We start from the raw sequence: 115343 nt of genomic DNA, 5'->3' as shown, positions 1-115343 counted from the left end.
TCCGCGCATACCTGGAGTACGGGGTCCCCGCCAAGCGCTGCAGGGCGTCGTCGAGCGTGGCACAGGCCGCGATCTCCCGCGCCCCGCCGGCACCCGGGTACCGGTCGACAAGGGCCCTGGCCCGCACCGCCCCGGCCACCCAGCCGGCACTCATGGCGCTTCGCCCGCCCCGACTACCAGGCGCAGCGCGTCGGCCACCGCACGATCCACCAGATCCGGCGTACACGCCCCGGCCCGCTCCCGGACCGCCGAGGCAGCGCGGTCTCCGGCGGCGCGAATGCCCTCAGCCTCCTGCCGCGCCTCTCGGAGGATGGGTTCCGCGGCCTGGCGGCGCACCTCGGGAGCACGCTCACGGGCGGCCGCCACGACGCGTTCCGCGTCCCGCGCGGCGTCGTGCCGGACGGCCTCGGCCGCCTCCTCAGCAGCGGCCCGGATGCCCGCCGCCTCCTGCTGTACGCCCGTCAGCCGTGCGAGGGCGGGCTCCAGTTCCGCGGCCCGTTCAGCCGTACGGTCGGCGGGCACGCCGGTGGCGGACGCTCCCGGCGTTCCCACCGGACGGAACCGTTCCAGGAAGTCCCGCAGGCTCATCGGCGGCCTCCTGCCGGTCGGCTGCTCTTTCAGTCTCACCGTTCCTCTTCCGCCCCGCACCGGATAGGGCCGTCACGCCGTTCCACCAGGGCCGTTCGGCACTTGGCGACGGCGGCCGAAGCGAAAGACTGGGACAGTAGGCAACTCGACGGAGTCCGGAGGCCGCCGTGAACAAACACGAGAACTTCTCCGCGGAGTCCGAGGCCCGGCAGGACCTGCCCGCCCGCCCCTGGAGCCCCGGCGAGACGGACCAGCAGGACATGCTGCTTCGCTATCTGGGAGCCGTGGCCACAGCTGCGGCCGAACACGCGCGCCCCGCAGAGCAGGCCCCTGCGGGCGGCACCGCCCGCCCGGCACCGGCGGCCGCCGCGGCCTCGCAACAACCTTCGCCACCCGAAGCCCGGGTCCCGCTGGTGCGGGACGTGATGGACGTGCCCGCCGCCTCCCTGCGCGACGACCTGCCGTACCGCGACATCGCCCGCCTGCTGGCGCGCGAGCAGGTCGGCGCCGTACCGGTCGTGGACGCCGAGGACCACGTGGTCGGCGTCGTCTCGGAGTCCGATCTGCTGGCGAAAGTGGCCTTCGAGGCTTCAGGCCACCGGCCAGGACGCATCGGAGTGCTGCGCGAGCGACGGATGCACAGCAAGGCCCGCGGGGAGACGGCCGCCGACCTGATGACGAGCCCCGCAGTCACGGTGCTCCCGGGCGCGACCGTCGCCGAGGCCGCCTGGCTGGCCACACTGTCCCGGCTCAAGCGGCTCCCGGTCACCGATGGCACGGGCCGCCTGGTCGGGGTTGTACGCCGCAACGCGCTGCTCCAGGCCCTCATCAGGGACGACGCAGGGATACGGGCGGAGGTCGAGGCCAGGATCGAGGGCTGTTGCCCGCCGGGAGACCGCGCCACGGTGGAGGTAGCCGTCCATGACGGCATCGTGGAGCTGACGGGACGGATGCCGTCGGCCACCACGGCCCGGCTGGTGGCGGAGGTGGAAAACATCGCCGACGTCGTCGAGGTGAAGAACCTGCTCACCGCCGCCTGACTACGGGCTCCCTGATCGCGATCAATGCGTGAAGTGGTCCCCGGTCTCCTGCCGCTCGAGGGGGGGAGGCGAGGACCGCCGCCTGGAGGCGGCGCTGCACGCTCATCTCGGCCGGCAGCCGCGAGATGTGGTTCCTGACAGTCTTCTCCGACAACCGCCTCTTGCCGATCTCGCGGTTGGTCAGGCCGTCGCCGACCAGGGCGAGGATGTTCCGTTCCCCGGGCGACGGGCTCGCCACAGCCGGCGGCAACGCCGGTGTCTCGGCCGGGTCTGCCCGCAGCGACCGCATGAGCCGGGCCGTTGTCGCGGGGGCGAGCATCGATTGTGCGGTGGCGACGGTGTGGACCGCCGGCACCCAGGTCGGAGCCCAATGGGCTTCAGGACGTAACCCGGAGGCTCCCGCCGTGATCGCGTCGAGCAGGGCGTCCTCGTCGTGCAGGTCAGCATCAGACATGCCGGCTCCGGCAGCCGGTCGCGCAGTTCACGGCAGACCGAGATGCCGTCGCCGCCCGGGAGAGGTACGTCGAGCACGGCGACGTGCAGGCACAGGGGCGGTCCGCGGACAAGGGTTTGTTCAGAGGTGTCGGCGTCACCGACCACCGTGATGTCCGGCTCGGCGTCGAGCAGGTCTGTCAGGCCACGTCGTACGACCTCGTGGTCGGCCAGCAGGAACACGCGGATCGGGTCCGCTCCGTGAAGGTGCGTGTCTCGGACATGATGACCCCTTGGTCCCTGGGGACGGGACAGACTGTGAGCTGTCCACGAAGCCGATCATCACCCGCAGGTGCCGAACGTACCAGGGCCGACGAAACCTCACTCACCCGGTGACGAGCACCTCTTACGACTGGCGAGCACCGCCTAGCGCACACCTGCCCCCCGGGTGAGGTCGAACTCCACGTCCACCACTCCCTCGACGGCCCGTACCAGGCGCGCGGCCACGGGCACCAGGGCGGTATCGCGGACCCTGCCTGTCAGTGTGGCGACTCCGTCGTGCACGTCCACCTGTATGGCCGAGGACGGCGGCGAGAAGAGATACGACACGATTTCACGCCGGATCTCCTCGGCGATGTCCTCGTCGTCGCGCACGAAGACCTTGAGCAGGTCGGCGCGGCTGATGACGCCCTCCAGCAGACCGGTTTCATCGATCACGGGCAGCCGCTTGACCTTCTCGCGAGCCATGATCCGCGCGGCTCGGCGAGGGTGGCGTTCGCCCGGATGGTGATTGCGGGCGACGACATCAGGTCCCCCGCCGTAACCGCACCGGCCTTCGCGACGTCGGCGGGTCGGCGCAGCAGTGTGTAGCCCTCCTCGGGGCTGTCCCGGAGTTCTTCCGTGGGCAGCAGGTCGGCCTCGGAGACCACGCCGACGACCCGCCCCTCGCCTTCGAGTACGGGCAGGGCGCTGACCTGCCAGTCCTGCATCATCCCTACGATCACCTTGAACGAGGCCCACCGGCCGACGGAGGCGACCGTGTGGGTCATGACATCGCTGACGATATGCGGGGTGGCGTACATGCTGACCCGCTGAGGTCCTCGGCGGGCGGTTCTACTGCTTCCAGCCTGTGCCCGGTACAGAAGGGGCCCCTTGGCCCCAGGGCGGGGCGTTTGGCCTCCCGTCGGCCTGGCACGAGAGCTCAGCGGTCGCGGCACCAGGCCCGGTACGCGTCTACCGCGGTGGGCAGCGTCGGGAAGATGCGGTCGGCGCCTCGGCCAGGTGGCCGCCGTCCTGGAAGCCGTAGACGTAACGGCTCATGACGACTCTCCTCGGCTCCGCGGTCTCATACGCCTCCAGCTCGGCTCCGCGGTCTCATACGTCTCCAGCGTGGGACGGGACAGGGCCGCCGGGGAGGTGCTCTCAGTCCGCTGAGGTGGGCCGATTGGCCCCCAAGCGCTGACTCGCGGGCTGCGGTGCGCGGGGCCTTGGCCGCAGGAGCCGCCCACCGCGAGTGCGTACCGGCTTCCACTGGGGACCGATACGGTGGAAGCGAAACAATCCGACGGTTCCCGCCGCACGCGCCGAGGGACCGGGAGGAGTGTGGTGGCAAGCCCGGTGGAGCCCCGCGTATCACTGCCGCAGCTGAAGCTCGACGAGCTGCTGGAGGAGCTGCAGGCCCGGATCCACATGGCCCGGGGGACCCGGGACCGGGTGCACAGTCTGATGCAGGCGGTGCTCTCCGTCGGCCGTGAGCTGGATCTGGAGCAGGTGCTGCGCTCCATCCTCGAGGCGGCCGCAGCCCTCGTGGACGCCCGGTACGCCGCCCTCGGCATCATCGGACCGGACGGTACACGGCTGTCCGCCTTCCACACGGTGGGCGTCACCGCGGAGGAGATCTCCGAGATCGGCCCGTATCCGGACGGCCATGGCATCCTCGGCGAGCTGATCCGTCACCCCGAGCCGCTCCGGCTTACGAGGATCTCGGAGCACCCGGCCTCCCACGGCTTCCCACCGAACCATCCGGCGATGAACAGCCTCCTCGGTGTCCCGATCCGGGTCCGCGACCAGGTCTTCGGCAACCTGTACCTGACCGAGAAGCGCGGCGGCGCGGAATTCGACGAGGAGGACGAGTCAGTGCTCTCCACACTGGCCGTGGCTGCCGGCGTCGCCATCGACAACGCCCGCCTGTACGAGGACTCCCGGCTGCGTGAGCGTTGGCTGCGGGCGAACGTGGAGATCACCCATAGCCTGATGTCCGGCAGCGCACGCTCCGAAGCGCTGAACCTGATCGCAAAACGGGCCCGGGAGATCACGGGTTCTGCCCTGGCGACGGTTGCGATGCCCATGGCCGAGACGAAGTCGCTCACCGTTGAGATCGCCGTCGGGATGGATGCGGAAGCACACCGGGGGCTGGTGCTGCCCATGCACGAAACCCTGGTGGGACTGGCGTACTCCACCGGAGCCCCGGCCGCCAGCGAAGACGTCGCTCACGACGCACGGATCTCCCCGGAACCACCGCGCTTCGCCGGACTCGGCCCTGCCGTCGCCGTCCCCATCGGCACGGGGGAGCGCGTTGCCCGGGGCGTGGTTCTGCTTGCGCGCGAGGCCGGCCGACCCGTGTTCTCGGAGAAGGTGACCGAGATGCTCCAGGGCTTCGCCGCACAGGCTGCGGTCGCGATGGAACTGGCCGAACGCCGGCGGGACGCCGAGCAGATCGCGGTACTCCAGGACCGCGACCGCATCGCGCGGGACCTGCACGACCTGGCCATCCAGCGACTGTTCGCCACCGGGATGACGCTGCAGAGTGCGGGCCGCTTCATTGAGCACCCGGAGGCCTCCGAGCGGGTCCTGCGGGCCGTCGACGACCTCGACGAGACCATCAAGATCATCAGGTCCACGATCTTCGGGCTGCGAGTACCCGAGGGCACCGTAGGGAGCGGACTGCGGGCACAGGCCGTCCGCGCGGTCGGCGAGGCGGCTCCGCTGCTGGGCTTCGCGCCCAGCGTGCGCATGGAGGGCCTGGTCGACACAAATGTGCCGCGAGCGATCGGCGACCACGTCATGGCCGTGCTCTCCGAGGCGCTCACCAACATCGCCCGGCACGCCCACGCGGACCACGCCCAGGTGGTGCTGACCACCGACGGCCACGAGGTGACCCTGACAGTCTCGGACAACGGCGTGGGCATCCCACCCGATGGCCGCCGCAGTGGACTGCGGAACATGGCTGAGCGAGCGGAGCAGCTCGGCGGTCTGCTCGAGGTGCGCAGCTCCGAAGGCGGTGGTGCGCTGTTGACCTGGCGAGTACCACTGCCCGCGATCGAGGCGCCGGGAGGCTGAAGCCGGACAGCAACCGTTCCTCATCAGTGAGCAGGGGCTACGAACCCCCGGTCGGTCCCGCACAAGGGCCGAGGGACGGGCCACTTGGCCCATGCCCCGGACGCGTCCGGGGCCGCAGGCTGAAGGTGTCGTAGGACGGCATCTGAGCCCTCGGGAGGACGCCATGCACGACACTCCGACCGTCGTGAGCGACGTGATGACCCACAGGGTCGTCGCCCTGCGCACGGGAGCGGCCTTCAAGGACATCGTGAAGACCATGTGGGAGTGGCGGGTCAGCGCCCTCCCGGTACTGGACGGCGAGGGACGCGTCGTCGGTATCGTCTCCCAGGCCGATCTGCTGCCGAAGGAGGAGTACCGCGAGGGCGACGCGGGCCGCTACGGGCAGGTGCAGCACGTCGCCGACGTCCGCAAGGCGGACGCCGCGACCGCAGAAGAGCTGATGAACGTCCCGGCCGTCACCGTCGCTCCGGACGCCACCCTCGCCCACGCCGCACGCGTCATGGCTCGCGATGGGGTCAAGCGGCTGCCGGTCGTCGGTTCCGACGGCAGGCTGAAAGGCTTGGCGAGGGCCACTACCCATCGGCCGCGGTGAGCCGGCAGTCCACGCCCACCACGCCCTCGACACCCCGCACCAGGCGGACGGCGAGGGGGATGCGGGTGGCGTCCGGCACTCGTCCGGTCAGCGTGGCGACGCCCTCGGCGACCACGATGTGCACGGGCTCGGCCGGAGCGGGAAAGAGAGGGTCGACGACGTCGCGCCGAATCTCGTCGGCGAGGTCGTTGTCCGGGCGCAGGAACACCTTGAGCAGGTCGCCCCGGCTGACGACGCCTTCGAGCAAGCCTTCGGCGTTCACGACGGGCAGTCGTTTGACGTGGCGCAGGGCCATGATGCGGGCTGCTTCGGCGAGTGTGGCGTCGGCGTGGACGCTGACGACCGGGGCACTCATCAGCTCCTCCGCGGTCACCGCCCCGGCCTTGGCCAGGTCGGTGAGCCGCCGCAGCTGGGTGAACCGGTCCGGATCGCTGTCCCGGAACTCCTCCTTGGGCAGCAGATCGGCCTCGGACACGACCCCGATCACCCGGCCGTCGCCCTCCAGTACGGGCAGGGCACTGACTTTCCACTCATCCATGCGCTCGACGATGTCCTTGAACAGAGCCTTGCGGTCCACCGCGACGACGGCCCGCGTCATCACGTCACTCACTCGATGCGGGCTGATTCGCATGCTGTCCTCCTCGCAGGGCCAGGTGGTCACGTCAGGTCACCGCTGCCGTAGGGGGCGTAAAGGTCGAGAAGCCGGATCCGGGAGGCGTGCAGCCGCTGCGCGACCACGCGCCCGACCCAGACGGCGATCGCCCGGCCGAACTCGGGGTGCTCGGCGCATATCGCTCGGACCGCCTCGGCGTCGAACTCCCAGGCCCGCACCGGGCTCATCGCCTCGGCGCCCAGGTGCCAGTGGTATGGCGGGAAGTGCCAGGACCAGCCGACCAGTTCACCGTGCCCGAGCGACTCGATGACGGCCGGACGGCGGCCCGGCACATGCAGGTCGAGGGCGACGGTACCGGTACGGACGATCCAGAATCGGTCGGCGCGCCGGCCCTCCTCGAACAGGCGGGTCCCGGCCTCGAAGGAGACCTCGCGGGCGAGCTGCATCAGCCGTTCGCGGTGCTCGGCCGGCAAGGCGGTGTTCATGGTGGTGGCAGAGGTCATCGCACCGGCTCCCTTCATGTCTTCTGCCTCCAGCGTGGGCGCGTCCGAGCCCCGCCGCCACGGGCCGCTCGGATCCGACCAGGGCCCTTAGGCCCATGGGCCCCGGCATCCGTCGAACCGCAACGCCGGAGGCGCCCGCTGTCGAGGGAGAGACACCATCAGCGTCTCCGCGCGCATCGCGATCGTCGCCGTCGGTGCCGCGTCCCGGCACGACAAAGGTCGACCGGGCTGTGCTGTCCCGCCTGCGCGAGCGGGCGCTGGAGAGGCCCGTCCCGCCCGGTACCGTCCTCGCGGAATGTGACCTTGATCCAGGGCGGCTGATCAGGCTGTGGGACCACATGGAGCTGACCGTGATCCTGGAGGCGGCGCACACCCGGGCCAGATCCACGGCAGAGCTGGACGCCCGCCGACTGGCCAGGGCCGCTCGGCCACGGACTCGGTGAAGCCGTTGAGGTGGCGTGGGAGTTGAACCGGCTGCCCGCGGCCACCTCGTGGCGTACGCCGTCGAGACCGCAGACATCTCTGTCGGGCTGGGACTGTCCCATCCGTAGCCGCCGCCGTGGACATTCTCGGCACGCGAGTCGAGGACGAGATCGTCCGGCCCCGGATCGCCGCCGCTTGCGGAGCCACCGACCCTGCGGCGGCATGACTGGACGGGAAGGGCCATCCACTTCTCGCGGATCCGGATTGCGCGGTGCGCGGCTGCTGTCCGCTTCTCCGCGTCTCCAACGGGTCCTTCCCGTCACTACCAGCACACCACGGGAAACCACCGGTCCACCAGGGCCGATCGGCCCCAATCCAGCGACACATGGCGGAGCCGAGACCATGACGACCACAATTCCCGGGTCTGCAGCTCGGCCACTCGGCGGGCCACGGCCCGCGCTGCTCGCGTTCCTCGACGGTGTCGGCACAGTCACCGGCAGCAAGTTCCTGGTCGAGAGCGACCACGCCCGCGTCCTCGCCGACTGCGGCCTCTTCCAGGGCCTCGTCGGCCTACACCGGCGCAACTGGCATGGTTTGCCTTGTGACGCCGGGGACATCGAGGCCGTCGCGATCACCCACGCACACCTGGACCACTGCGGCTAGCTCCGTCGTCTGGTCCGCCACGGCTTCCGGGGCCAGGCGGTGGCCGTCTACTTCACTGCCCGTCTCATGGAGATCGTGCTGCGAGACGGCGCGAAGCTGCAGATCGAAGCCGCGCCGCACGCAGACGAGTACGGCGAGTTCGGACACCGAGGCGCTGCCCCGGTACGACGACTCCGACGTCGACAGCACCCTCAAGCTCCTCGAACCGGTCCCCACCGGAACGGAGACCGACCTGGCGTCGGTGCCCGGCTCACGCTGCACCCCGCCGGTCACATCCTCGGCTCGGCCTGGGCGCGACGACCTGGACGCCATCCGTGAAGCCGTCGGCCTGCTATCCGTCCAGGACGGTCCGGGATCGCTGGCCGCCGTGTGTCACATCGGCCACCCTGCTCACCACACGGCTGCTCCCTCATGCAATACGCGGAGGAACACCAGCTCTACCCCGCGCTGAACCGACAATTCGGCGGACCGGAAAGCACCGCGACCATGGGCCGAGCCCACACCGAGATCGCCCGCCTCTCCCGCCGCATCACGACCCGCCTCCGCATGGCCGACGAGGCAGGCACGCCGGAACAAGTCGACGACCTGCGCGCCTGCCTGCACGGGCTCCATTCCGTTCTCCGCCTGCACTTCAGCCAGGAGGAGAGCTACTTCTCACTCGCTCCCTGAGCCGTACCGCTGGGACCCATGAGGTCAATGATGCCGATGGGGCTCAGAGGCAACTGAGAGGTCCCTGTGAAAAAGTGCCGCGGTTCCTCCGTGTCGGCTGGGGATCCAGCCCACGCGCGTACGGTCCGGCCAACACCCCCATGGAGAAGAAGCTCATGAGTCTCACTGTTGTCAACGGACTACCCGCACATGTCCTGTTCGTGCACTTCGTCATCGTGCTCGTGCCCCTGAGCGCCCTGGCTCTCGTGGTGTGCGCGGCCTGGCCCGCCGGCGCCCGCCGGCTCGGCCTACTGCTGCCCATCCTCGCGCTCGTGACGCTGGCCAGCGTGCCGGTGGCCACACACGCGGGAGAATGGCTGGAAGAACACGTCGGCAGCGACCCGCTGGTGCGCAAGCACGCCGAACTCGGCGACGGCCTGCTGCCGTGGGCTCTCGGTCTCTTCGTGATCTCGGCCGTCGTCTGGTGGACGGCCCGCCGCTCGGCGCCCGCCCCGGACGACACGTCGGGTGCCGCATGGTCACCCCCGGCACTGCTTCGGGGCGCGGTCGTGATCCTTTCCCTCGCCGTCGCGGTTGGTTCTGTGGTGGACGTCTACCGGATAGGCGACTCGGGCGCCAAGGCCGCCTGGCACGACAACTACTCCAAGACGGCCACGCAGCACGACGGCTGACGGACGAGGCCGGCGGTGAGCCCAGCTCCTCCAGGTCGGTGATCGAGGCGCAGACCGGCTTCCGATCCGCTCCGCCTGGCTCACGCCCGGCGAGGCTCGCCCCCTGCCGCCCGCGGGCGCGATCGCTGTGGCCATCATGAAGATCCTCGGACACACCGTCAAAGGCTCCGGACCATGATCGGACGCTGTTGGTCAATTCGGGGTCCTGCTACTTCGCCCCGTCGACTGTTGCTCGGCGGGGCGAAGTGCTGTGAAGCGGCTGGTGCAGGTGCGGGCTCGGGGTGTGCCAGTGAGGTGGGCGTCGATGCGGGCGAGGTTGATGGCGGCGCCGGTGAACTGATGTTGGAGGCTGGTTTTCGCCAGGCCGCGGTAGCGGGATCTGCGCAGGCCGCAACGCTGGACGCCTTGGGAGATGGTGCCTTCGACCCCGGCGCGGACCGTGTACCGCTCTTTCCAGGCATCGGTCCGCTGCTCGATCCGCGCCGCGTGGACGGCTTCGTGTTCGTCCCGATGCCGGAGGTGGAGCTCGCGGCGCTGGGCTGTGGGTGAGTTGACGCAGTCGCGCAAGTGGGGGCAGGGTCGGCAGTCGGCCGGACGCAAGAATGACAGGCAGGCCCTGCTGCGAGTGCCGGTGATGCCACTGGGTACTGGTGGTCCCGTTCGGGTAGGTCACCTGTTCGTGGACCCAGTCGACGGTGAACGTGTCCTGCCCGAGGTGACCGTCGGCCCGGGCTGCGGTGTTGGCGGCCATCGGCCCGTGCAGGTCGACCCCGTGCTCGCGTCGGGCGGCGACGACCTGCCCGGCGGAGGGGTATCCGGCATCGACCCAGTGCTCACCGGGCAGGCAGTCCCGCCCGGCCAGCGAGTCGTGGATCTGAGAGACCGCCACGCTGTCGTGGACGGTGGCGACAGTGGTGGCCACGTTCGTGATCAGGTTCGGCGCGTCCGTGTCGCACGTCTCGGTCAGGCGGGCCTTGTATCCGTCCCACATGGTGTCCTGCTTGACGCTGCCACGCGCCTCGATGTCATAGGGAGTGATCAGGCGCGACGCGCCTGGCGGGCGGTACTTTGGGTCCCGGCGCCTCACCTCGTCTCCCACCAGGTGGAAGTGCTGGACTCACACCTGCCGCAAGGTCTCCACTTCCACCGGGCCTTCCCGTACAGCGTGTCCGCTACCGAGGACACGGTTCGGCAGATCCGCACCGCGCCTCCCGAGCCCCGCTGACAGAACATCAACCGTCGGTCCGAACTGTCCATTGCGGGCCGTACCTGCATGCACCGGGACTTCCTGGATGCCGGTCATCACGAACTCTCCCTCCGGGCGATCCCGCCTTCAGCGTCCGGCGGCGGGGCCTGGCCGCACCGGGACTGACGGGCAGTTTGCGGGCCGAGTGGCCCTTCCGGGCGGAGTGCTGCGGCAGCAGGCCCTGAAGACTGTCACGGTGTCTCACGGTGCCAGTGAGAAGTAGCTCTCCTCCTCCTGCGTGAAGTGCAGGCGGAGGACGGTGTTGAGGCCGTAGAGGCAGGAGCGCAGGTCGTCGAGTTGTTCGGGGGCCAGGCCGCCGTCGGCGCTTGCCAGTTGCAGGTGGGTGGCGATGCGGCGGGAGAGGCGTTCGATTTCGGTGTGGGCCCGGCTCATAGTGGCCGTTGCCTCCGGGCCGCCCAGGGTGGGCGCGAGGGCGGGGTAGAGCTGGTGTTCCTCGGCGTACTCGTGGGGCAGCAGACGTTCGGTGAGCAGCCGGTGTGTCGCCTCGACGGCCGCCAGGGACTTGGAGCCGGGGGTGTCGGAGAGGCGGTCGGCGGCGTCGCGTACGGCTTCGAGGACGTCCTGGAGGTCGTCGTGTTCCGACGCGAAGCGGTGGATGAGGGCTTCGGCGGTGGGGGAGAGAGCCGGTCGCGCGGTCTGGTCGACCCGCAGGGCGCGTAGGGCATTGAGGATGACCGCGACGTCGATGCCCTCTTGGAGCAGGGCTCCGGGGGCAGGCGGGAGCAGGCCGGCTGCGGCTGCGGCCATGGCGGCCAGCGACATCAGCATGCCGCCGAGGGCGCTTTGGACAGCGATGTGCCGGGCACGTTGGGCAATGGTGAGCGCGTCGGCGAGGCGGTCGACGCGGTCGGTGGTCAGGACGATGTCGGCGGCTTCGGAGGAGGCGGTGGAGCCGCGGGCGCCCATGGCAACGCCGATGTCGGCGGCGGCGAGGGCGGGGGCGTCGTTGACACCGTCGCCGACCATGACGGTGACCGCGTGCTCGCGTTCGGCGCGTACAGCGGCGACTTTGTCGGTGGGGCCGAGTTCGGCGCGTACATCGTCCAGGCCGAGGACGGCGGCGACTTCGTGGGCTGGTGCGGATCGGTCGCCGGTGAGCATCAGGAGCCGTTCGATGCCTGCCGCGCGCAGGTGGCGCAGAGTGCGCGGGGCATCGGACCGTAGCGGGTCGCGCAGGAGCAGTGCTCCGGCCAGGTGCCCGTCGACCGTGAGCCAGGCGACGGCCGCGCCGTCGAGGAGGGCGCGGTTGTCGACCGCCTTGGCCCAGGGGGGCCGGTTGTCGGTGGGGTCGAGGCGGCCGATGGAGACCTGGTGTGCGTCCACGGTGCCGGTGGCGCCCCGGCCGGGCTCCTCGGTGACGTCGGAGGGGACCGACAGCTCCAGCTTGCGTTCCCGGGCGGTGTCGACGATGGCCTGGGCCAGGACGTGGGGTGAGTACTGGTCGAGCGAGGCCGCCAGGCGGACGACTTCCGCGGGGGTGAAGTCGGGGGCGGCGGTCACGTCGAGGACGCGGGGGCGTCCTTGGGTCAGGGTGCCGGTCTTGTCGAGCAGGAGGGTGCGGGCGCGGCCGAGGTTCTCCAGTGCGCCGCCGTCGCGGATGACGACGCCGAGGCGGGAGGCGCGGGACAAGCCGGAGACGATGGCAACCGGGGCGGCCAGCAGCAGCGGGCATGGGGTGGCGACCACCAGGACGGCGACCGCGCGTACGGCGGAGCCGCTGATCAGCCAGGCCAGTCCGGCCACGGCGAGGGACAGGGGCAGGAACCAGGCCGCGTACCGGTCGGCCAGCCGCACGACGGGTGCGGACTCGGCCCCGGCCTGTTGGGCAAGGCGCACGATCCCGGCGTACGTGCTGTCGTGCTCGGTGGCGGCGGCGCGCAGTTCGAAGGCACCTCCGGCGTTGACCACGCCGCTGCGCACCATCTCGTCCCGGGCCCGTTCGACCTGGAGGGGCTCACCGGTGAGCACCGACTCGTCGAGGACGGCGGCGCGGCTGTCCACGCGGCCGTCGACCGGGACCACCTCGCCGGGGCCGACGACGAGCAGGTCACCGACGGCGACCTCGGCCAGTGGCACCGTGGCCACTCCCGCCTCGGTGCGGCGGCGCGCCGAGCGGGGCGCGTGCTCCAGCAGGGCACGCAGGTCATGGGAGGCCCGCCGCTGGGCGGCTGCCTCCAGGGTGCGGCCGGTGGCGAGCATCAGTGCGATCAGAGCACCGGCCAGGTACTCGTGGACGGCTAGGGTGCCACCGAGCGCGAGTACGGCGATGAGGTCCACGCCTGCGTGTCCGTGCCGCAGGGCGGACAGGACCCACCCCACCGCCGGGATGACGGCGGACAAGGTGCCCAGGCCCCAGAAGAGGTCGGCGAGGCTGCCGGCATCGGCGAGCCAGGCGATACCGCCGGCGGTCAGGGCTCCCGCGGTGACGGCCAGGAGGACGGGTTCGAGCCGTGGGGACACGATCGCCGTGGTCAGGCGGCGCAGCCGTGCTGTGAACGTGGGGCGGTGCTTCATGGCGTACCTCGGTCCGTCCGGCGCGGCGACCTTCGGTTCGGTCCCTCTCCATCACATCGCGCCACCCGGTGCCGGCGGCAGGGGACGTCCGGCCCTGGTCCAGGGCCGGACAGCCGGTGCGCGCGCGTGCTGGTCATACCGGGCCGTCGTCGGCGTGCAGGGCCAGAAGGGGGCAGGCGGCGACGGCGCGGCGGGCGTGCGGTCGCAGCCCGTCGGGCACGGCCCGGTCCTTGAGGATGGGATAGCCCCATTCGTCGAGGTCGATGAGCTCGGGGAGGAGTTCGGCGCACAGGCCCTGGCCGGTACAGGCGATGCGATCGATGCGCAGGATTCGGGCGCCGGTCATCGCCAGGTCTCCGGGGGAATTGCGGGCGGCACGGGGATTCGGGGTGGCCGGTGGGCGGCTGTGCCGGGGGGGCTGCGGTGCCGGTTGCGCCACACGGGCCGCACCCTCGTCGTCGTTCTCGCCGTCCTCTCCCGCGATGGTGGAAGCGGGCGCCGCCTGGTTCTGTACGGGTGGGCTCGTCGGTGCGGGCGCGGTTGAACTGCCCGGTACCAGGTGGGTGTAGACGCTGCCGAGGGCCGCCGCACCGGCCAGGGCGGCGACTGCGATCCACCGGGTGAGTCGGCGGGCACGACGCAGGCCGCGATCGCGTCGTTGTGGGGAATTCGCGGGGGAGAGGGTCCGGTCGAATATCGTCGGGCGAGGGTGCCATGGCAGCGGCTCCTGGTGAATCGGCGGCCCGGATCGGCTGCGTGCACCTTCAGGCTGTGCCCCGGGCACTCAGGAACTCGCTCACGTCTTCTTCAGAACCGGTAAAGATCTCGGGATGCCGCACGACTCGCCATCGCCCACCCGCGGTCCGTTCCCGGGCGCCTTTCAACGGCTCGACTCCCTTACCGGAATTCGCGATCCTGCCACAGTGGCAGGTCGAGCACGGCGGTCAGCCCGCCGCCCGGGGTGTCCTCCAGCCGCGCCGCACCGCCGTTGGCGGTGACCAGCCGGTGGACGATGGCCAGCCCCAGACCGGTGGACCCTGAGCCGTCACCGCGGGCGTCTCGTCGACCGGGCCACCCTCGGGACCCTCGCTCGGGTCGACCACGAGCGTGCCCGGTGTTCCACATCGTCGCCGGGTCGAACTCCAGGTGGACGGTGCCGGGGCCCGGGTCGATGAGGACCTCAGTCCCTTGCCGAGGAGTTCGGCGTAGTAGCCATTTCTGACCTGCACGACTTCGCCGACGTGCAGGTCCCACCGGTCGGCGAAGCGCCCGGCCGCGCGCTCGGCATCGGCCAGATTGCGGACTGGTCCATCGCGGGAGAGAGCATCCAACATGGCCCCGGGGCCGGGCCGTCCGAAGTCGCTGCCCGCCCCCCACACGACCGATGCGATGAGTGTGGCCACCGCAGCGACCAGCACGGTGAGTGGCAGCCAGTGGCCGTGTAGCCGGTTACCGGGCCCTCGTCCGGTGGGCGGCGAGGTGCTTGCGTGCCTCGTTGTAGGCGTCGGCATCGATCTCGCCGGAGGCGAAGCGACGATCGAGGATCTCCTCCGGCGTCTCTCTGGGGGCCCACCCGTGCTCCGTGCCTCCGCCGCGATCGGCGGGGCGCCGGGTGAGGTGCACCACCGCCCACACCACGAGCCCGATCAGCGCAATCCACAGCAGCGGCATGAAGGCCATCCAGGCCCAGCCGCCGTTCCAGTACGTCACCGCAGCTCACCTCCTCAGGAGGCTTCCTGCTACCTATTGTCCGTGCACCTCCGGCCGGGTGCCAGGGCCGTTCGGCCTCGCCGCTGAACCGAGAGGCGACGGGACGGCCGAGCGTGTCAGTGCCGCACGGCTCCTCGTCCTGCGTGCACTCGGTCGAGCCCCTCGGGGCTTGTACGCAGCCCCTTTATCGCGCTGGCCAGTGCTGCCATCGCCAGTTCATTGTGGGTGTGGACGTGCAGATGGGCGAGGGCGAACGGTTCTTCCAATGGCAGGTGGACGGGCCGCGGTGATGAACAGGCCGACGGCCACCGGGAAGGTCACCGAGAGCACGGGGACGTTGGTCCAGGACTGGTTGAGGCGGTCGTTCGCGACATCTTCGCGGATTGCGCGAGTTTGTAGGAGAGCGTCACCCACAGGACGGCAGCGAGACCGACGATGGTGCGGATCTTCTGGGTGCGGGCCACCACCGCGTCGTCGACTCGGCCCGGCCGCGACGGCCTGAAGACCTTGCGTACGATCGCGATGGGACCGACGGCACGCCACAGTCTGCGGGACGGCCCCCCCGACGCACAGGCGGCGGCATCGGCTGTGGATATCCGGGGTGCGGAGGTTGGGGATGGGGGGCGTGGGGCGGGTAACCACCCTGCTGCTGAGGCGTGTTGTACGGGTAGGGGCCCTGAGGTGGCGGGGGCGCGCTGCGACCGACAGTTCCTGCAGCAGTCGCTCAGCGACTTCGCGGACGAGTTCAAGGCCATCTGCCGAAGGTAGTGCCTCAAGCAGGCGAAGCAGGTCATGCTGGGGCAAGACTACCGTGCGTCCCCTGGATCGAACTGTTCGATCACCAAGGACAGTTGCATGGTGGCCTGCCCCGCTTTCAGGGAGCATTCACCGGCAGTCGAGGCACGCGAGAGCACGGAAGCGGCGCACTGCCCAGCCAAGATCAGCTACACCACACCATGGCACACCATGGCCTTCGAGTGGAGTGAGCCGCCTGACCTCCGGCCGCGCGGACAGCGTCACATCCGTCCCGAGCACAAGGTCCCAGCGGTACGCGTGACGGTGGTGTGATCGCGTCCGCCGGTCAGGGGGCCGCGCAGACGGCCTCGACGAAGTGGCCCACCTGGTCCTCGGGCAGGTGACGTGCGAGGTCCGCTTCGCTGATCACGCCGACGAGGCGATGGTTGTCGATGACCGGCAACCGCCGGATCTTGTGCTCCTCCATTGCCCGAAGTACCTGGTCGGCATTGGCTTCGGCGTCGATCGTGATCGGCTTGCCCTGTTCGAGCTGGCCCGCGGTCATGGTCTTGGGGTCCTTGCCCTTGGCGAGGCACTTGACCACGATGTCGCGGTCGGTGATGATCCCGTGGAGCCTGTCGTCCTCGCCGCAGATCGGGAGGGCTCCGACGTCCAGTTCCTTCATCCTGCGTGCCGCGTCCTGAAGCGTCTCGTTCTCCTGGATGCAGGTGGCACCGGCATGCATGATCTCCCGGGCGCTGGTCATGGCCGTCTCCTTCGAGCGTCGTCGCCGTCCGCGCGGGGAGAGCCCATGGAGCCTGGCTCGCCCCGGCCGGAACTCCTCCAGACCAGTGTGGGTTCTTCGTATCCCATGCGCATGCCGGGCAACAGGCGGGCACGTCACCCGAGCGGGGCGGGCTCAACTTCCCTGGGCCGCCGAAGGGCCGACGCGTGGCGGCCGTTCCGGTCTCAGCCGCGCCTGCAACCGCATGACGACATGGCCGAGACCCGACAGCACAGCGGCGATCGCAGGTCGGCAGGCGGAAGCGCCTCGGCACCCAACAGGTCTCGTAGGGGCGGGAGACAGACGCCGGCTGCCTGGAGCATCAGTGCCGCGCCCACGGCGACCAGCAGGAACGGGTTGGCCAGGCTGCCGGGGCGCGCCCGGGAGCCGAGGGCCACGCCGAGCTGGGTGGAACACCATGGATTGCCAGGGGCGGCCGGTCTCCCGGGCCCAGACGCCGACCACGAGCGTCACCATGGCGACGAAGGCCCCCATGAACAGGATCCGCAGCCACAGACCGGCACCCAGCACGCTCTCCTCAGGAGGCCGGGGCGGGTGGCCCATCGTGTCCGGGGCGACGGGCTCCGCACCCAGGGCGACACCGGGCAGGCCGTGCGTGAGCAGGACGATGGCGTGCCGGTCCGCCATGCGCCGTGCTCCCAGAGCGAGAGCGAGCGTCACCACGGCGGGAAGGGACTCCGGAACGGCGGCCACGGCAAGGCTGATCGCCGCCACGATCATCAGCTCCACCGGCTGACCGCGTACCAGCCCGAGAGTGAGCACCGCCGCGCACAGCGCCACGGTGACAGCAGCCAGTGTCCGGCCGAACCTCGCCAGCCGGTGCTGCAGCGGAGTGGGACCGGTCGCACCGCCCATCAGGGAGGCAATCCGGCCGAGCGCGCTGTCCGCCCCGGTAGCGGTGACCACGATTCGGCCGTGGTCACGAACGATGACCGTGCCCGCCGACACCGCCCCGCTCGCATCGTCCCTGTCCGGCGCCTTCTCCACCGGAACGGACTCACCCGTCAGTGACGACTCGTCCGCCGGCAGCAACGCTGCAGCAGACACGTCCCCGTCCGTGGGAACAATGTCACCCTCGGCCACCAGGACCAAGTCGCCCGGCACCACCTCGGCAGCCGGGACGGAGCGCTCCTCACCGTCCCGCACCACCCTGGCGGCGGGGGCGCTCATAGCGGACAGGGCCATGACCGCCTGTTCCGCCCGAACCTCCTGCACGACGCCGACCACAGTGTTCACAGTGATCACGAGCAGGATCACTGCGGCGTCGGAGAGATCAACGGTTGCGATCGTCAGGGCGGCCGCCACGAGCAGGACCATGATCAGCGGATCGCGCAGCTGCTGCAGCATCCGTCGCCACGCCGGGGTCCGCGGCTCCGAGGGGATCTCGTTGGGCCCGTGGAGGACCAGCCGCCGCGCGGCCTCGTCGGACGACAGCCCCGTGGTGGGATTCGTGCCCCGAGGCCAGTCGGCGTCCGCCGCGGACTTCCGGCTGCCGCTGTGCCGGTTCACGGCCGTGGCAGAGGCGTGATCGGACGGCTCTGTGCGTTGGATGCCATCGCCGCTCCTGCCGTGTGACCGGCCGCCGCAGGGGCGGAATCCCGCTTTTCAGAGCGCCACCCCGGCTCAGGGCTGCGCACGGCCGCGACCATGGTCGGCGGCGTACGCGGCGAAAACTTCCGTCGGTGTTCCGCCCGTACGCAGGAAACGCTGGTCGAGGATGGCGGCGAGGTCTTTCAGCGCGCCGTCGAGCAGGTCACCGGCCAGGCGCACCTCCGGCCGCCGCGCTGCCTGGCCGCGCTGCGCAAGGGCGGCGGCGTAGCCGACCGTGGCCGCCAGCGACGAGTGGTCCTCACCATCGTGGAAGTAGTACGCCTCGGCGTACTGGGTGAAGTCGATGCGGACGCGCACGACATCGGTGGTCAGGCTGTTCAGCAGCAGCGCCCCCGCGGTGCAGTCGATCTGCGGCGGCGTCGGGTCGGCATCACGCAGCAGCGCCAGCCGGACGGCCAGGACCCTCCTACGGGTCAGCGCCGGGTAGATCTCCAGCACCCAGGAGACCGTGGCCGTCAGCAGGGCGAAGCCCACGAGGGCTTCCAGCGGTGAGACCAGACGGAGCCAGCCCTCGCCGGGTGCGATGTCCCCCAGCCCCAAGGTGGCCACCGTGACCAGCGACAGGTACACGGAGTCGAGCAGCGCCGGTTCCTGAGCCGCCTTGGAATTGGGCGAGAACACGAACGCCCCGGGCATGTGGGGCCAGTAGACGATGGCCCAGCCGAGGACGACCGTGGCGGCCCACATACCCACCACCGTCACCATGGCGAGCGGCCCGACGAGCCCCACCACCCGCCTGCGCGCACGAAAGCGCCGAGCCAGCCGCCACATTGCCGTCATGACCAGGCGGCTCAGGCCGCCGTGGCGGGTGGGATGCCAGAGGGTATGGAACAAGTCCCGCAAGGTGACCATGACGAGCCCGGCGCCCACAAGCGAGACCAACCACTTCATGTACGTCTCCAACAGCCCTGTCACCCGACATGGAGCCCCGCTTTCGGAGCCCGGTTCCAAAACTGACGGATCATGCGGCAGGCGAGGGACCCGGCACGCCCGTCCGCGCGGACCAACCCGCCGACAGCACGAGCGCGCAGGTCTCCCCGGGCGCGACGGTGACGGCGCGGTGGGCCGGCATCACGCGGACCGGAGTCTCCTCCGAGTCGGGCATACCGATCTGCAGAAGTCCGGTCCGTCTCCGTACTCCGACACCCCAGTGACCGCGACCGCACAGCCAGAATCCGTACTCGGAGAGCGCCGGAAGAGGAACCGGGGCCAGCCACAGGGCGTCCTCACGCGTCTCCAGTCCCCTCAGGCCGCGCCGGACCAGGTCGGGGGTCCGGCCATGGCCCCGAACCTCCCTCTCCCATCACCCACATGCGGGAGTTCAGTCTCGCTGCGGGACAACTGCCACCGGGCACCCGGCGTGATGCAGCAGAGCATGGACGACCCTGCCGAGCTGCAGACCGAAGTGGCCGTGCCGCCGCAGCGCACCCACAACGATCAGGTCGGCGTCGGCCGATGCGTCCAGGAGGACCTTGTGAGCGGGGCTCTCGACCGCTCGGCGGTGTACTTCAACCTTGGGGTGATCCCGTACTGCGTCGCGCAGTGCGTCGGTGAGGAGGGCCGAGGCCCGTTCCTCGTGGACACTGGCGGCGACCTCGAGAAGCGGTTGATCCACGTGCTCATGGGCGGGGTAGCGCCAGGCCCGGACGGCATCCAGGGCGCAGTTGCGCACCTCGGCCTCGCGGAAGGCGAACCGTACGGCGGTCGAGCCTTCGGTGGAATCGCCGACTCCGACCACCACCCGGCCGTAGGAGCCCTGCCGGTTCTGCTTCCCGCCACGGACCACGATGACCGGGCAGACGGCGCGGGCGGCCACCGCGAGGCTCACCGAGCCCAGCAGCAACCCGGCGAGCTCACCGCGGCCGCGGGAGCCCGTGACCAGGGCCGAAGATTCATGGCCCACGTGCAGCAACACGGACACGGCGTCGTCGGGCAGCACCTCGCTCGACACCTTCAGCTCCGGGTTGCGGACCTGGGCGCGTTCCGCGCAGGACGCGGCGATGTGCTCCGCCATGATCTCTTCGGACGGGCGGTCGGTTGTGAAGGACGGGCGGCCTCCCTCGTACCGCTCCCACAGGGAGGCGTAGACGAGCCGCAGCGGCAGTCCGTGGCGTGCCGCCTCGTCCGCCGCCCAGTCCACGGCCTGCAGGCTGGAATCCGATCCATCGACACCCACGACAAGCGGGAGCTCCACCGCCCCACCGCCTTTCTGACCGGCAACCGCGAGCCTTTCTGTCCGGCAACCGCGAGACCTTCACCGTCGCACCGCACCGGGTCCATCGCGACACCTGGACCGGCTTCGTGACACGCGCATCGGCTGGGGAGCAGACCTCGGTCCCGGTTGCACCGCGCCCGTTTGCGGCGATCGTGGAGTCATACGGCCGGGAGGAACAGCGCTGGGTGCGAGCCCCTCGCCCACCCGACCACGAAGACCACGGCCCCGCACGGTGAGACATCGTGACCGGATACGAAGCCCGCCCCGCTGCCGAGGCCATGGAGAAGGGAAGGCCACAGTGGTGACGAGGCCCGGCGTTTTCGGCGCCCTGAGCAAGGAGCATCGCGAGCAGATCATGTCGCTCGCTCGTGAGGTGTCGTTCGCGACGGGCGAGCGCATCTTCAACGAAGGCGGAAAGGCCGACCGCTTCTGGATCATCCACACCGGCACAGTGGCTCTCGACCTTCACGTGCCCGGCCGGCAAGCAGCGGTCATCGAGACCCTCGGTGCCGGGAAACTGCTGGGCTGGTCCTGGCTGGTCCCTCCCCATCACTGGCATCTGGGGGCCGAGGCCAGCAGCCCGGTGCGTGCCTACGAGTTTGACGCGACGGCGGTCCGCGAGATGTGTGCGAAGGACCGCCGGCTGGACCACGAGCTGTGCACCTACGCCCTCGGCGTGCTCGCACGCCGACTCAGGTCCGCCCGGGTACGCCTGCTCGACCTGTATGCACCCCACGGCGCGGGCGAAGTGCCCTGACGAGGCGAGAAGAGGCGGTTGGACATGCCCGACACCCCTCACATCGTGAGCGCAGCACGCCACTAATCCTCAACAACCACAGCTACACCGTTGATTGCGTTGATTGGACAGTCCGTGGCCGCGCGCCTGGTGCGCGCCGTGGTGCAGCTCCACTTTCGGGTGCGTCGCGGTGCGGCCCGCGACCGTCTCGCACAGCACGCGGCGGTCCCGCACCGCGGCGTCCTCGTCCAGGACACCGAGGAGCGGCGGATGCCACACGTAAAGGGCCCGCAGGAGCGCTCCTCGCAGGGCCGCCTCCTCGAACGTCACATCCACCGCCGCGGCCGAGTGCGGACTGCCGTCGACGCCGACCACGAAGTACGCGGACTGCTGGGTGGTGGGTTCCGGCTCCGGTACGACCGCAACCGGGCAGGGAGCGTGGGCGGTGAGCGGAAGGGCCACTGAAGCGGAGGTGAACATTTCACGCCGTCTGCTCAGGTGCCAGGAGCCCACCACGACCGAGGCGGCTCTCCGCGTCTCCTCGCGCAGGACCCACGCCGGCTCTCCTTCCGCCAGCAGGGTCGACACCTCCACCGTCGGCAGCCGGGACTCGACGAAGGCGACCGCCTCCTTGAGCACCTGGTCACCCAGCCCATGCAGCGCCCGGTTCCACTCCTCCCAGGACGGCCGTATCTCCCCGACCGGTATCCGCGGGTCGGGGAGACCCTGGGCATGGACGAGCTGAAGCGGCAGGGCAGGTCAATCCGCTTCGTCGGCGGCCCAGGCGAGCGCCAGCCGCTTCGAGGGATCGGGGCCGACGCCCACCACGATCGGCGGACGCCCGTCCACATCAGTCATGGCATCTCCAAGAGGTCTCCACGCCGCCGTCCGTCCACTGTGCTTCCAGCCTCGCCCCTGCCGCCGAGCTCCGCCACGCCAAGTCTTCGCGATGCGGGGCGTTGCCCGCTGCTGGAGGCTGGAGGAAGGAGGAAGGAGGGAGGCGGGCCAATAGGTGTCGGCCGCCCGAGCGGTAGGCCGGATCAGCCCGTAGCAGGTGAGACGGAGGCGTGTCGTGGGGAACCCGGTCGTTGTGGGAGTGGACGGCTCGCCGTCGAGCCTGGACGCGGTGGAGGTCGCGGCACACGAGGCCGGCCTGCGTGGCGTGGGACTGCGGTTGATGCACGCCTTCGGGTGGCCGTCGCTGCACGTACCGCCCGGCGGGCCCCCCTGGAATCCAACCGTGGCGAGGTTGCGCGAGCTGGTGGACGGCACACTGATCCAGGCCGAGCAGCGGGCCCGCGGAGCCGTGCCGCAGGTGGAGATCACGCGAGAGGTCACTGTCGGTGAGCCGCTGATGGTGCTGGAGATAGAGTCGCGGACCGCCTCGCTCGTCGTGGTCGGCAGCCGCGGACTGGGTGCGTTCGGCAGCCTGCTGCTCGGTTCCACTGCCGTACACCTTGCCGCCCACGGGCGCTGCCCGGTGCTGGTGGTGCGCGGTCGGCCGGGCCCGAGCGGTCCCGTACTGCTCGCGGTCGACGGCTCACCAGCGGGCGAGGGAGCCGTCGAGTTCGCCTTCGCGGAGGCGTCACTGCGCGGCGTGGACCTGGTGGCACTGCACGTCTGGAACACGTGGAGCGAGCGGGCCCACGAGGAGGGTCCGATCGATCCTCTGAACGTGGTGGTGGACATCGACCGGCTCCGCGACGAGGAACAGCACCAGGGGCCACAGCACAGCGGTGTTGCGTTCCGGTGTGGCCGCTGCTCGGGCATGCGGCCGACCACACCGCTGCTTTGTGGAAACAGCACGTGACCAGTTCCGATGCGTCCACGGAGAACCCGCAGACGCTCGTGTTCCCCCTTGGTACGCCGTCGCCGTCGCCGTCGCCGTCGCCGCTCGCCGCCGACGGGCTCGGCAGCCGGCCCGGCGGAGAGGTGACCGGTGCCCTGGTGGTCCGCCGGCTCGCGTCGACCGGGCCTGTCCTGACCGATGAGGACGACGCACGCGCGGCCCTGCACGCCTACGACAGTGAGGTGTACGCGGCGCGCGCGGCGACGGCGACGGACTGGCCACGATGGGCACAGTCGTCGCGGGCGCCGTCGTACTGCCCCAGTCGCTACGTCAGGAAATGGGCCGACCGGATACAAGCGGGACCCCGGCCCCGACGTGGCCCGCCCGGTGGTGCCGTGCCACGGTCACGGACCACCGCGCCGGCCGGGGGCGGCGTTCATCAGCCATGTCACCGTACGGCTGACGTCCGAGAGCGAGACGATTCCGACGAGCCTGCCGCCGTCCAGGACCAGGACCCGGTGCTCGGCGCCCGGCTCCATGCGCGGCAGCAGATCCGCCAGCGGGCTGTCCGGCCCCACCACGATGGTCTGCGACAGAGGCACCATCACCTCCCTCACCGTCACGGCATGGGTCTCAGCCTGCGGCACCCGTCTGGCGCCCTCCAGGGTCACCAGCCCGATCGGGGCCCCGTCGTCGGTCACCGGGAACGCCGAATGCCGGTAGCGGTAGCGCGCACCGGTGAGGAAGCCCGCGACCGTGGTGTCCGCAGGAACCGTGAGAGGTTCGGTCGTCATGGCGTCCCGCACCGGGACACCGGCGAGCACGCCGCGCATCTGGGCCTGCCGCCCCTCGGCGGTGGCGGCCGCGATGAGGAACCAACCGATCAGCGCCAACCACAGGCCGCCGAACGCGCCGGTCCTCATGAACGCGATCAGTCCGAGGACTACCAGCAGCCACCCGAGGACCCGCCCCGCCGCGGTCGCGCCGGCGGTCGCCCGCAGCCGGTCTCCCGTGCGCCACCACAGGAACGCGCGCAGCAGCCGGCCACCGTCGAGCGGCGCGGCGGGCAACGCGTTGAAGACCGCGAGCAGCACATTGATGCCCGCCAGCCACGCCACCATCTCCACCACGATCCCGGACACGGACGCCACGTCGAGCAGCCAGGCGCCGAGTGTGAACAGCCCGCCCAGCAGGAGGCTGACGAGCGGGCCGACCCCGGCGATCCTGAGCTCCGCGCCAGGGCTGGACGCCTCGGACCTGAGGCGGGCCGCCCCGCCCAGCAGCCACAGCACGATGTCGTCCACCTCGACCCCGTTGCGCCGGGCCACGACGGCGTGCGCCAGCTCATGCGCGAGCAGGGAAGCGAAGAAGACCACGGCGGTGCACAGGCCGGCCGCCCAGTACACCGCCCAGGCACGCCCCGGATACGTCTCCGGAAGGCGGCCCTGCGACAGGCCGAACGCGATGATGCCGAAGATGAGCAGCACGCTCCAGTGCACGCCTACCCGGACTCCGGCGATCCGGCCCAGCACGAACGTCGCCCGCACAGCGCTCTCCCCTGCTCGAACCGTCACCCGGCAGACAGCCGTCCCGCTCCGACCGCCGCCCCACCCCCGCCGCGCCTTACCGCCGCCCCGCCCCGTTCGGTCGGACGACGCGAGCACACAGACCCCGATCCCCAGGGAAGCGCAATGGGTCGGCGCGAAGGGAATACCACCACCTATGGGGACGACCTCCGGGTCACGGGCCTGGCCCCCGCCGGCTCATCGGGAGTGATGCACGATGTGCACACCACTTCGTTGTTGATCACACGCTCGCCTCGGACCTCTCGCTGCGCGGATCCTCTGACCTCCAGTACACCCTCGGACCGACGACTTCGCGCGCCGGAGGGCCACGGAGACATGGCGAGCACTGCAGGGTGCGACCACCTCGGTGCGGTCGTAGTGCCGCCGGGGCAAGCCCTCAACTGGCATGCCGGACAGGTCGGTTCCTGGACTTGAGGGGTGGTCCGGCCCGAAGAGGAGGTCGAGACACTCCTTCAGGAGTACGCGGACCTCATCGCCATCACCGGAGGCGAAGCGTTCAAAGCGCGCGCCTACGAAAAAACGCCCGCGCGATCGGCGGCTACCCCGCCGATGTTTCCCACCTCGACGTCGCGGGTCTGAAAGAAATCCCGGGCGTAGGCAAGTCGATCGCCGAGAAAGTCATCGAGTATTTCCGCACCGGCAGGGTCACGGTGGTCGAGGAGAGGTGAGCCAGGATTCCCGCAGGGGTACGGCAGCTCATCACCATCCCCATCCGTCGGTCAGTTCACTCACCGAGGAGATGCGCAGATCTTCGCCGCAAGACGTTCAGCAAGTTCGAGTTCAAGCGGGACCGGCATCCGCGCACCGTGCAGGCATACATGCTGGATATCAAGATGCTCAAAGGCGGGGACATTGACGCCGGGCCCGACGGCCAAACGCAACGGTGTTGCACACCATGGGACGTCATCTCGACCTGCCGCAGCAGCACGTGGTCTGGTCCGGGCGCCGTTGTTTCCCTTGGAACAGCCCAAGGCGCGCAGGAGTCTCTACCCAACGTGCTTGCGGAAGGACAGCGTGAGGACTTGGTCCAAGTCCTCAACAAGGACCTGCTGCTCGCGCAGTGGCCGGTGCTGCGACTTTTTGTCATTCGGCATCTCCGCGGTGTCCGGGAAGACGCCTTCCCGGGGCTTGCACAAACAGTCACGCCCGCCACATGAGCCTTCAAGCCTCACCCTGCGACAGGGGGCCCGGTAGTTGCGGGGTGAGGCCGGTCCCTCGGGGCCGTACCCGAGGCGGATCACCGTGTGCGCGTGGCAGGGGTGGGAGCCGATCGACGCCACGAGTTGTTTGCGCAGGTCGGGCCACTCCAGCGCCTGGCGCGGGAGCGATGCCTGGACGCGTGGGGTGTGGCGACCAGCAGGACCTGTTCGAGGGCCCGGCCCGCGCGCAGCCAGTCCGTGCGGCGGTCGTGCCCGGTGGACAGGACGGCGATCGAGGGCCGTTTTTCGAAGGGACGGGCGGGGAGCATGTCCGCGTGATGGTGGGCGCCGAAGTCGCGCATCGGGATGCGGTCCAGGAAGTCCTGAGGACCAAGCACCTCGGGTGACATGCCCAGGCCAGTGCTGTCCGCTTCAACCAGCGGCGGCTCTCCGCAGCTCGGTCGGCATCGAGGGAGTTGCGGCGCTCCGCATCCCCAATGATGCGCAGCACGCTGTCGGTCCGGCCGGGGGAGAGGTGGTGCAGCAGGGCACCTTCCGAGTGGACCACTTCGGCGAGTTCGGTGAGTACGGAGGTGGGCAGAGACCGTTCCGAGAAGGGGAAGCGGCGGCTGCTGTGCCGGCGCCACACGGCGTCGTACAGGGAAGAGCGCGAGGCCGTCCTGGAGGTGCCGGCAAGGCGTACGGCGGCGAGCAGGTCCGGCTCGTCGGGGCGCGGGAGCAGCCGGTGAACCGGTTCCCAGCCGAAGTGCTCGACCGCGACCCGCAGGTTCAGGACGCAGCGGCCGACGGGCAGGTGCAGAGCCCGGCCGGTCGGGTCGATGTGGCGCAGGCCGCGGCGCGTGGCCGCGCGGATCTCCAGCGTGAGCGTGTCCGCATCGAGGCGGAAGCGCCAGGGCTGGGTGTTGTGGATCGACGGTGCGGCCACGGCGAGACCAGCGTCTCCAGGGTGATGCCGTCGAGGGCTGTGGTGCGCATCGGAGCCTCCTCCCTGCCCTGCGCCTTCGGGGCGGCGGGCTTACGCTCACCGCACCAGCGTGGCGTCTGGCACGGCAGGAGCGGCAGGGCCGTCCGGCCCTGCGCGGGTTTCGGACGGCCCTGCCGGTACTCACCGAGCGGGACGTTCGCCCTTGTCCGTCTGGTCCAGGTGGGAGGCCAGTACCGCGGCCTGGACCCGGCGCTGGACGCCGAGTTTGGCCAGCAGACGGGAGATGTGGTTCTTGACGGTCTTCTCCGACAGGTAGAGCTTCTTGCCGATCTCACGGTTGGTCAGCCCGTCGCCGATCAGCGCGAGGATGTCCCTCTCGCGCGGTGACAGGCTCGCAAGCTCGGACGGCACGGCAGGGCTCTCCGCAGGGTCGGCTCGCAGCGAGCGCATCAGGCGAGCCGTGGTGGCGGGGTCCAACATCGACTGGCCCGACGCCACCGTGCGTACCGCTGAGACCAGGTCGGATCCCCTGATCTGCTTGAGGACGTAGCCGGATGCGCCGGCCATGATCGCGTCGAGCAGAGCCTCCTCGTCGTCGAACGAGGTCAGCATCAGACAGGACAACTCCGGCATCTGGCTGCGCAGTTCCCGGCATACCGAGATGCCGTCGCCGTCCGGTAGGCGCACGTCGAGGACGGCGACATCGGGGCGCAGCGCCGGTCCTCGCGCCAGGGCGTGGTCGACGGTGCCTGCATCACCGACCACCGAGATATCCGGCTCGGCGTCGAGCAGGTCGGCCAGGCCGCGGCGGACAACCTCGTGGTCGTCCAGCAGAAACACACGGATCGGGTTCTGCTCGCTGAAAGTGCGTGGCTCGGCCATGGCGACCCCTCGTTCCCCAGACGAGGGACAGCCTGCAGGCTGTCCCTGGGGACGATCATCACTCGCCCGGACCGAATGCACCAGGGCCGACCGGCCCCCCTCGTACCGAGGACGGGGCCCTGGGGGCCCAACGGCCAGACTGCCTTGTGGGTCTGGTCGGTGCCGGCAACGCGATCCTCCGGAGCGGCACGTCGAAGCTTCGCAGGGGTGGATCAGCGGCATTCCGGCGGGCCACAGGATTGCTGAGTCCGCGTGGGCCGGTAGCCTCCGAAGGGCAGTCTCTGCAGGGTCGGTTCGGAGATCTTCACCATGGTGCGGCGCCGCGGTGCCCTGGTCCTACCGCCCTACGCTCCGGCAGGTTCATGCCGAACCGACACTCTCGGTGCCGCCCGTCGGCGCGTCCGTGGCCTCGGATGACCTTCCCTGGCGCGCCAGGTCGAATTGGCCGATGGCGGCGACCGAGTGCGTTATGACGTCGCTGACGATGCGCGGGGGCCGTGCATGGTCGCTCCCTCTCGCTGTCGCTTCGGCTCGCATGCGCGCTCAGACGTGGCTGCCGGCGCCGTACGGGGCGTACAGGTCCAACAGCCGGGTCCGGGCGGAGCGGAGGCGGTGGGCGAGCACGTCACCGACCCATTGGGCGATGGTGCTGCCCATCGCCGGGTCTTCCTGGCACATGAGGCGGACGGCCGTGGCGTCGAATTCGTATGCCCGCACCGGGGTCGTCGCCTCGGCGCCCAGGTGCCAGACGTGCGGGGTGAACAACCAGGACCAGCCGATCAGTTCGTTGTGCCGGAGGGTCTCGATGACGGCTGCGCAACGGCCGGGCACGTGCATGTCGAGCTCGACCGTGCCGGTGCGGATGATCCAGAACCGGTCGGCGCGCCCGCCTTCCTCAAACAGCCGCGTCCCTTGCGCGAAGGTCACCTCACGGGCGACGCGCATGAGCCGCTGCCGGTGTTCGGCGGGCAGGGCGCGCAGCATGCTGGGCGTGGGGGTAGCGATCACGGCCTGCCTCCCGGCGGGGTGTTGGAACTGCCTTGGCTGCCCTTCCACAAACTCGGTGTCTCGAAGTACGAGGCGCTCGGTATCCCCTTCCGCCTTCGGGACAACCCGGTCCCCGACCCCGTCATGACCGAGAACGTCCGCGCGCGCTTCAGGCAGCAGGGCGTTGCGGCCTACTGACTGCCGAGCCAGATCCGATACGCGGCCACGGCAGTCGGAAGCGTCGGGAAGATCCGGTCCTTGCCGACCGAGTCCGCCAGGCCGTACGCCTCGAGGTCGTCCAGGAGGTCCTGTTTGACCCGGGCGAGGGCGAACACGATGCCGCGGTGGGTCAGTTCGCGGCGCAGTTCGTCGACCGCGTCGAGGGCCGTGATGTCCACCTCCACATTGGCCTCGGTATTGAGGACGAACCAGCGGACGGGGCCGGTCTGGTCGTCGACCGCGGCCAGGGCGCGGTGCCGGAAGTCCTCCGCGTTGGCGAAGAACAGCGGAGAGTCGTAGCGGTAGACGAGCAGACCGGGGATGGTGCGGGCCTGCGGGTAGTCGTCGACGTCGTGCATCCCGGCCATGCCGGGGACCAGGCCCTCGACGGCGTCGTGCGGTCGTGCCACCCGGGTCAGCAGTTCGGCCACCGACAGGCCGACGGCCACGATCACGCCGTACAGGATGTCCAGGGCGAGCACCCCGGCGAGGCATCCGAGGGCCAGGAGCATTTCCCGTCGGCGGAAGGACGCCAGCCGGCGGAAGCCCGCGAAATCGATCATGCGGGCTGCGGCGTAGACGACGAGCGCGCCGAGCACGGCGGACGGGGTCCGCGTCAGCAGCGGGCTGAGGAAGAGCAGCACGGCGAGCACCAACGTCCCGGCCACCAGGGAGTACGCCTGGCTGCGGGCGCCCGCAGAAGAGGCGAGCGCGGTGCGGCTGGCGCTGCTGCTCACGGGGAAGCCGTGCAGCGCCCCGGCGCCGAGGTTGGCCGTGCCCAGGGCGAGGAACTCCTGGTTGGCGTCGAGTCCGGGACCTTCGTCGTCGCGGTCGGTGAAGGCCCGTGCGGTGAGAATGAAGTCGGTGTAGGCGACCAGCAGCACACCGAGCGCGGGCAGCACGAGGTGCGGCAGCTCGCTCAGATCCGGAACCGCGAGGCTCGGCAGGCCGGACGGGACATCGCCGATCACCTTCAGTCCGTACCGGCCGTCGAGGTCGAAGGCCACCACGGCGGTGGTGCCGAGGACGACGGCCACCAGCGGGCCGGGCACGGCACGGGCGTAACGGGTCATCACGAAGAGGAACACGAGGACGGCGACGGAGAAGAGGACGGTGGACAGGTGCGCGTCCGGCAAGTGGCTGACGAAGGACCACAGCTGGGGGAAGAACTCCGATCCGGTCGTCTGCACGCCGGTGAGTTTGGGCAGCTGGTCCACCGTCATGATGAGCGCCACGCCCGCGAGATAGCCGATCAGCACGGGGCGGGAGAGCAGGTGGGCGAGGAAACCCAGCCGCACCGCCCTCGCCGCCAGGCACAGCAGTCCGACCGTGACCGCGAGGGCCGCCGCCGACGACGCGTAGCGCCCGGAGTCGCCGGCGGCGAGCGGACCGACGACCGTGGCCGTCATGAGCGCGGTCGTGGACTCCGGGCCGACCGAGAGCAGTCGCGAGGAACCGAACAGCGCGTACAGCGCGAGGGCCGGCAGGATCGCCCACAGGCCCGCCACGGGAGGCAGCCCCGCAACCCCTGCGTAGGCCATGACTTGCGGCACGAGGTACGCGGCCACCGTTACGCCGGCCAGCAGGTCGCCCTTGAGCCACGCACCCCGGTAGCCCAGGAGCGCGACGAGCCCGGGCGCCAGTCGGTGCCACCCCGAGACGTGCCTGCCCAAGCCCTGGGTCATCTGCCGCCTTCCGTCGTCTGACCTCATGATCCACCGGTGTGTGATCGGGCGCGAGACCTACGGGGACAGCCTGTGTGCCTGGCGTGCCGCATGGACCCCAACGGCCCCTGAAGGCAGGGCCGTTCAGCCCAGTGTGCACAGACCTTCGGCATCCGGTGCCGACCGGGGTGCGGGACGAGAGTAAGTCGCATCAGGCAACGAGCCGACCACCCCTGAAGGGAATTACGACCATGGCCGTGCACGAGCACCCTCACCGGAGCTCCGGCTTCCACCTGCCGTCGTTCCGCAGGCACCGGACCACCTCCGCATCCGAGTTCGCCGTGTCGGCACGCACCGACACGAGCACCGCGCGGGCGTACGCCTTCGCGTCCCTGCGTCTGCTCACCGGGTTCGTCTTCCTGTGGGCCTTCCTCGACAAGACCTTCGGCTTCGGCTACGCCACCCCGTCCGGCAAGGGCTGGATCGACGGCGGCTCGCCGGCGAAGGGCTTCCTCGGCTCCGTCGCCGCCGGGCCCATGGAGTCCACCTTCCACTCCTGGGCCGGCGACCCGTGGGCGGACTGGCTGTTCATGCTCGGCCTGCTCGGGATCGGCCTCGCCGTGACCGCCGGGTTCGCGCTGCGGATCGCCGCCCTCGCGGGCACCGCGATGATGGCGCTGATGTGGATCGCCGAGTGGCCGCCCGCCAAGCACCTCTCGGACGGCTCGCCGAGCATGTCCACGAATCCGTTCGCCGACTACCACGTCATCTACGCCGTGGCCCTGATCGTCCTGGCTGTCGCCGCCGCCGGCGACACCCTGGGTGTCGGCAAGCTCTGGGCCAAGCTCCCGCTCGTCCGCAGTAGCCGCTGGCTTCGGTGACCGCGGGAGGCGCGGCGGGCCCCGACGCGGGTCCGCCGTGCCGAGTCGTACAGGGGGTCGGTCGGCCCACATCCGGGACCAGCGGCCCCTGCCGGAGGAAGTCCCCGAACACAACGCTCGAATCGGCTCCTCGCCCCAGGAGGTGGAGATCATGCTCCGCACCATCACCGTAGGCCTCGACGGCTCGCCGGAGAGCCGGGCCGCCGCAGAATGGGCGGCCCGCGAAGCGAAGCTGCGCGACCTGCCACTGAAGATCGTCCACATCTGGGAGCCGGTACCGGAGCCCAGGGCTCAGGCGCCCCTCCTCGGAGGGGAGACCCATCAGCACTGGACCGAGCGAAGCGAGATGGGGGTGCCCCCAACCGAAGGCTGGGGGAGGATCCCCCGCGATGCCGCCGAGGGCATCAGCCTGCGCCATCCCGGCGTCGAGGTGACCAGCGAGCACGTCGCCGGCCGCCCGGGCGAGGTCCTCGCCGAGGTGGCGAAGAGCGCCGAACTGCTCGTCCTGGGCTCGCGCGGCCTCGCCGGGATCGGCGGGTTCATGGTCGGCTCCGTCGGCCTGTCCGTCGTCGCGCACGCGGAGCGCCCCGTGGTGCTGGTCCGCGCGCTGGAGCCGGCCGCTGACGAGCATGAGATGGACCCGGCGGGTGTTCCGTCCGCCGCCACGCCGTTCCGGCCCGTGGTTCTCGGACTCGACGTCGAGCGCCCGGACGGGACACTGCTCGAGTTCGCCTTCGACGCCGCCGCGCGCCGCGCCACGTCCCTGAACGTCGTACACGGCTGGTTCCCGCCGCCCTATTACGCCTACGGCACGCCCGCCAACCCCGCACTGCACGAAGCACTGGCCTTGAGCGACTCCAAGACTCTGGCCGAGGCGCTGCGGCCCTGGCGGCAGAAATTCCCGGACGTGGAGGTCGTCGAGACCTCCCGCTACGGCAGCGCGGCCGTCCACGTCGTGGACGCCTCCCGCGAGGCCTCCCTCGTCGTCGTGGGTCGGCGGATCCGCCGCAGCCCGTTCGGCGCCCACATCGGCCACATCACACACGCCGTGCTGCACCACTCCACCGCCCCCGTCGCCGTCGTGCCCCACGGCTGACCGATTCCCAGGAAGAAGAGACTCATGAAGGCAGCGGTCGTACGAGCATTCGGCGAGCCCCTGGTCATCGAGGAGCGCCCCAACCCGGAGCCCGGCCCAGGCCAAGTCCGCGTCCGTGTGGAGGCGTCCGGGCTCTGCCACACCGACATCCACGCGGCGCACGGCGACTGGCCGGTCAAGCCGAACCCGCCCTTCGTCCCTGGGCACGAGGGCGTCGGCCTCGTCGAGGCGCTCGGCGAGGGTGTCACCCACCTGTCTGTCGGGCAGCGGGTCGCCGTGCCGTGGCTCGGCAAGGCGTGCGGGCGGTGCGAGCACTGCCTGTCCGGCTGGGAGACGCTCTGCGAGCAGCAGGTCAACACCGGCTACGGCTGCGACGGCGGCTACGCCGAGAAGATGCTCGCCTGGGCCGACTTCGCACAACCGGTTCCGCAGGGCATCACCGCCCTGGAGGCCGCCCCGCTGACCTGCGCGGGTGTGACGACGTACAAGGCGCTGAAGGTCGCAGACGTCCGGCCCGCCCAGCTCGTCGCGATCTCGGGCATCGGCGGGCTCGGCCATCTGGCCGTGCAGTACGCGAAAATCGCCGGCGCCACGGTCGCCGCGATCGACGTCACCGACGAGAAGCTCGAACTCGCCGCGGAACTGGGCGCCGACCTCGTCATCGACGCCCGCAAGCAAGACGTCGGCGAGGAACTCAAGCGGCACGGTGGCGCGCACGCGGCCATCGCACTGGCCGTGAACGACGCCGCCTTCGAGGCGGTCAACTCCGGTCTGCGGCGCGGCGGCAAGCTGGTCATGGTGGCCCTGCCGGCGCACGGCACGGTCAGGGTGCCCATTTTCGACACCGTGCTGAATGGCACCTCGGTGATCGGCTCGATCGTCGGCACGCGGCAGGACCTCGCCGAGGTCTTCCAACTGCACGCGGCCGGACGCACCGAGGTCATCTACGAGGCCCGTCCCCTCGCCTCCGTCAACGACTCCATCGACGAGGTGTTGCGTGGCGGGGTCAAGGCCCGGATCGTCTTCGACCTGAGTGCGGGACGGTGAGGACGGTGGACCTCCCGCTCGTCGTCGGGGTCGATGGCTCCGAACCCAGCCTGCGGGCCGTCGACTGGGCGGCCGACGAGGCCGCCCTGCGGGGGCTGCCGCTGCGCCTGGTGTACGCCTCGCTCTGGGAGCGGTACGAGGGTGCCGCGCTCGCGGGGGACCTGGGTGAGCCGTCCGAGCAGATCACGGCCGAGGACATCGTGCGGGTCGCCGCACAGCGGGCCCGCCTGCGCCACACCGACGTCGAGATCTCCACCGCCGTACTGCCCGAGGAACCCGAGTACGCACTCGTTCGCGAGGGACGCCACGCCTCTGCGGTGGTGCTCGGCACCCGCGGTCGCAGCGGTCTCGTCGAGATGCTGCTCGGGTCGGTCAGCCTCACCGTCGCCGCCCACGCGGACTGCCCGGTGATCGTGTTGCGCGGCAGCCACGACAACCAGGCCGGCGCCGGAATCCATGGCCGCGTCGTCGTGGGTGTCGGCGAGAAGGGGACGAACTCCGCCGCCCTGCGCTTTGCCTTCCAGGAGGCGAGGCTGCGCCACGTGCCCCTGGACGCCGTACGGGCCTGGCGGTGCCCGGCGCACGAGACCACCGACCACCCCCTGCTCGCCGGCGAACCGGCACGGCTGCACGAACAGCACGCCACCGAGGTCCTGGAGGAGGCACTGAAGAACGCACCCGCGGACGTGGAACTGCACCGGCGCACGATCGAGGGCCCGGCCCGCAGGGTGCTCCTGGCCATCTCACACGAGGCCGACCTGCTGGTGGTCGGCGCCCTGCGCAAACCGGGGCACATCGGACTCCAGTTGGGGCGTGTCGCCCACGCGACGCTGCACCACGCCGCCTGCGCTGTGGCGGTCGTACCCGAGTGGGTGTGAGAGGGGTGGCCGGCTACTCGGAGGCTCGCGGCGTGGTCGGGGACTTAGGTCTGCAGATCGCGCGAAAGGTGCACATAGCCGGTCGACTCCCGCCGCTTCGGCAGCTCAACGCTTTCGCCGGAACCGCTCCGGCTGCTCCGTGTCGCTCACCTGGAACCAGTACTTGCGCAGCAGGATCCCGTCTTCTACGAGCGTTCGCTCGAAGAGCGGGCATTGCCGCAGGAACAGCTGGTACTCCTCCTTCGTGCAGAAGCCCATCACGTGCTCGACGCCGGCCCGGTTGTACCTGGACCGGTCGGCTTGGGCAGCGCCGCGATCCGGTCGACACGGGGGTTGAGGCGCTCGGAGACCCGCTTGATGGTGCCGCCCTTGCCGACCGCGTCCCGGCCCTCGAAGACCACGATCAGCCAGGCGCCCTCCACGCGCACCCACTCCTGCAGCTTCACCAACTCGGTCTGCAGGTGCAGCAGTTCGTTCTCATACGTCTTGCGCGGCAGCCTCGCCGCATCCTTGTCGGCCATGCCGCCTCCACCGCCCGATGACCTACACCGACGACTTCCGGAGTCTCACCCATGTCCACGGTCGAACACCAGGACGCCACCGTGCTTTCCGATGAGGAGCTGCGCTCCCTGGACGCGCACTGGCGTGCCGCCAACTACCTCGCGGCGGGCCAGATCTACCTGATGTCCAACCCGCTGCTCACGGAACCCCTGAAGCCCGAGCACATCAAGCCCCGGCTGCTCGGCCACTGGGGCACCTCGCCCGGCCTCAACCTCGTGTACACCCACCTCAACCGCGTGATCAAGGCGCGTGGGCTCGACGCGCTGTGTGTCTGGGGTCCGGGACACGGCGGGCCGTCCGTGGTCGCGAACTCCTGGCTGGAGGGCAGCTACAGCGAGACCTACCCGGACGTGTCGCGCGACGCGCAGGGGATGGCGCGGCTCTTCCGGCAGTTCTCCTTCCCGGGCGGTGTGCCCAGCCATGTCGCCCCCGAGACGCCCGGCTCGATCCACGAGGGCGGTGAGCTGGGCTACTCGCTGGCGCACGCCTATGGCGCGGCCTTCGACAATCCGGACCTGCTGGTGGCCTGCGTGATCGGCGACGGTGAGGCGGAGACCGGGCCGCTGGCCGCGTCCTGGCACTCCAACAAGTTCCTCGACCCGGTGCACGACGGCGCCGTTCTGCCGATCCTGCACCTCAACGGCTACAAGATCGCCAACCCGACCGTGCTCGCCCGTCTCCCGGAGGCCGAACTCGACGCGCTGCTGCGGGGGTACGGCCACGATCCGATCCACGTGACCGGCGACGACCCGATCCACGTGCACCGGGCCATGGCCCAGGCCTTCGACGACGCGCTGGACCGTATCGCCGTGATGCAGCGGACCGCCCGCGAGGACGGTGTCACCGAGCGGGTGCACTGGCCGATGATCGTGCTGCGCACGCCGAAGGGCTGGACCGGGCCCGCCGAGGTCGACGGGGTACCCGTGGAGGGCACGTGGCGCGCCCACCAGGTCCCACTGGCCGGCGTTCGGGAAAACCGCGAGCACCTACGGCAGTTGGAGGCCTGGCTGCGCTCCTACCGGCCCGAGGAGCTCTTCGACCCGGACGGACGCCCCGTCGCGGACGTCCTCGCCTGCGTCCCCGATGGCGCCAAGCGGCTCGGTGCCACCCCGCACGCCAACGGCGGCCTCCTCGTCCGGGACCTGCCCATCGCCTCGCTCGGCGACTTCGCCGTGCCCGTCGACAAGCCGGGTACGACTCTGCACGAGCCCACCCGGGTCCTCGGCGACCTCCTCGCGCAGGTGATGAAGGACACCGGCGGGCGCCGGGACTTCCGGCTGGTCGGGCCGGACGAGACCGCCTCCAACCGGCTCCAGGCGGTCTTCGACGTCACCGGAAAGGCATGGCAGGCCCAGTACCTTCCGGTGGACGAACACCTTGAGCATCACGGCCGGGTGATGGAGATCCTCTCGGAGCACACCTGCCAGGGCTGGTTGGAGGGGTATCTGCTGACCGGTCGGCACGGGCTGTTCTCCTGCTACGAGGCGTTCGTGCACATCGTCGACTCGATGGTCAACCAGCACATCAAGTGGCTGAAGACATCAAGGCAGTTGCCGTGGCGTGCGCCGATCGCCTCCCTCAACTACCTGCTCACGTCGCACGTGTGGCGACAGGACCACAACGGCTTCTCCCACCAGGACCCCGGCTTCGTCGACCACGTCCTCAACAAGAGCCCCGAAGTCGTCCGCGTCTACCTGCCGCCGGACGCCAACACGCTATTGTCCGTCGCGGACCACGCGCTGCGCAGCCGGGACTACGTCAACGTGATCGTGGCCGGCAAGCAGCCCTGCTTCGACTGGCTCTCCATGGAGCAGGCCCGCGCTCACTGCGCGCGCGGCGCCGGCATCTGGGAGTGGGCGGGCACCGAGAACGGCGGCGAACCTGACGTCGTGCTGGCCTGCGCCGGTGACGTGCCCACCCAGGAGGTGCTGGCCGCCGCCCAGCTGCTGCGCCGTCACCTGCCGCAGCTCGCGGTCCGCGTGGTCAACGTCGTCGACATGACCCGGCTGCTGCCGCGCGAGGAACACCCGCACGGCATGAGCGACTTCGAGTACGACGGCCTGTTCACCGCCGACAAGCCGGTCGTCTTCGCCTACCACGGCTACCCGTGGCTGATCCACCGCCTGGCCTACCGCCGCACCGGCCACAAGAACCTGCACGTGCGCGGCTACAAGGAGTCCGGCACCACGACCACCCCGTTCGACATGGTCGTCCGCAACGACCTCGACCGCTACCGGCTGGTCATGGACGTCATCGACCGCGTCCCCGGCCTCGCCGTGCGCGCCGCCGCCGTCCGCCAGACGATGGCCGACGCCCGCACCAGCCACCACGCCTGGATCCGCGAACACGGCACCGACCTGCCCGAGGTCGCCGACTGGACCTGGAACGCCTGACTCCGCACCCCTGGAAGGAAACTCACAGCCATGACCGTACGCGTCGGCATCAACGGCTTCGGCCGTATCGGCCGCACCTACCTGCGCGCGGCCCTCGACCGCGCCGAAGAGGGCACCCAGGACGTCGAGGTGGTCGCCGTCAACGACATCACCTCGCCCGCCACCCTGGCCCATCTGCTGGAGTACGACTCGACGTTCGGGCGCATCGGACGCGACGTCCAGCACGACGACAGCTCCATCACGGTCGACGGGCGACGCATCGCCGTCACCGCCGAGCGTGACCCGGCCGCCCTGCACTGGTCCGATTACGGCGCTGGCATTGTCGTCGAGTCCACCGGCCGCTTCCGCGACCGGGACTCCGCGGCCCTGCACCTCAAGGGGGGAGCTCACACCGTGCTGCTGTCGGCACCGGGCAAAGGTGTGGACGCCACGATCGTGATGGGCGTCAACGACCGCTCCTACGACCGGCACCGCGACCGGATCGTCTCCGCGGCCTCCTGCACCACGAACTGCGTTGCCCCGATGGTGAAGGTTCTCAACGATGCTTTTGGCATCGAGCGTGGTGTGATGACCACCATCCACGGCTACACCAACGACCAGTCGCTGCTCGACGGCCCGCACAAGGACCTGCGACGAGCCCGCTCGGCCGCCCTGAGCATCATCCCCACCAGCACCGGCGCCGCCCGTGCCGTGGGCCTGGTGGTGCCGGAGCTGGCCGGGGCACTCGACGGGATCGCCGTCCGGGTGCCCGTGGAGGACGGATCGCTCACCGACCTCGCCGTCGTCCTAGCCCGGGAGGTGACCGTGGACGAGATCAACGGCGTGTTCGAGGCGGCCGCACAGGGCCCGCTGAACGGCGTCCTGCGCGTCTCCGAGGCGCCGATCGTGTCCCGCGACGTCATCGGCGACCCCGCGTCCTGCGTTTTCGACCCCGCCCTGACCCAGGCCAACGGCACCCTGGCAAAGGTCTTCGGGTGGTACGACAACGAGTGGGGCTACACCAACCGTCTCCTGGACCTGACCGCCCTCGTGGCGGACGACTGACGGGTCCGGAGGGGGCCACGGCCCCATCCCTGCCCGGTGGACGCAGGGACCATCGGGCGCACGCAGGGCCGATCGGCCCTCGGCCCGCCCCCGGACAGCCCCTGGGAGCGCCCTCCCGTCCGTCGGATGATCGAAATGTCAAAGAGCCACGGAGGAGAGCTGCGATGTCGGACGACACGCTCAACCGACCTTCGGTCCACGCCTTGCTCGCGGACGGCACCACCGTGTGCATACGTTCCGTCCACCCGGGTGACCACGACCAACTGCAAGGCCTCTACGAGGAGATGTCGCCGGAGAACCTTCGTCTACGGTTCTTCGCGGCCGGCCGCCGCTCGGCCGCCCTGGCCGCCGACCGTGCCTGCGCCCCGGTTCACCCCGGATACCGGGCCTTGCTGGCGGAGGCGAGCGGCCGGGTGATAGGTCTCGCCGAGTACGACACCGCCGGGGGCAAGGACGACGCGGAGATCTCCATCGCCGTCGCCGACGGCCTGCACCACCGGGGCGCTGGCACCCTGCTCGTCGAGCACCTGGTCTCGGCGGCGCGGGCCGAAGGCATCACCACTTTCACGGCCGACGCGCTCAGCGAGAACCACGAGGTGCTCCGCCTCTTCGCCGACCTCGGCCTGCGCACCTCTCGCCACTTCGAGGGACCTGAGGTGCGCTGCACCATCCACCTCGACGAGGAAGACGCTTACCTGTCGGCAATCGAGGCCCGGGGCCGGTCCGCCGACGTGGCCAGCCTACGGTCGCTGCTGCGCCCGGACGCCGTCGTGGTCGTCGGTGCCGGACGCACGCCCGGATCGGTGGGGCGGGCGATCCTCCACCACCTGCACACGGGCGGCTTCACCCGACGCCTCTTCGCCGTGAACCCCAGCGCCACGTCGATTCTCGGCGTGCCCTCCTATCCGTCCGTGTCGGCCCTGCCCAAGACCCCCGACCTCGCCATCGTGGCCGTGCCGGCCGCCGGGGTCCCGGCCGTCGCCGAGGAGTGCGGAAAGGCCGGAGTGCGCGCGCTCGTCGTCGCCACGGCGGGACTCGAACACACCCACGCGCAGGCGCTCCTGGCCGCCTGCCGCACCTACGGCATGCGGCTCGTCGGACCCAACTGCCTGGGCATCTCCAACACCGATCCGGCACTGTGCCTCGACGCGACCTTCGCCGCCGAGCACCCGCGCCCCGGGACGGCCGGTATCGCCGTGCAGTCCGGCGGTGTCGGCATCGCCCTGCTCGACGGACTGTCCCGGCTGGGTATCGGCGTCTCGTCGTTCGTATCGCTCGGCGACAAGTACGACGTCAGCGGCAACGACATGCTCCAGTGGTGGGAGAGCGACGGCCGTACCGACCTCGCCCTGCTGCACCTGGAGTCCTTCGGTAACCCGCGCGCCTTCTCGCGCACCGCCCGGCGCGTCACGCGACGGATGCCCGTACTGACCGTCGACGCCGGCCGCACCGACGCAGGCCGCAAGGCCGCCGCCTCGCACACCGCGGCCGCCGCCACCCGCACCATGACCCGCGGCGCACTGTTCACCCAGGCCGGCATCACCGCGACCCGCTCCGTCGGGGAACTCCTCGAAACCGCGGCCCTGTTGCACTCCCAGCCGCTGCCGGAAGGCACCCGCGTCGTGGTTGTCACCAACGCGGGCGGCGCCGGAGTGCTCACCGCCGACGCCTGCGCGGAGGCGGGGCTGTCACTTCCCCCGTTCACTGCCGCGATGGCCGACGAACTGCTCGGTGTGCTGCCGGACGGCGCCGCCGTCGGCAACCCGGTCGACGCCACCGCCGCGGTGTCCGAGGAACAGCTCACGGAGTGCGTCGACCGCCTCACCCGGTGCCCCGGCATCGACGCCGTCATCGTGGCCCTCGTTCCCACGGCGGTTGCCGCGGCCACCGGCGACGACCTGGTGCGGGCCCTCACCACAGCTCCCGCGCGGCGGGCGCGGCCGGTGATCGCTGTACGCCTGGAGCAGGACCTGCCCGTGCGGCTGCTGCCCAGCGTCGGCGGCGGCACAATCCCCTCCTACGCCGAACCGCAGGCGGCGGCTCGCGCGCTGGCCCATGCCGCCGACCGGGCCGCCTGGCTCGCACGGCCCGCAGGTCTGGTCCCCGACCCCGGCGCCGTCGAGACCGAGCGCGCCCGCACGGTCGTCGAGGAATACCTCGCCGCGCATCCCGACGGCGGCTGGCTCGATCCGCGCACCTGTGCCGAACTGCTGGCCTGCTACGGCATCCCGCAGATCCCGTGGGCCTGGGCCGAGACCGAGGACGACGCCGTGCTCGCCGCCGACCGGCTGCGCGGCTTCGACGGCCGAGTAGTCATGAAGGCCCACTGGCCCGGGCTCCTGCACAAGACCCAGCAGCACGCCATCCACCTTGACCTGCGTGGCGACTCGCAGGTGCGGGCCGCGTTCCGTGACCTGGAGACGCGTTTCGCGGGGCTGATGACGGGTGTGGTCGTGCAACCGCTCGCCGCGCGTGGCACCGAGCTGTTCGCCGGTGTCGTCCAGGACGAGGTCTTCGGCCCGCTCGTCCTGTTCGGGCTCGGCGGCACGGCCACCGAGGTGCTGGCCGACCATGCGGCCCGCCTCGCCCCGCTCACCGACCGCGACGTGCACGAGCTGATCACCTCGCCGCGGTGCGCCCCGCTGCTGCTGGGCGCGAACGCAAGCACCCCCGTCGATCTCGAAGAACTCGAGCAGCTGCTCCTGCGGCTGTCCCGGATGGCGGCGGACCTGCCGCAACTCGCCGAGGCCGACTTCAACCCGGTCCTGGCGACACCGGGCGGCGCCACCGTGCTCGACGCACGGGTGCGCCTCCTGCCGCGCCACCCCCAGGACCCGTACCTGCGCCGACTGCGCTGAGGAGGCAATGGCCATGAGGCACAACAAGGTCGGCTCCGTGATGACCACGGACGTCGTCCGTGCCGAGTACGGCACACCGTTCAAGGAGGTGGCCCGCCTGCTCGCGACACACCGGATCAGCGGGCTGCCGGTGGTGGACGAAGACGACAAGGTCATCGGCGTCCTGTCCGAAACGGACCTGGTGATGCACCAGGCGACTACTCCCGACCAATACGAACCGAAGCACCGCACCGGACTCACCGCACTGACACCGGGCGCCCGGAGGCAGACCGCGAAGGGGAAGGCCCGCACCGCCGGCCGGTTGATGACCGCACCGCCCGTCACCGTGCAAGCCGACGACACCATCGTTCAGGCCGCCCGCACCATGGCCCGGCGGCACGTGGAACGGCTCCCCGTCCTCGACGAGGAGGACCGGCTCGTCGGCATCGTCACCCGCCGCGACCTGCTTCTGGTCTTCCTGCGGCCCGATCCGGAGATCCGCGATGAGGTGATCAAGGAAGTCCTCTTGCGCACGCTGTGGCTGCCGCCGCGCAGCGTCGAGGTCTCCGTGATGGAGGGCGTCGTCACGCTCACCGGACAGACGGAACGCAAGAGCGACACGGAGATCGCCGTGTCCATGACCCGTCAGATCGACGGTGTGGTGGACGTGGTCGACGAGCTCACCTACCGACTCGACGATGCACGCCTGCGTCGTCAGGAACAGGCACTGCACGGCGTGGCCGACGACTGGCTGCGCCGCTTGTGAAAGGAGACGGACCGCCATGACGGGCACCGTGTTGGTCACCTACGGAACGACGAACGGATCGACGGCGCGGATCGCCGAGGCCGTCGCCGACGTCGTGCGCAAGGACGGGCTGACCGTCGAGACGCTTCCGGCCCGGTCCTTGACGAGTGTGAAGCCGTACGACGCCGTGGTGGTCGGAGGCGGGTTGTACGCAGGCGCCGGCACAAGGACGCACGGCGGTTCGTCCGCCGGCATCACAGCGAACTCGCGAAGCGCCCGGTGTGGTTGTTCAGTGGCGGTCCGCTCGACGCCTCGGCCGCCGAGCGGGACATCCCGCCCGTCCCCGGCGTGAGGCGGGCCACGAACCGGCGGGACGTCCGTGAGCACGTCACCTTCGGAGGATGCCTGGAGGAGGGCGCCAGGGGACTGGTGGCCGGGATGATCCTCCGCTCCGGAAAGGGCGGCGACTTCCGGGACTTCGGCGTGATCGAAGCGTGGGCGGCAGGCGTCGCCGATTCCCTGACGCACCCGTAGGAGGAAGAGGACAGGAGACGTTCGGCCCATGCCGACCGGCCTCGATGCCCGGTGCGAACCGGGCATCGAGGCCGGTCTCACGACATAGGTCGCGACGGCACCACGGCAACGGGGCATGTGGCCTCGTGCAGGAGAGCCCGCACGACCTCGCCCCACTCTGCGCCGGATTTTCGGCCCACCACGACCAGTGCGGCTTTCTCGGAGTGGTGGAGAAGTGCCTCGGCCGGAGTGAAGAGAACGACGTCTTCGAGTACCGGCACTTGCGGGTACTTCTCGCGCCACGGACGCAACACGTCGGCCAGGAGCTGTACTTCGTGGTCCTCCCACGTCGCCCGGTCTTCTTCCGGTATGCCGAAAGGCCACTCGGCGGCACAGGAAGGAAGCGACCAGGCGTGCACGACGTGCAGGCGCGCCCCGCGGACCCGAGCGCTGTCGAAGGCGAAATCAATCGCATCGTCTGATGGGTTTCGGGCGTCCACTCCGAGGGTGACCTGCTCGGAACGATACGCAGACGCGAGTCTGTCCGGAACGAGCACGAGCGGACGGTCCGAAGCTCCGACGGCGACCGGAAGGCGGGAGCCGGGAGGCCGGCCGGTGGCGGCAGCCTCCTGAGGAATGCCGCGCACGATCATTTTTGCCTTGCTCTGGTCCGGCGGTGAGCCGAGGACCCTACGCAGCGGTAGACCGTGCAGCCGTGCCTCCTGCGTGGCCCAGTCGACGGCGGAACGGCTGCGCGCCGGCGGGTCGGTACAGACAAGAATCACTTCTTCCATCGCAGTCCGCCCTTCCGGCGCAGCGGGACACGCACCTTCGCAGCCCAGCATGTCGCGCGCCTTCGTGCCGTGGCAGGGGCCGAACGGCCCGCGGATCCGGGCACTTTGGGCACGCAGGAAAGCTCCAGGCCGTCCTTCGGCCTGGAGCCCCGGAGCCGTGGCGTACTCAGCCGGTCCTGTGGCTCCACCGCGGTCCCACCAGATCCCATTCCCGGCCCCACTCGTCGACGCGGCGCCGGTCGAGTCGCCACCGGACCACCGCTCCAGCGCCGAACGCCATGCCGGTGAGTGCGGCCGCGGCCGTGGCACCCAGGAAGCCCGACTCGTTTGCCGCCTCCGTGGCGCCCGTCGGCGCGAGGGTGAGACGGCCCTGGTCGTCATGCCAGACCGTGACCCTGGATCCGGCCTTGAGGCCGGTGCTCACCAGGGTGCGGCCCGTGCGGGTCGAACCGTCGGGGTTCGTCCAGCGCACCGACGCCATCCGGCGATCGGTGGTTCCGCCGATCGCGGTGACGCTGCGCGGGACATCGTTCAGGAGCACAGCTCGCGCGAAATGCCGCTCGGCTCGCTGCCGGGCGAACACCTCATCCGCGGCGTGGGCCGTCACCAGCCCGGCGACGGTGCCGCCCACGGCGACGACCGTCCACACGGCCAGCACGATCCAGGCCTCGACGATGTCGTCGTGTCGCCGCAGCGGCGCCTCGACGATGTCGTCGTGTCGCCGCAGCGGATTGTTCCGCCACCGCCACAGCCGTTTCCTCGCGTACTTGCCCCTGGGCATCGGTCCGCACCTCCTCGTCGCCGTGGTGACACGTCCGAAGGTGACAGCCGCGACCCCACCACGACATGGGCCGACCGGGTGCCGCCGCGGGGCCGCTCGGAACCAACGCCACAGTCGGGCAGGGCCGTTCAGCCCAGGACGCTGCGGGGCCCGCCCGGACCCCTGCCGGCACACTTGGAGCAGCATCCTGGTGGCGCGCTGAGCCGGGGCGCACTGCTCACGCTGGCGGCGATTCTGCAGACCACGCTGTCGGCGCTCACCGCAGGCGACGCCGATCTGCCACCTGGACCTGGACAAGCCGGGCGTGCCCCTGAATTCACAGAGCTGAGCAGGACCGAGTGCGTTGACCTGCTCTCGACGCATGGTGCGGGAGGGCTCGCAGTGCCCACGGCCATGGGGCCGGTGATCGTGCCGGTCGATTACAGCGTTGTCGACGGCACGATCGTCTTCAGCACCGCCCGCGACGCGACGCCGTCGCTGGCGTCCGGCCGCCCGGTCGCCTTCGAGGTCGACCGCATCGACGACGTGAATCAGTCAGGTCTGGAACGTGCTCGTGCGCGGACACGCGCGCCTGGTGACGGAGCTCGGCGAGGAGCGTCGGCTCACGGAAGGGGCCCACACCACGCCACGGGCGGGCGGTCGACGCCACCTGTGGGCGCGCATCGACCCGTACGCCATCACGGGACGCCGGATTGCGGTCTGAACCGGGTCATTCTCAGGGCAACCAGGGACCGATGACCCTGGCTGCGGGTTCCCGCACCACTCGAGGATGGACCAGTGCATACCGCTTTGTCAGGTGAGAGATGAGATCGCACATGTACGCCAATGACGGATTCCGCGAACTCGACCGGCAGGAGTGCATGCTCCTGCTGGCCAAGGTGCCCGTGGGGCGCATCGTGTACACACGACAGGCGTTGCCCGCCGTCCTGCCGGTCAACTTCTGCCTGGACCGCGACGGCGCGGTGCTCCTGCGCACCTCAGCCGTCTCGGGACTGGTGAGCGCGATTGACGGGTCGGTGGTCGCCTTTGAGGCCGACGACGTCGACGCCGCTTCCCATTCCGGCTGGAGCGTCGTCGTCACCGGCGCGGCAGCTCTGGTCACCGACCCCAACGAGCACGCACGGCTCCTACGGACCGGACCGCGTTCCTGGGTGCCGTCGACGCAAGAGGCCTTCGTGCGCATCGACCCGGAGCTGGTCACCGGGCGCGAACTCGTCGGCGGCCGCAGCCTGTATGGCGTGCAACTGCCTTCCTGACGTCCGGTGACCAGGTTCCTCAGGCCGTCACCCCGTTCCGGCCTGGACCGAACGGCTCCTGCGACAAGGGCCGTTCGGCGTTTCCGCAGATCCTCTCGGCTGCTGCCCGGGGCGTCGGTGCACGACGAGCATCGTCCCAAGGAGACCGATGCCCTCGTCGGGCGGTGCCTCCACAAGCCGATCGTTCACGGAAAGGGGAGGTACAGCCATGACCCTCCATCACGTAGTTGTGGGAGTGGACGGCTCACTGGTCTCCATACCGGCGTTGGACTGGGCCGCGGCGGAGGCCGTACGGCACGGCGCCACCCTGCGTGTGGTGTGCGCGGTTCCCGACCGCGAAGAGGCCGCACCGGTCCTTGGTTCCGCCGCATCGCGCGTACGCGAGCGGCATCCTGGTCTGCCTGTCGTGACCGTCGCTGCAGAGGGCGGTGCGGTGCACGCACTGGCGCGCGAGAGCGCGGACGCGGAACTGACCGTAGTGGGAACACGAGGCTTGGGCGCGGTGACCGGCTTGGCGTTCGGCTCTGTCGGTCTGAGGCTGGGCGTGCTCGTACAGGGCCCGCTCCTGGTCGTACGCGGAGACCACCCGTGCGACGACGGACGGGACGTGCTGCTCGGTCTGGAGGACGACAGGGATGCGCAGGCAGGGGCGTACGCCTTCCAGGAGGCCGTGCGGCGCGGTGCGAGGCTTCGCGTCCTGCATTCTTGGAGCCATCGGCACATCACCCCCGAACTGCCCTCCCTCGTGCCGGCGCACAGTCCGGGCCAGGAAGCGCTGGCCCGCGACACCCGGGCGGAGGAGGCCGTACCGCACTACGCCCTCACTCGTTTGCAGGACGCGTACCCGGATGTCGTGGTGGAGACCCACACGGTACGCACCGCTCCTGCGGACATGCTGCTCGAGGCGACCCGGGAGGCCGCCGTGGTCATCATCGGCGCCCACCGCCGTACGAGCGTGGTCGGCCCGCGCCTGGGCCCCGTCGCCCACACACTGCTGCATCGTGCGCACTGCCCAGTGGTCGTCGTGCCACACGGATGACCGGCAGCCGGCTGCCACCGTCACCGTCGGTCTGGACGGCTCGTACGAAAGCCTCGCCGCCGCGGCCGAATGGACCGCTCGTGAGGCTGGGGTGTACGACATTCCCCTCCGCGTCGTGCAACGGGGGAGCAACAGCCGTACACCTGCTGGTGCGCTGCGCCAGAAGTTCGTCGGTGGATTCGCGCCTTGCCCGGCCGGGTTGGTTGTCCGCCCATCCAGCCCCGGCCTGCGAGTATTCGGCCAAGTCGGCGGCAGTGGGGCACCAAGAACTAACGACGAATTGATGGCGCAGGACACTAGCCGTTCGCAGGCGAGCAGGTTTCCCCCGCCGGGCGCGGATCGGTACGCTCGCCTGCTGCTCGGGTCGAGGCCTCTGCCCGAGTGGTCGGTGCCGGCGACGGTGACCGTTTCGCAGGACGCGGCGGGACGCTGGTTCGTCTCGATGCTGTGCCAGGACGCGTCGGTGGAGGCACTGCGGGTCACGGATGCCGCGATCGGGCTCCATGCGGGGATCACCAGACTGGTGACGCTGTCCACCGGGGAGAAGTCACCAACCAGAAGTTCGAGGGTAAGGACCGGGTCCGCCTTGCGAGGGCGCAGCGGGAGCTGTCCCGCAAGGCGGGGGCGACGGTGCGAACCGGGCCAGGGCCCGCCGCAAGGTTGCCAAGATCCATGCCCGTATCGCCGACCGGCGCCGGCACCACCTGCACAAGCTGACCACTCGGCTCGTGCGTGACGTCCCAACGCTCGTGATCGAGGACCTGACGGTCCGCACCATGGTCAAGAACCACTCGCTGCCCCGCGCCATCAGTGACGCGAGCTGGACCATGATGCGCTCGATGCTGGAGTACAAGGATGCCTGGTACGGAAGGGACCTGGTCGCCGTCGACCGATGGTTCCCCTCCTCCAGGCTGTGCTCCGTCTGCGGTACCAGCGCCGAGGAGATGCCGCTCAACGTCCGCGAGTGGACGTGCGAGGGCTGTGGGACCATCCATGACCGGGACGTGAACGCCGCCCTCAGCCTCAAGGCCGCCGGGCTGGCGGCTTCTGTCTGTGGAGCCGGTGTAAGACCTCAACGGAGCACTCCGGGCGAGCGGTCGGCGGTGAAACAGAAACCCTCACAGCGCGAGCCGCGAGAATCCCCCCTCGCTTACGACGCCGTTGGCAAAAGGACAGGGCGGGCATCCCGGTTCGCATTCTGGCTGGGAGTGGATCACTTGACCTGCGGGTCCGTGAGCCAAAGTGACCACCACGACCGACGGTTCGTCCCTTTCCCAACGGAGTCGTTTACGAGGGGGAGAAGTCAAACCCCGGGTGAGCTACCGGCGGTGCATGGTCTCCAGGGCGGCGGCCAGTACGTGGGGATCGTGGTGGCCCTTGTAGACCTTCGGCGGCTGTTTGCCCAGTTTCAGGAGCTGCGCCACCGCCGTCCAGGCGGTGCGTACGGAGTACTCGACGGTGAAGACGACGTCGTCGGGCACCTCGGCGAACTGCCCGATGAAGGCGAGGTTGACCGAACCTTCCGGAACCACCCGGGGCCGGTCATCGCCGCGACGGGCCAGGAACTGGCTGGTGATGTACGGCATCACACAGGGCACGACGGTGGAGGTCTCGAGGATCCGCGACGCTGTCCGCTCGTCGAACGGGAGGTGGTGCAGAACCTCCTCGAGGATCTCGTGGCCGGAGCACATCGTCATCGGCTTGGGCGTGTGGTTGCCCGTCCGGCCGGGGAACAGGCCGTAGCCCCACCAGACCCCGACGTCCTCCGGCTGGTCGCGGTAGACGGGCTGACGGTTGGCGACGATGGTGAGCAGCCAGTTGGAGTCGGTGAAGGTGATCAGGCCACCCTTGCCGGCCGGACGGCCGCTGAACTCCTCGAGAGCCTCGAGGAAGACCGGGTCCTTCGCGGTGACCGTGAACGACTCCCAGCGGGATTCCTTGACGCGCTTGTCGAAGACGGCCGGGTCGCCGAAGTCGTCGCGTCCACGGGCCAGCCGGTGCCACAGCAGCCAGGCGTCCGAGCGGCGCGGTGCCGGCGGGGGTGGGGAGGTGTGCGAGCCGAGGCTGGAGGCATCGGTCATGGAGCCGTTAGTGACGAGGACCAGGTCCTCGGGCGCGACGGTGATCTTCTCGTCGTGTCCGCCCCGGGTCAGGTGGAGGGTGTCCACCGTGCCGCTCCGGCTTCCCGGGGTGAACCCGAGGTCGGTGACACGGCAGCCGGTGTGCACGGTGACGCCTCGCTTCCGCAGCCAGGCCGCCAGAGGCCGCACGATGGAGTCGTACTGGTTGTAGCGGGTCCGGTGGATGCCCGACATGGAGGCGAACTCGGGGAAGAGGTGGATGAAGCGGCGGAGGTAGCGACGGAACTCGATCGCGCTGTGCCAGGGCTGGAAGGCGAACGTGGTGCACCACATGAACCAGAAGTTGGTCGTGAAGAAGTGGTCGCCGAAGCAGTCGGTGATCCGCTTGCCGTCCAGGTGCCCCTCGGGGGTTGCAAGGCAGCGGACCAGCTCCAGCCGGTCGCGCTCGGAGAATCCCATCGAGGTCGTGTCGAGGATCTTGCCGTCTTCACCGACGAGACGGGCGACGTCGTCCCACGCGAAGTCCACGTGTCCGGCCAGGATCTCCTCGGTCACGGTGACGGAGGGGTCGTCGAGGGTGGGGATGCCGGACAGCAGGTCGTACGTGCAGCGGAACTCGGCCTCGAACATGCGCCCGCCGCGCATGGTGTAGCCGGCGTCCGCCGTGCCGCCCGCGTCCAGGCTGCCGCCGATGGTCCGCTGTTCCTCGAAGAGATGGATGTCGGATCCCATGAAGCCGCCGTCGCGGATCAGGAACGTGGCCGCGGCCAGTGCCGCGATTCCGCTGCCCACCACATATGCCTTCGCCATCACACATCTCCTCGTTCTCGCCGGTCGATCGGGAACCGCGCTGTCCAGGTTTGCTGTGGCCCCGGGGCCCGTCAGTGGGTCGTTGGTCACCTCACTGGGTCCGGACGGCCCCCGAAGCGGGGGCTCGGCGGTGCCCGCCTGCGGATGGCGGACAGGAGGGCGGCCCAGTCGGTGGACGGTCACCAACGGGGCCTGCTCTCCTTGCGGATTCACGCCGTTCGGGAGTTCTCTGCCACGCTGCCGGGTCCTGCGGCGGAGTGCGACCTCCCGCTTCCACCGCGCCACGGCGGGGCCGCCGTCCGCTGGTCGTTGTTCCAGGTCTGGGCGGCCTTTTCGGTCTGGCGGCGCAGCCGGTCCTGGAGCCGGTCGACGACCTCCGTGCCCGTGGCCTCCTCGGCTACGGCGACCACCTGGCGGCCGCCGACGTGCAGGTCGGCCGTGGCCGACCATGGGTTCTCGGAGTGGGGCGCGGGTGCTCGCACGATGCGCACCTCGCCGGTGATGGCGGGAAGGCCCGGCCTGTCCACGATGGCGTCGATCTTCGTGCGGGCGTACGCCAGGGTCTCCTCGTCCACGACGCCGTCGGAACGCAGCCGGACCGTGGGCGTCGCCTGGGTGTTGTCGGTGGTCATGTGAGGTTCCTCCTCGGGGATGTCAGAAAGTTCGGCGCGGTTCAGGCCGCGGTGTCGGGCAGCCACAGGTCGGGGCCGAAGACCTCGTAGCGAATACGACTTGCGGGAATCCCGGCGCGCAGCAGTTGTCCGCGTACGTCTCGCATGAAGAGGAGCGGGCCGCACAGGAACACCGTGGCGCCGTCGGGGAGTTCGGTGTTGGTCAGGTCCATCAGGCCGGTGTGGGCGTCGGGTTCCTCCGGCCCGGGGCGCTCGTACCAGAAGATGGCGCGGGCGCCCGGCAGTTGCCCGGCAAGGTCGCGTGTCTCGGCGCGCAGGGCATGGTCGGCGGGGGAGCGGTCGGCGTGCAGGGCCAGCACCGGGCGGGTCGAGCCGAGCACGGCGAGGTGGGCCAGGATGCCGGTCATCGGGGTGCAGCCGATGCCGGCCGAGATCAGCACGACAGGGTTGGTTGCGTCGGTCGGTTCGTCGAGGAAGACGTCGCCGAAGGGCGCGGACAGCGTCAGCTCGTCTCCCTCGCGGAGGTGGTCGTGCAGCAGGGTGGAGACCTCGCCGTTGGGCCCGTCGCCGTCACCCGTGACCCGCTTCACGGTGATCCGCCGCAGCTCTCCCCCGGGGTTCGAGGACAGGCTGTACTGGCGCACCTGGTGCACTCCGTCGGCCATACCCACGCGGACGCTCACGTACTGGCCCGCGCGGGCCCGTGGCGCCGGTTCGCCGTCCGCCGGGCGGAGCAGGAAAGACACGACGTCGGCGGTCTCGGCGCGGCGTTCGACGACCGTCCAGGGCCGCCAGATCTCGCCTGGCCGGACGCCCGCGTCCTGGTAGAGGCGCGCCTCCCGGCTGATCAGGGCGCCCGCCATCAGCCAGTAGATCTCGTCCCAGGCGGCCGCCGCCTCTGGGGTGACCGCGTCGCCGAGGACCTCCGCTATCGCGCCGAACAGGTACTTGTGCACGATCGTGTACTGGTCGTCCGTGACGCCGACGGCGGCGTGCTTGTGGGCGATCCGGGCCAGCAGCGTGTCCGGGCGGGTGTCCGGATCGTCGAGCAGCGCGGTCGCGAATGCGGCGATGGATCCGGCCAGGGCGCGGCGTTGGGTGCCGCTGGCCTGGTTGCCGCGGTTGAACATGCCGTCGAGCAGTTCCGGCCGGTCCTGGAACATCGTGCGGTAGAAGCGGGCGGTGATCTCGTCGAGTGCTCCGGCCACCGCGGGCAGGGTGGCCCGTACGAGGGCGGTGGATTCTGCGGACAGCATGGAACCTCCCGGACAGGGCGGATGAAGGGGAAGGGAGCCGCGTCGTCTTGGGGCGGCGGTCTTCTGTGTAGCACTCACCGGACCGCCTTTCGGCGTCGTTGGGCGGCAGTGGGCCGAAGAGGGGCCGAAGGGCCCCATCACCTCGGGCGCATCGGCCCCACCAGGTCTCTTCGGCCGGGGTCGGACGGCGCTGTGGTACTGCCCCTCGGTCCCTGCCACCGCCGTCGCCCTGAACGGGCATCGCGGGAGGGCGGCCCCGATGTGCGCTACGGCCGTTCGGTCTGCTCGGCGTCCGGGTGGCCGTGTGTACGGCCGTAGTAGGCCATGCGCATGAGTTCCTGCATGTCGTCGAGCATGGGCATCCGCGGGTTGGCGGGCGCGCACTGGTCCTCGTAGGCGTTGAGAGCCTGTTGGGGCAGGGCGTCGAGGTAGGCGTGCTCGTCGACGCCGAGGTCCTGGAACGTCGGCTCGATGCCCACGGCGGCGCGGACCCGTTCCACCGCCGAGGCCAGCGATTCGACGCCCTCGGCCGGCGTGGTGGCGGGGAGGCCGAGGGTGCGGGCGATGTCCTGGAAGCGTTCGGGGGCACGGTAGTTCCCGTACTTGGGCCAGCCGGTGAGCTTCGTGGGGACAGTGCCGTTGTAGCGGATGACGTGGGGCAGCAGAACGGCGTTGGTGCGGCCGTGCGCGATGTGGAAGGTGGCGCCGAGGGTGTGGGACATCGCGTGGACGATGCCGAGGAAGGCGTTGCCGAAGGCCATGCCCGCGATGGTGCCGGCGTTGTGCATCTTCTCCTGGGCTTGAGGCCGGGCCGGGCGGTCGTTGACCGCTGCCTCGATGTTGTCGAAGATCAGCCGGATCGCGTGCAGGGCTGGGCCGTCGGTGAAGTCATTGGCGTAGACGGAGACGTACGCCTCGATGGCGTGGGTGAGGGCGTCGAAGCCGCTGTCGGCGGCCAGCGCCCGGGGCAGCCCCGTGGTGAACAGCGGGTCGACGATGGCCACGCTGGGTGTGAGCGCGTAGTCGGCCAGCGGGTACTTCTTGCCGGTGGCGGGGTCGGAGATGACGGCGAACGGAGTCACTTCGGCGCCGGTGCCGGAGGTGGTGGGGACGCACACCAGGCGGGCCAGCTTGCCGAGGACGGGGAAGCGGAAGGCGCGCTTGCGGATGTCGGAGAACTTGTGCCGCATGTCGGCGAAGTCGACGTCCTTGCCCTCGGCCTGCTGCTCGTACAGCAGCCACATCACCTTGGCCGCGTCCATGGGGGAGCCGCCGCCGAGCGCGATGATGGTGTCCGGGCGGAAGTCGCCCATCAGGCGGGCGCCGCGCCGGACGGAGTCGATGCTGGGCTCCGGCTCCACATTGTCGATGACCTGGATGGTGACCGGCTCGCGCCGCCGCCGCAGCACGCGCTCGACCCGGTCGACGAGTCCGAGGCGGGTCATCGTCGCGTCGGTGACGACGGTGACGCGGTGGATGCCCGGCATGGAGGCGAGGTAGCGGATGGCCTGCGGCTCGAAGTAGATCTTCGGGGGGACCTTGAACCACTGCAGGTTGTTGCGGCGTACCGAGACGCGCTTGACGTTCAGGAGCTGAGCGGCGGAGACGTTGTTGGACACCGAGGTGCTGCCCCAGGAGCCGCACCCCAGCGTCAGTGACGGCAGCAGGCTGTTGTAGATGCCGCCGATCGCGCCTTGCGAGGACGGGGCGTTGACGATGATCCGCACGGTCTTCATACGCCTTCCGTACGCCTCCCACAGCGCGGGATCCTCGGCGTGGATGACCGCGCTGTGGCCCTGCCCGTGGAAGGCGACCATGTCGGCGGCCAGGTCGAAGCCCCGTTGTTCGGAGTCGGCGCGGAGGACGGCGAGGACCGGGCAGAGCTTTTCCCGGGTGAGCGGTTCGTTCGCGCCGACCCGGTCGGCCTCGACCAGGATGAGCGAGGTGTCGTCCGGTACACAGAATCCGGCCTGTTCGGCGATCCAGGCCGGGCTCTGCCCGACGGCCGCGGGGTTGACCTTGGGTTCGCAGCCCGCGTCGGCGCCGACGGGGAACAGGAACGTCTCCAGCTTCGCCTTCTCCTCGGCGGTGGCCAAGTGCGCGTGCAGGGTGCGGAATTCGGCCAGGGCAGCGTCGTAGATCTCCTCGTCCAGGATGACCGCCTGTTCGGAGGCGCAGATCATGCCGTTGTCGAACGACTTGGACAGCACCAGGTCGTTGACGGACCGGCGCAGCTCGGCACTGCGATGGACGTAGGCGGGGACGTTGCCGGCGCCCACGCCCAGGGCGGGCTTGCCGGCCGAGTAGGCGGCCTTGACCATGGCGTTGCCGCCGGTGGCGAGGATGAGTGAGACACCTGGGTGCCGCATCAGGGCGTCGGTCGCCTCGACGGAGGGGGTCTCGATCCACTGCACGCAATGCTCGGGCGCACCCGCGGCGACAGCCGCGTCGCGCACGATGCGGGCCGCCTGCGCGCTGCAGCGCTGGGCGGAGGGGTGGAAGGCGAACACGACTGGGTTGCGGGTCTTCAGCGCCATCAACGCCTTGAAGATCGTGGTGGAGGTCGGGTTGGTGACGGGCGTGACCGCGCACACGACGCCGACGGGCTCGGCGACCTCGATCATGTCGTCGATGTCGTCGCGGGCGATGATGCCGACCGTCTTCAGCGGGCCCATGCTGTGCGTGACGTGCTCGCAGGCGAACATGTTCTTGGCGGCCTTGTCCTCGAAGACGCCGCGTCCGGTTTCCTCCACCGCGAGCCGCGCGAGCGCGGTGTGCTCGTCCAGGGCGGCGACCGACGCCTTCTTCACAATGTGGTCGACCTGCTCCTGCTCGAGCGCCTCATAGTCGGCGAGCGCCTTGAGCCCGTTCGTCACGAGCCGGTCCACCGCGATGGCGATGTCGGAAGGCGCGTCGGCGGTCGCGCTCGGGTAGTCGTAGCGGGTCATGGGGGCGAGCCTCCGTCGTTGAGAGGGCGACGCCGCCGGAGCGGCGGCGCGGTGAGGGAGCGGCAATGCGGGGGCATTGGGAAGTGCAGTGCCTGTCGGTCTGCGGAGCGGGCTGCCTGGCGGCGGATCAGATCGGTCCGAGCTCACTTCCACGGCCTTGTCGTCGTGGTCCACGACGGGCAGCCAGCTGATCCGGTGCCGGCTCAGCAGCCGCACTGGAAGGGGGATCGACCCGCCCACGGCTTGGTGGGCGGGGGCCGGTATTCAGGGGCGCCTGCTCCCGCCGGCGGCCGCGACGGAGCCCCCTCGTGGAGCCCGGCATCGTCACCTGCTGCCGCTCGTCCCCGTCTCGGGGAGCGCGGCCCGCCCGGCCTCCAGACGCGCGACCGGGACGCGGAACGGCGAGCAGGAGACGTAGTCGAGGCCCACTGCATGGAAGAAGTGGACGGAATCCGGATCCCCGCCGTGCTCGCCGCAGACGCCGATCTTCAGGTCGGGTCGCGTGGCGCGGCCTTCGTCGACCGCGATCCGGACCAAACGGCCCACGCCTGCACGGTCGATCGTCTCGAACGGTGAGGTGGCGAAGATGCCCCTGTCGAGGTAGGCGGAGAAGAACGCCGCCTCGACCGCGGCTGGTCACCACCGCCTGCGCGGCGATCATGCCCGGCAGGTCGTCGGGGGTGGTCTCCTGGCGTACGAGGACGACCTTCTCGCCCGCGGCGGCGTGGCGGACGGCTTCGGCGGAGTCGAACACCGCTGCTCCCACGGCCGCGCCGGGTGAGGCCGGGAGGCCGTGCGCGAGAGCCTCGCCGACGGCCGAGGTGTCGAACCGGGGGAACATCAGACGGGCAAGGCGGTCACCGCTCACGCGGGCCAGGCCCTCGTCGGCGGTGATCAGGTCCTCGTCGACCGGTTCGGCGGCGATGGCGAACGCGGCCTCGGCGGTGCGCTTGCCCACCCGGGTCTGCAGCATCCACAAGCGGCCGCGCTCGATGGTGAACTCGATGTCGCACAGATCCCGGTAGTGGGTCTCCAACGTCCGCAAGTGGTCCCGCAGTTGCGGGTATGACGTCGGATCCAGTTCCTCCAGGGTGGTCAGCGGGACGGTGTTGCGGATGCCGGCAACGACGTCCTCTCCCTGTGCGTTGGCCAAATAGTCGCCGTACAGGCCGGGCCGTCCCGTGGCCGGGTCGCGGGTGAAGGCGACGCCGCCGCCGGAGTCGGGGCCGAGGTTGCCGAAGACCATGGTCTGCACGTTGACCGCGGTGCCCAGGTCGTCGGCGATGTGCTCGCGCCGGCGGTACTCCCGGGCGCGCTCGCCCTTCCAGGACTGGAAGACGGCGAGGACTGCCCGGCGCAACTGCTCGTCCGGGGACTGCGGGAAGTACTCGCCGGTCTCCCGGTGGATCAGGTCCTTGTACGTCTCGAAGAGCCCGGCCAGTTCCGCCGCGTTCAGGCCCAGGTCGTTCACCGCGCCCCGGACCCGCTTGAGGTCAGACATGGCGTTCTCGAACAGGGAGCCGTCGACGCCCATGACAGTGCTGCCGAACATCTGCACAAGGCGGCGGTAGGAGTCCCAGGCGAAGCGTTCGTTCCCGGAGAGCTTCGCCAGGCCGAGGACGGAGTCGTCGTTGAGGCCGATGTCGAGGATCGTCTCCATCATGCCCGGCATCGAGAACCGTGCCCCGGAGCGGACGGACAGCAGCAGAGGGCCATCGGGTTGACCCAGCCGCCGTGCCACGGCCCGCTCCAAGGTGGTCAGGTGATGGGAGATCTCGCGAGCCAGACCGTCTGGCTCGGTGCCGGTGGCGAGGAAGGCCCGGCAGGCCTCGGTGGTCATGGTGAAACCCGGCGGGACAGACAGATCCAGCCCGGTCATCTCGGCCAGGTTCGCACCCTTGCCGCCGAGCAGGCCGGCCAGGTCACGGCCGCCTTCTGCAAAGTCGTACACGTAACGGACCATGTCGCCGGTTTCCCCCGTCGGTCTTCGGGCTGGGTACAGCTCCAGCGTCCGACCGCCGGGACCGGAGGGGCAGGTGCTGTCGGTCCCCTCCTCTGGGCCGACAGGCCCAGCAGATCCGGTTCTCCGTCCGGCACCGCGTCCCCGCCCCACCGGCCGCGCCGCTCGGCCGTGGACCGCACGCCACCGAAGCTCGTCGCGTCGTCCACCAGAAGCAGCGCGTCGAGGAAACGGTCGGCACGCGCGCGCGTGGGCAGAGTGAAGGACACCACACACCCGAAGCGCCGCATCTGCGGGACGAACACCAACCGCTCCGGGGTGGGCACATGATCACCGGCCAATGGCTTACTCCGACCCCTGGCCTGCCGAAACGGAGTCACTGAAGCGGAGTCCTGGGAACTCGGCCCGATTCGCTGTCGCGTCTAGCGGCTGGCCATTACCGTGGCACGTGATCGGACCGGTGGGTGTCCGTGCGTTGAGGGGACCTGGAGGAGTGCAGGTGGGAAGCCCCGAGGAGGCCCGCATACGGCTGCCTCAGCTGAGGCTGGACGAGCTGCTTGAGGAGCTGCAGGCCCGCCTCGACGCGGCCCGTGGCACCCGCGACCGAGTGCACAGCCTGCTGGAGGCGGTGCTGTCGGTCGGACGTGAACTCGACCTCGAGCAGGCACTGTTGAGTATCGTCGAGGCGGCGGCGGCGCTGGTCGACGCCGAGTATGCCGCCCTCGGCGTGATCGGCTCGGACGGCAGGCGGCTGTCGGCTTTCCACACCGTTGGGGTCAGCGACGAGGAGATCGCCAGGATCGGCCCGTTTCCCGAGGGGCACGGCATCCTCGGTGAGCTGATCCGCCACCCCGAGCCACTGCGGCTCGCGAAGATCTCCGAGCACCCGTCCTCGTACGGCTTCCCGGCTCACCACCCGCCGATGAACACCTTCCTGGGGGTGCCCATCCGCGTGCGTGACCAAGTCTTCGGCAACCTGTACCTGACCGAGAAGCGCGGCGGTGCCCAGTTCGACGAGGAGGACGTCTCGGTCATACTCACTCTGGCCGTGGCGGCCGGCGTCGCGATCGACAACGCCCGCTTGTACGAGGAGTCCCGGCTGCGCGAGCGCTGGCTGCAGGCGAACGCGGAGGTCACCCATCGCCTGATGTCCGGCAGTGCGCGCGCCGACGTTCTCGGCCTGATCGCGGAGCGGGCCGGTGAGATCACCGGGTCGGCCCTGGCGGCGGTCGCGCTGCCCATGGAGGACACCGGGTCACTTGCCGTGGAGATCGCCGTCGGGATGGACGCCGAGGCGCACCGGGGGCTCGTGCTGTCCATGGACAGGAGCCTGATGGGGCTGGCCTTCTCCAGCGCCCTCCCGGTCACCAGTGCGGACGTCGACCACGACGAACGGATCTCCCTGGAGCCTCCGCGCTTCGGAGGACTCGGCCCTGCCGTGGCCGTGCCCATCGGCACCGGCGAGGCGGGTGCGCGAGGCGTGGTCCTGTTGGCGCGAGAGGCCGGTCGACCGGTTTTCACTGCGACGGAGACCGAGACCCTGCAGTCCTTCGCCGCGCAGGCCGCCATTGCGATGGAACTGGCGGAACGCCGCCAGGACGCCGAGGAGGTCGCGGTGCTCAAAGACCGCGACCGGATCGCGCGGGACCTGCACGATCTGGCGATCCAGCGTCTGTTCGCGACCGGCATGACGCTGCAGAGCGCCGGCCGCTTCATCGAGCACGAGCAGGCCGCCGAGCGCGTTGTGCGCGCGGTCGACGGCCTGGACGAGACCATCAAGATAATCAGGTCGACGATCTTCGGCCTGCGCACGCGCGAGGGTGCCGGGGAAGCGGGTCTGCGGGCTCGTGCCGTACGGGTGGTCGGGGAGGCGGCGCCGGTTCTTGGCTTCGCCCCCAGCGTCCGGATGGAGGGCCTCCTGGACACAGACGTGCCGAGGGCGATCGCCGACCACGTTGTGGCGGTGCTGTCCGAGGCCCTGACCAATGTCGCGCGGCACGCCCATGCGGCCCGGACCGAGGTGGTCCTGGCCACGGATGGGCGGGAGGTACGCCTGTCGGTCACGGACAACGGTGTGGGCATCCCGGCTGAAGGCCGCCGCAGCGGGCTGCGAAACATGGCGGAGCGGGCCGAGCAATTGGGCGGTGGGCTGGAGCTGAGGGAACCCGAGGGCCGCGGCACCACGCTGGTGTGGCAGGTGCCGTTGGGGAAACCGTAGGGTGCCAGGAGCACGGTGCCCGCGCTCGACGGACGGGTCCCTGCGGCCCGCGATCGGAGGCCGCCACTATTGCTGCGCCGTGGGAGACGTCTGGTGGACGACCTCCCTGCGCACTCCCGTGCCGGTGAAGAGCAGGGCTCCCATGGCCACTGCCGCCAGGAGGAGCAGCCCCAGGGCGTACGAGCCGTAGGCACCGTACAGCGAGCCCATGATCAATGGCGGTATGAAGCCGCCCAGGCCGCCGGCCGCTCCGACGACGCCGGTGACCGAGCCGGTGCGGCTCGGCGGTGCCAGCAGGGCCACGAAAGCGAAGGTCGCTCCGCTGCCGGCGCCCAGGGCACCCGCCATGGCAAGGAACGCAGCCGTGCCCAGTGGATTGAGGGGCGGCGTGAAGGACTGCACGAGCGCGCCGGCAACGACCACGGCCAGCGCTCCGGACAGGACCCGCACAGGACCGAGACGGTCCGACAGCCAGCCGCCGACCGGCCGCATCGCCACGGCGAGCAGCACGAACCCTGCCATACGGTTGGCCGCGTCGGCCTGCGTGAGGCCGTAGCCGGTCTTCAGGTAGGTCGGCAGATAGACCGAGAAGGCGACGTAACCGCCGAAGGCCACCGCATACAGGGCTGAGGCCTGCCATGTGATGGCGAGCCTGAGAGTTGCGGCCAGGCGCTGCGGCAAGGGCTCTGCCGGGATCGGGCGCCCAGGAGCATCTCTGAGCGCCAGCGCGGCCACGACCGCGTACAGGAGCAGCACGCCGGCGGTGAGGAGGAACGGGTTCGCGACGCCGTGTGCGTTCGCGAGCTTGACCGTGGACAGCGCGCTGATCGCGGTGCCGCCCATGCCCATGCCGAAGACACCGATGGCCAGTCCGCGCCGTTTTGGGGGGAACCATGCGCTGACGAAGGGCACGCCCACCGCGAACGCGGTCCCGCCGATACCGAGGAAGAAACCGCCCAGCAGCAGCGCCGCCAGTGAGGAGTGGCCGACCAGGCCGACGTAGACCACCGGCACGACGGTTGCGGCCGACACGACCGGGAACATGATCCGGCCACCGAACCGGTCGGTGAGTGCTCCGACCGGGATCCGCCCCAGCGAGCCGACCACGACCGGGACCGCCACCAGGAGTGACTGCTGGAACGAGGTGAGCTGTAGGGAGTCCTTGAAACGGGTGCCCAGCGGGCTGAGCAGGCCCCAGGCCCAGAAGTTCACGGCGAAACCGACGGTGGCCAGGGCGAGCATCAGCCAGGCACGGGCGGGCACCGCGTTATCCGGCCCCGCTTCCTTCGGTGGACGTTTCCTCGATGGCTGAAGCATGGTTCTTCGTCCCTTCTGCGGGTGCGGCGCGGTGGTGACCGGATCCGGCCGGGCACGTGCGACGTGTGCCGACGGCTGTCGGCAGACTCGACGATCACCCGGGCGCCGTGCCGTGGGCCGAACGGCCCTCGAACGCCACCGAACGGACCCGGTCCGCGCGCCATCCGGGCCGCTTGGGGTCGCACGGGACGCGCACAGGGACCTTCGGCCCAACGCGCGGTGCGACGAGGGCTCCTAGCGTCGGCGCCCATGAAGAACGAGAGAAGCACGCGCCCCGCTGAGGGCCGGCCGCTGACCGGCCGACGGCTGCTGACGCGCCGTGAGGTCTCGAGCGACGGACGGGCAGTGTTCGGCGACGGCGATCCCGCATGGGAGGGCTTCTACCGGGACCGGTGGGCGCACGACAAGGTCGTACGGTCCACCCACGGAGTCAACTGCACCGGCTCGTGCTCGTGGATGGTGTACGTCAAGGACGGCATCATCACCTGGGAGCACCAGGCCACCGACTACCCGTCGATCGGCACGGACTGTCCCGAGTACGAGCCGCGCGGCTGCCCGCGCGGAGCGTCCTTCTCCTGGTACACCTACTCGCCGAGCCGCGTTCGCTACCCGTACGTGCGTGGCGAGTTGCTCAAGCTGTGGCGCGAGGCCCGACGTCGCCTGGGTGACCCAGTGGCGGCCTGGGCCGAGATCACCGGAGACCCGGCGAAGGCACGCGCCTACAAGCGGGCCCGCGGCAGGGGCGGCCTGGTGCGGGCCGACTGGGACGAGGTGAGCGAGCTGGTCGCCGCCGCCCATGTGCACACCATCAAGACGTACGGCCCCGACCGCGTCGCCGGTTTCTCCCCGATCCCGGCGATGTCCATGGCGTCCTTCGCGGCCGGTGCCCGCTTCCTGTCGCTGATCGGCGGCACACTGCTTTCCTTCTACGACTGGTACGCCGACCTGCCGATCGCCTCGCCGCAGGTCTTCGGCGACCAGACCGACGTCCCGGAGGCGGCCGACTGGTGGAACGCGGGATACCTGGTGATGTGGGGCTCCAACATCCCCGTCACCCGCACACCCGACGCGCACTTCCTCACCGAGACCCGCTACAACGGCACCAAGGTCGTCGCCGTCAGCCCCGACTACGCCGACAACGTCAAGCACGCCGACGAGTGGCTGTCCCCGCACCCGGGCACGGACGGCGCGCTGGCAATGGCCATGGGACACGTGATCCTGCGCGAGTTCCTGGTCGATCGCGAAGTGCCCTACTTCCAGCAGTACTTGAGGACGTTCACGGACGCCCCCTTCCTGGTGTCCCTGCGCGAGCACGACCGGGGCCTGGTCCCCGACGGGTTCCTCACCGCCGCCGACCTCGGCCGCGACGACGAGCACGCGCAGTACAAGACCGTCCTACTGGACCGGGCCACCGGAGAACCGGTGGTCCCCGGCGGCTCGCTCGGCTTCCGGTGGGGGGAGGCCGGGCAGGGCCGCTGGAACCTTGACCTGGGTGACGTGGTCCCGGAACTGAGCCTGCTGGAGCGCGCCGAGGACACCGTCGAAATCGCGCTGCCGCGCTTCGACGAGGGCGCCACCGAGGGCGGCTCGACCATGGTGCGCGGTGTCCCGGTCCGTAGGATCGGCGGCCGCCTGGTAACGACAGTCTTCGACCTGATGCTCGCCCAGTACGGAGTCCGCCGCCCTGGTCTGCCGGGTGTCTGGCCCTCCTCGTACGAGGACGCGACCCAGCCGTACACCCCCGCCTGGCAGGAATCGATCACCTCCGTGCCGGCCGAACAGACCGCCCGGATCGCCCGCGAGTTCGCCCGCAACTCCGAGCGCACTCAAGGCCGTTCGATGATCGCGATGGGCGCCGGCACCAACCACTGGTTCCACTCCGACACCATCTACCGCGCCTTCCTGGCCCTGACCACGATGACCGGCTGCCAGGGCGTCAACGGCGGAGGCTGGGCGCACTACGTCGGCCAGGAGAAGATCCGCCCCATCACCGGTCTGCAACACCTCGCCTTCGCCTTCGACTGGCAGCGCCCCACCCGGCACATGGCGGGGACCTCCTACTGGTACCTCAACACCGACCAGTGGCGGTACGAGGCCTTCGGACCCGACGAACTGGCCTCCCCGCTCGGCGAGGGCCGGTTCGCGGGAAAGGGCTTCGCGGACTGTCTCGCCCAGGCCGTCCGCCTCGGCTGGACCCCCGGACACCCCGGCTTCAACCGCAACCCGCTCGACCTCACCGACGAGGCCGCGGCCGCCGGTCGGCCGGTAGCCGAGCACATCGTCGACGAGTTGAAGTCCGGGCGGCTGCGGTTCGCCGCGGAGGACCCCGACGATCCGGCCAACTTTCCCCGGGTGCTGACCGTGTGGCGAGCCAATCTCCTCGGCTCCTCCGGCAAGGGCAACGAGTACTTCCTGCGGCACCTGCTGGGCACGGACGCGTCCGTGCGCTCCGAGCAGACCCCGTCCGAGGCACGGCCGAAGGACGTGGTGTGGCGGGAGGACGTGGTGTGGCGGGAGGAGGCACCCGAGGGCAAGCTCGACCTGCTGGTCACCATGGACTTCCGGATGACCTCCACCGGTCTGCTCGCGGACGTGGTCCTGCCGGCCGCGACCTGGTACGAGAAGGACGACCTGTCCAGCACGGACATGCACCCCTTCGTGCACGCCTTCACCCCGGCCATCGCCCCGCCCTGGCAGGCCCGCACCGACTACGACGCGTTCCTCACGATCGCCGACCGGTTCAGCGAACTGGCCCGCGAACACCTGGGCACCCGCACCGACGTCCTGGCCGTGCCCCTGCTGCACGACACCCCCGACGAACTCGCCCAGCCGGGCGGCGTCGTGCGCGACTGGAAGGCAGGGGAGTGCGAGCCGGTCCCCGGCCGGACCATGCCCAAGCTGGTCACCATCGAGCGCGACTACCCGTCCGTCGCCGAAAAGATCCGCGCCGTCGGCCCCCTGCTCGACACCCTCGGCACCACGACCAAAGGCGTCACCGTCCACCCCGACCGGGAGATCGACGACCTGCGCCGCCGTTGCGGTACGGTCCGCGACGGCGTGGCCGCCGGTCGGCCGTCCCTGGCCACCGCCACCGACATGTGCGAGGCCATTCTGGCCCTGTCCGGCACCACCAACGGCCGTCTCGCCACCGAGGGCTTCCGCGAACTGGAGCGGCAAACCGGCAGCGAGGGCCTCGTCGGACTCGCCGCCGAGCGGGAGGCCGAGCGCATCACCTTCGCTGACACGCGCACGCAGCCCCGGGCCGTGCTCACGTCGTACGAATGGTCGGGCAGCGAGACCGGCGGCCGTCGATATTCGCCCTTCGTCATCAACACCGAGCACAAGAAGCCCTGGCACACCCTCACCGGCCGCCAGCACTTCTTCGTGCAGCACGACTGGATCACCGAATTGGGTGAGCAACTTCCCGTCTACCGGCCTCCGTTGGACGCACGCCGCCATTATGGCGACGAGCACCTGAACGACGGACAGGCCGAGGTGACGGTCCGCTATCTCACCCCGCACTCCAAGTGGTCCATCCACTCCGAGTACCAGGACAACGCCTACATGCTCGCCCTCTCCCGAGGCGGCCCTGTCATCTGGATGTCCACGGCCGACGCCGAGAAGATCGGCGTCAAGGACAACGAGTGGATCGAGGCGTACAACCGCAACGGCGTCGTCGCCGCCCGCGCCGTGGTCACCCATCGGATGCCCGAGGGCACGGTGTACATGTACCACGCCAAGGACCGCACGGTGAACGTCCCCAAGACCGAGGTCAGCGGCAAGCGCGGTGGCATCCACAACTCCCTGACTCGGCTGCTGCTCAAGCCCACCCATCTCGCAGGCGGCTACGCCCAGTTCACCTACGCCTTCAACTACTACGGTCCGACCGGCAACCAGCGCGACGAGGTCACCGTCATCCGCCGCCGCAGCCAGGAAGTGGAGTACTGAGATGCGTGTCATGGCCCAGATGGCGATGGTGATGAACCTCGACAAGTGCATCGGCTGCCACACCTGCTCGGTCACCTGCAAGCAGACGTGGGCCAACCGGACCGGCGTCGAGTACGCCTGGTTCAACAACGTCGAGACCAAGCCCGGCGTCGGCTACCCGCGCCGCTACGAGGACCAGGAGCGCTGGAAGGGCGGCTGGATGCTCGACAAACGCGGTCGGCTGGTCCTGCGCTCGGGCGGCCGCGTCAAGCGGCTGCTGTCGCTGTTCTCCAATCCCGACCTGCCCGCCATCGAGGACTACTACGAGCCGGTCACCTACGACTACGACAACCTCGTGAGCGCCCCGGCCGGTCAGGACATCCCCGTCGCCCGCCCCCGCTCGGTCCTCACCGGAAAGCCGACCTCCATCACCTGGGGCGCCAACTGGGAGGACGGCCTCGGCGGGGCCCCCGAGCACGCCGGAGACGACCCGAACCTCAGTGGCGGCTGGGCGCAGAAGGTGAAGTTCGAGTTCGAGCAGACCTTCCTCTTCCACCTGCCCCGGCTGTGCGAGCACTGCCTCAACCCGGCCTGCGTGGCGGCCTGCCCGTCCGGCGCGCTCTACAAGCGCGTCGAGGACGGCATCGTCCTGGTCGACCAGAACCGCTGCCGAGGCTGGCGGATGTGCGTTCTTCGCAGCCGGGGACACCGACGTGGTGGCCGGTGTGCTGATGAAGCTCACCGCTCTGCGCTCGTACATGCGCTCCCGCATTCTCGGCGAGGACGCCGACGGGACAGCGCTCGAGGCCGTCGGGCTCAGCGCACGCGAGGCGGAGGACCTGCACCGGCTGCTCGCCGTCGCCAAGTACCAGGACCGGTACGTCGTGCCGGCCGCGCACAAGGAGGACGCCGCCGCGCTCACGGCGATGGAGAACCGCTGCCCCGTCGAGTCCGCGGGTGAACCGTCCGACCGCCGGGTGCAGCTCGGCATGCCCACCCTGCACCGCACGTCCGCCGGAGGCCCCGCATGAGCCCCCTGCCCGCCACCGTTACCGCCGCTGTCCGCACCCGGGTCCGCGCGGCCGCCGTCCGCCGCCGCATCCCGGACCCGGTCGAGGCCGAACGGCGCACCCTGCTGTTGCGGCTGATGTCCCTGCTGCTGCAGTACCCGGACGCCGAAATAGTCGCCGCTCGGCCCGCCGTGACCGCTGCGGTCGAGGCACTGCCTCCGTCTCCCACCGCCACCGAACTCGCAGCGTTCACCGCCTGGTTCACCACTCAGGAACCCGACACCCTCGAACAGCTCTACGTCGAGACGTTCGACCTCCGCCGCAGAAGTAGCCTCTACCTCACCTACTACCTGCATGGCGACACCCGCCGCCGGGGCATGGCCCTGCACACCCTGGCCCAGACCTATCGGGCAGGCGGATGGGAGATCACGGACGGCGAACTGCCCGACCATCTGCCGGTCGCCCTGGAGTTCGCCGCCCTGGCCGGTCCCGGAGCGGGCGAGGCGCCGCTGCGCCGGCACCGGCGCGGGCTCCAGCTGATCCACCGGGCACTGACGGACGCAGAGTCGCCCTACCGTCACCTCCTGACCGCGCTGCTCACCCTGCTCCCGCCGCCCACCGCGGCCGACGGCGCGGCCGTGGCCGAGCTGGCCGCGCAGGGCCCGCCCGCCGAGGACGTCGGCCTCGACCCGTACGCGGGCGGCCTGTTCGCCCCGCCCGGCGCCCTCACGCCGCCCGAGCCGATCCCACCGACCACGGACAAGGAACACCGATGAACACCTCCGGAGCCGATCTTCTCCTCTGGGTCGCCTTCCCCTACGCCTGTCTCGCCGTGTTCGCCGACGGTCACGTCTGGCGATACCAGCACGACCAGTTCGGCTGGACCTCCCACACCAGCCAGCTTCTCGAACACCGCTGGCTGCGCTGGGGCAGCCCGCTGTTCCACCTCGGCGCCTTCATGGTGATCGCCGGACACGTGGTCGGACTCGCCGTACCCGCCTCCTGGACGGAAGCCGCAGGCATCAGCGAACACGCCTACCACGCCACAGCCGTCTGGGTCGGCTCCGTCGCAGGTCTCGCCATGGTCGCCGGACTCGGCATGCTCTGCGCCCGCCGCCTGCTGACCCGCCGGATCCGCCTCACAACCGACCGGAGCGACAAGGTTCTGTTCCCGCTGCTGGCAGCCACCGTGCTTCTCGGCATCACCGCCACCGCCGCGCACAACGTGTTCGGCGGCGGCTACGACTACCGGACCACAGTCTCCGTGTGGTTCCGCGGGATCTTCACCCTGCAACCTGCGCCCGAGGCGATCGCCGGAGCACCGCTGCTCTTCCAACTGCACGCGCTCACCGCCTGCCTGCTCTTCGCTGTCTGGCCGTTCACCCGTCTCGTCCACGTGTGGAGCGTGCCCGTTGGCTACCTGGCCCGGCCGTACCTGGTGTACCGGCGTCGGATCGCAACGCGGGGGCGTGTAAGGGACTTTGTGTAAGTCCTTGTCGTTCACCGTCGTTCACCGGACGTTGAGCCGGTCCTCGAAGAAGAGTGAGAACTGGTTCAGAGCCTTCTTCCAGTGTGCCGCGACGTGGTTGACATCGCGTGCCTTGGGGGTGATCAGCTCGCGGACTGCGAGGAAGAGCACCTTCAACGCCGCTTGGTCGGATGGGAAGTGCCCGCGGTTGCGGGTGGTCTTCCGCAGCCGGGCGTTGATCGACTCAATGAGGTTTGTCGAGTAGACAACCTTCCTTATCTTCGGCGGGAAGGCGAGGCAGGGGGTGAACTCGCTCCAGGCGGCTCGCCAGGTCCGCACGATCGCCGGATAGCGTGGACCCGACTCGCCTGCGGCGAAGTTTTCCAGTGCCTGCTGGGCAGCCTGTTCAGTCGACGCCGTGTAGATCTCCTTCAGCGCCGCCACCAGTGCGGGGTCAGCCAGCCCGCTCCGATGCCCGCCCCCGTGCCCACGACAGCGGCGGGGCCGGCGCCGAACCCGGTTGTGCCCAGTGTGATAGCGCCGCCGAAGCCGAGCATGGAGACGAACCCGGCGATGACCGGCAGCGACAGCAGCCCGTCGAAGAGTCCGTCCAGGACCCCGAGTCCGTCGAAGAGCCCTTCCAGCACCCCGTCGAAGACGAGCGAGAGCGCGACTCCCGCCGGGCCCTGGGCGAGCGGGCCGCAGAAGCGGGTTACGGCCTGCGCGCTCTGGTCGGCGCGCACTTCGCCGCGACGCGGACGAACTGGCCAGGCACGGACGCCGCTTCCGTCGACGGCGTGCTCGCCGCCGCGCAGCAGGCTGTCGACGCCTTCGCCGAAGTCTCAGCTTGGGAAGCTTGGGTCATCTACGGGCGGTTGCTGGGCTGACCTCTGGTGGGGCGGCTACGGGGCCTGCCGTTGCACAGCACTGGTGTGGAAGACCGTGGCGGGACGTCAGAGTCCTCGGACACATCACTTCGGCGTCGTGTCCTCGCAGCTCTCCGAAACTTTCACCACGTGGAAGACCACCGGGAAATCGGTGATCTGCTGGTTCGGGCCCGGCTGGGAGGTGCAGATCTTCCACGCAGCCGGGTCGTCCACCGGACGCCCCTGTCCGCTCGCGTCCTTGAAGATCATGTCGATTTCGGAACTCATCTGCTCGTGCGCGCGCCCGGCGTTGCCGCCGATGACATCGGGCATGACGGCGTCGACCGGCTCGTGGTCTGCCGCACGACGCGTCTCGGCGGCCCCCGAGCTGGTCGTGGTGCTCGCCGAGACGTCCGGCACGGATGACACTCCGCAGGCGGTGGCTGAGGCCAGGAGCGTGGCGGCGAGGGCGAGTCTCAGAAGCTTGGTGACGGTCATGTTCCCCCCAGCGCGACGGCAGTTCGGAATGGTATTCGATCCGATGGCCGTGTCCAGTCGCGGCTCGGCCGGCGGAACGTGCGCCTTCTGTCTCTTGTGCGTCTCACCCGGTGTGGGGCGTTGGAGGGGGCGAACCCGCGTAGGCCGGTGCGGAGGGGAGGTCGGTCGCGGTGGGCACACCGTCCGGCAGCACGTCTTCGGACTGCTGTGAAGTGCTGTCGCCGGGCGTGCCGTCGGGCGCGCCCGAGCCGGTGGGCAGATGGGACAGGGCTCCCACGGCCACGATGACCGCGGCGACCGTACCGAGGGCGCGGCCCGCGCGTCGGCGCCGGGCCCGGCTGTCCATGTCCCGCCATGCCGGGGGCCACCGATCCTCCAGTTCCCACATCTCCCCGACCGCGTCCATCGGGCCCGACCCGCGTTCGTCCGTTTCCCTTCGGCGTTCCTGCCCTGGGCCCTCCGTGTCCGCGGTGACATGGCGGACTTCGCGCGCCCGCTCGCGCGCGGAGAGCTCTCTGGGCGCGGAGGTCCGGATGGCGTGCTCGGTGTCGTCGAGGAACTTCCGCCACACGGCATCCGGGACGGACGGAGTGTCGCCTCCCTCGCCCGGCGTCCTGCCACCGGCTGGTTCTTCAGTGGCCACTGTGTCTCTTCTCCTCGGCTGGCGGGTCCCATCCTTGTGGACGGCGGCAACGGGCGAGGCGTTCCAGCGTCAGCAGATCGCGAGGATCGGCGGAAGGGCGTGCGCATCGCCGAGGGCCGGACGGCGGGGGGCCCGCCGGCGTCCGGTGCGTCGCCCCGACCTGCGATCCCGTGCCGGTCACTCCTGGGCGCTGGGCGAAACTCCGGACCGCCGACTCGACCCCTCAGTGCAATTTTTGCATAGTGCAAAATCTGATCGCTGGTGCTAGCAGAGCGGCTTTTCGGCCTGGCCCTGCCCTGTGCCGCACCTGAACCACTCTGGATTCTGTTCGACGCTGGGTGTCGCCGCGGGTCATGGCAGCCGAGAACCGGGTCCGGCGTCCAGGCGTACAAAGGGAACGGCCCTGCCGGCCTCCCGGAACCCGGCGTCGGTGCCGTCCGACGGAAAACCCATGAACGTGCACAAGCGGCGTGCGGTCCGTGGGTGCCGCAGGGCGTAGCGGGCCATGATCTCGGCCCCGTCGTCAGGGGCGAGGAAGTGGGCCGTGACGGCGTGGTGGCGGTTGCCCACCTCGATGACGGTCTTCGGCTCCGCGCGCAGATTGCGGTACCAGGCTGCCCGCGGGCCGAAACCGGACGCGACGATCCAGCAGCCGTCCGTCGGCTCGTACTCCACCACTTCGAGGGCTGCCCGGCGGTCGAGTCCGGTGACGCGGCCCGTGTGGTGCAGTAGGAGCAGCCGCTTGCCGAAGACCCATCCCAGCCCCCAGCGGAAGAGGAGAATCGGCAAGCGGGCGGCGAAACGCCGCCAGCCGACGGGGAGTGGGGGTCGGCCCGGGGCGGTCTGTCTGTGGGGCATCTTCGCCTTCCGGGCGTCGGACATGTCGGCTCTCGGCCTCTATTGGGTAAAGGGCCGGGATGAGAGCCCCTTCCCCACCGAAACCTTTGCATAGTCTAAAGGCAGGGAGGGGTGTCTGTGCCAAAAGCAATCGGGCGGCTCTCATGCGCTGGGACGTCGCTGGAGGACGTGTGACCGTGGAGAAGCCGATGTCTGGTTTTGCCATGCTGTCGTGGATGCCGGTGGCCGCGATGGTCGTGGTGGCCGTGGCGGATGTCGTCGCCGGGCCGGGGGTGGGGTTTCTGCCGCTGGTCTCGCTCGGGCCGGCGTTCTCCGGGCTGGTCGGCGGGTGGCGGCGTACGGCGCTGATCGGTGCGGTGGCGCTGTTGCTCTGCGTGGGGCTCGGACTGTACGACGGGCTGTTCGAGGAGCGTCGGGGCTTCACGGCGATGGTGTCGGTGGCGGGTGTCACCGGCGTGGGCATCGCGGCCGCGGTGACACGTTCGCGCAGGGAGGCGGAGCTGGCCAGTGTGCGGTCGATCGCTGAGGTGGCCCAACGGGTGCTGCTGCGCCCGGTGCCGCGGACCGCAGGCCCACTGCAGGCGGCGGTGTCGTACACCTCGGCGGTCGCCGAGGCGCGCATCGGCGGTGATTTGTACGAGGTGGTCGCTTCGCCGCACGGGATCCGGGTGATCGTGGGGGACGTGCAGGGCAAGGGGCTGACCGCGGTGGAGACCGCCGCGGTGGTGCTCGGTGCCTTCCGGGAGGCAGCCCACGACGAACCCGACCTGGTGGGGCTGGGTGAGCGTCTGGAACGCAGCGTGGCCAGGGAGTTGGAGGGGGAGAAGTTCGTCACCGCCGTCCTCGCCGAGATCGGCGAAGATCGTGAAGTTGTCTTCCTCAACTACGGTCATCCGGCCCCGATGGTCGTACGTCAGGACGGCGGCGTCGACTTCCCGCGCCCGCTCGCGTACGCCCTTCCCCTGGGGCTTGGCGCCCACGGGAGTGAGGGGCCCAAACCCTATCGGGTGGATTTCGCGCCCGGCGAGCAGCTGCTGCTGTACACCGACGGCGTCACCGAGGCGCGGGATGCGGGCGGCGTTTTCTACCCCCTCGGCGATCGGGCGGACCTGCTCAAGGAACCCGATGCCGACCGCGCCCTTCAGGCCCTGCGCGAGGACCTGGTCCGGCACGCCGCCGGGCCGCTCCACGACGACGCCGCGATGCTGCTGCTGCGGTATCACGGTCATGGGGAAGGAAAATCTGTTCCCATCGTGTGAGTGAGCAGCGACTTCGGCACGGTAGAAAGGACACATGCCGGAGCGTGAGAACCCTGCGGGGGCGATGGACGACGTCGATGCGGTCACCAGGGCGGTGCTGACCGCATCCCGCCTGCTGGTGGCGGTTTCCGCCCGCTCGCTCGCCGAGGTCGAGGAGCGGGTGACGCTGCCGCAGTTCCGGATGCTGGTCGTGCTGTCCACCCGGGGTGCCACCAAGCTGGTCGCCCTCGCCGACCTGCTCCAGGTGGCGCCGTCGACCGCGATGCGGATGGTCGACCGGCTCATCGCGGCCGGGCTGGCCGACCGGCAGACCAACCCCGGCAACCGTCGCGAGACCCTGCTCCAGCTCACCGAGGAAGGCCGACGCACCGTCGAGGACGTCACCGCCCGGCGCCGCGCCGAGATCGCCACGATCGTCGCACGGCTGGGCCCGACACAGCGGCTGGCGCTCATCGAGGCTCTCAATGCCTTCAACAAGGCAGGGGGAGAGCCCCCGACTCCGGCCCTGGACGATCCGGAACCGCATCCGCTCGGCTGGGTCGTGGACGGTGTGATGGCGCACGACGCGTGACGCTCTTCCCGGCCGGGCGGTCCGACTTCCGGACGGCTCTTCTCCGAGCCCTGCAGATTTTGCATAATGCAAGGGAATTGTGGACGTGGGCTGCACTGCCGCACCCCGGCAATGCGCGCGACATGAGTGTGCCTGGTCGGGGTTGCGGAGGTTACGCCGCCTCGGCGGTGGCATGAGCGGTCACTGACGGTCGGGAAGGATGCGGGGATTGTGATGCTTGTGCGCCGAAGGCATCGGCTCTTGCCCCCCTCCGAGCCGCACCTCATGGCGCATCTGCGTACCTCGGTGTGGGGGCCCGCGGAGTTTGTTGGGCTGCCGCCCCGGTGGCTGGTGGGGGAGGGAATCCTTGCGGGGACCCTCGGAGCCGGGGCGATCCTAGGTGCAACGCTCTTCGGCGCCTGGACGGGGAGGCCCTCGCTGGCCGACGGCGAGGCGGGCATGGTGTGCGCGGGAGCCCTTGCTCTGTATCTGTCCTTCGTGGGGGCCGGACGTGCACTGGTCGGCATCGCCGCGTTGCTCGGGGTGTGCCTCGCGTTGCAGGCACCCCAGGCCTCGGCGGGCGTGGTGCTGGCGCAGCGGGGGCGAGTGCAGTCGGTGGTGGTGACGTCGGTCGAAGACGGCCCGGCGGCGGACGAAGGGCGTGCCCGGTACCTGTGCTCGGTGGCGGACGCCGACGGCGTACCGCTCAAGGTCCGCATCTGGCGCGGCTGCGGGCAGGCGACCCGGCCCGGAGACGCGCTCGCCGTCGTGTACGACCCCGAGGGGCGGGTGCCCCCGCGCGGTGCGCGGACGGGCCCCGGCGCGCCGGGGCCGCTGCGCGACCTGGCCCCCTGGGCGGCCGCACTCGTCGCCGGAAGCCTGGTCGCCGTCGTCCGCTCCTATCGGCTCTCCAGCCCCTCCCGAGCCCCGGGTTCTCCGGGCGTGGGCGGCGCTGCCCGCCGCTGATCAGCCGGCCGAGGGGCTGGGCGTCGTGGAGGCGGTGTTGATGTTCAGGTCGGGGCGGGCGGTGAGGACGACGACGGGTCCGCCGGGCTGGGGTGCGGGCCGGGTGAGCTGCTCCTTGGGGAGCTTGGGCGGGGTGGTCTGCTGGAAGGTGACCTGCTCGAAGTTCACGACGCCGGTCTTCTCCAGCACGGTGATGTGGTCGAGGACGGTGTCGTTGGCCAGGTGGGCGAGCTGACGTACGAGCGTGTTCTTGGTGCTGGCGCGAATCTTGGCGATCGTCGGGAAGATCCGGCCGTGGGGCACGCGCATGATGTTGGCGGCGGTGGTGTCGAACTTGATAGGTGGGGAAGTGGCGGGTCGGGGCCTTCGACCAGGTCTTCGTCGCCGGGTCGTAGATCTCGTTCTTGCCGAAGGCCCGCCCGGCCGCGGCCGCCCTTGGGGAAGCGTCGTACGAGTTGCCAGTAGTTGGCGGTGACGATCACGACGAGTCCGATGACCAGGCTCATCATCGGCAGAAGCAGTGCGAGGTCGCCGTGCAGGGCGCGCAGCGCCGCCTCGATCGCGTACGCCGCCGAGGAGACCGGGTCGGCGATCACCGTGAAGGCGAAGGCGAAGAAGAGGACGGAACGACGCGGGCCGCGGGCACGCACGTCGAGGGACGGGGCGGCTGCGACGGCGGCAGTCGACTTGGACGAGGTCACGCGAAGACCCTTCTTGATGTCCGTACGGACAACTCACCAGGGGACACTTCGCCGACCCGTCTCCCCGGCACACCGCGGTCGACGGTACGTCAAAAAGTCATCAGTGAAGCGTTTAGGGGTCCATCAAGATGTCCGGCCGCCCTCTCGCCGCGCAGGCGGGGCTTCCGGCTGACCCGGGCGTCTACTTGACACCTAAGCTTTGCATAGTGCAAGAGTAGGGGGAGGGGCGAGAGCGCCAGAGGCGCGGGAGAGGCGGTGCACGCCGATGAGGGCAGTGATCTGCGGAGCCGGTATCGCCGGTCTGTCGCTGGCCGGCCGCCTGCACAACGCGCTCGGCTGGGAGGTCGTGGTCCTCGAGAAGGCCCCGCGGCCCCGCACCGAGGGGTATGTGATCGACTTCTTCGGTCCGGGCTACGACGCGGCCGAGGCGATGGGTGTGCTGCCCTGGCTCGAGGAACTCTGCTACCCGGTCTCCGAGGCGGCCTTCCTTGACGACCACGGCCGGTGCCGTGCCCGGCTCGGGTACGACCGGTTCGCCCGTTCCCTGAACGGGCGCCTGTTGAGCATCATGCGGCCGGACCTCGAACTCGCGCTGCGCGAGCGGCTGTCCTTCGCCGTCGGCCTGCGCTTCGGGGTCGGTCCGGCGCGCATCGACTCGAACGCTTACGGCGTCCACGTGACACTCACCGACGGCACCACACTCGACGCCGACCTCCTCGTCGGAGCCGACGGAATCCACTCCACCGTGCGCGCTCTGGTCTTCGGCGACGAGCGGCAGTACGTGCGACACCTGGGTTACCACACCGCCGCGTTCACCTTCGACGACCCCGAGGCGCACGCGGAACTAGGCGACCGGTTCTGCCTCACCGACACCGTCGACCGGCAGATGGGCCTCTACGCCCTGCGGGACGGCAAGGTCGCCGCGTTCGCCGTGCACCGCGCCACCGAACCCGGCCTGCCCCACGACATCCGGGCCGCGCTGTGCCGCGAGTACGGCTCGCTCGGCTGGCTCGTACCCCGCGCCCTGGCCAACTGCCCGCCGCCCTCGCAGGTCTACTACGACCAGGTCGCCCAGACCGTCCTGCCGTACTGGAGCCGCGGGCGCATTGTGCTGGTGGGCGACGCCTGTCACGCCGTGTCCCTGGTCGCCGGACAGGGTGCCTCCCTGGCGATCGCCGGGGCCTACGTCCTGGCCGACCAACTCGCCTGTGCCCGCCGCGTCGAGGACGCACTCGCCGGATACGAACGGTTGTGGCGGCCGGTCATCGCACGCAGGCAGCGCGCCGCCCGCAGGATGGCCCGGTGGTTCGTCCCCGAATCGACCCGGCAGCTGCGTTTGCGCCGTCTTGCCCTGCGGTTCGCCGGCCTGCCCGGCGCAAGCCACATCGCCGGCACCACGCTGGCCGGCCGGCAACGACCGTCCCTGCGTCGACTCGCCGCGGTACCGGCCTGGACGGGATCGGCGAACGCGCCGGACGCCGCTTGAGGTGGAGCAAGTCCTCGCAGGCGATGGAGAGTTTGGGTGAGCAGCCCCGTAATGTGGAGAGGACCAGATGCCGTCACGCCCCCGGTCAGGCCCGAGCGTTGTCACCGCTCACCTGCGCGAAGCCCTGGAGGCCGCCGACTGCCGGCTGCTCGCCGCGGTCCTGCACCCGAACGTGCACTGGAGCCCGCCAGGCGGCGGTGACACCGGCTGCCACGCCCGCTCCCATGTCCTGAGCCGCTGCGCCCGCCTGCACGCGCTCGGACTGCGGGCAAGTGTCGAAGAGACCTTCACGTACCCGGCGGCCGTTGTTTTCGGCCTGCGGATCCATGGCGCGGTGCCTCCGGCCGACCCGGAGAGCGTCGTGTATCACGTCTTCGACGTCACTGACGGCCTGATCACGCGCATCACGGGCTACGCCGACCGTGCCCAGGCCCTCGACGCGGCCTTCACCGGCACCACGGGCGGATTCGCAGCGGTGCCGCTACGCGTGCGTGCACATCGGTCGGAGACAGGGCGTTCAGGATGAGGTGACGCCTGCCTGGAACCGGACCGGTCCAGTCACACCGAACTGCGGCGCCACCGGCACCGGCAGCGTGCGCTTCGTGGTGACGCCGTGCACGTCATGCAGCACCACGCGCGGTCCGCTGCCGCCGGACGTGACGGCGGTGCCGCTCAGCAGCAGAATCCCGGCGGTGGACAGCGGGCCGTTGCCCTCGGCCGACGTCCTCCCGACCAGGACATCCCGTCCGCCGTGCGGGGTCGCGACCATGCCGAGGTCTTCGGGGACGCGCCGTCATCGTTCCGTACGGACATGGTGAGCGTGCCGTCCCCGGAGCGGTCGAGGTGCGCGACGGCGCCCGTGATCGTCAGGTCGACGTCGGCGACGTCCACATGGATACGGCTGGGGACGGTCGGGCCGCCGGTGGACGAGCAAGTTGGGCGGCCTGGGAGGAGGGGCTGTTCGCGCAGCCTGCGGCCAGGGGGGGGCGAGCGCCACGGACAAGGATGCTGCCAGAAGTGTGCGGGTATGCGCGGCTGTGCCTGCCATCGTTGCAGTATGCCAAGGTCGGTGCTCGGGCAGACCGTCGCCCGCTCCCCAGGCTGGGCTCTCCACTTTGCCGACTGCTCGGCCCCTCCGTGATACGCCGCTCGGCTCGCCCCTCGGCCGCCCGCGACGCGGCCACCCGCTGCGGTCGGTGCGCACCGAGGATGCCGGCGACACCGCGGGCGCGAACGCCGACTTGGGCACCGGCGGTGTCGTGTCCGTCAGGGTAGTCACCCCGCGCTGAAGTCCGGTGCCTGCCGGGACCTCCCGAACCGCCGTGCTGGGAGGTGGCGTTGTCAGTGGTGGCTGCCAGGATCGTCGTCCTGACGGACACGATCGACGACTGGCGGTCCTTCCTGGTGCGGCGGGGCCAGGAGTGGGCGGACGTGCAGGACCCGAGCGCACCGGCAGGCGGGTGGCACGCGCGGGACGAGGCGCCCCTGCATACGCGTTGGCTCAGGTTCCCGCCCGCGCCCGAGGAGCGGATCCACGCCCTGGAGCAGCGGCTCGGACACCGGCTGCGCCCCTCGTACCGGACGTTGCGCCGGCACCGAGCAGGTCCGGTGGCACGAGGACGCGGCGGGCCTGTCCGAGTACTTCCCCGGGGAGCTGGACGACGCCCCCACGCCCGGGGAGGCGCTGCTCGCCGGGATGTGGCAGCGGGCGCTGCAGCTGGATGTGGGGGCGGACGCGGTCTATGTCCTGCTGGATCCGGGGGCGTGGACGCGGCCCGTGAGTGGGTCGTGCACTGCTGGGCGTCGTGGCGCGCAAGTCCTCCTGAACGGTATGCGTCGTTCCGCGTGTTCATGGAGGCGATGCACCGGGAGTTCCACAGACTGCAGGTGGACCGCTCGGAGCGTGCGGGGGCGGAGTACGTCAACGCGACGACGCGGGCCCTGGACGCGTCCGTCGAGGCTGCCCGGCAGGACGCGCTGGGCGGGCGGTCCGAGCCGGGCCCTCGACGGCCTTGGCAAAGGCGATCGCGTACGGCAGGCCCCGGGCTACCTGGCTGTCCGACCAGATCCGCCTGCGTCGTGGCCACCCACAACCTGGCCATCTGCCTCGACTGCGGACACGGCTGGGAAGACCCGTACGACATCGACGTGACCGTGGACGATCACGCGCGGACAACCGCCACCCACCATCTCGACGGCGGCTCGTACGGTCGCCTCTGCAGTCGCCTCGCTGCCCCGCCTGCGAGGGTCGCAAGATCCGCATCATGCGGCTCCGGGAGCGTTGCGCCGGCACGCTTGTGCGAGGCGTGGCAGCCGCACTGCCGCTCCCATGCGGCCCTCCTCGACCACCTTCGGTCGGAGGAGGGCGGCGGCGGAAAATCATCGGACATGGCGTATGTAATTGGGTCATATCTTGCATAATGAAAAGGTCGTGTCGCGAGAGGAAGGCGAGTGATCGCCATGTCGAACCAGCGTCATCCGGCCGAGCTCAGACACACTCCCGGTCCGACTTGGGCGCCGGCCCGCTTCGAGCAGACAACAGCAGGCGGCCGAGCAGTGGCCGCTGGAGGACTGGTCCTGCTGACCGGTGTCTACGCGGCGATCTCACCCTGGGTGGTCCACTTCTCCAGGACCAACCCGAATCTCACGGCCACCAACCTGATCGTGGGACTCGGCGCCGCCGCGGTGGGCTTCGGGCTGCATCTCGCACCAGAGCGGATGCGGCAGCTGTCGTGGACCATGGTGCCGCTCGGCATGTGGCTGATCGTTTCACCGTCGTCAGTGACGGCCGCCTACAACGTGACCCCCGGGATCGTGTGGAGCAACTGCTGGACGGGGGGCATGACGTGTCTGCTCGGCCTGATCGCCGCACATGCGCCGTGGGCTGAGTCCTGACGCCACCACGACGCTGACGGCTCGAGTGGTGCGTGCCTTGCTTCCCAAAGGGACGTTGGTCATCCGGATCCGGGAGGCGCTGGGTGTGCTGTTCACGGCCGAGAACTTCGCTGTGGTTCTCCCTGCGAGCCGGACCTTCCGACCTTCCACATCCTGCGGACCTCGTGCGCGATGCCGACGATGACTGACCCAGAACTCGCCGCCCAGCTCTTCGGGGGCCGGGGGTCCGCCAACGAACCCCGGGGGCGGCCATGGAGCTGCTGGCCTATCACTTGGACTGCTCGGTCCTGCGGCAGCGCGCGGGGCTTGCGCTCCAGGGCTTGGCGCCGCGAGGTCCCTGGCGCGGTAAAGGGCGAGGGCCGCGGAGAGCGATGTCTCCGTGGCCCTCGTCGGTACGTACGCCGGTCAGTGGCTGCCGGTGAGTTCGCCGCTCAATGTCCCGTGGATGCGGGCGCTGGGCTCGTTGAGCCCGGTGATCTCGACGGTCTTGCCGCGCTGGGTGTACTTGGTCTCGATGGCGTCCAGGGCGGCGACGGAGGAGGCGTCCCAGATGTGTGCGGCGGACAGGTCGATGACGACCTTGTCGGGGTCGGTGGCGTAGCCGAACTCGCCGACGAGGTCGTTGGAGGAGGCGAAGAACAGTTCGCCGGTCACGCGGTACACCACGGTGGTGCCGTCCGGATCGGTGACGGCGGTGACCTCTGCGAGGTGGGCGACGCGCTTGGCGAAGACGACCGTCGCGGTGATCGAGCCGACGACGACGCCGATGGCGAGGTTGTGGGTGGCGACCACGCACGCGACGGTGATCACCATGACGGTGATCTCCCCGGCGGGCATCCGCTTGAGCGTTGTCGGGGCGATGGAGTGCCAGTCGAAGGTCGCGAACGACACCATGACCATCACCGCGACGAGCACGGCCATGGGGATGTCGGAGACGACCGGCCCGAAGACGATGCACAGCACCATCAGGAAGGCCCCGGCCAGGAACGTCGACAGCCGGGTGCGGGCGCCGGACACCCGTACGTTGATCATCGTCTGGCCGATCATCGCGCACCCGCCCATGCCGCCGAAGAAGCCGGTGACGATGTTGGCGACGCCCTGGCCGACGGACTCGCGGGTCTTGGAGGAGCGGGTGTCGGTGATGTCGTCGACCAGCTTGGCCGTCATCAGCGACTCCATCAGGCCGACCAGGGCCATGGCGAGCGCGTACGGGGCGATGGTGGTGAGCGTGTCCAGGGTGAACGGCACGTCCGGCAGGCCCGGCACGGGGAGGGAGGACGGCAGGGTGCCCTTGTCGCCCACGGTCGGCACCGCGATCCCGGCCGCGACCGTGATGACGGTGAGGATGACGATGGACACCAGCGGCGCCGGGATCACCGTGGTGGCCTTCGGGAAGAACACCATCAGCGCCAGCCCGGCCGCGATGAGCGGATAGACGGCCCACGGCACGTTCGTCATCTCCGGCACCTGTGCCATGAAGATGAGGATGGCGAGGGAATTGACGAAGCCGACCATCACGCTGCGCGGCACGAACCGCATCAGCTTGGCGACGCCGAGCGCGCCGAGGGCGATCTGGAAGACGCCGGCGAGGATCACGGTCGCGACGAGGTAGCCGAAGCCGTGCTGGCGGTTCATCGGGGCGATGACCAGGGCGACGGCACCGGTGGCCGCGGAGATCATGGCCGGCCGGCCGCCGACGACCGCGATGGTCACGGCCATGGTGAACGAGGCGAACAGGCCGATGGCCGGGTCGACCCCGGCGATGATCGAGAACGAGATCGCCTCCGGGATCAGCGCCAGGGCGACCACGAGGCCGGCCAGCACCTCGGTGCGCAGCACCTTCGGATCGGACAGCCAGGTTGGACGTCGGGAGCCGCGCAGCCACGTGGCCGGGGACGGTGCGGAGGAGGACAAGACGAAGGGAACCTGTCGTGCTCGGGCACACCCGGCATCACGGCGGGCGCGCAGGAAGGAGTGGAGCACCGGGGCGGTCCTCCACGAAGTCGGCGAGCGGGGCGGACCGAAGTCAGGGGGCAGCAGCAAAGTGACCCGCGAGGGAATCGGGCACTGGTCGGGGGCGAAGGGTCACGGCGGGCAGGCGGCGGCGCCGGGCAGCACGGACATGCGCACGCTCTCTCCTGCGGACAACGGTCTTCGCCGGGGGCTTCGTCGGCCCCGACACGGCTGACGGTCACGTGACGGCATCCCGCGCCATGGGAACGGCTACGGCGGGCAGCCGACCCGGTACCAGAGAGACTCTACCCTGAGTAGAGACCGGCGCCGGTCGAGGCGCTGGGGTGGATGCCGACGCATGGGGCGAAGCCGTCGCCCACAGGCCGAAACACACAGCGGCGCGCTGTGCCTCGCGGTCACCGCCGCTGCTGGAAGGCGACCGCGTCCGGGTGGTTGGTGAGCCACCAGTGGCAGACGTTCCAGTGATTGGCCTTGCCTCCGGCGTCTTCGAACGTCACGACGGCCACGACGGGGCCACTGCAGTTCGGGCTCGGTGCGGTGTGCATGCTGCACTTGAGGCCGTTGTCCGGCGATGTTTCGTCGATGGCCGTGATGACGGACTTCATGGCAGGAGCCTACGACGCTGTCGTGTACGTCCGTCGGAAGTCAACAAGCGGCGAGACCGCCGAGGGGATGTCGCTGAAGTCACTTTGCCGCTCCACCACGGAGCCCACGAGGGGCCGCGTCTTGGCGGCCCCGGTGATGCCGCTCGCACCCGGCCCGCGCCCGCACCGACGTGAGCCGACCGAGAGCCCTGGCCGGCGGCTGAAGCCGCCGAAGGCACTGGTAGTGCCGCGTCAGCCAAGGTTCGCCCGTCAAGGAGCGGCGTCCGGTGCGTGCTCTGGGGGTCCCCCCGGCCGAAGGCTGGGGGAGTGCCGGCCGGAAGTCCTCGTACTGGATGTACTTGGGCTTTCGGCCGGTGCGGCGAGTGGGGGCACCTTCCACGCCCTTGAGGCAGTGGGGGAGCGTGCCGGGCGTCGCGACGGGGTGAACCTTGCCTGACGCGGCACTAGGTTTCCGGGTGAGACGGCGGGTCATCAGCGTGTTCGCGGCCCAGGTGATCAGGGTCTGGGATAACTGAACTCGGTGGTCGCAGGGCGGTCCTCAGTCGACGACGGTACGGGTCACCGTCGCGTCTGCGGGTGCCCGTACCGCGTTGAGCACGACGGCGGCCACCGACTCGGGCCGCAGGAACTGATCCGGGCGGTACTCGCGGCCGGCCCGTTCGGCCGCCTTGCGTTGCAACTCGGTGTCGGTGGGACCCGGGTGGATCGAGGTCACCCGGACTCCGGTGGGTGCCTCTTCGGCCTGAAGTGCCTCTGCGAACGCTCGCAACGCGTATTTGCTGGCGGCGTAGGGGCCGCGGTGCGCCTTGATCCGGAGTCCGGACCCCGCGTTGATCAGGACCACCTGTCCTCGGCAGCGGCGCAGGGACGGCAGGAGCAGGCGTGTGAGTTCGGCGGCGGAGAAGAGGTTGACCGCGAAGATTCGCTGCCACGCGTCCAGTGGGGTGTCGGCGATCGTGCCGGGCTCCGCGACGGCGGCGTTGTGCACGAGCACGTCCAGTCGGTCGATGTCCGTCGTGGCCTCGGCGAGGCCCCCGGGATCCGCCAGATCGACCGCCCAGGGGCCGGCCTTGCCGGGCAGGTCGCGGGCGAGCGCCTCGAGCGTCCGGGCGTCGCGGCCGCCGAGGAGCAGATCGTGTGTGGGTGCCAGTGCACGGGCGATGGCCGTCCCGATGCCCCGGGAGGCTCCTGTCACCAGGGCGCGCGGTCGTGGAGTCGTCATCGTGTGCTTCCTGGTGGAACGGGCCGGAAGGTGACCGGCAGGCTGGTCAGTCCACGCATGAACCGGCTGTGTCCCCAGGCCAGTTCGCAGGGATCGCTCGCGAGCGCCAGTCCGTCGCAGCGTTCCAGGAGGGCGCACAGCGCGATCGCGGCTTCCGCTTTGCCGAGCGGCGCGCCCAGACAGTGGTGGATCCCGTGTCCGAAGGCGAGGTGCCCTCGGCTGTCGCGGAGGATGTCGAACCGGTCGGGCTCGGCGAAGCGGGCGGGATCCCGGTTGCCGGCGCCGTAGGACAGCAGTACGGCCTCTCCGCCACCGGGAACGGTGACGTTTCCGATCCTCATGTCGCAGGTCGTGAACCGTAGGACGGGCGCCATCTTGATGGGGCCGTTCCAGCGCAGGATCTCCTCGATCGCCTGCCCCACGAGGTGTGGCTTCCTGCGGAGCAGCTCCAGTTGCTCGGGGTGCTCCAGCAGGGCCAGTACCCCGCTGCCGATGAGATTCGCGGTCGTCTCGAAACCGGCCACGAGGAGGAGGAAGGACATGCCGATCACCTCGTCCTCCTGGTGATCGGCTGCGAGGAGTCGCCCCAGCAGGTCGTCGGCACGGGCGGGGGACTGTCTCTTCGCCTTCACAAGTCCGGTGAGGTACTTCCGCATCACGGAGGCGGCCCGGGGCATGCGGCGGTGGTCGCCTTCGCTCATCTCGACGTAGACGCCGGCGAGCCGCGCGAAGGTGTCCCGTCCCCGGGCAGGCACACCCAGTACTTCCGAGATGACCGTGAGCGGCAGACGCTTCGCGAAGTCGGTGATGACATCCAGGCGCCCCAGTGGAAGGACGGGGGACAGAAGCTCGTCGGTGATCTGCTGGATGCGTGGACGCAGGGCCTCGATGCGGCCAGGGGCGAACTCACCCGCCACCAGTTCTCGCAGTCTGGTGTGGTCCGGAGGGTCGCAGCGGAGCATATTGCGGGTGATGGTGTAGGTCTCGGTGGCGAAGACCCACGGAGTGGTCTGCACGGTCCTGTTGCCGCGTCGCGGATCGTTGCTGAGCCGTGGATCTTTGCTCGCCGTGCGGATGTCCTCATGGCGCGTGACGAGCCATACGGGAACGCCGGCGAACACCACGTGTCGTACGGGCTTTTCGGCCCGCAACTGTGCGAGCAGTGCATAGGGGGCGTCGACGTAGCCCCTCGCGTCCACAAGATCAGTGAGAACGCCGGTGCCCCGGTGCCCCGGCGGCATGGGGCAGGCGACGGCGTCGTTGACCTTTTCTGTGTTCACGGGCCCTCCATGGAGTGCACGGCTGTTCGGGTCCGGTGAACCCGTGCATGGGCGGGCAGGGCCAGGCGCACCGGCAGCGGGTCGCAATGGAGGTTCGAGGGGTCGCCGGTACGGGGGGTCCATGCGCCCCATGTGTGGTACATGCTGCAGTTGCGGCGTTCCAGGTAACAGATGAGGTTGATCGGCCAGCCGGTGTTGGCGAAGACGTATGTGTCCATGCGCGTCGGGTGCTCGCTCAGCCGTGACCCGCCGCCCGGTGAGTCGATGTTGTGCCAGTCGGGGTGGAGGTGTATCGACCCCAGAATGTCCAGTCCGTCCAGCTCGGCGTCCCGCAGGATGCGCAGCAGGTCGGTGGAATCGCACCAGAACCCGCGATGCGGGTTCTCATAGGCCGCTCCGAAGCAGGGAACGATCGATTCCGAGAATTCCCCCAGGGCCGCGCTGTCGGTGGCCCGGACGTTCCGGCCGAATTCGACGCGCTCGATGCGGGCGCTGTCGCCATGCATACGACCGACCAGCACCCCGAAGCAGGGGTAGGGAAAGTTTGGCCTGATCGATTCGTAGACACGCAGAGCAGCGTCGAGGAACGTGGAGCAGGCGGCGCTCTCCAGGAAGACGTGCACGGAGTCCGCGTAGCGTTGGGGACCGCTACCGGTCATGACGATCAGCCTCCGTTCGCATGACAGCAACGGAAGTGAACCCGCGCAGCCGCCCAATTCTCTGGACGGGCGGCCGTGCCTGCGCGAGATCGGGAAGACGCTGCCGCAGCCGTCGCAACAGCACCGCCATTTCCAGGTACACCAGTTCGGCGCCGAGGCAGTAGTGGACGCCTCCGCCGAAGCTCAGGTGACGTGCCTCGCCGCGCCCCGGCCAGAACTCGTCGGGCCGGGTGAACACACCGGGATCCCTGTTGGCGGCGCCCAGCGCCGGCCAGAGATGCGCTCCCGCCGGTATCGTCACGTCGCCGAGGACCACCGTCCTCACGGGAATGCGGGGGGCGGGCGTGAACTGCACCGGCGCGTCGTAGCGGAGTACCTCGTCGACGAACATCCGGGCGCGGAAGGGGTCGTCCAGGAAAACCGCCCATTCCGGGTGACGGATCATCAGGACGATCCCGGTCTCGATCCCCGCGGCGATCTGCGGGTACCCGGCGACCGTGAGTCCCGTGATGATGCTGACCAGTTCGTCGTGCGGCAAGGCCTCGGGACAGGCGGTGTGTGTTCGGACGAGTTCGGACATCAGATCGTCGCCGGGTGCGCGGCGCCGTCGAGCCACTTCCCCTTGAAGGTAGTCGGTGAGCTGCTGCATCGCCGCTCTGCCGTTGCGGTTCTGTTCGGGCAGCGGACCGGAGGTGGGGAAGATGTCGGTGACGAGTGTGGAGAAGCGCTCTTGATCGCCCTGAGGCAGTCCCAGCACGTGCATGATCGTGTCGCGGGGAAACGCCTCGGCCAGCGTGGTCATGTCGGCGACGCCGTGGCGGAGCGTCTCCACCACGCGTTCGAGCAGGTGGTCGCAGAGTCTGCTGACCCACGGCTGCTGACGTCGCACGTGCTCGACGAAACGCCGGGCGACCGCGGTGCGCATTCTGGTGTGCCGGGGTGGATTCTGCGCGCTCATAACGCGGGACAGCACAGGCGCGCAACGGCCGGCCGTCGCCGCGGACGGCCGGGGGCCGCCCGGGGCGAGGAAGTACGCGCGCTCGGTCAGTACACGCCGGCAGTCCGTGTACCGGGTCAGGAGGTAGGCGCCGGTCCGGCACCGGTACACCGGTTCGGTCTCACGCAGCCATTCATAGACGGGGTACGGGTCGCCGGCGTGAACATCCGTGAGGGCATCGGTGGAGCCGATGGTTCCCATGGCATCAACCCCTCGGGGCGATGAAACGGAGGTCTCGTGTCAGGCCACTCTCCATTGACGACTCCGAACGGGTGACACGCGACTCGGAGCGCAGCCGGATTACTCCAAATGGGTGAGTAGCGGTCGTGTTGGTGCTCCAGATCTTCTTCCAGTGGGCCGGCGGGAAGTCCGCGAATGCAGTGATGTCTGTGGCGGCGTCCAGCAGCATGATCTTGACTTTGGGAAACTGCCGGGCCGAGCATGTCAGCCTCCACGTTCAGCTGGGTGCCGACGGTCTCGGCGGTGGCCTGCGCGAAGAGGGTGCGGATGGTTGCCACCACCCTCTCTCCTGATCCCTTTTCGATCACCGCGAAGACGTCTCGCACGAAGTGAACTCGGCACCAGTGTCAGGCCGCGCCGAGGAACACGATGCGGCCGCGTTGTAGGCGAGGATCTTCCGCCCGGCGGTGACGCGCAGCACCTCCGACAGCACCTGATCCCAGGTCGGCGCGACCGCGACCATCGCGTCACTGATCCCGTGAACGTCTAAAGCGTCCTCGGTCACCGGGATCTGTGGGTTGACCAGGCTCTCCAGCAGGACGTCACCCGTGGCCGCGTCGACCACGGCGATCTCCATGCCCCGGCCCCCGGGCGTGCGTCTCAGTGTCCAGCACGACTGCCACGCCGGGCTGCAGCATCCGCCGTACGCATTGGATGGCCTTGCCCTGCTTGCTCAGCAGGTGGATGCCCTCCGCGAAGCGGGACGCCACGGGTGGCCGGCGAGCAGCGCGGCGACGTCGTCCCGTGACGGGGTGCCGTCCAGGCCCGGTCCCAGTCGATCAGCCGGCGGTTGTCGAGGTTGGCGAAGCGCTCCAGACCGGCAGCCCGAAGGGCTCGCGCAGCTCGTCCACGAATGCCCGGACGACGGCGGCGCGCTCCGACGCCAGCTGCGCGAAGGCCCGCAGCGCGGATGGACGGCCGGGCTTGGTCGCCCGCACCGCTTCCCAGTTCACCTCGGGGATGTCCTTGGGTGCGTCCAGGTCCCCGACCCGATACATCGGCATAGTGACCACCTTGCGGTGACCGCGACCACCCGGCCACACCGTGCGTCGCACGCGGCCGACCGGCGCCAGCCATCCGGCCGCGATGCCGTAATCCAGGTCCCGGCGCCGGATCTTCAGGTGCTGCGTCGCCAGCTCCGGACCCAGCATCCGTGCGGTCAGGATGTCCGCCCCCAGGTCCTCTGCCCACCGCCCGAGCCGGCCCGGCGCGATGCCCTGCTCCGTGGCGGCCATCTCGAACTCGGCAACCTCCCAGCCGAGCCGGCCGGCCGCCTCATCCGTACGGGCCGAGGCCTGAAGCCACGCGACCCGCTCGGCCGGCATCTGCTCGAGAGCCACGCACATCTCCGAGGTGGGGGAGGTCAGCTGCCGCTCGAGGGCCCACGTCCAGCACGTCCTGACCGCCATCGCTGTCGACATCGAGCGCCTCGCCCACCAGGAACCCGCCACTTCCGCCTACCGCCCCAGACGACCCACAGCGTTCCAGCAGCACCTCGAAGCCCGCGGGCTACCCCGACCCCTCTGGTGGCGCCAAGGCAAATGATCTTGGAACCTCAAGATTCCCGACAGAGTCGCTCACTGTGTCCATCGCTCACAAGGCCAAGGGCCGTGAATGGCCCGCAGTGAAGATCGCAAAAGACTTCCCGGAGCCGAAAGACACCGACCAGCACGACAACCAAGGCCGTCCGATTCCGGTGCTTGTGAGCGACACTGACGCCCGTCTCGCCCACGTCGCAGTCACCCGCGCCCGCAGCCGACTGGACCTCGGCGGCCTGTCATGGATCGACAGCCACTTCGGAGCCGACCAGAAAGCGCCCTCGCCGCAGCAGCACCGGCCCTGGAGCCGCAGGGCTGACAGACGACGCGGTTGACCACACGCGCCACACCCTTCACCAAACTCCGCGGACTGGAGCGCTCAGGTGCGCGAAGTAGCCATAACTTCGTCCAAGCCGCCATCAGGACTCTTCACTCGTTGTCAGGAGGCCGGTACCCTCTGGTGACGATGGCCAGTCAGGGGATACCACGATTCATAACGGAAGCACTCGACCGAGACGAGCTCTTGCTCTTTGTCGGTTCAGGGATCTCCCTGCCCTACGCCGGCAAGAAAGGGATGCTGGGAGGGCTGGAGGTAACGGAACTCATCGCAGATCGGCTGCTTGAGCGGAAACTGTCAAAAGATGAACCGCTCATGCAAGTAGCTCAAGAGACGGTTTGGCAAGACGGAGGTAGTCGACAGCGCCTCGAGGCAATCTTGACGGAGACTTTCGCTGATCCGAACATCCAGCCTTTGCCTTCCCATCAAGCATTGGCCGCCATCGGCGCCACGATAATTACCACGAACTATGACACGCTCATTGAGCGCGCGTTCCAAACTTTCGGAAAGCGCCTGTCGGTGGCCTGGAAGGACGAGCATCTATCGAGCGTCTCAGGCTCCCTACTCATCAAAGTGCATGGCACGGTCGATGCACCGTCAAGCTGTGTCATAACCGAGGACGACTATTACCACTGGATGGACCGCGAGCCTGAGCTCCGCGAACTCATCAGGGCTCTATTCCTGACCAAGACATTGTGCTTCGTCGGGTATTCTCTCGCGGATCCAAATTTTCGGGCCATTCTACGTATTCTCCGCTTTAAATTTGCTGCCATTCGACGTCCGGGTCTGGTAGTGATTCACAAATCCGATCCAGCCTCCTACAACCATCGGTTCATCACTGAAAGTCTGGGTCTCCGTGTTCACCAGGGAGACGGCACTGAATTCCTCCGCATGCTGGCTCGCCATGGGGACAGAACACCCTATGCAGATGTTCTGGAATCACAGGAGATACGTGACCGATATTTTGCCGAAGAGTTGAACGACATTACCTTCCAAGACTTCGCGGCAGACCTGATCGCTCAGCAGATTACAAACGGGGCAGCGGAAAAGTTGTCAATGAGCCCGGCCTTGCTTGCCCGGCTAAGAAAGCGCAACGACCTAAGCGCGTTGCTCCAAATGTCCTCTCTGCCCACCCCGAGTGATGGTTTTATTCGGGTTCCGCCAGGGCCATTCATCGCGGGAGGGGAGCGGCATGGAAATGAACTCATCAGAGTAGAGAGCATTGCTAAGCAATATTATATCGGCGAGCATGCGACCACTAATGCCGAGTATCGGAAATTTGTGAAGTGGTGCGGGGGGGTGAACCATGATCGGATCTATTGTCATCCCGACGAACCTGCGGGTAAGGATCACGTTCCACAGGCTGAGCCACATCCCCACGAAGTCCCTTTGGATTATTGGACTAGCGTGTCCTGGGGAAACCATCCAGTGGTAAACGTCGACTGGTGGGACGCGTATGCCTTCTGCCGATGGGCGGGTGGGAGGTTGCCCACAGAGCTGGAATGGGAACGCGCGGCGAGAGGTGTTGACGGACGACGTTATCCGTGGGGTGACACATTCGACGCGTCTCACTGCAATACCGAGGAACGGGGCGAGCGAAAGACCCTTTCGGTCAGCTCGTTGCCGCTGGGCCGCAGCCCTATCGGCGCCTACCATATGAGCGGAAACGTATGGGAATGGTGTGCTGACGAATACTTCTCTCCCCGCTTTCAATCCGCCTCTCGCATCGTCCGCGGTGGTTCGTTCAGTAGAGGGGAGCACCGGGCGCGTTGCGCCTTCCGCAACGGCCGACCCCCCGGAGACGCCTGGTGCAGCCGGGGTTTTCGTATCGCGCGGGATGAATCATGACCTTGTCCAAGGAGGCAGGCTAGTGCACCTGTTCAATGCCGATCGACTGCGACTACTGATCACCGATTCGTGTAATCTCAGCTGTTCTTACTGTCATAATGAAGGGCAGTTCGGGCGAAGTGAATTCATGTCGACGTCTGTCGTCGCCGAACTCGCAATATGGTTGCAGGAAAACTCGATTCGTGTCGACAATCTCATCCTGAGCGGAGGTGAGCCCTCACTCCATCCACAGCTCACCGAAATTGTTGAAATGCTGAGTGGGACAGCGAAAAAAATTTCCATGGTCTCGAACGGCACCCGACTGAATCCAGCGGTCATAGATCGCTTAGCGGGAAGCGGAATGAGTTACATCAAGTTTGGCATCGACGCCGTAGATGCGCTCTCCACCAAGGGGCCGCTGGACCGTGTCACTCGCACGGCCCGGCAGGAAGTTCTTGCCAACGCCGTGTACGCAGCGAATGTCATGCCCGGATCGCATCTCAATACAGTGGTCAGCGCTTTCAACTATCACAGGATTCGAAAGGTAATTGAGTGGTGCGACCGACATTCCATGGGTGTAAAATTTCTAGAGCTGATCGAAGTGCGTCCCGAAGTTCACGCCATCAAGCCTTTCCCGGATGATGCAGGGCACTCTTGGTTTGCCCGGATATATGAAGATGTGCGCGATCTGCTGAGTGATGTCGCATACAACCCAGTAGTCATGAAGTTCTACGCCCGCTCTCCAGCTGGGCAACTAATTCAGTTCAGTGAGAACTTCTGCTTGTACGGCGCTTGTAGTCGACTATGGACGCGCATCGACGCTCACGGGAATCTGATTCCCTGCATCAACCGACCGGTCACACGTCCTTTCTCTCGCAGCGAGAGCGGGTTGAATCAAACCAGATTTGTCAACCAAGAGATGACTAACGTCTCGGCATGGCCCTGCGGTGCAATGGGGATCGCAGAACAACGCCTGGACTCAGATCGCACAGATGTCGATATTGCGTTGAGCGACGGGTCGGTTCTCTCTTTTCCGCTCACAGGTAGGACGAACTGTGTTGGCTGACAGTTCCGCGAAAGCGGCAGCGTGGTCAACGATGCGGGCTGAGGCTCACTCACGCGTCGGCCCAGTCCTTCCTGCCTCTTGCAACTTCTATCCACTCGGAGTTGTAGGGCTTCCTGGTACGGGTAAGTCAACGGTATTGGAAGCCCTCACGGAGATAAGTCCGGATCTGTCCTACATCGGGACGCGTGCGTTCCATGCACCCGGCTCGCGGATGGCTGACTACATCCATCGACTTTTCGTTGAAGCCGACCCTCGCGCAGCTCTTCCCTGTCAATTTGAAGCCCTGACCGAGCGGACGCTGATGCAGTGGCTGGCTGACGGCACGGCACTCGTCGACGAGCCCATCGAAGCGGTACTGGCGCACACGCGGGCCCTGTGGGCGTGTGGTCTGCTGAGCGACACTGAAGCCTCAACGTGGTTGACCGCATACGAGATTGCCTCTCGGACTCTCCCAGCCGCAGCTCTTTTGGTCCTGCTCACCTGTGACAGGGAGGAACGCCAACGGCGCACGCGCCTGCGCGGCCGCCTCCGTGATACGAGTGTGGACGACGTATACCTGGATGCCTTTGACGAGGCTCTCCACGGAATGCTGCGGGCTGCCAAATGTCACGGGGTCGTCACGCTTGAACTCGATACGACCAGAAGGTCACCCCGCGCGTCCGCAGTGCTCCTCCGCCGCCTGCTGTAGCAAATAGTTTGTGAAGAAAGCGATATAGGAAGAGGGTGACCTGTCAATGCCACGAGTTCGTGCCCCGCGTGAACGGGCTGGGGTCATTCTTATTCATGAAGACCGCTTGGCAGTCATGCCCCCCGCGGGCAGCCTCGACCTTGGTGAGGTCTGCTACGAACTCCCTACCGGTGAGATCTGCGCTGGAGAGACACCGGCGGTAGCAGCAGCGAGTCGCCTGCGGGAGGACACTGGCCTGGACGTCAGGGTCTCCACACACGACTGCGTCCGCCTCACGGGTATCAGCCATACCGATTGGTACTTCCGCGCATCGCTCGCCATCCCCCCGGCCGCTACGAGTCTCAGCACCGCTCGGCGCCGTGCAGGAAAGCGGGTCATGTTCGTTGATATGCCGTCCCTGGCAACCGGAAGTTTGTTGCCACCAACCGTCGCCGAGATGGTGATGCAGGCGCTGTCAACAGGCGAGTGGTGGTGCAATCAGATCGAGCTTTCCGATCCGTGTGAAAAGCCCCCCAGCAGGGTCCGAGCAGGGGCGTTGGTCATCAACGCGAATGGGGAAGTCCTTCTCATCGAGCGTAACAGCCCGGGACGCCGATGGTACGAGATTCCGGGCGGAGGAATTGAGCCAGATGAACTTCCGGAGGCGGCCGCAGTGCGTGAACTCGCTGAAGAAACGGGCTTGTCTGTGGCGATTCGTCTCAGTCTGGCCATCGTTCTAAAAGAAGGTAGGCGCGAGCACTACTTTCTCGCGGGTTTCCGCGACTCGGCTGCCGAACCGAGAGAACTCGACCTGAGGGAGAATTCTAGACTGGTGTGGCTCGATGTTTCGGATCTGCCAAATCTGCCATTGTGGCCCAAACGACTGGCTTGGCGAATTGCTCACTGGAAAAAGACAGAATGGCCCAGGTCCCCAGTTGTATTGAGCGATTCCGTCCCAGACGCAGACCTAACGAAACCCTGCGACTGGTAAGCCTCTATCATTTTCTGAAGTCGCGTGTCGCCGAAGGCTAATCGCGTGTCTTTGAATCTTGGCGGATGCAGTCCGTGCCGCCGGAGGCAGAGCAGGACATCGCCCACAACCGGGTCACGCAGACTCAAGCCAGCATCGGTGGCAGTCGTTCCATGCTCGCAGGATCGACTCGACGGTCTGGCGGTCCAATGTGGAACAGTTCCCAATCGCTGAGGCGAGTACTGTACCCACCTCCACGCGTCCTAGTCTCGCCGCCAGTTCAGCCACCGGTGACCAGTCGCTGCTCCAGCTTGCGTTCGGGCGCCGCACTGTGACCGCGACAAGGGCGTGCAGCCGCTCTGGCGCCGGCGGACAGGTGCCAGTGACGGTGGGCAGCGCTGAGCCAGTCGCAGGCGCGCCGGTGGTAGGAGCCGCTGGTGGCGAACCACTGTCGGCGAGTTGGTTCAGGGGCATGTCGGTGTCGCGCAGATGGTGCTGTGTCTCTTCGCGGCGCACTTGGTCGGTCGGGTCGGCGGAGGCGGTCGTTGTTGCGCTCACGGACCGTGCGGGCGGCACGGGGGCGGGTGCCGGCCGGCGGGGGTCTGGCGGGGTTCGGTGCGTGGCTGCCGGTGTGGGGGAAGGGGAGTGTGGTGGTCTGGGGTATCGCCGGGTCGCGCGTTGAGGCGCTGACCTCGCCGGCGACCCGCCGCGGGACAGGCCCGGTATCTGGCCTTGGGCGGGCCCGGAATCTGGCGTGGGGCAGGTCCGTGATCTGGCGGGGGAGGGGGACAGGGGTTTGCCCCCGGGGTGTGGCGGGCTGGTGTGGCCTTGTGCGCCGGACGGTGCCGGTGCACCGGCACCGAGCCTCCCCCTTATGCCGGCTGCGCACCAGGGTGCCGTCCAGCGGGACGATGTGGCCGCCCTTTCTCATGCGGGCGTGGTTTGTCAAGTCCCGATATTCAGCGGCATGACGTGGTGGGGTGGCCGGGGCTTAATTGAGGTATGGGTTCACGCAGATCAGGTGGCCCGCCCGCACCGCCGGGGAAAGTCCTGGCGGAGCGTTTTACGGGACATGAGTCCCGGCCAAAAGGCCCGCAAAAATGTGGCAGAGCCTGTTCGGTAATCCCCCCTTTTTTCTTCTCAGTTTTTCCCACCGGAGGAATTCTCATGGCCCGCACGTCCTGCACCCGCCGTATCGCGACGCTCACCGCGTCGACCGCGCTGGCAGCAGGAGGTGCGCTGCTGACCGCCACCGGCGCCTTCGCCGCGACCCCGGCACACGTCCCCGCCGCCGGTGTCGCCACGATGGCCCACGCCCAGGGCCACCACGACAAGCACGACAGGCACGGCAAGCACGGGAAGAACGGCAAGGGCGGCCGCGGGGGTGTTGTCGTCATCATCACCAACACCAACACCAACACCAACACCAATACGAACACGAATGCCGACCAGGGCGGCGGCAACGGCAACGGCAACGGCAACGGGAACGGGAACGGTGGCGGCAACACGAACACGAACACGAACACGAATACGAATACGAATACGAACTAGGGCCTAAGGGTTGTCCCGTAAATGATCGCCGAGTCGCCTTGGGTGTGGTTCGGCCGTGACGGCCGACCGTTCCCGTACCAAGACCAGGGGGAGCTACCGTGCTCGGTGGCGATGCAAGAGTTCTTGCACGTGCTCCACGTTCCACGGCATCACGCCAAGTGAAAGGTCACCGGCCGAGGACTGGCACTCGATGATGACGACCTGCGGATTCATAGTCCACATCTCGGTGGGTCGCGGGCGGCGCTGCCTGACTGGACGCAGGTCTGCGGGGAGCGGGTACGCCGGGCCGACCCGCAACCAGGGCTGCCACGCCAGATGCTCCGCCGCCGTTCGCACCCTGCCGTGCTGCCAACGCTGCTTCCCCGCCACCCCCTTGACTGCCACCGTCATGACGTCCGGTTCTCCGGCTGCTGACTGGGCTTTGGAGCGACGCAGCTTGGCTTTGAACACGAGGGCTGCCCCGCCCCCGCCGAGCAGCCCCCACAACACCGCTTCAATCATGCGCCGTACTCAACCAGAACTGGCGGGATTCAACCACGGGGCTTACCGAAAGGTCGCGTGAGAGATGATCTTGATGTGGCTGGTGTGATCACGGCGTCGGAGCCGTCCTGGATAGCCCCGTTCACCGGGTTGAGCCCACGCGCCTTCGGGAAGCTGGTGACGGTGATGCGTCGCGCAGGTGCGGACGCGGTCCGCAAGGGCCGGCCGCTCACCGGAAACCGCAACGACTGCAAGGCATGGGAGGAATCCGGTGCCAAAGCCGCCGTCGGCAGCACACTGACGATCGCCGACGGTGGCTACCCCGGCGCCGGACTCGTCATGCCCCATCGCCGACGCAAAGGCGAAGACCTGCCCGAGTGGAAGCAGGCGCACAACAAGTCCCACAAGCAAGTCCGGGCCCGAGTCGAGCACGCCTTCGCCCGCATGAAGACCTGGAAGATCCTTCGCGATTGCCGTCTCAAAGGCGACGGCGTCCACCACGCCATGCTCGGCATCGCCCGGATGCACAACCTCGCCCTCGCCGGATAGGCCGACGGGCAGCACAGCGGCCAGCCGCGCTCGAGGCGACTCGTAGATCATTTACGGGACAATCCTTAGGCATGGAGGCGTTCACCCGCACAGATCTAGTGTCCTGCGCCAGGAATTCGTTCAAGATATGAGGCAAGTCGTTCCAGGATCTCGTCCGCGGTCCTCGTCCAGGTGAAGGGGCGGGGGTTCTCGTTCCAGGTCTTGATCCAGTCCCGGATGTCCTTCTCCAGCGCGCGGACGGATTTGTGGACTCCGCGTCGGAGCTGCTTGTCCGTCAGCAGGCCGAACCACCGCTCCACTTGGTTGAGCCAGGACGAGCTGGTGGGAGTGAAGTGCAGGTGGAACCGGGGGTGTGCGGCAAGCCACTTCTGGATCGCTGGGGTCTTGTGGGTGGCGTAGTTGTCACAGATGAGATGTACGTCGAGGTCTACGGGTACTTCCTTGTCGAGTTTGGCGAGGAACTTCTTGAACTCCGCGGCCCGGTGCCGGCGGTGCAGCGAGCCGATGACTTCACCGGTCGCCACGTCCAGTGCCGCGAACAGCGTGGTCACGCCGTTGCGGAGGTAGTCGTGCGTGCGACGCTCGGGCATGCCCGGCATCATCGGGAGCACCGGCGCGGACCGGTCCAGCGCCTGGATCTGGCTCTTCTCGTCCACGCAGAGCACCAGGGCCCGCTCCGGCGGGTCCAGGTAGAGCCCGACCACGTCGCGGACCTTCTCGATGAACTGCGGGTCCTTGCTGAGCTTGAAGGTGTCCACCAGGTGCGGTTTAAGACCGAACGCCTTCCAGACCCGGCCGACCGTGGACTTCGACAGCCCGCTCTCGGCGGCCATGGACGCCCGCGACCAGTGGGTGGCGTCCTTGGGGGTCCGTTCCAAGGTGGCGACGACCAGGTCCTCGATCTGCTCGTCACTGACCTTCCGCGGGGCGCCGGGGCGTTGCTCGTCGGCCAGGCCCTCCAGCCGGCCGGCGAGGAACCGCCGCCGCCACTTGCCCACGGTCTGGGGCCACACCCCGATCTCGGCAGCGACCTCCTGGTTCGACTTCCCGTCCGCGCAGCCGAGGACGATCCGGCAGCGTTGCGCCAGCGCCTGCGAGGATTTGGCCCGCCGTGACCAGCGGACCAGCGTCTCGCGTTCCTCATCCGTCAATGTCAGCTCGGCCATCGGCCGTCCCATACGCGCCACAGCCCAAGGCTACACATCTACATCGAATTCCTGGCGCAGGACACTAGCTAGCGGACCCACCCCTCAGCTGTCAGGCAATCACCCGACATCGCCCAATGAAGTTCAGTACGTACCGCGTAGCTTGTCGTGCCGACCTCGCTGGTGTGGCACGCCGAGTGTGTTCCGGCCCGCGTCCGGGGCCTGCTGCGGATAGACCTGTACAAGGTGACGGACGACAACCAAGCACATCACCGCCCCGCTCCGCCGGGCTCTCCCTCATTGTCAGTGAGGGCCGATAGCGTTCGGCCTGCCTCGGCTGGAGATCACGATGGAGGACGACATGGCACGGCGCATGGCAGACGAGACATTTCGTAGCGAACAAGAGCAGGGCCGGTACGGACCGCACGTCCGTGCAGTCAACGAGATGGTCGACGATCTGCGCGACCAGGACGGCCGGGGCTGGATGCCACACGTCGCGCCCTGGCACGGTGGAGTCGAAGCACGAGTGTTGTCCGTGCTGCGCGACCCGGGCCCCAAGACGCAAGACGGCGTCGGCTCAGGCTTCCTGTGCATAGAGAACGACGACCCGACCGCTGAACGTCAGTGCCACGCCTTTGCCGAGGCTGGCATCGATGCCCGCGACATCACACCGTGGAACGCCTACCCCTGGTACATCAACCGCAAGCCGAACGCCTCCGAGCAACAGGCTGGTGTCGATCCGCTGGTACGCCTTCTCGGTCTATTGCCGGATCTCAGAGTTGTGCTACTTCAGGGTGTCGATGCGCAGGACACCTGGCGCCGACTGGAAAAGAAGCACCCCGAGATCGCCAATCACGAACGCTTCCAGGTCGTGAGCACGTACCACCCTGCCAACGGCGCGTTGCGATCGCCCGACCCCGCCGTCCGTGCTGCGCGGGAACAACATCGCAAGGATGCGTACCGCCGCGTGGCCGAAGCACTGCGGTGATCACCAACGGCGACTACGAGAGTACTGGGCCTTCCGTACCCAGCAGGAGTTTCCGGCGTGTCCATCAGACTCCCTACCAGGATGGATACGACCTCACTGCCTGAATCAGGACAGTCCCTGTAGAGGACCCGCCTTCAGCCACGGTTTGAGTCATAGCCCCACCGCGCTCGGCCGTCCTTGCCCATGAAGCATTTGGCGGGTCGCCCGTCTTCGGCGGTTCCGAGAGCGCCGACGGGGGAACAGGCGTATCCGAACTGGACACCCGTCTGGCCACCAGTGCTGCCCCCGCCGCCGGAGCTGTCTCCAGCGGCGGGCTGTGCGGTCACGGTCACTTTCACCTTCACCGTCTTCGTGGCTGTGACCGTGGGCGCCGGCTTCGCTTTCGCCGTTGCGGTTGCGGTAATAGTGACGGTCGGACCAGGGCTCGCTGCCGCTGGTTTCGCGTCGCCGGTCGTGGCGCCGTCGTTGCTGGCTCCGGCGCTGACGCCGAGGAAGAGACCCAGGAGGATACCGAGAAGGAGCGTGACGCCGAGCGCGGGCAGCGCGAAGCCTCTCCGAGCCCATATCGGGGCTGGGCGTGGCAGTTGCGGTCTGGGCGGCCACATGTATGGGCTGGTCATCTCGTCCCCCTACGCGTCATTCTGGAGGGGATGACGGTACTGCCGGGCAGATGATGTGTCCGCTTTCTGAGGGAGCAGTGACCTTCCTGTGATGGCCTGCCCCGTTCGTCCGGCTATTTCGGTCGTCTCCAACTTGGGATGCCGCACGGCCTTCTTCACCGCCGACTCGACCGCACGCTGCGAAAGGTCACGTCCTTGCGCGCGCCGTGCCGGGCGACCAATCTCTGGCAAGCCTGTGGACGCCTCAGAAGCGCTGCTGCTGTGTGTCATGCTGTGGCGGTTTCGAAGGGGAGGGTGAGATGACAGAGAAGTCGCCGACGCACAAGCAGGCGCTCGCCGCGGTCATCCAGGCGCTGGGAGGTGCCTGGGACACCGAACGCGCCGTACTGGCCCTGCGTGTCGCCGGGTACGAGCCGACAAGCGATGAAGCCGCGGGCAAGGAAGCCCGCCACAACCTGCGCGAACTCGCCGAGGACGGCCTGATCGTGAGGCCGGACCCGGACCAGGCCGTGTATCAGCTGGCGTGATTGTTGCCTCCGAGGTTCTGCCGTCCGTTGCGTGCGGACGGCACGCTCCTTACGGGGGCCGGGGGCCGGGGGCCGGGGGCCGGGGGCCGGGGGGCTGTCAGGCCGTCCAGCCCCGTTCCCAACCAGCCTCTGGAGCACTGTCCCGTCAGGAGATGATGGGCTCCTGGAAACCCTTCGCGGTGATATGAGCGACGGCTGCCGGGTGGCTGGTCAACCACTCCCCGCAGACCCGCCACCGAGGGCTGGTGCCGTCGTTGTATTCGGGGCGCACCTCAGCGACGAGCTTGTGGTCGCAGTCGCCGCGCGAAGCCATGGAGCAGATCACATCGCCTTGTTGCTCAAGGGCTGGCACGTACGGCTGGATCGACAGAATCGGAGAGCGCATCTCCCGCGCCGCATGATGCATGGATGGAGAGTAGCGACCCGACCGACGCATCGCTGCACCGCCGGCAAGCCGCATAGAACCTCGACGGACTCGCCCCCGAGAAAGACCAGGAGCTTGGCGCGAAGCCGCCCGGCTACTAGACGAGTCTTTCCGAATGCCTGCGGGCGCGAAGAGAGGGTGTTCATGATCGTTTGTGACGACGAACTTGAACACCCTCGTGACCGCACTGTACGTGAAGATCGACGACGACTTGGCGGGTATCGTGCGGCTGCCGGGCCGGCCACCGAAACTCAGTCACTCGGATTTGCTGTGCCTGGCGGTCATGCAGGCGATGCTCGGCTTCCACTGCGAGGCCCGCTGGCTGCGGTACGTCCGCGCACACCTCCAGGACATGTTCCCCTTCATCCCGCAGGATGCCGGCTACAACAAGCGGCTGCGTGCCGCGCTGCCGCAGATCAAACGCGTGATACGGGTACTCGGCCAGGACACCGACTTCTGGCACGACACGGTGTGGATCACGGACTCGACCCCGGTGCCGTGCGGGATGTCCCGCCCCACGGTCAAACGCTCGGAACTGGCGGGCTGGGCCAACTACGGCTACTGCGCGTCGCATTCGCGGTTCTTCTGGGGGCTGCGGCTGTACCTGGTGTGCACCCCGGCCGGGATGCCGATCCTGTGGGCGCTGGCCGATCCGAAGCTCGGCGAGCGGGAGGTGCTGGCCGCGATGCTGGAGGTCGATGCCGAGCTGGTGCGCGTGCGGCCTGGCCTGTTGCTGATCAGCGACAAGGGCTTCGCCTCGAAGACCTTCGAGCGGTCACTGTCCGTACAGGGCATCACGCTGCTCCGGCCGTCGAGGAAGAAGGAGATCCTGCGGCCCGGCGAGCCGATGCTCAAAAGGGTTCGCCAGCTGATCGAGTCGGTCAACGACACCCTCAAGGGTCAGCTCGACCTGGAACAACACGGCGGGCGCACCGTCGAGGGCGTCGCCGTGCGCGTCGCTCAGCGCGTGCTGGCCCTGGCCGCCGCGATCTGGCACAACTTCCAGACCGGCCAGGCGGTCAGCCGCTCACTGACCGCCTACGACCACTGAACGTATTCGCAAAGACTCGTCTAGAGGAACTCGTCCACGCACAGCGGAAGTTGGGCGGAGGACGTGACCAGCGCGGGCAGCGTGTCGGCCACCGCGAGCAGTCCGAAGGCGACCGTCCGCAAGGTGCATCCGATGAGGATCAACGGCTTGCAGCCGTAGCGGTCGGCGAGGGTGCCGCCGACGAGGAACATGCCCTGCTGGGAGAGGTTGCGTACGCCGAGGACCAGGCCGACGTCCAGGCCGCCAGGCCGAGGCCGTGGGTGAGATGGTCGGCCAGGTAGGGCATGAGCATGTAGAAGCCGAGACTGATGGCGAACTGGTTGACCATCAGCAGCCGCGCCGGCTTGTCGAAGGAGGCCACTTGGGCCCGCAGCCCCTTCATCGGACACCCGCCTCGGCACGCTCCGTGCCTGCACGGCCGAGCGGGTCACGGACCTGGCTGCACCTGGTCCAGCCGGTCACCACGCACTCGTCGGGCTCGGCGATCTCGTCGGGTTCCGACGGCGGTTCCTGGTCCAGCAACTGGTGGTCGTGGCACCAGGCGTCGTTGTAGACGGTGTCCAGGTAGCGGTGCGGGCCGTCGGGGAAGACCGCGGCGACCCGGGTGCCGACGGGATACGTGCGCGCGACCCATCCCGCGACGAGCGCGACGGCTCCGACGCTCCAGCCCCCGGCCGCGTAGTGGCGGCGGCCCAGCTGACGGCACGCCCACACCGCTTCGGTCGGCGCCACCCAATGGACGTCGGCGAAGGCCGCGTAGTCGACGTTGCCCGGGTGGATGCTGGAGCCCAGGCCGCGCATCAGTCTCGGCCCGGCAGGCTGCCCGAAGATCGTGGAGCCGACCGAGTCCACACCGATCAAGGTCAGGGAGGGGAAGGACTCGCGCAGTACGGAGGTGATGCCGGCGGAGTGCCCCCCCGGTGCCCACCGACGCCACCAGGACGTCGATACGGCCGAGTTGCGCGATCAGCTCCGTGGCCAGCGGCCGGTAAGCGGCCACGTTGTCGGGGTTGTGGTGCTGGTCCGGGCAGTAAGCGCCCGGCATGCGCTCCAGCAGCTCGGAGACGCGCTCGCGGCGGGCCCGCTGCCAGCCGCCGTCCGCGTGCGGGCCCGCGACCTGGTCGACGTGCGCGCCGAGCGTCGTCAGCAACCGCAGCACCGACGGCTCCATGCCGGGGTCGGTCACGACGGTGACCGGATGACTGAACGTCAGTCCGGCCAGAGCGAGCCCCAGGGCGAAGGTGCCGCTGGAGGACTCGACGATCGGGGCACCGGTCGGGAGGTCCCCGCGCTGGCGGGCCTCGCGGATCATGTGCAGACCGGGGCGGTCCTTGATGCCGCCGAGGTTCGCGCCCTCGAGTTTGGCGTAGAAGCCGCGGCCGGGCGGGGCGAAGGGCTCGTCGATCCACAGGAGCGGGGTGCTGCCGACCAGCTGGGAGGGCGGCGGGCAACAACAGGCAGCGGAGCGTGTGCTCCCAGGGTTTCGGGCAGGGGGAAGTTCATGCGTGTACGGCTCCTTCGCACCGCGCACGGCATGGCGCGGTGCGGTGCGGTCGTCATGGGTTTGAGGGCGCGCGGGCACGCCCCCGCCACGGCGATGCGGGCGGGGCAGTGGGGCGTGCGTGCGGGGCCTGTTGACGCCAGACGCAATGGAGCGTGAGGGCGCCGCGGCCGTCGGCTGCGCAGGCGACGGCACTGGGTGGTCGGTCCCGGACAGCGGGCATGAGCGTGGTGTCGGCCGAGTCGGGCGGGCTGACCGCCGGATCGGCGTGGGCGGACTCGACGACCGTTTCGTCGACCGAGGTTCTGGGACGGTCGGCCGCGTGATCGATGTGGTCCCCGGCTCTGTGCTCATGCCCGGGGGTCTCGTCGTGATCGCGGTCGCAGCCAGCCGGTGGCTGAGCGCTTGCGGCGGCCTCGACGGTCACGAGTGGTCCTGTGAAAGAGGAAGCATGGACGGCACCGGAGAGGTGGGCGGTGATCAGAAGGACGAGGCCCAGGAGGAACCCCGCACGGCCAGGCCGCATCGGGCCCCGCCGCACCATGTGCACTCCGATCACACGCAAAGAGTATTCGGTCAATTACACAAAGTTTTGGAGAGTGGGTCGCCGAGACGGGGTACAGTCGGCCAAGAACCCGCGGGAGCCCGCGCGATCCGGGGACCAAAGAGGCCTCCCAGACCGCTGGGCCGTCCCAGTGACTTCAGCCGGTGAGGTTCGAGGACAGAGCGGCGGCCAGCCGGGGCGCCGCGAACTGCGTTCCACAGGTGAACCGCATCAGCGGACCGAAGGTGGCCGCTGCCCCGATGCCGGTGAAGTAGAGCCCCGGCACCGAGGACTGGAACCCGGCGTCCAGAGCGGGGGACCGGCCGGTCCGGGCCAGCTCGGACCGCAGCTCAGGGGCGAGGAAGTCCAGAGCGTCCAGCTGGACCCGGTAGCCCGTGGCAGCCAGGACGTGCCCCGTTTCGAGCGTGTGAGTGCGTCCGTCGGCACTCCGAGTCGTGAGACGGACAGCATCCCCGTTCCGCTCGGCCCGGTGATGATCTCTCCCAGTCGTACGGGGACGCCGTCCAGCCGCGGCTTGAGCCACCAGGACCCGAAAGGCCCCAGTACGCGCTTGATCAGCCGCAGCCGGGTCGGCACCGGCAGGAAGCGGAAGGCCGCCGCATGGTGGACGACCGCGTACAGCCCCCATGAGCGCCCCAGAGGCGTGTCCGGCTGCCAGTGCGGTGGCGGTGTCGGCGCGGTGCCGAACACCAGCCGCTGGGTCCGCGCAGTCAGCCGGACCCGCGCACCCGCCTCCCCCAGCAGCGCGGCGCTCTCCTGGGCCGACTGGCCGGCTCCCACCACGACCCCGTCGTGCCCCGCGAACTTCGCGAGGTCGGCGTGCTGCGAACTGTGCGAGACCAGCCCCTCCGGCACGAGCGGCACCAGCGCTTCGGGGACATACGCGAATCCGTCCATGCCTCTGGCCGCGACCACGGCCTGCGTGCGGAGCTCCTCCCCGGAGGCCAGTTTGAGGTGGAAGCCGTCCGTCTGCCGGCCGATACCGAGAACCCGGACGTTCTCCACCTCTGGCACCAGTTGCTCGGCGAACCAACGCCCATACCGGAAGAACATCTCGACGGGAACCGGGTCGTGCCCGGTCAGCCGGGTCTCCCCGGCCTCCCGGCAGTAGGCATCCAGGGTGAACCCGGTGTGTGGAGCCGAGAGTAGCGACGCGCTCGGAGGTGACTTCAGCAACATGCCCGCGGGCATGTTCTCGGCCCAGCTCGCCATCGGCGAGCCGAAGACCCTCACGTGCAGGCCGCGCGCCTTCAGATGCGCGGCGGTGGACAGGCCGTACGGGCCCGCCCCGATGACGACGACCGGTGCGGCGGCAGTGCTACGGGACATGTTGATTCCCCCTTGGCGCGGCGCTCTCCTCGGAGCCCGCGTCGCGGCATGGCTGGACACAGAACTGGCGGTTGAGCACACCGGAACCGCTCGCGGCCGAATGTCAGGCCGCGAGCAGCGGGGAGGAGAAGGGTGGGCCGCGCCGCGCGACCGCGTCGGCCAGGAAGATCACGGCAGGAGACGCACGGTCGTCGCCGTATCCCGCGCATTGCTCGGCACCCGCACTCACGGTCAGCTCGAGCGGCGCGCAGACCGGGGCGAACAACCGTCGCAACAGATCCCGCCCGGCCGCGCGCAGCACGCGTCGACGGCAGGTGTCCATGCCGTGCAGCAGCACCGCGCACAACACCGTCAGCAGCAGGTGCGCGCCGACGACCGGCCAGCCCGCATGAACGGAGGACGGCCACGCCGCGTGCGCCGGCGACGCGACAGCGTCGTCGGCCCGCACGAACCAGTAGCCCACCGCCACCTGCGCTCCGGCGGCCAGCGTCAACTGCCAAGCCAGCGACTTCTGCTGCCCCGCACCCGGAAGCGCGACGGCGAAGAAGACGAGGGCCGCGGCAGCCCGCACACCCCACGAAGGGCTGGAGTCGAACGCCAAGTGGTGGACGGTGCCCGCAACTGCCGTACCGAGAACCGAGAACAATCCCGCCCGGACAGCCGCCACCGGCACCACACGCGGTACCCAGCCGCGGCGGCGCACACGGGACACATCCACCGAACCCCCCATGACCCGCCCATGATGGGGCTCACAGCCCGTCTGTGTCATCACCGCGTCCAGCGCCGATCGGCGGCTGTAGCCGAGCCGTTACGACGGACACCTCACGACGTCTTCTCCGGCCGCACTCCCTGCATGTACCTCAACCAGGGCCGCACGTCCTCGCGCCCGCGCACCTCGAAGCCCGCGTCCGCGATCAGCCGGTCGAGCAGATCCACGCGGTAGTCGGCCATGACGTGCCCGGCGGACGCGGCGACGAGGTGCCGGACCAGCCGCGTGCGTGGCGGGCCGAAGTCGGCGACGAGCAGGCGGCCGCCGGGCAGCACTCGACGCATCTCCCTCTACCGCGTCGAGCACCTGGGCCCCGGCCTGCGTGGCACCCCGACCACGGCGGTCGCTGCGGCGAGGCGCACGGACAGGACCGCGGATTCCTGCCTCCCAACTGGGAGGGAGGGGAGGTGGCGGGCTGCACCGGCCGGTCGGCGGGGTGGCTCCGGCCACCTGGCGTATGTTGCAGCGGGGCGCTTCCGATGACCCTGGAGCCCATAAGTCACGACGCAGCGTCGGCCGTGTCATCCGTCGCTGCTCGCGTGGTCTCACGCCACCCGGAGTCATGCCGGGCCAAGAAGGAGGTCGGTCCTATGACGATCCGCCTGACGTTTCTGTGTGCCCCCGGCGGTGACGTCGCCCTGGATCCATTCCTTGGTGACGCTCCCCTGAGCGACCGCAGCTCGTGTGAGGCAGGCGTGGCGGGAGCAGGGCTCCCTTCCCACGGACTGATCGTCCGGGCCCCCTCCATCCGCTGCTCGCAGACCGCCGTTGCCTTGGGCCTGACGGCAGCGGCCGAGCCTGCTCTGCGGGACCTCGACCTCGGCAAGTGGCGCGGTCGCACCGCTGGCGACGTCGCTGCAACCGACCCCGACGGGTTCACCGCTTGGCTCACTGACCCGGATGCTGCACCACACGAAGGTGAGTCCGTACGTCAGCTCTGTCGCCGAATCGCGACCTGGCTGAGCAACGTAGCTCCCGACACGGGCCACGTACTGGCCATCACCGAAGTTGCCGTGGTCCGGGCCGCGCTCATCCATGCTCTGGCCGTACCGGCAAGAACTTTCTGGCATTTCGCTGCACCACCTCTCTCCACGGTCTCCCTCACGTGGCGAGGTGGCCACTGGGACATCCGGCTCGGCCACGCCGCTGACTCGGAGACGCGCCGATGGCCCGTCCCGCGTTCGGTGACGTCCGTACCCGCCGCAAGTGATGGACTCTTGCTGGCCCGCATGGGCGGCGAAGAGCGATCAAGGTCCTCCCGGGAGGCGACATTCGCCGGCCGCGGGTAGGCCCTGGGGTGAAGCATCCGGGCCTGGCGCAGTGGGGAGGTCGTGCCGGACGTTTGAAACCGGCATCCTCCCGGAGCCTGGAAGCATGGGACACGGCTCAGCTCCGTGCCATGTCGTCCGCGTCGCCGACCCCGGACGACACCCCCGTCTGTGCGTCGCCGACCGCGGGATTGATCGGTCTCGATCTCGCACGCTTCACTCCGGATCTCCGCACCGGGCTCCTGCAGCTGCCAACGAGCCGAGTAAGCGGCCGACCGGCGGTCGGACGTCGCCCGATCCGGCCTAGTGGGCGGGAAGCGTTTGGCACGGAACAACGCGCCGTTTTCCAAGGCTGCTGCTACGTCACTACGCGCACAGCAGGGACGGGACGTTCCCCGGGTGTCAGACAGCAGACCGGCCTGACAGGAGGCGAAGGCACATGTACTCCAACACCACCGGCGTAGGCACGAGCAGTGCAGCGGCTGCCACCGAGATGCAGATGGCCGAGGTGCTGGCCAGCGTCCTGCGTATCGAGCGGGTGCCGGTGGACGGTGACTTCTTCACGGATCTGGGTGCTGATTCGCTGGTGATGGCCCAGTTCTGTGCGCGAGTGCGGAAGCGTGATGATCTGCCGACGGTGTCGATGAAGGACATCTACCGGTGCCCGACGATCGGGAGCCTGGCCACCGGGATCACGAAGGCTCCCGCCGCTGTCCTCCGGTCCCCGGCACCCTCGCATGCCGCCTCACAGACCGCCAAGCCCGCCCCTGCGGCGAGCGACGCCCGATCCGGCGCAGCGGTCACGCCCCAGTGCGGCCCATGGCAGCACGCGCTGTGCGGGACGGCCCAGCTATTTATCTTCCTCGTCTTCTCCTCCCTCGGCGCCACGATTGCCGTGCTTGGCTACGAGTGGACCCTGGAAGGCTCGGGGACGGCCGACGTCTACCTGAGGGCGGTCCTGTTCAGTGCGGCGCTCTTCATCGGCGCTTGCGCGTTGCCCATCGCGGTCAAGTGGATACTCATCGGCCACTTCACCCCCCCGCAGGATCCCCCTGTGGAGCCCCGCCTACCTGCGCTTCTGGTGCGTCAAGACCCTCATCCGCACCAGTCCGATACGTCTGTTCACCGGTTCACCGCTGTACGTGCTGTACCTCAGAGCGCTCGGCGCGCACATCGGAAAGGGCGTCACCATCCTCTCCCGCGCCGTCCCCGTCTGCACCGACCTCCTGTCCATCGGCGACGGCACGGTCGTCCGCAAGGACGTGCTGCTGTCCTGCTACCGGGCGCACGACGGCTGGACCGAGACGGGTCCCGTCACCCTCGGCGCCGATGTGACCGTCGGCGTGCAGGCCGTCGTCGACATCGACACGTCGATGGGCGACCACAGTCAGCTGGGCCACGCCTCCTCCCTGCACTCCGGGCAGGCGATTCCGGCCGGAGAGTCGTGGCACCAGCCTGAGCTTGTTTGGCGAAGGCCATGGAAGGCGATCTTGGACCTGGAGCGGTCGCCGAAGAACCTCACGGCGTAAGGGGCGTGGAATGGTCGGAGGGTTGTCCTGGGAACTGGACAGAGCCTCCTCGGCCCCGGGTATTTCGGCCCGGGAAGCGTGGCCTTCCTATAACCGGCAGAACCGGGAAATGGCGGGTTGTCGAGAGGCAGTCGGAGGGGGTCGTAGTAGTGACGATCGGCGGGACAGCACAACCCGCTGGGAGCGAAGGGCCCCTGCTTCATCGATGCGATTCGCAACCAGGGAGGGGCCCGGATGAGTGCCGTTTCGGCTGGTTCCATCCGCCGGGAGGAAGGCACCGCGCGACCGGGTGGCCGTTTTCTGGATAAGGTCCGAGCCTTGCAGCGGCGTCCGTCCTGGAGCGCCTTGTCGTACGGCCCGATCCGCTGTCCCCGAAGCGGTGCCTGCCAGCGGAGGCGACGGTGCGGCGGCGGATGGGCCGCATCGACGGCAACGCGTTGGACCGGGCGGTGGGCTGCTTGCTGGCCGACCGGCGCGCTGGGGCCGACGGTCAGCTGCACGCCGTGGCGGTCGACGGCAAGACCCTGCGCGGAGCGGCCAGGGCCACGGGCCGCAAGATGCATCTGCTCGCCGCCTGCGCCCACCTCTCCGGCCTGGTCCTGGCCCAACTCGACGTAGGCGAGAAGACCCACGAGATCACCTGCCTCCAGCCTCTGCTGGATACCCTCGCCGACCTGGCGGGCGTGGTTGTGACCAGCGGCGCCATGCACACCCAGCGCGGGCACGCCAGCTACCTGCTCGGCCGAGGCGCGCACTACATCGTGACCGTGAAAGGGAACCAGAAGAAGTTCCACAAGCAGCTCAAGTCCCTTCCCTGGAAGCAGATCCCGCTGCTGGGCCGCACCCGCGACACCGGCCACGGCCGAGGCGAGATCCGTCGCATCAAGGTGTGCACGGTGAACAGCCTGCTCTTTCCCGGCGCCCGCCAGGCCGTCCAGCCCAAGCGCCGCCGAGTGGACCGCAAGACCGGCAAGGTCAGCATCAAGACCGCCTACGCGGTCACCAGCCTCACTGCGGAACAGGCCACACCCGCCGAGCTCGCCCGGCTGATCCGCAGCACTGGAAGATCGAAGCCCTGCACCACGTCCGAGACGTGACGTTCCCCCAGAACGCCTCCCATCTGCGAACCGATTCCGCACCCCGCGCCATGGCGAACTGGCGCAACCTCGCCATCGACGCCCTTCGCCTCGCCGGGAAGAGCAGCATCGCTGCCGGCCTCCGGCACAACGCCCGCGACGCCAGCCGACCGCTCGCCCTCCTCGGACTCACATGATCACGAAACGGAGGTCACGCGACTACGCCGAAGGCCTGGGGAGGCGGGCGCTTCTTCGTTCCCGCTTGTGCGCTGCCCCGGCAGCCGTGCGCGATCGCGCGGCCGGGTGTCCGTGCGGTCTATCGGCATCGTCTTTATATGTCAAGTCCCGAAATTGAGGGGCGTGACGGGATTTTCTTGCCGGGCCTTAATTGAGGCATGGGTTCACGCAGATCAGGTGGCCCATCCGCATCGTCCGGTAAAGGCCTGGCGATGTGTGGTGCGGGACGTGTATCCCGCCGAATGGCCCGTGAATCGGCAGGGCCGTTCGATACCCTTCACCATTTCTCACCGGAGGAGAAACCCCATGACTTCCCCCAATAGGACCCGACGTCTCCTGATGCTGGCCGCCTCGACCGCTCTGGCTGCGGGAGGTGTGATGCTGCCCGCCACCGGCGCCTTCGCTGCAGCCCCGACGGCGACGCCGCACATGGCCATAGCCCATCACGCCCACCAGGGCAACGGGAACGGCAACGGCAACGGGAACGGGAACGGGAACGGCAACGGGAACGGCAACGGGAACGGGAACGGGAACGGCAACGGGAACGGGAACGGCAACGGGAACGGGAACGGGAACGGCAACGGGAACGGGAACGGCAACGGGAACGGGAACGGGAACGGCAACGGGAACGGGAACGGCAACGGGAACGGGAACGGGAACGGGAACGGGAACGGGAACGGGAACGGGAACGGGAACGGGAACGGGAACGGGAACGGGAACGGGAACGGGAACGGGAACGGGAACGGGAACGGGAACGGCAACGGCAACGGCAACGGCAACGGCAACGGCAACGGGAACGGCAACGGCAACGGCAACGGCAACGGCAACGGCAACGGCAACGGCAACGGCAACGGGAACGGCAACGGCAACGGGAACGGGAACGGGAACGGCAACGGGAACGGGAACGGCAACGGGAACGGCAACGGGAACGGCAACGGGAACGGGAACGGCAACGGCAACGGGAACGGCAACGGCAACGGGAACGGCAACGGCAACGGCAACGGGAACGGCAACGGCAACGGCAACGGGAACGGCAATGGCAACTAGGGTCTGACGGAAAATATTGAGGACCGCGTCTCTGGCTGGGTGGCATGTTCTTGCCGCCCGGCCATTGACGTATGTCTGCGGGCACGTGAGACAGGCTGTTGTGCGTGGCCCTCAGGGCGAAGTGGTGGGAGAGTCTTCGGCGCGGTGTTTCGTGCGGGGGATGGGGAATCAGGGGTGATTGGCGTGGGTGGAATCATTCCGCCCGGCCGGCAGGGGGGCCGTGCCTTCGATCCGGCCGCGGTCGTCCGTGCCGCCGTCTTCGGCCCGGCCGGGGATCCTTCCCGGCGCCGGGGCGAGGTCGCGCTACCCGTCGCCTGCTGGCTCTCACCGGCGTGCCCCCTTGTGCCGTACCCCCTGCTGGGTGCTGGGTGCTGGGTGCTGGGTGCTGGGTGCAGGTCGCGGGGCGGGCGGGGGCGGCGGTGCGGGGGGTCTGGCGGCTGCCCTTGGCTGTTGGGTGGTGAAGGCCGGCGGAGCTGGGCGGGCTCGGGTCGGTGGGAGGCGGCACCCCACCGGCCCGGTCCCGGCCCGGTCCCGTTCCCGGTCCTGGTGCTGGTGTTGGTCCCGGCCTGGTGCTGGTTTTGGTTTTGGTCTGGGAGTCGGGGGCCGGGTCGTGGGGGGGGATGGTCTGCAGGGTGTGCGGGCGTGTGTCGTTGTGCAGGGGGGACCGTTTGGGCTTGGCAGGGGGCGGCGCTCTGCGTGGGTGGTGTTTGTTTTTAGTTTGTGGTGAGGGTTTGTTCGGCCCAGACGGTTTTGCCGGTGGGGGCGGGGCGGGTGCCCCAGCGGTGGGCGAGTTGGCCGACGAGGAGGAGGCCGCGTCCGCCTTCGTCGTAGGTGCGGGCGCGTCGCATGTGGGGGGCGGTGTTGCTGGAGTCGAAGACTTCGCTGATGAGGGTGTTGTTTTCGTGGATGAGTCTGAGCTGGATGGGTGGGCGGCCGTAGCGGATGGCGTTGGTGACCAGTTCGCTGACGACGAGTTCGGTGATGAAGGCGGCGTCGTCGAGTCCCCAGGTGGTGAGTTGGGTGGTGGCGTATTGGCGTGCCTGGGCGACGATGGCGGGGTCGAAGGCGAGGTTCCAGGCGGCGACGCGGTCGGTGTCGAGGGCGCGGGTGCGGGCGATGAGCAGGGCGATGTCGTCGTCGGGGCGGTGGGTGAGCATGGAGGTGAGGATTCGGTCGCAGACGGTGTCGAGGGTTTGGGCGGGGCGGGCGAGGGCGGCGAACATTTTGTCCAGGGCGTCGTCGATGTCGTGGTCGCGGGCTTCGAGGAGGCCGTCGGTGTAGAGGACGAGGATGCTGTGTTCGGGCAGTTGGGTGTCGAATGTTTCGAAGGGCAGGCCGCCCAGGCCGAGCGGGGGGCCGGCGGGGACGTCGAGGAAGGAGACGGTGCCGTCGGGGGTGACCAGGGCGGGCGGGGGGTGGCCGGCGCGGGCGAGGGTGCAGTGGCGGGAGATGGGGTCGTAGACCGCGTACAGGCAGGTGGTGCCGATGCCTCCGGCGGTTTCGGTGCTGTCGCTTGTGCCGCTGCTTTCTTCGGCGGACAGGTGCAGGACGAGGTCGTCGAGGTGGGTGAGGAGTTCGTCGGGTGGCAGGTCGACGTCGGCCAGGGTGCGGACCGCGGTGCGGACCCGGCCCATGGTGGCCGAGGCGCGGATGCCGTGGCCGACGACGTCGCCGACGACCAGGGCGACGCGTGCGCCGGACAGCGGGATCACGTCGAACCAGTCGCCGCCGACGCCGGCCTGGGTGCCGGCGGGCAGGTAGCGGGTGGCGATGTCCAGGGCTTTTTGGTCGGGCAGGGTCTGCGGGAGCAGGCTGCGCTGCAGGGTCATGGTGGTGGTGTGCTGGCGGGGGGTGTGGCGGGCGGTGTGGATGCTGACGGCGGCTCTGGCGGTGAGTTCCTCGGCCAGCCACAGGTCGTCGGTCTCGAAGGGTTCGGGGCGCTGGTGGCGGGCGAACAGGGCGACGCCGAGGGTGGTGCCGGCGGCGCGCATCGGCACCACCAGTACCGAGTGGGTGCCGCTCGCGCGGATCCAGGCGGCCTGGGGGTCCGTGGCCGCCCACCGCACGAGGGCGGGATCGCTCCCCTCGTACAGGGCGCCGTGGCCCTGGGCCAGGCACTGGGCCACCGGGGAGTCTTCCGGGTAGCGGGACTGCTCTGGTGCCGCGGGCGGGGAGGGCGAGCTGTTGCCGGGCAGTGAGCGCACCGCGGTGCGGCTCATGGTCAAGGGTCCCGGCCCGGCGGGCACCGGGCCGCCGTGGTGGGGGGCGTCCAGCAGGTCGACGGCGGCGAAGTCCGCGAGGCCGGGGACGGCGACGTCGGCCAGTTCCTGTGCGGTGCGCCGGAGGTCGGAGGTGGTGCCGATGCGGGTCGAGGCGTCGTTGAGCAGCAGCATCCGCTGGCGGGCGAGGTGCTCCTGCAGCGTGTGGTGGGCCGCCAGGCACACCGTGCGCACCCGGCCGTCGGAGTCTTTCAGCGGGGCCAGCGAGGTCGACCAGCCGTGCTCCGCGCTGATGCCGGTGGGGCGGATGCAGGCCTCCATGTGCTGCGGCTCGCCGCTTTCCAGCGCCCGGCGCATCTTCGCTTCGGCCTCCTGGCTCACGGCATGCGGCGCGATGTCGACCAGGCGCAGCCCGTGCATCTGCTCCTCGCTCAGCGACAGCGCGTGCTCCATGCCGGCATTCGCCCGCACCAGCCGCAGGTCCGTATCGAAGACCGCCAGGATGCAGGGAGACTGACGGAACACCCGCTCGCTCAGCGTCTGGTCCCCGGCCGTGCGCGGTGCGCCCGCCACGGCGGACACCACCAGCCACTCGGCGACCGCCCCGCCGGCCCCGCCGGCCCCGCCGGGGCTCTGGCGGTGCGCGAGCAGGGGCCGTTGCAGCACACGGCCGTCCCGGTGGCGCAGCGCCACGGTGCCGCTGAGCCGCCGGCGCCCGGCCGCATCCCGACACACCGCCTCGCCCACGTCACCGGCGTCACCGGCGAGCAGACGCGCGGCCCGCTGCCCCACGATCTGCGAGGACGTATAGCCCAGCAGCCGCCGCGCCCCCTCACTCCACCCCGTCACGATGCCCTGCTCATCGACCCTGGCGGTGGCCGTCAAGGCCGAGCCGGGCACGGCGTTTGCCTGCGCCTGCTCACCGAAAGGGGTGGGAAGTCGCTCCATCGCCGCTCATCTCGCCCTTCGGGAACCTGCACGGCCGGGGCCCTCCACACAAGCATGATCCCGCCCGGCACCGAGCACCAACCCGGCGCCGTCACACCGCCCCCCCCGCCCCGGTCCCCGTCCTCCTGTCCCGGGCCCGGGGCAGCATATGACCGAAGTGCGGCCCGCCTCCCGGGCCCGGGGCAGGAGCGGGGACACCGGGGCGATGCGGCGCCCCGCAGCGCTCTGCCCGCGCCCCGGGGGGCCGGTGACCTCCCGCCCGGGCCACGCACCGCACGCGGCCCGGGAGGCAGTCCTGCCGGCGGTGAAGGCCGCTTTCGTTGCGCAGGCACGAAGACGGTCGGGCAGAAGGGCGGCAGGGGGAGGGGACGGGGAGCATCTCCGCAGCCGGTACGGCTCGTGCCGGTGAGCGCGCGTCCGGCGTGGGCGCGGATGTGGCCTGTGACACGCCTGTGACAGTCGGCGGACACCGTCATGACGTCGCCCCGGCAGTCTTTTCGAAACGGACAAATCCCCGCAATCGGGCATTTGTTCTCTGCTTCCGAGGGTGTGAGCAGTGATGACCGAGACGATCCGTCGGAGGAAATCCCATGAGCCTCACCCTCACCGCACCGCAGACCCAGGCCCCCGCACCTGCGCTGGCCCCGCGTGAACGGGAGACGCTGCGCCATATCGCCGCCGGGCGCACCTACCTGCAGGCAGCCCGCCAGATGGGACTTTCCAAGCACACCGTCGACGCCTACCTCCGCCGTATCCGGGCCAAGCTCAACATCAACAGCACCGCCGAACTCACCCGGCTGGCCATCTCCCTGGGCCTGTGAGGGCCCGCCCGCCGCCGACGGAGCAGCGTTCGCCGGCCCGCGATGCGTGATCGGCGACGCGCAGGCGCGGCGCGCCGAGGCCGAGGTCCTGGAGATCCACTGCCCCGGCAGACTCGACAAGATCCAGGACAAGCTCCAGATGATGTCGGCATCGATGCGCTGTGCCCTGGTCCCGGCGTGGCTGTGTGCTTGAGCGCGGGCTCTGGACCACTTCTTGTGGTCGCGCACACAGCGTGACTATTGATCTCTGGGTGCTGCGGGTTGAGGTCGCCCGAAAATCGCCCGGCCGCAATCCGGTGGGGGCGACAGTGCTGCACCGTGCAAACCCCAGCCGCTCGGACCCCGGCCGCCATCGGCCCGCGCCGTGACCCGCTGGCTCCTGACTCACCCGGACGCCCTGATCGGGAGCGACCGGGTCCAGCTCAAGGCCGCGCCGGCCGGCTGCCCCGAGCTGGACGCCATCGTCAAGCACGTGCGGACCTTCGCCCACATGGTTACGGAGCTGCACGGTGACCGACTGCCGGAGTGGATCGAATCAGCCAGAACCGCTGCCGGCCTGCCCAGTCTCAGCCGGTTCGCCCAACACCTCGAACGCGACCTTGACGCCGTCGCCGCCAGCCGGACCCTGCCCTGGAACTCCGGTGTCGTGGAAGGTCATGTCGACCGCATCAAGATGCTCAAGCGCCAGATGTTCGGCCGCGCAGGCTTCGAACTCCTCCGCACACGTGTCCTGTTGACGTGAGCGAGCGTCACCACGCCATAGAACCGGACCAGAGCCCGAAGACCAATTACTGAGCCACGGAGCATGAGTCGGCGCGTCACTGATCATCGAGGGATGCCTGCCGGGCAAGGAACTCCTCGAACGCCGCCTTCTGCTTCGGGTCCATGAAACCTTGGCGGACATTGCGGGCCTTCTCCTGGAGCCAGTGCGCCTCGTCGGGGTCCAGTAGCTCGGCGACCACCACGCCGTTGCGAGCAACCGCCGTGCGCCCTCCCGCGCGACGACGAAAAAGCGTGAACGTGCCGAATTTTGCTGGGTGGGCCAGTTCCGGCTCCTGCGCCGCAGCCCGGTTCTCTTCCCCCGCGTCACTCGTCGGGTAGGAGGTGGGGGCCCAATGCTCCCAGAACGCCAGCGTGGCCGCGGGCACGAGCACCGCGCGTTCCGCCTCTTCACGCCCCTCCCACAGGAACGTGACAGTGACGGGCTCGCCGACCGCCTCGGCCAACCCGAGCACCCTGTCCATCTCATCGTTGATCGGGTAACCCACCACTGCATCGATCTCAAAGCCCATGGTGCGTGAGGCTACTGGCCGCTTCCGACATGCCCGGCCCACAACTCCTGCGCCGTCGAGTACGGCGCACCAGGTGGACCGCCCGAAACCGGTGATCTCACCGGCTGAGCGCCTGTCCGAGACAATACTGCGGCGGAGAGCAACCGCTCCGCACAATTGGGGCCAGAGCCTGAGCGCGGGAGTCGTTTCGACGTGATTGAGGAAGTCGCCGGCCGGCCGGCTTTGCGCTGTGGGTTTGGCTTGACGTCACCCAGGAGCTTCCGGCGGGCCAAGGAGTGTGTTTCTGCCGCTGGCGACGCCGAAGACGCCCTTGACGGGACAGGCCAGGCCGCCAGTGGGGCCCGGACGGCTCAGTACCAACGGCTCAGTACTAAGCGCCCACGAGACGTCGCGTCCGCGTCCCGTCCTGGATTGTGCTCCTGTGCCTCGCTGTCGCTGTCCTGGCGACGTCGGGCTGGTACGCGACCCGTCCGGTGCGGCCGCACTGCGTGGTTGCCGTAAGTACCCTCACCGACGGCAACGAAGACATGCTGTCCAGTGCGGACGGGAAGCAATTGCCCCTTGAGGAGCGCGTCGAGCTGGCCTATTGGTATGCGGTCGGTGCGGGCCACTGCAAGCCGCCGGAATCTCGCTGGCGCCAGTGGCTCGGCTGAGCGTCCGTGCAGCCGGCCACCCGCTGCGGCAGCCCGCGTGGTCTGCCGAAGCTGCCCGGTGACATCCATTCACAGCGAAATTGATCACGCAGACGGGCAGCAGGTGACTCCCCGGCTTATGTCGCAATGACGTCCACGGGAGGTGACACGGCCACCCGGCGCGGCGGTGGTCTCGCCACGGTGGCGATCTCGCCGGTGAGCCGGTCGATCTCGCCCGGCGCCTGGCCGGTTCGGCGGCGCAGCGTGCGTGAGATGTCCTTCAATCGGCGGCCTGCTGACCGGCTGCGGTCCGCGCGGCACGGTGCGTGGGATGTGTGGCCGCGGCGGTTCAAGTAGGCGGGCGGACATGTGCTGCGCCACGCCACGCCCCCCTTTTTTCGGGCTGGTTCGGCTCGGTGTGGGTGGAGCTCATTGCAGGTCGGCCGGACCGTGGTGGGCCCGGGTGTACCGCTGAGCCGTGCGGACTCGATACGGGCGGATGAGCGGGTGGAAGAGCGGGTGGATGAGCGGGTGGATGAGGGGGCGGATGAGCGGGGTGATGAGGAAGGACATCATCAGCGCCCCCGCGAAGGAGACGAGAGCCCAGCCCCATCGCCCGTCGTCCAGCAGGGCGAGCCCGGCCCATGCCACGGCGGCGCCCATGGTGAACGGATACCAGCTCACCTCACCTGCGGGTTTGTGCCTGCCCTGGGGCAGCGCACGCACCTGGCCGGCGCGCTGGAGGGCCGGCGCCTGCGGCTGCGGATCGGTGACCGCGCGCCCTGTTGCGCCGGCCCGGCCCGGCTTGCGGCGCTCCCGCCATGCCGGCCGCGCCGCGCGTTCGGGCCACTTGCCTTGTCTGCTCGCTGCCCAGGTCTGTGCCAGGGTCCGTCGCTGGAGGAGGAACACGGCGAGTTCACAGCCCGCGGGGAGCGCCAGCGCGCGTGCCGACGGCGGCAGCGAGCCCTTGGAGAGCGTCACGATCGCCGTGAAGACCAGGGCGAACAGGCCGAGGCGGAGCAGGGCTGTCCGGTAGAACGCAGACGTTGATGCAGACATGGGATCTCCACTGATGTCGGGGGCCGGCGGCGCGCCGCAGAAGGCCCCGCCGCAGCTGTTCACACCACGGGGTCGGGTTCACCGGCGCGGTGACCACCAGGGTGTCCGGCCCCGGCAGGTGCGCAGGAGTCCCGTGCTTTCGTGGCTTGACGAACAACCGCAGAGCCGGCCGGCCGCTGCTGCCGGGGCGGACACACCTCGCCGCCCCCCGGGGGCTGCCCGGGCAGGCTCGACGGCGTCGCACATCCGTTAAGGCGCCGGGCGGCCGCAACCCTCACTGAGGTGGGTCCTGCCGCGGCGGCCGGCCTGCGGGGGCGGCCCGCACGTCGAGCAGGGCCCGGGAGCGAGTGAAAGGAAGCCGGATCCCACCGACTGAGCCGGCCGGCGAGGACGGCTCGGCCGTCGTCGCCGAACCGCTGGCGCCGACGCAGGAACTTTGGACTCGTGGCCGGCGGCGCGGGCCGCGGCGGCTTTCAGGGCTGGTGGGGCTGGAGTCCTTGCAGCAGCAGGTCGATGAGCTGGTCGGGGTAGTGGTCGTCGAGCGGTTCGCGGGTCATCAGCGCGTGGAAGTGCACGGGTGCGATGAGTGTTTCGAGGACCAGCCGGGGGGCGAAGACGGTGGTCAGTTCGCCGCGTGCGGCGGCGCGGTCGATGATGGCGCGGACCGTGTCGAGCCGGGCCTGCCAGAACTCGGCCCGGGACTGTGCGATCTCCGGGCTGTCGTCGGTGGTCGCCATGGCGCGTACCAGTGCGGCACCAAGGGGTGAGGCCGTCATGTGTGCCACTGCCCGGGCGAAGGCGCTCAGGTCCTGGCGCAGGGATCCGGTGTCGGGCACGGGCAGTGTCTGCTCGCTGTGCGCGAGCAGTGCCGCGACGATCAGGCCCTCGCGGGTCTTCCAGCGCCGGTAGATCGAGGTCTCGTGGACGCCGGCGCGGGCTGCGACGCCTGCGACGCTCACGCTCTCGATGCCTTCTTCGGCGAGTGCGGCCACGGTCGCGTCCAGAACTGCCTGGCGCACGCGCGCGGAGCGGCCGCCGGTGCGCCGCCGGGTATCGGAGGTGTTCACCCGCCCACAGTAACGCAGGTTTCTCGCGTTAAGCGTGATACGGTGCTGTTAACGCAGAATTCCTGCATTAAGAATTGGTGAGCGGAGGAGCCGCCATGGCATACGAGTGGAAGGTCGACCCTCAGGACCTGTTCGAGGAGCGGGCTCCGCAGATGGTGAGCATGGGCCTGCCGTCCCAGGACGTCATAGCGGTGCGTGCCGCGGTCACCGAGATGTGGCCCGACCGGCCGGGCGGCTGGGTGTACGAGTGGTCGCAGCTCGCGGCCCGGTATGCCGAAAGCGGGCAGCACCGGCCGGCCGTGCTCGCCTACGGCTACGCGAAGTTCCCCTCGCTGGCCGACGACGCCAAGCGCACCGCCCACCAGCGGCAGCTGGAGCAGTACCTGCTGGCCGCTGCGGGTTACCGCGTAGCCTTCGAACGCCAGACCCTGGACATCCCCTGCCAGGGCGCGATCACGCCCGTGCCCGTGCACCTGCTCATCCCGCCCGCCTGGACGGCCGATGCTCCGGTGCTGCTCGCCAGCGGCGGCGTGGACACCTGGAAAATGGACATCCACGGCATCTGCGAGGACCTGGCGCTGCGGACCGGCCTGCGCGTGGTGGCCTTCGACATCCCCGGCACCGGCGAGTCCACCACGCCCATGACCGCCGACGGTGGCGCGGACATCGTCCGTGCCCTCATCGGCAAGGCCCGTCACCTGGGCAACGGGCACGT

Annotated in this window: 96 protein-coding genes and 23 pseudogenes (2 of these 119 running past the window's edge); 58 read left to right on the top strand and 61 right to left on the bottom strand. The window is 69.3% G+C overall.

Annotation, left to right across the window (positions count from 1 at the left end):
• Both OG390_RS02015 and OG390_RS02010 read right to left on the bottom strand, forming a co-directional pair.
• On the bottom strand, positions 1-154 hold the beginning of the coding sequence (locus tag OG390_RS02015) for a hypothetical protein (RefSeq protein ID WP_406164694.1). Its footprint begins 776 nt before the window's first position; 154 of the gene's 930 nt are visible here — the first part of the coding sequence; the start codon lies at positions 152-154; the stop codon falls past the left edge of the window.
• Positions 151-588: a hypothetical protein gene (locus OG390_RS02010; protein WP_406164693.1), complete on the bottom strand. Its 438-nt coding sequence runs from the start codon at positions 586-588 to the stop codon at positions 151-153. The genes OG390_RS02015 and OG390_RS02010 overlap by 4 nt, the downstream gene beginning before the upstream one ends.
• 167 nt (positions 589-755) lie before the next feature.
• Between OG390_RS02010 and OG390_RS02005 the strand changes: the two genes are divergently transcribed.
• The gene (locus OG390_RS02005; protein ID WP_406164692.1) at positions 756-1628 is read left to right on the top strand and encodes a CBS domain-containing protein; all 873 of its coding nucleotides are present in this window, start codon (positions 756-758) and stop codon (positions 1626-1628) included.
• 21 nt (positions 1629-1649) lie between these two features.
• Here the strand turns inward: OG390_RS02005 and OG390_RS02000 are convergent.
• Positions 1650-2344 (bottom strand): annotated as a pseudogene (locus tag OG390_RS02000) (response regulator).
• A 142-nt stretch (positions 2345-2486) separates the two neighbouring features.
• A pseudogene (locus tag OG390_RS01995) lies at positions 2487-3142 on the bottom strand (CBS domain-containing protein).
• A gap of 523 nt (positions 3143-3665) precedes the next feature.
• Here OG390_RS01995 and OG390_RS01990 point away from each other — a divergent pair.
• Both OG390_RS01990 and OG390_RS01985 read left to right on the top strand, forming a co-directional pair.
• Positions 3666-5399: a GAF domain-containing protein gene (locus OG390_RS01990; RefSeq protein WP_406164691.1), complete on the top strand. Its 1734-nt coding sequence runs from the start codon at positions 3666-3668 to the stop codon at positions 5397-5399.
• Positions 5400-5562: 163 nt separating this feature from the next.
• A pseudogene (locus OG390_RS01985) lies at positions 5563-5961 on the top strand (CBS domain-containing protein); the annotation flags it as partial.
• A 10-nt stretch (positions 5962-5971) separates the two neighbouring features.
• On the opposite strand, the gene OG390_RS01980 reads toward OG390_RS01985, so the two are convergent.
• Together OG390_RS01980 and OG390_RS01975 are read right to left on the bottom strand one after the other, a co-directional pair.
• Positions 5972-6622: a CBS domain-containing protein gene (locus OG390_RS01980; RefSeq protein WP_406164690.1), complete on the bottom strand. Its 651-nt coding sequence runs from the start codon at positions 6620-6622 to the stop codon at positions 5972-5974.
• Positions 6623-6648: 26 nt separating this feature from the next.
• Positions 6649-7107, bottom strand: a complete 459-nt coding sequence (locus OG390_RS01975) for a Crp/Fnr family transcriptional regulator (protein WP_406164689.1) — start codon at positions 7105-7107, stop codon at positions 6649-6651.
• 194 nt (positions 7108-7301) lie between these two features.
• On the opposite strand from OG390_RS01975, the gene OG390_RS01970 reads away from it, so the two are divergent.
• The 5 genes and pseudogenes from OG390_RS01970 to OG390_RS01950 all read left to right on the top strand — a co-directional run.
• A complete protein-coding gene (locus OG390_RS01970; protein ID WP_406164688.1) occupies positions 7302-7550 on the top strand; it encodes a hypothetical protein in 249 nt (82 codons plus the stop codon).
• A gap of 382 nt (positions 7551-7932) precedes the next feature.
• On the top strand, positions 7933-8193 hold the full coding sequence (locus OG390_RS01965) for a hypothetical protein (RefSeq protein WP_406164687.1): 261 nt from the start codon (positions 7933-7935) through the stop codon (positions 8191-8193).
• A 292-nt stretch (positions 8194-8485) separates the two neighbouring features.
• Positions 8486-8862, top strand: a pseudogene (locus OG390_RS01960) (hemerythrin domain-containing protein); the annotation flags it as partial.
• Positions 8863-9017: 155 nt separating this feature from the next.
• The gene (locus OG390_RS01955; protein WP_406164686.1) at positions 9018-9533 is read left to right on the top strand and encodes a DUF2231 domain-containing protein; all 516 of its coding nucleotides are present in this window, start codon (positions 9018-9020) and stop codon (positions 9531-9533) included.
• Positions 9534-9574: 41 nt separating this feature from the next.
• A pseudogene (locus OG390_RS01950) lies at positions 9575-9666 on the top strand (flavoprotein); the annotation flags it as partial.
• Positions 9667-9725: 59 nt separating this feature from the next.
• On the opposite strand, the pseudogene OG390_RS01945 reads toward OG390_RS01950, so the two are convergent.
• The 10 genes and pseudogenes from OG390_RS01945 to OG390_RS01900 form a co-directional block, all read right to left on the bottom strand.
• Positions 9726-10767 (bottom strand): annotated as a pseudogene (locus tag OG390_RS01945) (transposase); the annotation flags it as partial.
• Between the two features lie 213 nt (positions 10768-10980).
• Positions 10981-13314, bottom strand: a complete 2334-nt coding sequence (locus tag OG390_RS01940) for a heavy metal translocating P-type ATPase (protein ID WP_406164685.1) — start codon at positions 13312-13314, stop codon at positions 10981-10983.
• A gap of 133 nt (positions 13315-13447) precedes the next feature.
• Entirely contained in the window at positions 13448-13660 is a 213-nt protein-coding gene (locus OG390_RS01935) for a ferredoxin (protein WP_406164684.1), read from the bottom strand.
• 551 nt (positions 13661-14211) lie between these two features.
• Positions 14212-14439, bottom strand: a complete 228-nt coding sequence (locus tag OG390_RS01930) for an ATP-binding protein (RefSeq protein WP_406164683.1) — start codon at positions 14437-14439, stop codon at positions 14212-14214.
• A 324-nt stretch (positions 14440-14763) separates the two neighbouring features.
• Positions 14764-15024 (bottom strand): SHOCT domain-containing protein, encoded by a 261-nt coding sequence (locus tag OG390_RS01925; RefSeq protein WP_406164682.1) that lies wholly within the window; start codon positions 15022-15024, stop codon positions 14764-14766.
• Between the two features lie 1081 nt (positions 15025-16105).
• Entirely contained in the window at positions 16106-16525 is a 420-nt protein-coding gene (locus OG390_RS01920; RefSeq protein WP_406164681.1) for a CBS domain-containing protein, read from the bottom strand.
• 153 nt (positions 16526-16678) lie between these two features.
• On the bottom strand, positions 16679-18073 hold the full coding sequence (locus OG390_RS01915; protein WP_406164680.1) for an HAD-IC family P-type ATPase: 1395 nt from the start codon (positions 18071-18073) through the stop codon (positions 16679-16681).
• Between the two features lie 114 nt (positions 18074-18187).
• Positions 18188-19066 carry a potassium channel family protein gene (locus OG390_RS01910; protein WP_406164679.1) on the bottom strand — a complete coding sequence of 293 codons (879 nt, stop codon included), beginning with the start codon at positions 19064-19066 and terminating at the stop codon, positions 18188-18190.
• 70 nt (positions 19067-19136) lie between these two features.
• Positions 19137-19448: pseudogene (locus OG390_RS01905) on the bottom strand (glycosyl hydrolase family 65 protein); the annotation flags it as partial.
• A gap of 48 nt (positions 19449-19496) precedes the next feature.
• Positions 19497-20369 (bottom strand): universal stress protein, encoded by an 873-nt coding sequence (locus OG390_RS01900; protein ID WP_406164678.1) that lies wholly within the window; start codon positions 20367-20369, stop codon positions 19497-19499.
• A gap of 322 nt (positions 20370-20691) precedes the next feature.
• On the opposite strand from OG390_RS01900, the gene OG390_RS01895 reads away from it, so the two are divergent.
• Positions 20692-21147, top strand: coding sequence for a Crp/Fnr family transcriptional regulator (locus OG390_RS01895; protein WP_406164677.1), 456 nt, complete (start codon positions 20692-20694; stop codon positions 21145-21147).
• Positions 21148-21216: 69 nt separating this feature from the next.
• On the opposite strand, the gene OG390_RS01890 is transcribed toward OG390_RS01895, so the two are convergent.
• Complete coding sequence (locus OG390_RS01890; protein WP_406164676.1) at positions 21217-21765, bottom strand: universal stress protein; 549 nt, start codon at positions 21763-21765, stop codon at positions 21217-21219.
• Between the two features lie 433 nt (positions 21766-22198).
• Here OG390_RS01890 and OG390_RS01885 point away from each other — a divergent pair, with 433 nt between their 5' ends.
• Positions 22199-22936 carry a universal stress protein gene (locus OG390_RS01885; RefSeq protein ID WP_406164675.1) on the top strand — a complete coding sequence of 246 codons (738 nt, stop codon included), beginning with the start codon at positions 22199-22201 and terminating at the stop codon, positions 22934-22936.
• A 383-nt stretch (positions 22937-23319) separates the two neighbouring features.
• Here OG390_RS01885 and OG390_RS01880 read toward each other — a convergent pair whose 3' ends face one another.
• Positions 23320-24462 carry a site-2 protease family protein gene (locus OG390_RS01880; protein ID WP_406164674.1) on the bottom strand — a complete coding sequence of 381 codons (1143 nt, stop codon included), beginning with the start codon at positions 24460-24462 and terminating at the stop codon, positions 23320-23322.
• A gap of 456 nt (positions 24463-24918) precedes the next feature.
• On the opposite strand from OG390_RS01880, the pseudogene OG390_RS01875 reads away from it, so the two are divergent.
• Together OG390_RS01875 and OG390_RS01870 are read left to right on the top strand one after the other, a co-directional pair.
• Positions 24919-25166 (top strand): annotated as a pseudogene (locus OG390_RS01875) (DNA polymerase/3'-5' exonuclease PolX); the annotation flags it as partial.
• Positions 25167-25319: 153 nt separating this feature from the next.
• On the top strand, positions 25320-25658 hold the full coding sequence (locus tag OG390_RS01870) for a hypothetical protein (RefSeq protein WP_406164673.1): 339 nt from the start codon (positions 25320-25322) through the stop codon (positions 25656-25658).
• Between the two features lie 80 nt (positions 25659-25738).
• Here OG390_RS01870 and OG390_RS01865 read toward each other — a convergent pair whose 3' ends face one another.
• The 3 genes from OG390_RS01865 to OG390_RS01855 all read right to left on the bottom strand — a co-directional run bounded on the left by OG390_RS01865 (position 25739) and on the right by OG390_RS01855 (position 28476).
• Positions 25739-26050 carry a hypothetical protein gene (locus OG390_RS01865; protein WP_406164672.1) on the bottom strand — a complete coding sequence of 104 codons (312 nt, stop codon included), beginning with the start codon at positions 26048-26050 and terminating at the stop codon, positions 25739-25741.
• A 716-nt stretch (positions 26051-26766) separates the two neighbouring features.
• A complete protein-coding gene (locus OG390_RS01860; protein WP_406164671.1) occupies positions 26767-27468 on the bottom strand; it encodes a response regulator in 702 nt (233 codons plus the stop codon).
• Between the two features lie 543 nt (positions 27469-28011).
• Positions 28012-28476 (bottom strand): Crp/Fnr family transcriptional regulator, encoded by a 465-nt coding sequence (locus OG390_RS01855; protein ID WP_406164670.1) that lies wholly within the window; start codon positions 28474-28476, stop codon positions 28012-28014.
• 18 nt (positions 28477-28494) lie between these two features.
• Here OG390_RS01855 and OG390_RS01850 point away from each other — a divergent pair, with 18 nt between their 5' ends.
• Positions 28495-28653 (top strand): hypothetical protein, encoded by a 159-nt coding sequence (locus OG390_RS01850; RefSeq protein ID WP_406164669.1) that lies wholly within the window; start codon positions 28495-28497, stop codon positions 28651-28653.
• Here OG390_RS01850 and OG390_RS01845 read toward each other — a convergent pair.
• Positions 28647-30359, bottom strand: coding sequence for a SulP family inorganic anion transporter (locus OG390_RS01845; RefSeq protein ID WP_406164668.1), 1713 nt, complete (start codon positions 30357-30359; stop codon positions 28647-28649). The genes OG390_RS01850 and OG390_RS01845 overlap by 7 nt on opposite strands.
• A gap of 230 nt (positions 30360-30589) precedes the next feature.
• Between OG390_RS01845 and OG390_RS01840 the strand changes: the two genes are divergently transcribed.
• From OG390_RS01840 to OG390_RS01825, 4 genes are all read left to right on the top strand, one after another.
• Entirely contained in the window at positions 30590-31219 is a 630-nt protein-coding gene (locus OG390_RS01840) for a hypothetical protein (RefSeq protein ID WP_406164667.1), read from the top strand.
• Between the two features lie 151 nt (positions 31220-31370).
• Complete coding sequence (locus OG390_RS01835; RefSeq protein WP_406164666.1) at positions 31371-32315, top strand: universal stress protein; 945 nt, start codon at positions 31371-31373, stop codon at positions 32313-32315.
• A gap of 24 nt (positions 32316-32339) precedes the next feature.
• A complete protein-coding gene (locus OG390_RS01830; RefSeq protein WP_406164665.1) occupies positions 32340-33362 on the top strand; it encodes a zinc-dependent alcohol dehydrogenase in 1023 nt (340 codons plus the stop codon).
• Between the two features lie 5 nt (positions 33363-33367).
• Complete coding sequence (locus tag OG390_RS01825; protein WP_406164664.1) at positions 33368-34240, top strand: universal stress protein; 873 nt, start codon at positions 33368-33370, stop codon at positions 34238-34240.
• 111 nt (positions 34241-34351) lie between these two features.
• Here the strand turns inward: OG390_RS01825 and OG390_RS01820 are convergent.
• Positions 34352-34761, bottom strand: a pseudogene (locus OG390_RS01820) (polyphosphate kinase 2); the annotation flags it as partial.
• 51 nt (positions 34762-34812) lie between these two features.
• Here OG390_RS01820 and OG390_RS01815 point away from each other — a divergent pair.
• The 5 genes and pseudogenes from OG390_RS01815 (at position 34813) to OG390_RS01795 (ending at position 42354) form a co-directional block, all read left to right on the top strand.
• On the top strand, positions 34813-37194 hold the full coding sequence (locus tag OG390_RS01815) for a phosphoketolase (RefSeq protein ID WP_406164663.1): 2382 nt from the start codon (positions 34813-34815) through the stop codon (positions 37192-37194).
• A gap of 30 nt (positions 37195-37224) precedes the next feature.
• Positions 37225-38238: a type I glyceraldehyde-3-phosphate dehydrogenase gene (gap, locus tag OG390_RS01810; RefSeq protein WP_406164662.1), complete on the top strand. Its 1014-nt coding sequence runs from the start codon at positions 37225-37227 to the stop codon at positions 38236-38238.
• A 164-nt stretch (positions 38239-38402) separates the two neighbouring features.
• A complete protein-coding gene (locus OG390_RS01805) occupies positions 38403-41096 on the top strand; it encodes a GNAT family N-acetyltransferase (RefSeq protein WP_406164661.1) in 2694 nt (897 codons plus the stop codon).
• A 13-nt stretch (positions 41097-41109) separates the two neighbouring features.
• Complete coding sequence (locus OG390_RS01800; RefSeq protein WP_406164660.1) at positions 41110-41841, top strand: CBS domain-containing protein; 732 nt, start codon at positions 41110-41112, stop codon at positions 41839-41841.
• 16 nt (positions 41842-41857) lie between these two features.
• Positions 41858-42354 (top strand): annotated as a pseudogene (locus OG390_RS01795) (flavodoxin domain-containing protein).
• 77 nt (positions 42355-42431) lie between these two features.
• Here OG390_RS01795 and OG390_RS01790 read toward each other — a convergent pair.
• Together OG390_RS01790 and OG390_RS01785 are read right to left on the bottom strand one after the other, a co-directional pair.
• Positions 42432-43127, bottom strand: a complete 696-nt coding sequence (locus tag OG390_RS01790; protein ID WP_406164659.1) for a universal stress protein — start codon at positions 43125-43127, stop codon at positions 42432-42434.
• A gap of 166 nt (positions 43128-43293) precedes the next feature.
• Complete coding sequence (locus tag OG390_RS01785) at positions 43294-43908, bottom strand: hypothetical protein (RefSeq protein ID WP_406164658.1); 615 nt, start codon at positions 43906-43908, stop codon at positions 43294-43296.
• Between OG390_RS01785 and OG390_RS01780 the strand changes: the two are divergent.
• From OG390_RS01780 to OG390_RS01760, 5 genes and pseudogenes are all read left to right on the top strand, one after another.
• Positions 43810-44379: pseudogene (locus OG390_RS01780) on the top strand (pyridoxamine 5'-phosphate oxidase family protein); the annotation flags it as partial. The gene OG390_RS01785 and the pseudogene OG390_RS01780 overlap by 99 nt on opposite strands.
• An 82-nt stretch (positions 44380-44461) precedes the next feature.
• Positions 44462-44611, top strand: coding sequence for a hypothetical protein (locus OG390_RS01775; RefSeq protein ID WP_406178336.1), 150 nt, complete (start codon positions 44462-44464; stop codon positions 44609-44611).
• Positions 44612-44723: 112 nt separating this feature from the next.
• Positions 44724-45164, top strand: coding sequence for a pyridoxamine 5'-phosphate oxidase family protein (locus tag OG390_RS01770; protein ID WP_406164657.1), 441 nt, complete (start codon positions 44724-44726; stop codon positions 45162-45164).
• 208 nt (positions 45165-45372) lie between these two features.
• Positions 45373-46203, top strand: coding sequence for a universal stress protein (locus OG390_RS01765; protein WP_406164656.1), 831 nt, complete (start codon positions 45373-45375; stop codon positions 46201-46203).
• Between the two features lie 355 nt (positions 46204-46558).
• A pseudogene (locus tag OG390_RS01760) lies at positions 46559-47336 on the top strand (RNA-guided endonuclease TnpB family protein); the annotation flags it as partial.
• A gap of 186 nt (positions 47337-47522) precedes the next feature.
• Here OG390_RS01760 and OG390_RS01755 read toward each other — a convergent pair.
• The 6 genes and pseudogenes from OG390_RS01755 to OG390_RS01730 all read right to left on the bottom strand — a co-directional run.
• Positions 47523-49142 (bottom strand): oleate hydratase, encoded by a 1620-nt coding sequence (locus tag OG390_RS01755; RefSeq protein ID WP_406177450.1) that lies wholly within the window; start codon positions 49140-49142, stop codon positions 47523-47525.
• Positions 49143-49303: 161 nt separating this feature from the next.
• Positions 49304-49726, bottom strand: coding sequence for a hypothetical protein (locus OG390_RS01750; RefSeq protein WP_406164655.1), 423 nt, complete (start codon positions 49724-49726; stop codon positions 49304-49306).
• Between the two features lie 41 nt (positions 49727-49767).
• The gene (locus OG390_RS01745) at positions 49768-50982 is read right to left on the bottom strand and encodes a globin domain-containing protein (RefSeq protein WP_406164654.1); all 1215 of its coding nucleotides are present in this window, start codon (positions 50980-50982) and stop codon (positions 49768-49770) included.
• Positions 50983-51248: 266 nt separating this feature from the next.
• Positions 51249-53930 carry a bifunctional acetaldehyde-CoA/alcohol dehydrogenase gene (gene adhE / locus OG390_RS01740; protein ID WP_406164653.1) on the bottom strand — a complete coding sequence of 894 codons (2682 nt, stop codon included), beginning with the start codon at positions 53928-53930 and terminating at the stop codon, positions 51249-51251.
• Positions 53931-54254: 324 nt separating this feature from the next.
• Positions 54255-55893: pseudogene (locus OG390_RS01735) on the bottom strand (PEP/pyruvate-binding domain-containing protein).
• A 122-nt stretch (positions 55894-56015) separates the two neighbouring features.
• A pseudogene (locus OG390_RS01730) lies at positions 56016-56186 on the bottom strand (cystathionine gamma-lyase); the annotation flags it as partial.
• A 203-nt stretch (positions 56187-56389) separates the two neighbouring features.
• Between OG390_RS01730 and OG390_RS01725 the strand changes: the two are divergent.
• Positions 56390-58108 (top strand): GAF domain-containing protein, encoded by a 1719-nt coding sequence (locus OG390_RS01725; RefSeq protein ID WP_406164652.1) that lies wholly within the window; start codon positions 56390-56392, stop codon positions 58106-58108.
• Between the two features lie 66 nt (positions 58109-58174).
• On the opposite strand, the gene OG390_RS01720 is transcribed toward OG390_RS01725, so the two are convergent.
• Positions 58175-59425: an MFS transporter gene (locus OG390_RS01720; RefSeq protein ID WP_406164651.1), complete on the bottom strand. Its 1251-nt coding sequence runs from the start codon at positions 59423-59425 to the stop codon at positions 58175-58177.
• A gap of 249 nt (positions 59426-59674) precedes the next feature.
• Between OG390_RS01720 and OG390_RS01715 the strand changes: the two genes are divergently transcribed.
• The 4 genes and pseudogenes from OG390_RS01715 (at position 59675) to narI (ending at position 65851) form a co-directional block, all read left to right on the top strand.
• Entirely contained in the window at positions 59675-63373 is a 3699-nt protein-coding gene (locus tag OG390_RS01715; protein WP_406164650.1) for a nitrate reductase subunit alpha, read from the top strand.
• Position 63374: 1 nt separating this feature from the next.
• Positions 63375-64383, top strand: a pseudogene (locus tag OG390_RS01710) (4Fe-4S dicluster domain-containing protein).
• On the top strand, positions 64380-65138 hold the full coding sequence (narJ, locus tag OG390_RS01705) for a nitrate reductase molybdenum cofactor assembly chaperone (RefSeq protein ID WP_406164649.1): 759 nt from the start codon (positions 64380-64382) through the stop codon (positions 65136-65138). Before OG390_RS01710 ends, narJ begins: the two are co-directional and overlap by 4 nt.
• Positions 65135-65851, top strand: a complete 717-nt coding sequence (gene narI, locus OG390_RS01700; RefSeq protein WP_406164648.1) for a respiratory nitrate reductase subunit gamma — start codon at positions 65135-65137, stop codon at positions 65849-65851. The genes narJ and narI overlap by 4 nt, the downstream gene beginning before the upstream one ends.
• Positions 65852-65872: 21 nt before the next feature.
• Here the strand turns inward: narI and OG390_RS01695 are convergent, their stop codons facing one another.
• The 5 genes and pseudogenes from OG390_RS01695 to OG390_RS01675 form a co-directional block, all read right to left on the bottom strand.
• Positions 65873-66274, bottom strand: coding sequence for a transposase (locus tag OG390_RS01695; RefSeq protein WP_406164647.1), 402 nt, complete (start codon positions 66272-66274; stop codon positions 65873-65875).
• Positions 66275-66282: 8 nt separating this feature from the next.
• A pseudogene (locus OG390_RS01690) lies at positions 66283-66573 on the bottom strand (hypothetical protein); the annotation flags it as partial.
• A 228-nt stretch (positions 66574-66801) separates the two neighbouring features.
• On the bottom strand, positions 66802-67194 hold the full coding sequence (locus OG390_RS01685; protein ID WP_406164646.1) for a hypothetical protein: 393 nt from the start codon (positions 67192-67194) through the stop codon (positions 66802-66804).
• Between the two features lie 103 nt (positions 67195-67297).
• Positions 67298-67837 (bottom strand): hypothetical protein, encoded by a 540-nt coding sequence (locus tag OG390_RS01680; RefSeq protein ID WP_406164645.1) that lies wholly within the window; start codon positions 67835-67837, stop codon positions 67298-67300.
• Between the two features lie 351 nt (positions 67838-68188).
• Complete coding sequence (locus OG390_RS01675; protein ID WP_406177449.1) at positions 68189-68695, bottom strand: nitroreductase family deazaflavin-dependent oxidoreductase; 507 nt, start codon at positions 68693-68695, stop codon at positions 68189-68191.
• Positions 68696-68883: 188 nt separating this feature from the next.
• Between OG390_RS01675 and OG390_RS01670 the strand changes: the two genes are divergently transcribed.
• From OG390_RS01670 to OG390_RS01660, 3 genes are all read left to right on the top strand, one after another.
• On the top strand, positions 68884-69954 hold the full coding sequence (locus OG390_RS01670; protein WP_406164644.1) for a PP2C family protein-serine/threonine phosphatase: 1071 nt from the start codon (positions 68884-68886) through the stop codon (positions 69952-69954).
• A 34-nt stretch (positions 69955-69988) separates the two neighbouring features.
• Entirely contained in the window at positions 69989-70525 is a 537-nt protein-coding gene (locus OG390_RS01665) for a MarR family winged helix-turn-helix transcriptional regulator (RefSeq protein ID WP_406164643.1), read from the top strand.
• Positions 70526-70789: 264 nt separating this feature from the next.
• Positions 70790-71470, top strand: coding sequence for a hypothetical protein (locus OG390_RS01660; RefSeq protein ID WP_406164642.1), 681 nt, complete (start codon positions 70790-70792; stop codon positions 71468-71470).
• On the opposite strand, the pseudogene OG390_RS01655 reads toward OG390_RS01660, so the two are convergent.
• Positions 71471-71806: pseudogene (locus tag OG390_RS01655) on the bottom strand (hypothetical protein); the annotation flags it as partial.
• A 630-nt stretch (positions 71807-72436) separates the two neighbouring features.
• Between OG390_RS01655 and OG390_RS01650 the strand changes: the two are divergent.
• Both OG390_RS01650 and OG390_RS01645 read left to right on the top strand, forming a co-directional pair.
• Entirely contained in the window at positions 72437-73657 is a 1221-nt protein-coding gene (locus tag OG390_RS01650; RefSeq protein ID WP_406164641.1) for an FAD-dependent monooxygenase, read from the top strand.
• A 67-nt stretch (positions 73658-73724) separates the two neighbouring features.
• Complete coding sequence (locus OG390_RS01645; RefSeq protein WP_406164640.1) at positions 73725-74183, top strand: nuclear transport factor 2 family protein; 459 nt, start codon at positions 73725-73727, stop codon at positions 74181-74183.
• Here OG390_RS01645 and OG390_RS01640 read toward each other — a convergent pair.
• Positions 74175-74426 (bottom strand): hypothetical protein, encoded by a 252-nt coding sequence (locus OG390_RS01640; protein ID WP_406164639.1) that lies wholly within the window; start codon positions 74424-74426, stop codon positions 74175-74177. The genes OG390_RS01645 and OG390_RS01640 overlap by 9 nt on opposite strands.
• A gap of 1787 nt (positions 74427-76213) precedes the next feature.
• On the opposite strand from OG390_RS01640, the gene OG390_RS01635 reads away from it, so the two are divergent.
• The gene (locus OG390_RS01635; RefSeq protein ID WP_406164638.1) at positions 76214-76552 is read left to right on the top strand and encodes an SPW repeat protein; all 339 of its coding nucleotides are present in this window, start codon (positions 76214-76216) and stop codon (positions 76550-76552) included.
• Between the two features lie 405 nt (positions 76553-76957).
• Here the strand turns inward: OG390_RS01635 and OG390_RS01630 are convergent, their stop codons facing one another.
• The 9 genes and pseudogenes from OG390_RS01630 to OG390_RS01590 form a co-directional block, all read right to left on the bottom strand.
• A complete protein-coding gene (locus OG390_RS01630) occupies positions 76958-78466 on the bottom strand; it encodes a SulP family inorganic anion transporter (protein ID WP_406164637.1) in 1509 nt (502 codons plus the stop codon).
• Between the two features lie 455 nt (positions 78467-78921).
• Positions 78922-79131 (bottom strand): hypothetical protein, encoded by a 210-nt coding sequence (locus OG390_RS01625; protein ID WP_406164636.1) that lies wholly within the window; start codon positions 79129-79131, stop codon positions 78922-78924.
• Positions 79132-79669: 538 nt separating this feature from the next.
• The gene (locus tag OG390_RS01620; protein ID WP_406164635.1) at positions 79670-80353 is read right to left on the bottom strand and encodes an SDR family oxidoreductase; all 684 of its coding nucleotides are present in this window, start codon (positions 80351-80353) and stop codon (positions 79670-79672) included.
• On the bottom strand, positions 80350-81633 hold the full coding sequence (locus tag OG390_RS01615; protein ID WP_406164634.1) for a cytochrome P450: 1284 nt from the start codon (positions 81631-81633) through the stop codon (positions 80350-80352). Before OG390_RS01615 ends, OG390_RS01620 begins: the two co-directional genes overlap by 4 nt.
• On the bottom strand, positions 81630-82292 hold the full coding sequence (locus tag OG390_RS01610; protein WP_406164633.1) for a hypothetical protein: 663 nt from the start codon (positions 82290-82292) through the stop codon (positions 81630-81632). Before OG390_RS01610 ends, OG390_RS01615 begins: the two co-directional genes overlap by 4 nt.
• A complete protein-coding gene (locus tag OG390_RS01605) occupies positions 82282-83490 on the bottom strand; it encodes a cytochrome P450 (RefSeq protein WP_406164632.1) in 1209 nt (402 codons plus the stop codon). The genes OG390_RS01610 and OG390_RS01605 overlap by 11 nt, the downstream gene beginning before the upstream one ends.
• A gap of 127 nt (positions 83491-83617) precedes the next feature.
• Positions 83618-83870 (bottom strand): annotated as a pseudogene (locus OG390_RS01600) (transposase); the annotation flags it as partial.
• Positions 83834-84106 (bottom strand): exonuclease domain-containing protein, encoded by a 273-nt coding sequence (locus OG390_RS01595; protein ID WP_406164631.1) that lies wholly within the window; start codon positions 84104-84106, stop codon positions 83834-83836. The gene OG390_RS01595 and the pseudogene OG390_RS01600, both read right to left, overlap by 37 nt.
• A 202-nt stretch (positions 84107-84308) precedes the next feature.
• Positions 84309-84869 carry a hypothetical protein gene (locus OG390_RS01590; RefSeq protein WP_406164630.1) on the bottom strand — a complete coding sequence of 187 codons (561 nt, stop codon included), beginning with the start codon at positions 84867-84869 and terminating at the stop codon, positions 84309-84311.
• A gap of 236 nt (positions 84870-85105) precedes the next feature.
• Between OG390_RS01590 and OG390_RS01585 the strand changes: the two are divergent.
• The 6 genes and pseudogenes from OG390_RS01585 to OG390_RS01560 all read left to right on the top strand — a co-directional run.
• Positions 85106-85402, top strand: a pseudogene (locus OG390_RS01585) (DNA helicase); the annotation flags it as partial.
• A 131-nt stretch (positions 85403-85533) separates the two neighbouring features.
• Positions 85534-87252, top strand: coding sequence for an SUMF1/EgtB/PvdO family nonheme iron enzyme (locus OG390_RS01580; RefSeq protein WP_406177447.1), 1719 nt, complete (start codon positions 85534-85536; stop codon positions 87250-87252).
• Between the two features lie 22 nt (positions 87253-87274).
• Positions 87275-88297 carry a radical SAM protein gene (locus tag OG390_RS01575; protein ID WP_406164629.1) on the top strand — a complete coding sequence of 341 codons (1023 nt, stop codon included), beginning with the start codon at positions 87275-87277 and terminating at the stop codon, positions 88295-88297.
• 31 nt (positions 88298-88328) lie between these two features.
• The gene (locus tag OG390_RS01570; protein ID WP_406177446.1) at positions 88329-88985 is read left to right on the top strand and encodes a deoxynucleoside kinase; all 657 of its coding nucleotides are present in this window, start codon (positions 88329-88331) and stop codon (positions 88983-88985) included.
• Between the two features lie 376 nt (positions 88986-89361).
• A complete protein-coding gene (locus OG390_RS01565) occupies positions 89362-89955 on the top strand; it encodes an NUDIX hydrolase (protein ID WP_406164628.1) in 594 nt (197 codons plus the stop codon).
• 1146 nt (positions 89956-91101) lie between these two features.
• Entirely contained in the window at positions 91102-91485 is a 384-nt protein-coding gene (locus OG390_RS01560; protein WP_406164627.1) for a hypothetical protein, read from the top strand.
• 93 nt (positions 91486-91578) lie between these two features.
• Here the strand turns inward: OG390_RS01560 and OG390_RS01555 are convergent, their stop codons facing one another.
• Positions 91579-91986, bottom strand: coding sequence for a hypothetical protein (locus OG390_RS01555; protein ID WP_406164626.1), 408 nt, complete (start codon positions 91984-91986; stop codon positions 91579-91581).
• A gap of 75 nt (positions 91987-92061) precedes the next feature.
• On the opposite strand from OG390_RS01555, the gene OG390_RS01550 reads away from it, so the two are divergent.
• The gene (locus OG390_RS01550) at positions 92062-92514 is read left to right on the top strand and encodes a transposase (RefSeq protein ID WP_406164625.1); all 453 of its coding nucleotides are present in this window, start codon (positions 92062-92064) and stop codon (positions 92512-92514) included.
• A 95-nt stretch (positions 92515-92609) separates the two neighbouring features.
• Here OG390_RS01550 and OG390_RS01545 read toward each other — a convergent pair whose 3' ends face one another.
• Positions 92610-93692: an IS630 family transposase gene (locus OG390_RS01545; protein ID WP_406177445.1), complete on the bottom strand. Its 1083-nt coding sequence runs from the start codon at positions 93690-93692 to the stop codon at positions 92610-92612.
• 316 nt (positions 93693-94008) lie between these two features.
• On the opposite strand from OG390_RS01545, the gene OG390_RS01540 reads away from it, so the two are divergent.
• A complete protein-coding gene (locus OG390_RS01540; RefSeq protein WP_406164624.1) occupies positions 94009-94647 on the top strand; it encodes a uracil-DNA glycosylase in 639 nt (212 codons plus the stop codon).
• Positions 94648-95566: 919 nt separating this feature from the next.
• The gene (locus OG390_RS01535) at positions 95567-95794 is read left to right on the top strand and encodes a hypothetical protein (RefSeq protein ID WP_406164623.1); all 228 of its coding nucleotides are present in this window, start codon (positions 95567-95569) and stop codon (positions 95792-95794) included.
• Between the two features lie 145 nt (positions 95795-95939).
• Here OG390_RS01535 and OG390_RS01530 read toward each other — a convergent pair whose 3' ends face one another.
• On the bottom strand, positions 95940-96200 hold the full coding sequence (locus OG390_RS01530; RefSeq protein WP_406164622.1) for a hypothetical protein: 261 nt from the start codon (positions 96198-96200) through the stop codon (positions 95940-95942).
• 172 nt (positions 96201-96372) lie between these two features.
• On the opposite strand from OG390_RS01530, the gene OG390_RS01525 reads away from it, so the two are divergent.
• Positions 96373-97269, top strand: a complete 897-nt coding sequence (locus OG390_RS01525; protein ID WP_406164621.1) for an IS982 family transposase — start codon at positions 96373-96375, stop codon at positions 97267-97269.
• Between the two features lie 53 nt (positions 97270-97322).
• Here the strand turns inward: OG390_RS01525 and OG390_RS01520 are convergent.
• The 5 genes and pseudogenes from OG390_RS01520 to OG390_RS01500 form a co-directional block, all read right to left on the bottom strand.
• Positions 97323-97651, bottom strand: a pseudogene (locus OG390_RS01520) (MFS transporter); the annotation flags it as partial.
• Positions 97648-98701: pseudogene (locus OG390_RS01515) on the bottom strand (PLP-dependent cysteine synthase family protein). The pseudogenes OG390_RS01520 and OG390_RS01515, both read right to left, overlap by 4 nt.
• Positions 98702-99545: 844 nt before the next feature.
• Positions 99546-100664, bottom strand: a complete 1119-nt coding sequence (locus OG390_RS01510; RefSeq protein ID WP_406164620.1) for an NAD(P)-binding domain-containing protein — start codon at positions 100662-100664, stop codon at positions 99546-99548.
• Positions 100665-100767: 103 nt separating this feature from the next.
• On the bottom strand, positions 100768-101394 hold the full coding sequence (locus OG390_RS01505; RefSeq protein ID WP_406164619.1) for a hypothetical protein: 627 nt from the start codon (positions 101392-101394) through the stop codon (positions 100768-100770).
• Positions 101395-101486: 92 nt separating this feature from the next.
• Positions 101487-101717, bottom strand: coding sequence for a hypothetical protein (locus OG390_RS01500; RefSeq protein WP_406164618.1), 231 nt, complete (start codon positions 101715-101717; stop codon positions 101487-101489).
• Between the two features lie 195 nt (positions 101718-101912).
• Here OG390_RS01500 and OG390_RS01495 point away from each other — a divergent pair, with 195 nt between their 5' ends.
• From OG390_RS01495 to OG390_RS01470, 6 genes and pseudogenes are all read left to right on the top strand, one after another.
• The gene (locus OG390_RS01495; RefSeq protein WP_406164617.1) at positions 101913-102722 is read left to right on the top strand and encodes a histidine phosphatase family protein; all 810 of its coding nucleotides are present in this window, start codon (positions 101913-101915) and stop codon (positions 102720-102722) included.
• Between the two features lie 418 nt (positions 102723-103140).
• Positions 103141-103329: pseudogene (locus OG390_RS01490) on the top strand (phosphopantetheine-binding protein); the annotation flags it as partial.
• A gap of 514 nt (positions 103330-103843) precedes the next feature.
• On the top strand, positions 103844-104230 hold the full coding sequence (locus OG390_RS01485) for a hypothetical protein (protein WP_406178335.1): 387 nt from the start codon (positions 103844-103846) through the stop codon (positions 104228-104230).
• Between the two features lie 413 nt (positions 104231-104643).
• Complete coding sequence (locus tag OG390_RS01480; protein WP_406164616.1) at positions 104644-105327, top strand: ISAs1 family transposase; 684 nt, start codon at positions 104644-104646, stop codon at positions 105325-105327.
• The gene (locus OG390_RS01475; RefSeq protein WP_406164615.1) at positions 105324-105503 is read left to right on the top strand and encodes a hypothetical protein; all 180 of its coding nucleotides are present in this window, start codon (positions 105324-105326) and stop codon (positions 105501-105503) included. The genes OG390_RS01480 and OG390_RS01475 overlap by 4 nt, the downstream gene beginning before the upstream one ends.
• Before the next feature lie 346 nt (positions 105504-105849).
• Positions 105850-106590, top strand: a complete 741-nt coding sequence (locus OG390_RS01470; RefSeq protein ID WP_406164614.1) for a hypothetical protein — start codon at positions 105850-105852, stop codon at positions 106588-106590.
• Positions 106591-107303: 713 nt separating this feature from the next.
• Here the strand turns inward: OG390_RS01470 and OG390_RS01465 are convergent.
• Positions 107304-109757 carry a SpoIIE family protein phosphatase gene (locus OG390_RS01465; RefSeq protein WP_406164560.1) on the bottom strand — a complete coding sequence of 818 codons (2454 nt, stop codon included), beginning with the start codon at positions 109755-109757 and terminating at the stop codon, positions 107304-107306.
• Positions 109758-110347: 590 nt separating this feature from the next.
• On the opposite strand from OG390_RS01465, the gene OG390_RS01460 reads away from it, so the two are divergent.
• The 3 genes from OG390_RS01460 to OG390_RS01450 all read left to right on the top strand — a co-directional run bounded on the left by OG390_RS01460 (position 110348) and on the right by OG390_RS01450 (position 111320).
• Positions 110348-110578: a response regulator transcription factor gene (locus tag OG390_RS01460; RefSeq protein ID WP_406164559.1), complete on the top strand. Its 231-nt coding sequence runs from the start codon at positions 110348-110350 to the stop codon at positions 110576-110578.
• A gap of 46 nt (positions 110579-110624) precedes the next feature.
• Positions 110625-110771, top strand: a complete 147-nt coding sequence (locus tag OG390_RS01455) for a hypothetical protein (protein ID WP_406164613.1) — start codon at positions 110625-110627, stop codon at positions 110769-110771.
• A gap of 297 nt (positions 110772-111068) precedes the next feature.
• Positions 111069-111320 (top strand): transposase, encoded by a 252-nt coding sequence (locus OG390_RS01450; protein ID WP_406177444.1) that lies wholly within the window; start codon positions 111069-111071, stop codon positions 111318-111320.
• 76 nt (positions 111321-111396) lie between these two features.
• Here the strand turns inward: OG390_RS01450 and OG390_RS01445 are convergent, their stop codons facing one another.
• The 4 genes and pseudogenes from OG390_RS01445 to OG390_RS01430 form a co-directional block, all read right to left on the bottom strand.
• On the bottom strand, positions 111397-111870 hold the full coding sequence (locus OG390_RS01445) for a hypothetical protein (RefSeq protein ID WP_406164612.1): 474 nt from the start codon (positions 111868-111870) through the stop codon (positions 111397-111399).
• Between the two features lie 802 nt (positions 111871-112672).
• A pseudogene (locus OG390_RS01440) lies at positions 112673-112813 on the bottom strand (ISNCY family transposase); the annotation flags it as partial.
• A gap of 118 nt (positions 112814-112931) precedes the next feature.
• On the bottom strand, positions 112932-113561 hold the full coding sequence (locus OG390_RS01435; protein WP_406164611.1) for a hypothetical protein: 630 nt from the start codon (positions 113559-113561) through the stop codon (positions 112932-112934).
• A 473-nt stretch (positions 113562-114034) separates the two neighbouring features.
• The gene (locus OG390_RS01430) at positions 114035-114628 is read right to left on the bottom strand and encodes a TetR/AcrR family transcriptional regulator (protein WP_406164610.1); all 594 of its coding nucleotides are present in this window, start codon (positions 114626-114628) and stop codon (positions 114035-114037) included.
• Positions 114629-114723: 95 nt separating this feature from the next.
• Between OG390_RS01430 and OG390_RS01425 the strand changes: the two genes are divergently transcribed.
• A protein-coding gene (locus OG390_RS01425; RefSeq protein WP_406164609.1) for an alpha/beta hydrolase crosses the window boundary here: on the top strand, positions 114724-115343 show its 5' portion. Its footprint extends 436 nt past the window's final position; 620 of the gene's 1056 nt are visible here — the first part of the coding sequence; it begins with the start codon at positions 114724-114726; its stop codon lies off the right edge, out of view.

Source organism: Streptomyces sp. NBC_00996, assembly GCF_045162675.1.
In the GTDB taxonomy this organism is placed as follows: domain Bacteria; phylum Actinomycetota; class Actinomycetes; order Streptomycetales; family Streptomycetaceae; genus Streptomyces.
Note: the sequence above shows the minus strand (reverse complement) of the source record. Positions and strands in the feature narration are given on the sequence as shown.

Bases quoted from the DNA above. Each gene is read 5' to 3' on its own strand.
- OG390_RS02010 (WP_406164693.1), bottom strand. From the start codon at position 588: ATGAGCCTGCGGGACTTCCTGGAACGGTTCCGTCCGGTGGGAACGCCG.
- OG390_RS01980 (WP_406164690.1), bottom strand. From the start codon at position 6,622: ATGCGAATCAGCCCGCATCGAGTGAGTGACGTGATGACGCGGGCCGTC.
- OG390_RS01975 (WP_406164689.1), bottom strand. From the start codon at position 7,107: ATGACCTCTGCCACCACCATGAACACCGCCTTGCCGGCCGAGCACCGC.
- OG390_RS01965 (WP_406164687.1), top strand. From the start codon at position 7,933: ATGACGACCACAATTCCCGGGTCTGCAGCTCGGCCACTCGGCGGGCCA.
- OG390_RS01955 (WP_406164686.1), top strand. From the start codon at position 9,018: ATGAGTCTCACTGTTGTCAACGGACTACCCGCACATGTCCTGTTCGTG.
- OG390_RS01940 (WP_406164685.1), bottom strand. From the start codon at position 13,314: ATGAAGCACCGCCCCACGTTCACAGCACGGCTGCGCCGCCTGACCACG.
- OG390_RS01935 (WP_406164684.1), bottom strand. From the start codon at position 13,660: ATGACCGGCGCCCGAATCCTGCGCATCGATCGCATCGCCTGTACCGGC.
- OG390_RS01930 (WP_406164683.1), bottom strand. From the start codon at position 14,439: ATGTGGAACACCGGGCACGCTCGTGGTCGACCCGAGCGAGGGTCCCGA.
- OG390_RS01920 (WP_406164681.1), bottom strand. From the start codon at position 16,525: ATGACCAGCGCCCGGGAGATCATGCATGCCGGTGCCACCTGCATCCAG.
- OG390_RS01910 (WP_406164679.1), bottom strand. From the start codon at position 19,066: ATGAAGTGGTTGGTCTCGCTTGTGGGCGCCGGGCTCGTCATGGTCACC.
- OG390_RS01870 (WP_406164673.1), top strand. From the start codon at position 25,320: ATGCTGGATATCAAGATGCTCAAAGGCGGGGACATTGACGCCGGGCCC.
- OG390_RS01865 (WP_406164672.1), bottom strand. From the start codon at position 26,050: ATGTCACCCGAGGTGCTTGGTCCTCAGGACTTCCTGGACCGCATCCCG.
- OG390_RS01860 (WP_406164671.1), bottom strand. From the start codon at position 27,468: ATGGCCGAGCCACGCACTTTCAGCGAGCAGAACCCGATCCGTGTGTTT.
- OG390_RS01845 (WP_406164668.1), bottom strand. From the start codon at position 30,359: ATGACCCAGGGCTTGGGCAGGCACGTCTCGGGGTGGCACCGACTGGCG.
- OG390_RS01840 (WP_406164667.1), top strand. From the start codon at position 30,590: ATGGCCGTGCACGAGCACCCTCACCGGAGCTCCGGCTTCCACCTGCCG.
- OG390_RS01835 (WP_406164666.1), top strand. From the start codon at position 31,371: ATGCTCCGCACCATCACCGTAGGCCTCGACGGCTCGCCGGAGAGCCGG.
- OG390_RS01830 (WP_406164665.1), top strand. From the start codon at position 32,340: ATGAAGGCAGCGGTCGTACGAGCATTCGGCGAGCCCCTGGTCATCGAG.
- OG390_RS01815 (WP_406164663.1), top strand. From the start codon at position 34,813: ATGTCCACGGTCGAACACCAGGACGCCACCGTGCTTTCCGATGAGGAG.
- gap (WP_406164662.1), top strand. From the start codon at position 37,225: ATGACCGTACGCGTCGGCATCAACGGCTTCGGCCGTATCGGCCGCACC.
- OG390_RS01805 (WP_406164661.1), top strand. From the start codon at position 38,403: ATGTCGGACGACACGCTCAACCGACCTTCGGTCCACGCCTTGCTCGCG.
- OG390_RS01800 (WP_406164660.1), top strand. From the start codon at position 41,110: ATGAGGCACAACAAGGTCGGCTCCGTGATGACCACGGACGTCGTCCGT.
- OG390_RS01790 (WP_406164659.1), bottom strand. From the start codon at position 43,127: ATGGAAGAAGTGATTCTTGTCTGTACCGACCCGCCGGCGCGCAGCCGT.
- OG390_RS01785 (WP_406164658.1), bottom strand. From the start codon at position 43,908: ATGCCCAGGGGCAAGTACGCGAGGAAACGGCTGTGGCGGTGGCGGAAC.
- OG390_RS01770 (WP_406164657.1), top strand. From the start codon at position 44,724: ATGTACGCCAATGACGGATTCCGCGAACTCGACCGGCAGGAGTGCATG.
- OG390_RS01765 (WP_406164656.1), top strand. From the start codon at position 45,373: ATGACCCTCCATCACGTAGTTGTGGGAGTGGACGGCTCACTGGTCTCC.
- OG390_RS01750 (WP_406164655.1), bottom strand. From the start codon at position 49,726: ATGACCACCGACAACACCCAGGCGACGCCCACGGTCCGGCTGCGTTCC.
- OG390_RS01745 (WP_406164654.1), bottom strand. From the start codon at position 50,982: ATGCTGTCCGCAGAATCCACCGCCCTCGTACGGGCCACCCTGCCCGCG.
- adhE (WP_406164653.1), bottom strand. From the start codon at position 53,930: ATGACCCGCTACGACTACCCGAGCGCGACCGCCGACGCGCCTTCCGAC.
- OG390_RS01720 (WP_406164651.1), bottom strand. From the start codon at position 59,425: ATGCTTCAGCCATCGAGGAAACGTCCACCGAAGGAAGCGGGGCCGGAT.
- OG390_RS01715 (WP_406164650.1), top strand. From the start codon at position 59,675: ATGAAGAACGAGAGAAGCACGCGCCCCGCTGAGGGCCGGCCGCTGACC.
- narJ (WP_406164649.1), top strand. From the start codon at position 64,380: ATGAGCCCCCTGCCCGCCACCGTTACCGCCGCTGTCCGCACCCGGGTC.
- narI (WP_406164648.1), top strand. From the start codon at position 65,135: ATGAACACCTCCGGAGCCGATCTTCTCCTCTGGGTCGCCTTCCCCTAC.
- OG390_RS01685 (WP_406164646.1), bottom strand. From the start codon at position 67,194: ATGACCGTCACCAAGCTTCTGAGACTCGCCCTCGCCGCCACGCTCCTG.
- OG390_RS01675 (WP_406177449.1), bottom strand. From the start codon at position 68,695: ATGCCCCACAGACAGACCGCCCCGGGCCGACCCCCACTCCCCGTCGGC.
- OG390_RS01670 (WP_406164644.1), top strand. From the start codon at position 68,884: ATGTCTGGTTTTGCCATGCTGTCGTGGATGCCGGTGGCCGCGATGGTC.
- OG390_RS01665 (WP_406164643.1), top strand. From the start codon at position 69,989: ATGCCGGAGCGTGAGAACCCTGCGGGGGCGATGGACGACGTCGATGCG.
- OG390_RS01660 (WP_406164642.1), top strand. From the start codon at position 70,790: ATGGCGCATCTGCGTACCTCGGTGTGGGGGCCCGCGGAGTTTGTTGGG.
- OG390_RS01650 (WP_406164641.1), top strand. From the start codon at position 72,437: ATGAGGGCAGTGATCTGCGGAGCCGGTATCGCCGGTCTGTCGCTGGCC.
- OG390_RS01645 (WP_406164640.1), top strand. From the start codon at position 73,725: ATGCCGTCACGCCCCCGGTCAGGCCCGAGCGTTGTCACCGCTCACCTG.
- OG390_RS01640 (WP_406164639.1), bottom strand. From the start codon at position 74,426: ATGGTCGCGACCCCGCACGGCGGACGGGATGTCCTGGTCGGGAGGACG.
- OG390_RS01625 (WP_406164636.1), bottom strand. From the start codon at position 79,131: ATGAAGTCCGTCATCACGGCCATCGACGAAACATCGCCGGACAACGGC.
- OG390_RS01620 (WP_406164635.1), bottom strand. From the start codon at position 80,353: ATGACGACTCCACGACCGCGCGCCCTGGTGACAGGAGCCTCCCGGGGC.
- OG390_RS01610 (WP_406164633.1), bottom strand. From the start codon at position 82,292: ATGACCGGTAGCGGTCCCCAACGCTACGCGGACTCCGTGCACGTCTTC.
- OG390_RS01605 (WP_406164632.1), bottom strand. From the start codon at position 83,490: ATGGGAACCATCGGCTCCACCGATGCCCTCACGGATGTTCACGCCGGC.
- OG390_RS01595 (WP_406164631.1), bottom strand. From the start codon at position 84,106: ATGGAGATCGCCGTGGTCGACGCGGCCACGGGTGACGTCCTGCTGGAG.
- OG390_RS01580 (WP_406177447.1), top strand. From the start codon at position 85,534: ATGGCCAGTCAGGGGATACCACGATTCATAACGGAAGCACTCGACCGA.
- OG390_RS01570 (WP_406177446.1), top strand. From the start codon at position 88,329: ATGCGGGCTGAGGCTCACTCACGCGTCGGCCCAGTCCTTCCTGCCTCT.
- OG390_RS01565 (WP_406164628.1), top strand. From the start codon at position 89,362: ATGTTCGTTGATATGCCGTCCCTGGCAACCGGAAGTTTGTTGCCACCA.
- OG390_RS01560 (WP_406164627.1), top strand. From the start codon at position 91,102: ATGGCCCGCACGTCCTGCACCCGCCGTATCGCGACGCTCACCGCGTCG.
- OG390_RS01555 (WP_406164626.1), bottom strand. From the start codon at position 91,986: ATGATTGAAGCGGTGTTGTGGGGGCTGCTCGGCGGGGGCGGGGCAGCC.
- OG390_RS01545 (WP_406177445.1), bottom strand. From the start codon at position 93,692: ATGGGACGGCCGATGGCCGAGCTGACATTGACGGATGAGGAACGCGAG.
- OG390_RS01540 (WP_406164624.1), top strand. From the start codon at position 94,009: ATGGAGGACGACATGGCACGGCGCATGGCAGACGAGACATTTCGTAGC.
- OG390_RS01535 (WP_406164623.1), top strand. From the start codon at position 95,567: ATGACAGAGAAGTCGCCGACGCACAAGCAGGCGCTCGCCGCGGTCATC.
- OG390_RS01530 (WP_406164622.1), bottom strand. From the start codon at position 96,200: ATGCATCATGCGGCGCGGGAGATGCGCTCTCCGATTCTGTCGATCCAG.
- OG390_RS01510 (WP_406164620.1), bottom strand. From the start codon at position 100,664: ATGTCCCGTAGCACTGCCGCCGCACCGGTCGTCGTCATCGGGGCGGGC.
- OG390_RS01505 (WP_406164619.1), bottom strand. From the start codon at position 101,394: ATGGGGGGTTCGGTGGATGTGTCCCGTGTGCGCCGCCGCGGCTGGGTA.
- OG390_RS01500 (WP_406164618.1), bottom strand. From the start codon at position 101,717: ATGCGTCGAGTGCTGCCCGGCGGCCGCCTGCTCGTCGCCGACTTCGGC.
- OG390_RS01495 (WP_406164617.1), top strand. From the start codon at position 101,913: ATGACCCTGGAGCCCATAAGTCACGACGCAGCGTCGGCCGTGTCATCC.
- OG390_RS01480 (WP_406164616.1), top strand. From the start codon at position 104,644: ATGGGCCGCATCGACGGCAACGCGTTGGACCGGGCGGTGGGCTGCTTG.
- OG390_RS01470 (WP_406164614.1), top strand. From the start codon at position 105,850: ATGACTTCCCCCAATAGGACCCGACGTCTCCTGATGCTGGCCGCCTCG.
- OG390_RS01465 (WP_406164560.1), bottom strand. From the start codon at position 109,757: ATGGAGCGACTTCCCACCCCTTTCGGTGAGCAGGCGCAGGCAAACGCC.
- OG390_RS01460 (WP_406164559.1), top strand. From the start codon at position 110,348: ATGAGCCTCACCCTCACCGCACCGCAGACCCAGGCCCCCGCACCTGCG.
- OG390_RS01450 (WP_406177444.1), top strand. From the start codon at position 111,069: ATGGTTACGGAGCTGCACGGTGACCGACTGCCGGAGTGGATCGAATCA.
- OG390_RS01445 (WP_406164612.1), bottom strand. From the start codon at position 111,870: ATGGGCTTTGAGATCGATGCAGTGGTGGGTTACCCGATCAACGATGAG.
- OG390_RS01435 (WP_406164611.1), bottom strand. From the start codon at position 113,561: ATGTCTGCATCAACGTCTGCGTTCTACCGGACAGCCCTGCTCCGCCTC.